At 55.0% G+C, this 109,338-nt stretch carries 130 protein-coding genes and 1 rRNA gene (1 of these 131 only partly in view); 44 read left to right on the forward strand and 87 right to left on the reverse strand.

The genetic code is table 11. The features are described 5' to 3' along the window. A 16S ribosomal RNA gene (locus URZ40_RS02760) occupies nucleotides 1-71 on the reverse strand; the annotation flags it as partial. A gap of 471 nt (nucleotides 72-542) precedes the next feature. Between URZ40_RS02760 and URZ40_RS02765 the strand changes: the two genes are divergently transcribed. Next, nucleotides 543-1,097, forward strand: a complete 555-nt coding sequence (locus URZ40_RS02765; RefSeq protein ID WP_320719736.1) for a gamma carbonic anhydrase family protein — start codon at nucleotides 543-545, stop codon at nucleotides 1,095-1,097. Here URZ40_RS02765 and URZ40_RS02770 read toward each other — a convergent pair. From URZ40_RS02770 to dprA, 6 genes are read right to left on the reverse strand one after another with little or no spacing between them, the layout of a single operon-like run. Further along, a complete protein-coding gene (locus tag URZ40_RS02770) occupies nucleotides 1,073-1,321 on the reverse strand; it encodes a DUF1488 domain-containing protein (protein WP_166712481.1) in 249 nt (82 codons plus the stop codon). The genes URZ40_RS02765 and URZ40_RS02770 overlap by 25 nt on opposite strands. Continuing rightward, entirely contained in the window at nucleotides 1,318-2,136 is an 819-nt protein-coding gene (gene aroE / locus URZ40_RS02775) for a shikimate dehydrogenase (RefSeq protein WP_166712483.1), read from the reverse strand. The genes URZ40_RS02770 and aroE overlap by 4 nt, the downstream gene beginning before the upstream one ends. A 4-nt stretch (nucleotides 2,137-2,140) precedes the next feature. Then, complete coding sequence (gene tsaC, locus URZ40_RS02780; protein ID WP_320719737.1) at nucleotides 2,141-2,713, reverse strand: L-threonylcarbamoyladenylate synthase type 1 TsaC; 573 nt, start codon at nucleotides 2,711-2,713, stop codon at nucleotides 2,141-2,143. Continuing rightward, nucleotides 2,703-3,260, reverse strand: coding sequence for a topoisomerase DNA-binding C4 zinc finger domain-containing protein (locus URZ40_RS02785; RefSeq protein WP_320719738.1), 558 nt, complete (start codon nucleotides 3,258-3,260; stop codon nucleotides 2,703-2,705). Before URZ40_RS02785 ends, tsaC begins: the two co-directional genes overlap by 11 nt. Nucleotides 3,261-3,286: 26 nt before the next feature. Then, nucleotides 3,287-3,760: a DUF494 family protein Smg gene (gene smg / locus URZ40_RS02790; RefSeq protein ID WP_008503477.1), complete on the reverse strand. Its 474-nt coding sequence runs from the start codon at nucleotides 3,758-3,760 to the stop codon at nucleotides 3,287-3,289. Beyond that, on the reverse strand, nucleotides 3,732-4,856 hold the full coding sequence (gene dprA, locus URZ40_RS02795; protein ID WP_320719740.1) for a DNA-protecting protein DprA: 1,125 nt from the start codon (nucleotides 4,854-4,856) through the stop codon (nucleotides 3,732-3,734). Before dprA ends, smg begins: the two co-directional genes overlap by 29 nt. A gap of 129 nt (nucleotides 4,857-4,985) precedes the next feature. Here dprA and def point away from each other — a divergent pair, with 129 nt between their 5' ends. The 5 genes from def to mscL all read left to right on the forward strand — a co-directional run bounded on the left by def (nucleotide 4,986) and on the right by mscL (nucleotide 9,762). Beyond that, nucleotides 4,986-5,495: a peptide deformylase gene (gene def / locus URZ40_RS02800; RefSeq protein WP_006812188.1), complete on the forward strand. Its 510-nt coding sequence runs from the start codon at nucleotides 4,986-4,988 to the stop codon at nucleotides 5,493-5,495. A 25-nt stretch (nucleotides 5,496-5,520) separates the two neighbouring features. After that, the gene (gene fmt, locus URZ40_RS02805; RefSeq protein WP_320719741.1) at nucleotides 5,521-6,468 is read left to right on the forward strand and encodes a methionyl-tRNA formyltransferase; all 948 of its coding nucleotides are present in this window, start codon (nucleotides 5,521-5,523) and stop codon (nucleotides 6,466-6,468) included. Between the two features lie 52 nt (nucleotides 6,469-6,520). After that, nucleotides 6,521-7,807, forward strand: coding sequence for a 16S rRNA (cytosine(967)-C(5))-methyltransferase RsmB (gene rsmB / locus URZ40_RS02810; protein ID WP_320719743.1), 1,287 nt, complete (start codon nucleotides 6,521-6,523; stop codon nucleotides 7,805-7,807). A 22-nt stretch (nucleotides 7,808-7,829) separates the two neighbouring features. Then, entirely contained in the window at nucleotides 7,830-9,206 is a 1,377-nt protein-coding gene (gene trkA, locus URZ40_RS02815) for a Trk system potassium transporter TrkA (RefSeq protein ID WP_320719744.1), read from the forward strand. A gap of 145 nt (nucleotides 9,207-9,351) precedes the next feature. Then, nucleotides 9,352-9,762, forward strand: coding sequence for a large-conductance mechanosensitive channel protein MscL (mscL, locus tag URZ40_RS02820; RefSeq protein ID WP_014833515.1), 411 nt, complete (start codon nucleotides 9,352-9,354; stop codon nucleotides 9,760-9,762). On the opposite strand, the gene URZ40_RS02825 is transcribed toward mscL, so the two are convergent. The 33 genes from URZ40_RS02825 to URZ40_RS02985 form a co-directional block, all read right to left on the reverse strand. Next, the gene (locus URZ40_RS02825) at nucleotides 9,763-9,978 is read right to left on the reverse strand and encodes an alternative ribosome-rescue factor A (protein WP_316380275.1); all 216 of its coding nucleotides are present in this window, start codon (nucleotides 9,976-9,978) and stop codon (nucleotides 9,763-9,765) included. 57 nt (nucleotides 9,979-10,035) lie between these two features. Next, on the reverse strand, nucleotides 10,036-10,461 hold the full coding sequence (gene zntR / locus URZ40_RS02830) for a Zn(2+)-responsive transcriptional regulator (protein ID WP_316380274.1): 426 nt from the start codon (nucleotides 10,459-10,461) through the stop codon (nucleotides 10,036-10,038). 2 nt (nucleotides 10,462-10,463) lie between these two features. Then, nucleotides 10,464-10,832, reverse strand: a complete 369-nt coding sequence (locus URZ40_RS02835) for a DUF1992 domain-containing protein (RefSeq protein ID WP_320719810.1) — start codon at nucleotides 10,830-10,832, stop codon at nucleotides 10,464-10,466. Between the two features lie 107 nt (nucleotides 10,833-10,939). Next, entirely contained in the window at nucleotides 10,940-11,323 is a 384-nt protein-coding gene (gene rplQ / locus URZ40_RS02840; RefSeq protein WP_001216368.1) for a 50S ribosomal protein L17, read from the reverse strand. 40 nt (nucleotides 11,324-11,363) lie between these two features. Next, nucleotides 11,364-12,353 (reverse strand): DNA-directed RNA polymerase subunit alpha, encoded by a 990-nt coding sequence (locus URZ40_RS02845; protein ID WP_002919219.1) that lies wholly within the window; start codon nucleotides 12,351-12,353, stop codon nucleotides 11,364-11,366. Between the two features lie 25 nt (nucleotides 12,354-12,378). After that, on the reverse strand, nucleotides 12,379-12,999 hold the full coding sequence (gene rpsD / locus URZ40_RS02850; RefSeq protein WP_004868345.1) for a 30S ribosomal protein S4: 621 nt from the start codon (nucleotides 12,997-12,999) through the stop codon (nucleotides 12,379-12,381). 32 nt (nucleotides 13,000-13,031) lie between these two features. Continuing rightward, nucleotides 13,032-13,421 (reverse strand): 30S ribosomal protein S11, encoded by a 390-nt coding sequence (rpsK, locus tag URZ40_RS02855; RefSeq protein WP_003863312.1) that lies wholly within the window; start codon nucleotides 13,419-13,421, stop codon nucleotides 13,032-13,034. Nucleotides 13,422-13,437: 16 nt separating this feature from the next. After that, entirely contained in the window at nucleotides 13,438-13,794 is a 357-nt protein-coding gene (gene rpsM / locus URZ40_RS02860; RefSeq protein WP_013099021.1) for a 30S ribosomal protein S13, read from the reverse strand. A 146-nt stretch (nucleotides 13,795-13,940) separates the two neighbouring features. Beyond that, complete coding sequence (gene rpmJ / locus URZ40_RS02865; RefSeq protein WP_000868187.1) at nucleotides 13,941-14,057, reverse strand: 50S ribosomal protein L36; 117 nt, start codon at nucleotides 14,055-14,057, stop codon at nucleotides 13,941-13,943. A gap of 31 nt (nucleotides 14,058-14,088) precedes the next feature. Next, nucleotides 14,089-15,420, reverse strand: coding sequence for a preprotein translocase subunit SecY (gene secY, locus URZ40_RS02870; protein ID WP_003863305.1), 1,332 nt, complete (start codon nucleotides 15,418-15,420; stop codon nucleotides 14,089-14,091). Nucleotides 15,421-15,427: 7 nt separating this feature from the next. Continuing rightward, nucleotides 15,428-15,862: a 50S ribosomal protein L15 gene (gene rplO / locus URZ40_RS02875; RefSeq protein ID WP_014885468.1), complete on the reverse strand. Its 435-nt coding sequence runs from the start codon at nucleotides 15,860-15,862 to the stop codon at nucleotides 15,428-15,430. Between the two features lie 3 nt (nucleotides 15,863-15,865). Continuing rightward, on the reverse strand, nucleotides 15,866-16,045 hold the full coding sequence (rpmD, locus tag URZ40_RS02880; protein WP_003863301.1) for a 50S ribosomal protein L30: 180 nt from the start codon (nucleotides 16,043-16,045) through the stop codon (nucleotides 15,866-15,868). A gap of 6 nt (nucleotides 16,046-16,051) precedes the next feature. Beyond that, nucleotides 16,052-16,552, reverse strand: coding sequence for a 30S ribosomal protein S5 (rpsE, locus tag URZ40_RS02885; protein WP_003863299.1), 501 nt, complete (start codon nucleotides 16,550-16,552; stop codon nucleotides 16,052-16,054). Nucleotides 16,553-16,566: 14 nt separating this feature from the next. Then, the gene (rplR, locus tag URZ40_RS02890; protein WP_003863297.1) at nucleotides 16,567-16,920 is read right to left on the reverse strand and encodes a 50S ribosomal protein L18; all 354 of its coding nucleotides are present in this window, start codon (nucleotides 16,918-16,920) and stop codon (nucleotides 16,567-16,569) included. Between the two features lie 9 nt (nucleotides 16,921-16,929). After that, a complete protein-coding gene (gene rplF, locus URZ40_RS02895; protein ID WP_003863296.1) occupies nucleotides 16,930-17,463 on the reverse strand; it encodes a 50S ribosomal protein L6 in 534 nt (177 codons plus the stop codon). A gap of 12 nt (nucleotides 17,464-17,475) precedes the next feature. Continuing rightward, nucleotides 17,476-17,868, reverse strand: coding sequence for a 30S ribosomal protein S8 (rpsH, locus tag URZ40_RS02900; protein WP_006178918.1), 393 nt, complete (start codon nucleotides 17,866-17,868; stop codon nucleotides 17,476-17,478). Nucleotides 17,869-17,898: 30 nt separating this feature from the next. After that, the gene (rpsN, locus tag URZ40_RS02905) at nucleotides 17,899-18,204 is read right to left on the reverse strand and encodes a 30S ribosomal protein S14 (RefSeq protein WP_003863291.1); all 306 of its coding nucleotides are present in this window, start codon (nucleotides 18,202-18,204) and stop codon (nucleotides 17,899-17,901) included. A 14-nt stretch (nucleotides 18,205-18,218) separates the two neighbouring features. Continuing rightward, nucleotides 18,219-18,758, reverse strand: coding sequence for a 50S ribosomal protein L5 (rplE, locus tag URZ40_RS02910; RefSeq protein WP_001096202.1), 540 nt, complete (start codon nucleotides 18,756-18,758; stop codon nucleotides 18,219-18,221). A 14-nt stretch (nucleotides 18,759-18,772) separates the two neighbouring features. Continuing rightward, the gene (rplX, locus tag URZ40_RS02915) at nucleotides 18,773-19,087 is read right to left on the reverse strand and encodes a 50S ribosomal protein L24 (RefSeq protein WP_003863287.1); all 315 of its coding nucleotides are present in this window, start codon (nucleotides 19,085-19,087) and stop codon (nucleotides 18,773-18,775) included. A 10-nt stretch (nucleotides 19,088-19,097) separates the two neighbouring features. Next, a complete protein-coding gene (gene rplN, locus URZ40_RS02920; RefSeq protein ID WP_002919748.1) occupies nucleotides 19,098-19,469 on the reverse strand; it encodes a 50S ribosomal protein L14 in 372 nt (123 codons plus the stop codon). 166 nt (nucleotides 19,470-19,635) lie between these two features. Beyond that, nucleotides 19,636-19,890 (reverse strand): 30S ribosomal protein S17, encoded by a 255-nt coding sequence (gene rpsQ, locus URZ40_RS02925; protein ID WP_008503489.1) that lies wholly within the window; start codon nucleotides 19,888-19,890, stop codon nucleotides 19,636-19,638. Beyond that, nucleotides 19,890-20,081, reverse strand: a complete 192-nt coding sequence (rpmC, locus tag URZ40_RS02930) for a 50S ribosomal protein L29 (RefSeq protein ID WP_003863282.1) — start codon at nucleotides 20,079-20,081, stop codon at nucleotides 19,890-19,892. The genes rpsQ and rpmC overlap by 1 nt, the downstream gene beginning before the upstream one ends. After that, the gene (gene rplP / locus URZ40_RS02935; protein WP_002919759.1) at nucleotides 20,081-20,491 is read right to left on the reverse strand and encodes a 50S ribosomal protein L16; all 411 of its coding nucleotides are present in this window, start codon (nucleotides 20,489-20,491) and stop codon (nucleotides 20,081-20,083) included. Before rplP ends, rpmC begins: the two co-directional genes overlap by 1 nt. A gap of 12 nt (nucleotides 20,492-20,503) precedes the next feature. Further along, a complete protein-coding gene (gene rpsC, locus URZ40_RS02940) occupies nucleotides 20,504-21,205 on the reverse strand; it encodes a 30S ribosomal protein S3 (protein WP_000529945.1) in 702 nt (233 codons plus the stop codon). A gap of 17 nt (nucleotides 21,206-21,222) precedes the next feature. Next, the gene (gene rplV / locus URZ40_RS02945; RefSeq protein ID WP_002919773.1) at nucleotides 21,223-21,555 is read right to left on the reverse strand and encodes a 50S ribosomal protein L22; all 333 of its coding nucleotides are present in this window, start codon (nucleotides 21,553-21,555) and stop codon (nucleotides 21,223-21,225) included. Between the two features lie 14 nt (nucleotides 21,556-21,569). Then, nucleotides 21,570-21,848, reverse strand: a complete 279-nt coding sequence (gene rpsS / locus URZ40_RS02950; protein ID WP_001138117.1) for a 30S ribosomal protein S19 — start codon at nucleotides 21,846-21,848, stop codon at nucleotides 21,570-21,572. Nucleotides 21,849-21,864: 16 nt separating this feature from the next. Beyond that, nucleotides 21,865-22,686, reverse strand: a complete 822-nt coding sequence (gene rplB, locus URZ40_RS02955) for a 50S ribosomal protein L2 (RefSeq protein WP_000301859.1) — start codon at nucleotides 22,684-22,686, stop codon at nucleotides 21,865-21,867. A 17-nt stretch (nucleotides 22,687-22,703) separates the two neighbouring features. Next, nucleotides 22,704-23,006, reverse strand: a complete 303-nt coding sequence (gene rplW / locus URZ40_RS02960) for a 50S ribosomal protein L23 (protein WP_000617546.1) — start codon at nucleotides 23,004-23,006, stop codon at nucleotides 22,704-22,706. Further along, nucleotides 23,003-23,608 (reverse strand): 50S ribosomal protein L4, encoded by a 606-nt coding sequence (gene rplD / locus URZ40_RS02965; RefSeq protein ID WP_000424395.1) that lies wholly within the window; start codon nucleotides 23,606-23,608, stop codon nucleotides 23,003-23,005. Before rplD ends, rplW begins: the two co-directional genes overlap by 4 nt. A 10-nt stretch (nucleotides 23,609-23,618) precedes the next feature. After that, nucleotides 23,619-24,248, reverse strand: a complete 630-nt coding sequence (gene rplC / locus URZ40_RS02970) for a 50S ribosomal protein L3 (protein WP_003863274.1) — start codon at nucleotides 24,246-24,248, stop codon at nucleotides 23,619-23,621. A gap of 32 nt (nucleotides 24,249-24,280) precedes the next feature. Further along, the gene (gene rpsJ, locus URZ40_RS02975; RefSeq protein WP_001181005.1) at nucleotides 24,281-24,592 is read right to left on the reverse strand and encodes a 30S ribosomal protein S10; all 312 of its coding nucleotides are present in this window, start codon (nucleotides 24,590-24,592) and stop codon (nucleotides 24,281-24,283) included. Nucleotides 24,593-24,836: 244 nt separating this feature from the next. Next, on the reverse strand, nucleotides 24,837-25,241 hold the full coding sequence (locus URZ40_RS02980; RefSeq protein WP_320719745.1) for a hypothetical protein: 405 nt from the start codon (nucleotides 25,239-25,241) through the stop codon (nucleotides 24,837-24,839). Then, nucleotides 25,238-26,695, reverse strand: coding sequence for a peptidoglycan-binding domain-containing protein (locus tag URZ40_RS02985; RefSeq protein WP_320719746.1), 1,458 nt, complete (start codon nucleotides 26,693-26,695; stop codon nucleotides 25,238-25,240). The genes URZ40_RS02980 and URZ40_RS02985 overlap by 4 nt, the downstream gene beginning before the upstream one ends. Before the next feature lie 144 nt (nucleotides 26,696-26,839). Between URZ40_RS02985 and URZ40_RS02990 the strand changes: the two genes are divergently transcribed. The 12 genes from URZ40_RS02990 to URZ40_RS03045 are packed head-to-tail and all read left to right on the forward strand — an operon-like array spanning nucleotide 26,840 to nucleotide 37,303. Continuing rightward, nucleotides 26,840-27,400 (forward strand): type II secretion system protein N, encoded by a 561-nt coding sequence (locus URZ40_RS02990; RefSeq protein ID WP_320719747.1) that lies wholly within the window; start codon nucleotides 26,840-26,842, stop codon nucleotides 27,398-27,400. Then, nucleotides 27,401-29,380 (forward strand): type II secretion system secretin GspD, encoded by a 1,980-nt coding sequence (gene gspD, locus URZ40_RS02995; protein WP_320719748.1) that lies wholly within the window; start codon nucleotides 27,401-27,403, stop codon nucleotides 29,378-29,380. Further along, nucleotides 29,377-30,849 carry a type II secretion system ATPase GspE gene (gspE, locus tag URZ40_RS03000; RefSeq protein WP_320719749.1) on the forward strand — a complete coding sequence of 491 codons (1,473 nt, stop codon included), beginning with the start codon at nucleotides 29,377-29,379 and terminating at the stop codon, nucleotides 30,847-30,849. Before gspD ends, gspE begins: the two co-directional genes overlap by 4 nt. Beyond that, nucleotides 30,849-32,048, forward strand: coding sequence for a type II secretion system inner membrane protein GspF (gene gspF / locus URZ40_RS03005; RefSeq protein ID WP_320719812.1), 1,200 nt, complete (start codon nucleotides 30,849-30,851; stop codon nucleotides 32,046-32,048). The genes gspE and gspF overlap by 1 nt, the downstream gene beginning before the upstream one ends. A gap of 9 nt (nucleotides 32,049-32,057) precedes the next feature. Then, on the forward strand, nucleotides 32,058-32,501 hold the full coding sequence (gene gspG / locus URZ40_RS03010; protein WP_233003699.1) for a type II secretion system major pseudopilin GspG: 444 nt from the start codon (nucleotides 32,058-32,060) through the stop codon (nucleotides 32,499-32,501). Nucleotides 32,502-32,503: 2 nt separating this feature from the next. Further along, the gene (gene gspH, locus URZ40_RS03015; RefSeq protein ID WP_320719750.1) at nucleotides 32,504-33,010 is read left to right on the forward strand and encodes a type II secretion system minor pseudopilin GspH; all 507 of its coding nucleotides are present in this window, start codon (nucleotides 32,504-32,506) and stop codon (nucleotides 33,008-33,010) included. Next, nucleotides 33,007-33,360, forward strand: coding sequence for a type II secretion system minor pseudopilin GspI (gspI, locus tag URZ40_RS03020; protein WP_320719751.1), 354 nt, complete (start codon nucleotides 33,007-33,009; stop codon nucleotides 33,358-33,360). Before gspH ends, gspI begins: the two co-directional genes overlap by 4 nt. Further along, nucleotides 33,357-33,935: a type II secretion system protein J gene (locus URZ40_RS03025; RefSeq protein ID WP_233003702.1), complete on the forward strand. Its 579-nt coding sequence runs from the start codon at nucleotides 33,357-33,359 to the stop codon at nucleotides 33,933-33,935. Before gspI ends, URZ40_RS03025 begins: the two co-directional genes overlap by 4 nt. Then, nucleotides 33,932-34,912, forward strand: coding sequence for a type II secretion system minor pseudopilin GspK (gene gspK, locus URZ40_RS03030; protein WP_320719752.1), 981 nt, complete (start codon nucleotides 33,932-33,934; stop codon nucleotides 34,910-34,912). Before URZ40_RS03025 ends, gspK begins: the two co-directional genes overlap by 4 nt. Nucleotides 34,913-34,916: 4 nt before the next feature. After that, entirely contained in the window at nucleotides 34,917-36,056 is a 1,140-nt protein-coding gene (gene gspL / locus URZ40_RS03035; RefSeq protein WP_316380265.1) for a type II secretion system protein GspL, read from the forward strand. Continuing rightward, nucleotides 36,049-36,531, forward strand: a complete 483-nt coding sequence (gspM, locus tag URZ40_RS03040) for a type II secretion system protein GspM (RefSeq protein WP_320719753.1) — start codon at nucleotides 36,049-36,051, stop codon at nucleotides 36,529-36,531. The genes gspL and gspM overlap by 8 nt, the downstream gene beginning before the upstream one ends. A gap of 1 nt (nucleotide 36,532) precedes the next feature. Continuing rightward, entirely contained in the window at nucleotides 36,533-37,303 is a 771-nt protein-coding gene (locus tag URZ40_RS03045) for an A24 family peptidase (protein WP_316380263.1), read from the forward strand. A 16-nt stretch (nucleotides 37,304-37,319) separates the two neighbouring features. Here the strand turns inward: URZ40_RS03045 and bfr are convergent, their stop codons facing one another. From bfr to fkpA, 11 genes are all read right to left on the reverse strand, one after another. Next, nucleotides 37,320-37,796 carry a bacterioferritin gene (gene bfr / locus URZ40_RS03050; RefSeq protein WP_233003706.1) on the reverse strand — a complete coding sequence of 159 codons (477 nt, stop codon included), beginning with the start codon at nucleotides 37,794-37,796 and terminating at the stop codon, nucleotides 37,320-37,322. A 72-nt stretch (nucleotides 37,797-37,868) separates the two neighbouring features. Then, a complete protein-coding gene (bfd, locus tag URZ40_RS03055; RefSeq protein ID WP_008503493.1) occupies nucleotides 37,869-38,063 on the reverse strand; it encodes a bacterioferritin-associated ferredoxin in 195 nt (64 codons plus the stop codon). Nucleotides 38,064-38,242: 179 nt separating this feature from the next. After that, a complete protein-coding gene (gene tuf, locus URZ40_RS03060; protein ID WP_014068448.1) occupies nucleotides 38,243-39,427 on the reverse strand; it encodes an elongation factor Tu in 1,185 nt (394 codons plus the stop codon). A 69-nt stretch (nucleotides 39,428-39,496) separates the two neighbouring features. Next, a complete protein-coding gene (gene fusA / locus URZ40_RS03065; RefSeq protein ID WP_029882142.1) occupies nucleotides 39,497-41,611 on the reverse strand; it encodes an elongation factor G in 2,115 nt (704 codons plus the stop codon). Between the two features lie 96 nt (nucleotides 41,612-41,707). Then, nucleotides 41,708-42,178: a 30S ribosomal protein S7 gene (gene rpsG / locus URZ40_RS03070; protein WP_003861706.1), complete on the reverse strand. Its 471-nt coding sequence runs from the start codon at nucleotides 42,176-42,178 to the stop codon at nucleotides 41,708-41,710. A 96-nt stretch (nucleotides 42,179-42,274) separates the two neighbouring features. Then, the gene (rpsL, locus tag URZ40_RS03075; RefSeq protein ID WP_000246815.1) at nucleotides 42,275-42,649 is read right to left on the reverse strand and encodes a 30S ribosomal protein S12; all 375 of its coding nucleotides are present in this window, start codon (nucleotides 42,647-42,649) and stop codon (nucleotides 42,275-42,277) included. A gap of 124 nt (nucleotides 42,650-42,773) precedes the next feature. Then, entirely contained in the window at nucleotides 42,774-43,061 is a 288-nt protein-coding gene (gene tusB, locus URZ40_RS03080; protein WP_041911943.1) for a sulfurtransferase complex subunit TusB, read from the reverse strand. Between the two features lie 7 nt (nucleotides 43,062-43,068). Further along, nucleotides 43,069-43,428 (reverse strand): sulfurtransferase complex subunit TusC, encoded by a 360-nt coding sequence (tusC, locus tag URZ40_RS03085; RefSeq protein WP_116342633.1) that lies wholly within the window; start codon nucleotides 43,426-43,428, stop codon nucleotides 43,069-43,071. Then, nucleotides 43,428-43,814: a sulfurtransferase complex subunit TusD gene (tusD, locus tag URZ40_RS03090; protein ID WP_116342635.1), complete on the reverse strand. Its 387-nt coding sequence runs from the start codon at nucleotides 43,812-43,814 to the stop codon at nucleotides 43,428-43,430. Before tusD ends, tusC begins: the two co-directional genes overlap by 1 nt. Further along, nucleotides 43,814-44,536 (reverse strand): transcriptional regulator, encoded by a 723-nt coding sequence (locus tag URZ40_RS03095; RefSeq protein WP_014885489.1) that lies wholly within the window; start codon nucleotides 44,534-44,536, stop codon nucleotides 43,814-43,816. The genes tusD and URZ40_RS03095 overlap by 1 nt, the downstream gene beginning before the upstream one ends. A gap of 165 nt (nucleotides 44,537-44,701) precedes the next feature. Next, nucleotides 44,702-45,523, reverse strand: a complete 822-nt coding sequence (gene fkpA, locus URZ40_RS03100; RefSeq protein WP_116342637.1) for an FKBP-type peptidyl-prolyl cis-trans isomerase — start codon at nucleotides 45,521-45,523, stop codon at nucleotides 44,702-44,704. Nucleotides 45,524-45,761: 238 nt separating this feature from the next. Between fkpA and URZ40_RS03105 the strand changes: the two genes are divergently transcribed. Continuing rightward, nucleotides 45,762-45,980: a protein SlyX gene (locus URZ40_RS03105; protein ID WP_008503009.1), complete on the forward strand. Its 219-nt coding sequence runs from the start codon at nucleotides 45,762-45,764 to the stop codon at nucleotides 45,978-45,980. A gap of 51 nt (nucleotides 45,981-46,031) precedes the next feature. On the opposite strand, the gene slyD is transcribed toward URZ40_RS03105, so the two are convergent. The 4 genes from slyD to kefG all read right to left on the reverse strand — a co-directional run bounded on the left by slyD (nucleotide 46,032) and on the right by kefG (nucleotide 49,284). Beyond that, nucleotides 46,032-46,616 (reverse strand): peptidylprolyl isomerase, encoded by a 585-nt coding sequence (gene slyD / locus URZ40_RS03110; RefSeq protein ID WP_023331458.1) that lies wholly within the window; start codon nucleotides 46,614-46,616, stop codon nucleotides 46,032-46,034. A 94-nt stretch (nucleotides 46,617-46,710) separates the two neighbouring features. Further along, a complete protein-coding gene (locus tag URZ40_RS03115) occupies nucleotides 46,711-46,911 on the reverse strand; it encodes a YheV family putative zinc ribbon protein (protein WP_013099038.1) in 201 nt (66 codons plus the stop codon). Between the two features lie 13 nt (nucleotides 46,912-46,924). Then, nucleotides 46,925-48,730 (reverse strand): glutathione-regulated potassium-efflux system protein KefB, encoded by a 1,806-nt coding sequence (gene kefB / locus URZ40_RS03120; protein ID WP_116342639.1) that lies wholly within the window; start codon nucleotides 48,728-48,730, stop codon nucleotides 46,925-46,927. Next, nucleotides 48,730-49,284 (reverse strand): glutathione-regulated potassium-efflux system ancillary protein KefG, encoded by a 555-nt coding sequence (kefG, locus tag URZ40_RS03125; protein ID WP_021242220.1) that lies wholly within the window; start codon nucleotides 49,282-49,284, stop codon nucleotides 48,730-48,732. Before kefG ends, kefB begins: the two co-directional genes overlap by 1 nt. A gap of 135 nt (nucleotides 49,285-49,419) precedes the next feature. Here kefG and URZ40_RS03130 point away from each other — a divergent pair, with 135 nt between their 5' ends. Both URZ40_RS03130 and URZ40_RS03135 read left to right on the forward strand, forming a co-directional pair. Beyond that, the gene (locus URZ40_RS03130) at nucleotides 49,420-51,324 is read left to right on the forward strand and encodes an ABC transporter ATP-binding protein (protein WP_320719754.1); all 1,905 of its coding nucleotides are present in this window, start codon (nucleotides 49,420-49,422) and stop codon (nucleotides 51,322-51,324) included. A gap of 15 nt (nucleotides 51,325-51,339) precedes the next feature. Further along, a complete protein-coding gene (locus tag URZ40_RS03135; protein WP_163330664.1) occupies nucleotides 51,340-52,272 on the forward strand; it encodes a LysR family transcriptional regulator in 933 nt (310 codons plus the stop codon). A 41-nt stretch (nucleotides 52,273-52,313) separates the two neighbouring features. Here URZ40_RS03135 and mdcH read toward each other — a convergent pair whose 3' ends face one another. The 8 genes from mdcH to mdcA all read right to left on the reverse strand — a co-directional run bounded on the left by mdcH (nucleotide 52,314) and on the right by mdcA (nucleotide 59,362). Beyond that, on the reverse strand, nucleotides 52,314-53,210 hold the full coding sequence (mdcH, locus tag URZ40_RS03140; RefSeq protein WP_116342645.1) for a malonate decarboxylase subunit epsilon: 897 nt from the start codon (nucleotides 53,208-53,210) through the stop codon (nucleotides 52,314-52,316). Then, complete coding sequence (locus URZ40_RS03145; protein ID WP_192983685.1) at nucleotides 53,210-53,827, reverse strand: malonate decarboxylase holo-ACP synthase; 618 nt, start codon at nucleotides 53,825-53,827, stop codon at nucleotides 53,210-53,212. The genes mdcH and URZ40_RS03145 overlap by 1 nt, the downstream gene beginning before the upstream one ends. Before the next feature lie 2 nt (nucleotides 53,828-53,829). Continuing rightward, on the reverse strand, nucleotides 53,830-54,789 hold the full coding sequence (locus URZ40_RS03150) for an AEC family transporter (protein ID WP_116342649.1): 960 nt from the start codon (nucleotides 54,787-54,789) through the stop codon (nucleotides 53,830-53,832). A gap of 125 nt (nucleotides 54,790-54,914) precedes the next feature. Then, the gene (gene mdcE / locus URZ40_RS03155) at nucleotides 54,915-55,715 is read right to left on the reverse strand and encodes a biotin-independent malonate decarboxylase subunit gamma (RefSeq protein ID WP_316380284.1); all 801 of its coding nucleotides are present in this window, start codon (nucleotides 55,713-55,715) and stop codon (nucleotides 54,915-54,917) included. Continuing rightward, entirely contained in the window at nucleotides 55,715-56,548 is an 834-nt protein-coding gene (locus URZ40_RS03160; protein WP_316380258.1) for a biotin-independent malonate decarboxylase subunit beta, read from the reverse strand. Before URZ40_RS03160 ends, mdcE begins: the two co-directional genes overlap by 1 nt. Beyond that, nucleotides 56,541-56,840, reverse strand: coding sequence for a malonate decarboxylase acyl carrier protein (gene mdcC, locus URZ40_RS03165; protein ID WP_316380257.1), 300 nt, complete (start codon nucleotides 56,838-56,840; stop codon nucleotides 56,541-56,543). Before mdcC ends, URZ40_RS03160 begins: the two co-directional genes overlap by 8 nt. A gap of 9 nt (nucleotides 56,841-56,849) precedes the next feature. Continuing rightward, on the reverse strand, nucleotides 56,850-57,707 hold the full coding sequence (locus tag URZ40_RS03170) for a triphosphoribosyl-dephospho-CoA synthase (RefSeq protein WP_316380256.1): 858 nt from the start codon (nucleotides 57,705-57,707) through the stop codon (nucleotides 56,850-56,852). Beyond that, a complete protein-coding gene (gene mdcA / locus URZ40_RS03175) occupies nucleotides 57,707-59,362 on the reverse strand; it encodes a malonate decarboxylase subunit alpha (protein ID WP_316380255.1) in 1,656 nt (551 codons plus the stop codon). The genes URZ40_RS03170 and mdcA overlap by 1 nt, the downstream gene beginning before the upstream one ends. Before the next feature lie 228 nt (nucleotides 59,363-59,590). Between mdcA and URZ40_RS03180 the strand changes: the two genes are divergently transcribed. Genes URZ40_RS03180 through URZ40_RS03190 form a run of 3 tightly spaced genes read left to right on the forward strand, consistent with a single transcriptional unit; the run spans nucleotide 59,591 to nucleotide 61,728 of the window. Further along, complete coding sequence (locus URZ40_RS03180; RefSeq protein ID WP_302221003.1) at nucleotides 59,591-60,613, forward strand: hydrolase; 1,023 nt, start codon at nucleotides 59,591-59,593, stop codon at nucleotides 60,611-60,613. Next, the gene (locus tag URZ40_RS03185; protein ID WP_013099053.1) at nucleotides 60,610-60,828 is read left to right on the forward strand and encodes a YheU family protein; all 219 of its coding nucleotides are present in this window, start codon (nucleotides 60,610-60,612) and stop codon (nucleotides 60,826-60,828) included. The genes URZ40_RS03180 and URZ40_RS03185 overlap by 4 nt, the downstream gene beginning before the upstream one ends. Before the next feature lie 30 nt (nucleotides 60,829-60,858). Then, entirely contained in the window at nucleotides 60,859-61,728 is an 870-nt protein-coding gene (locus URZ40_RS03190; RefSeq protein WP_116342661.1) for a phosphoribulokinase, read from the forward strand. A 66-nt stretch (nucleotides 61,729-61,794) separates the two neighbouring features. Here URZ40_RS03190 and URZ40_RS03195 read toward each other — a convergent pair whose 3' ends face one another. Next, a complete protein-coding gene (locus URZ40_RS03195; protein ID WP_116342663.1) occupies nucleotides 61,795-62,199 on the reverse strand; it encodes an OsmC family protein in 405 nt (134 codons plus the stop codon). Between the two features lie 311 nt (nucleotides 62,200-62,510). Here URZ40_RS03195 and crp point away from each other — a divergent pair, with 311 nt between their 5' ends. Further along, a complete protein-coding gene (crp, locus tag URZ40_RS03200) occupies nucleotides 62,511-63,143 on the forward strand; it encodes a cAMP-activated global transcriptional regulator CRP (RefSeq protein WP_000242758.1) in 633 nt (210 codons plus the stop codon). Nucleotides 63,144-63,200: 57 nt separating this feature from the next. Continuing rightward, entirely contained in the window at nucleotides 63,201-65,288 is a 2,088-nt protein-coding gene (locus tag URZ40_RS03205) for a YccS/YhfK family putative transporter (RefSeq protein ID WP_116342665.1), read from the forward strand. Here URZ40_RS03205 and URZ40_RS03210 read toward each other — a convergent pair. The 4 genes from URZ40_RS03210 to ppiA all read right to left on the reverse strand — a co-directional run bounded on the left by URZ40_RS03210 (nucleotide 65,285) and on the right by ppiA (nucleotide 68,448). Next, a complete protein-coding gene (locus tag URZ40_RS03210; protein ID WP_192983696.1) occupies nucleotides 65,285-66,505 on the reverse strand; it encodes an aspartate aminotransferase family protein in 1,221 nt (406 codons plus the stop codon). The two genes, URZ40_RS03205 and URZ40_RS03210, sit on opposite strands and share 4 nt — an antisense overlap. An 86-nt stretch (nucleotides 66,506-66,591) precedes the next feature. After that, on the reverse strand, nucleotides 66,592-67,155 hold the full coding sequence (gene pabA, locus URZ40_RS03215; protein ID WP_320719756.1) for an aminodeoxychorismate synthase component 2: 564 nt from the start codon (nucleotides 67,153-67,155) through the stop codon (nucleotides 66,592-66,594). 30 nt (nucleotides 67,156-67,185) lie between these two features. After that, nucleotides 67,186-67,770 (reverse strand): putative adenosine monophosphate-protein transferase Fic, encoded by a 585-nt coding sequence (locus tag URZ40_RS03220; RefSeq protein WP_320719757.1) that lies wholly within the window; start codon nucleotides 67,768-67,770, stop codon nucleotides 67,186-67,188. Nucleotides 67,771-67,875: 105 nt separating this feature from the next. Further along, complete coding sequence (gene ppiA, locus URZ40_RS03225) at nucleotides 67,876-68,448, reverse strand: peptidylprolyl isomerase A (protein ID WP_116342674.1); 573 nt, start codon at nucleotides 68,446-68,448, stop codon at nucleotides 67,876-67,878. A gap of 278 nt (nucleotides 68,449-68,726) precedes the next feature. Here ppiA and tsgA point away from each other — a divergent pair, with 278 nt between their 5' ends. Continuing rightward, entirely contained in the window at nucleotides 68,727-69,911 is a 1,185-nt protein-coding gene (gene tsgA, locus URZ40_RS03230; protein WP_316380254.1) for an MFS transporter TsgA, read from the forward strand. Nucleotides 69,912-69,914: 3 nt separating this feature from the next. On the opposite strand, the gene URZ40_RS03235 is transcribed toward tsgA, so the two are convergent. Then, nucleotides 69,915-71,231: a cytosine deaminase gene (locus URZ40_RS03235; protein WP_320719758.1), complete on the reverse strand. Its 1,317-nt coding sequence runs from the start codon at nucleotides 71,229-71,231 to the stop codon at nucleotides 69,915-69,917. A gap of 239 nt (nucleotides 71,232-71,470) precedes the next feature. Here URZ40_RS03235 and nirB point away from each other — a divergent pair, with 239 nt between their 5' ends. The 3 genes from nirB (at nucleotide 71,471) to cysG (ending at nucleotide 75,846) form a co-directional block, all read left to right on the forward strand. After that, on the forward strand, nucleotides 71,471-74,014 hold the full coding sequence (gene nirB / locus URZ40_RS03240) for a nitrite reductase large subunit NirB (protein ID WP_320719759.1): 2,544 nt from the start codon (nucleotides 71,471-71,473) through the stop codon (nucleotides 74,012-74,014). Continuing rightward, a complete protein-coding gene (nirD, locus tag URZ40_RS03245) occupies nucleotides 74,011-74,337 on the forward strand; it encodes a nitrite reductase small subunit NirD (protein WP_116342682.1) in 327 nt (108 codons plus the stop codon). Before nirB ends, nirD begins: the two co-directional genes overlap by 4 nt. A 135-nt stretch (nucleotides 74,338-74,472) precedes the next feature. Beyond that, entirely contained in the window at nucleotides 74,473-75,846 is a 1,374-nt protein-coding gene (gene cysG / locus URZ40_RS03250) for a siroheme synthase CysG (RefSeq protein ID WP_316380252.1), read from the forward strand. 108 nt (nucleotides 75,847-75,954) lie between these two features. On the opposite strand, the gene trpS is transcribed toward cysG, so the two are convergent. From trpS to URZ40_RS03310, 12 genes are all read right to left on the reverse strand, one after another. After that, a complete protein-coding gene (trpS, locus tag URZ40_RS03255; protein ID WP_116342686.1) occupies nucleotides 75,955-76,959 on the reverse strand; it encodes a tryptophan--tRNA ligase in 1,005 nt (334 codons plus the stop codon). Further along, the gene (gph, locus tag URZ40_RS03260; RefSeq protein ID WP_116342688.1) at nucleotides 76,952-77,713 is read right to left on the reverse strand and encodes a phosphoglycolate phosphatase; all 762 of its coding nucleotides are present in this window, start codon (nucleotides 77,711-77,713) and stop codon (nucleotides 76,952-76,954) included. The genes trpS and gph overlap by 8 nt, the downstream gene beginning before the upstream one ends. After that, a complete protein-coding gene (rpe, locus tag URZ40_RS03265) occupies nucleotides 77,706-78,383 on the reverse strand; it encodes a ribulose-phosphate 3-epimerase (RefSeq protein WP_024907923.1) in 678 nt (225 codons plus the stop codon). The genes gph and rpe overlap by 8 nt, the downstream gene beginning before the upstream one ends. Nucleotides 78,384-78,424: 41 nt before the next feature. After that, nucleotides 78,425-79,237 carry an adenine-specific DNA-methyltransferase gene (gene dam / locus URZ40_RS03270; protein ID WP_166712515.1) on the reverse strand — a complete coding sequence of 271 codons (813 nt, stop codon included), beginning with the start codon at nucleotides 79,235-79,237 and terminating at the stop codon, nucleotides 78,425-78,427. A gap of 67 nt (nucleotides 79,238-79,304) precedes the next feature. Beyond that, complete coding sequence (gene damX / locus URZ40_RS03275) at nucleotides 79,305-80,606, reverse strand: cell division protein DamX (RefSeq protein ID WP_316380251.1); 1,302 nt, start codon at nucleotides 80,604-80,606, stop codon at nucleotides 79,305-79,307. Nucleotides 80,607-80,698: 92 nt separating this feature from the next. Continuing rightward, a complete protein-coding gene (aroB, locus tag URZ40_RS03280) occupies nucleotides 80,699-81,787 on the reverse strand; it encodes a 3-dehydroquinate synthase (RefSeq protein WP_116342694.1) in 1,089 nt (362 codons plus the stop codon). A gap of 57 nt (nucleotides 81,788-81,844) precedes the next feature. Beyond that, nucleotides 81,845-82,366, reverse strand: a complete 522-nt coding sequence (aroK, locus tag URZ40_RS03285; protein ID WP_003861630.1) for a shikimate kinase AroK — start codon at nucleotides 82,364-82,366, stop codon at nucleotides 81,845-81,847. Nucleotides 82,367-82,652: 286 nt separating this feature from the next. Next, complete coding sequence (hofQ, locus tag URZ40_RS03290; RefSeq protein WP_316380250.1) at nucleotides 82,653-83,891, reverse strand: DNA uptake porin HofQ; 1,239 nt, start codon at nucleotides 83,889-83,891, stop codon at nucleotides 82,653-82,655. Next, nucleotides 83,803-84,207, reverse strand: a complete 405-nt coding sequence (locus tag URZ40_RS03295; RefSeq protein ID WP_163330650.1) for a HofP DNA utilization family protein — start codon at nucleotides 84,205-84,207, stop codon at nucleotides 83,803-83,805. Before URZ40_RS03295 ends, hofQ begins: the two co-directional genes overlap by 89 nt. Further along, a complete protein-coding gene (locus URZ40_RS03300) occupies nucleotides 84,197-84,652 on the reverse strand; it encodes a HofO (protein ID WP_316380249.1) in 456 nt (151 codons plus the stop codon). Before URZ40_RS03300 ends, URZ40_RS03295 begins: the two co-directional genes overlap by 11 nt. A 3-nt stretch (nucleotides 84,653-84,655) precedes the next feature. After that, nucleotides 84,656-85,150, reverse strand: a complete 495-nt coding sequence (locus URZ40_RS03305) for a PilN domain-containing protein (protein ID WP_316380248.1) — start codon at nucleotides 85,148-85,150, stop codon at nucleotides 84,656-84,658. After that, nucleotides 85,147-85,923 carry a DNA utilization protein HofM gene (locus URZ40_RS03310; protein WP_163330647.1) on the reverse strand — a complete coding sequence of 259 codons (777 nt, stop codon included), beginning with the start codon at nucleotides 85,921-85,923 and terminating at the stop codon, nucleotides 85,147-85,149. The genes URZ40_RS03305 and URZ40_RS03310 overlap by 4 nt, the downstream gene beginning before the upstream one ends. Nucleotides 85,924-86,043: 120 nt before the next feature. On the opposite strand from URZ40_RS03310, the gene mrcA reads away from it, so the two are divergent. Continuing rightward, on the forward strand, nucleotides 86,044-88,596 hold the full coding sequence (mrcA, locus tag URZ40_RS03315; RefSeq protein WP_116342705.1) for a peptidoglycan glycosyltransferase/peptidoglycan DD-transpeptidase MrcA: 2,553 nt from the start codon (nucleotides 86,044-86,046) through the stop codon (nucleotides 88,594-88,596). An 88-nt stretch (nucleotides 88,597-88,684) separates the two neighbouring features. Here mrcA and nudE read toward each other — a convergent pair whose 3' ends face one another. Continuing rightward, the gene (nudE, locus tag URZ40_RS03320) at nucleotides 88,685-89,245 is read right to left on the reverse strand and encodes an ADP compounds hydrolase NudE (protein ID WP_008503041.1); all 561 of its coding nucleotides are present in this window, start codon (nucleotides 89,243-89,245) and stop codon (nucleotides 88,685-88,687) included. 322 nt (nucleotides 89,246-89,567) lie between these two features. On the opposite strand from nudE, the gene URZ40_RS03325 reads away from it, so the two are divergent. From URZ40_RS03325 to pckA, 5 genes are all read left to right on the forward strand, one after another. Further along, a complete protein-coding gene (locus URZ40_RS03325) occupies nucleotides 89,568-91,703 on the forward strand; it encodes an intracellular growth attenuator family protein (RefSeq protein WP_163330646.1) in 2,136 nt (711 codons plus the stop codon). A 67-nt stretch (nucleotides 91,704-91,770) separates the two neighbouring features. After that, a complete protein-coding gene (gene yrfG / locus URZ40_RS03330) occupies nucleotides 91,771-92,454 on the forward strand; it encodes a GMP/IMP nucleotidase (protein WP_014885534.1) in 684 nt (227 codons plus the stop codon). Further along, nucleotides 92,451-92,852 (forward strand): ribosome-associated heat shock protein Hsp15, encoded by a 402-nt coding sequence (gene hslR, locus URZ40_RS03335; protein WP_028014669.1) that lies wholly within the window; start codon nucleotides 92,451-92,453, stop codon nucleotides 92,850-92,852. The genes yrfG and hslR overlap by 4 nt, the downstream gene beginning before the upstream one ends. Before the next feature lie 18 nt (nucleotides 92,853-92,870). Continuing rightward, complete coding sequence (gene hslO / locus URZ40_RS03340; protein WP_161495995.1) at nucleotides 92,871-93,755, forward strand: Hsp33 family molecular chaperone HslO; 885 nt, start codon at nucleotides 92,871-92,873, stop codon at nucleotides 93,753-93,755. Between the two features lie 381 nt (nucleotides 93,756-94,136). Then, entirely contained in the window at nucleotides 94,137-95,756 is a 1,620-nt protein-coding gene (pckA, locus tag URZ40_RS03345; RefSeq protein ID WP_045259359.1) for a phosphoenolpyruvate carboxykinase (ATP), read from the forward strand. Nucleotides 95,757-95,846: 90 nt separating this feature from the next. Here the strand turns inward: pckA and envZ are convergent, their stop codons facing one another. Together envZ and ompR are read right to left on the reverse strand one after the other, a co-directional pair. Then, a complete protein-coding gene (gene envZ / locus URZ40_RS03350) occupies nucleotides 95,847-97,193 on the reverse strand; it encodes a two-component system sensor histidine kinase EnvZ (protein WP_233003202.1) in 1,347 nt (448 codons plus the stop codon). Next, the gene (gene ompR / locus URZ40_RS03355; RefSeq protein WP_001157751.1) at nucleotides 97,190-97,909 is read right to left on the reverse strand and encodes a two-component system response regulator OmpR; all 720 of its coding nucleotides are present in this window, start codon (nucleotides 97,907-97,909) and stop codon (nucleotides 97,190-97,192) included. The genes envZ and ompR overlap by 4 nt, the downstream gene beginning before the upstream one ends. 229 nt (nucleotides 97,910-98,138) lie before the next feature. Here ompR and greB point away from each other — a divergent pair, with 229 nt between their 5' ends. From greB to feoC, 5 genes are all read left to right on the forward strand, one after another. Continuing rightward, nucleotides 98,139-98,612 (forward strand): transcription elongation factor GreB, encoded by a 474-nt coding sequence (gene greB, locus URZ40_RS03360; protein ID WP_014885539.1) that lies wholly within the window; start codon nucleotides 98,139-98,141, stop codon nucleotides 98,610-98,612. A gap of 85 nt (nucleotides 98,613-98,697) precedes the next feature. Next, on the forward strand, nucleotides 98,698-101,028 hold the full coding sequence (locus URZ40_RS03365) for a Tex family protein (protein ID WP_320719760.1): 2,331 nt from the start codon (nucleotides 98,698-98,700) through the stop codon (nucleotides 101,026-101,028). Nucleotides 101,029-101,366: 338 nt separating this feature from the next. Beyond that, complete coding sequence (gene feoA / locus URZ40_RS03370) at nucleotides 101,367-101,594, forward strand: ferrous iron transporter A (protein ID WP_006177893.1); 228 nt, start codon at nucleotides 101,367-101,369, stop codon at nucleotides 101,592-101,594. A 30-nt stretch (nucleotides 101,595-101,624) separates the two neighbouring features. Beyond that, a complete protein-coding gene (gene feoB, locus URZ40_RS03375; RefSeq protein ID WP_116342714.1) occupies nucleotides 101,625-103,943 on the forward strand; it encodes a Fe(2+) transporter permease subunit FeoB in 2,319 nt (772 codons plus the stop codon). An 11-nt stretch (nucleotides 103,944-103,954) separates the two neighbouring features. After that, nucleotides 103,955-104,191 (forward strand): [Fe-S]-dependent transcriptional repressor FeoC, encoded by a 237-nt coding sequence (feoC, locus tag URZ40_RS03380; protein ID WP_039263074.1) that lies wholly within the window; start codon nucleotides 103,955-103,957, stop codon nucleotides 104,189-104,191. 33 nt (nucleotides 104,192-104,224) lie between these two features. Here feoC and URZ40_RS03385 read toward each other — a convergent pair whose 3' ends face one another. After that, a complete protein-coding gene (locus tag URZ40_RS03385; protein ID WP_023309499.1) occupies nucleotides 104,225-104,494 on the reverse strand; it encodes a YdgH/BhsA/McbA-like domain containing protein in 270 nt (89 codons plus the stop codon). 112 nt (nucleotides 104,495-104,606) lie between these two features. Continuing rightward, entirely contained in the window at nucleotides 104,607-105,380 is a 774-nt protein-coding gene (bioH, locus tag URZ40_RS03390; RefSeq protein WP_316380246.1) for a pimeloyl-ACP methyl ester esterase BioH, read from the reverse strand. A 36-nt stretch (nucleotides 105,381-105,416) separates the two neighbouring features. On the opposite strand from bioH, the gene gntX reads away from it, so the two are divergent. The 3 genes from gntX to gntT all read left to right on the forward strand — a co-directional run bounded on the left by gntX (nucleotide 105,417) and on the right by gntT (nucleotide 108,361). After that, nucleotides 105,417-106,100 (forward strand): DNA utilization protein GntX, encoded by a 684-nt coding sequence (gntX, locus tag URZ40_RS03395; RefSeq protein WP_316380245.1) that lies wholly within the window; start codon nucleotides 105,417-105,419, stop codon nucleotides 106,098-106,100. 61 nt (nucleotides 106,101-106,161) lie between these two features. After that, nucleotides 106,162-106,737 (forward strand): Fe-S biogenesis protein NfuA, encoded by a 576-nt coding sequence (gene nfuA, locus URZ40_RS03400; RefSeq protein WP_003861601.1) that lies wholly within the window; start codon nucleotides 106,162-106,164, stop codon nucleotides 106,735-106,737. Between the two features lie 307 nt (nucleotides 106,738-107,044). After that, nucleotides 107,045-108,361, forward strand: a complete 1,317-nt coding sequence (gntT, locus tag URZ40_RS03405) for a gluconate transporter (RefSeq protein WP_116342718.1) — start codon at nucleotides 107,045-107,047, stop codon at nucleotides 108,359-108,361. Between the two features lie 86 nt (nucleotides 108,362-108,447). Here the strand turns inward: gntT and malQ are convergent, their stop codons facing one another. Next, nucleotides 108,448-109,338 carry the 3' portion of a 4-alpha-glucanotransferase gene (malQ, locus tag URZ40_RS03410; RefSeq protein ID WP_320719761.1) on the reverse strand. It continues 1,191 nt past the right edge of the window, so only the last 891 of its 2,082 coding nucleotides appear in the window; the start codon falls outside the window, past its right edge; it ends in the stop codon at nucleotides 108,448-108,450.

The following is a 109,338-nucleotide window of genomic DNA, read 5'->3' on the forward strand; positions in this document are numbered from 1 at the left end:
TACCGTTCGACTTGCATGTGTTAGGCCTGCCGCCAGCGTTCAATCTGAGCCATGATCAAACTCTTCAATTTAAGTTTGATGCTCGTGAATTAAACTTCGTAATGAATTACGTATGTTCACTCAGAGACTTGGTATTCATTTTTCGTCTTGCGACGTTAAGAATCCATGTCACTTTGAGTGCCCACACAGATTGTCTGATAAATTGTTAAAGAGCAGTGCAACGCGGCTTTCGCTCACCGTTGCGAGGTGGCGTATATTACGCTTTCCTCTTTCAGAGTCAACCCGTTATTTCAGGATTTTTTTCTCTTCAACCGACCGGGTTGTCTGTGAAGTGATTCACATCCGCCGTGTCGATGGAGGCGCATTATAGGGATCCCAATTTTTAGCACAAGTATTTTTTAGATCTTTTTTTCCGACTGCTGATTTTCCGCGCTTTTCGCTGAAATCCCGCCCGATCTGCTTAAATATTGACGTTTTTTGCCTTGCCTCGATCCAATAATATGATCAAGTCTTCCGTATAACGCTCATCCTCAGAGGTAGTTATGTCCGCAGTATTACGCCCTTATAAAGATCTGTTCCCCCAAAAAGGCGATCGCGTGATGATCGATGCCACCAGCGTGGTCATTGGTGATGTCCGAATGGCCGATGACGTCAGTATCTGGCCACTCGTTGCGATCAGGGGAGACGTTAACTATGTGTCGATTGGTGCCCGTACCAATATTCAGGACGGTAGCGTTCTGCATGTCACCCACAAATCCTCCTATAACCCGCAGGGCAATCCTCTCATCATTGGAGAAGAGGTTACCGTCGGTCATAAAGTGATGCTTCACGGCTGCACTATCGGTAATCGGGTGCTGGTTGGCATGGGATCGATTTTGCTGGATGGCGTCATAGTAGAAGATTACGTAATGATTGGGGCCGGTAGCCTGGTCCCGCAGAACAAACGTCTGGAGAGCGGCTATCTCTATCTGGGAAGCCCGGTAAAACAGATCCGCCCCCTGAAGGAGGCAGAGATCGAAGGACTGAAGTACTCAGCGAACAACTACGTAAAATGGAAGAATGACTATTTGGATCAGGACAACCAAACCCAGCCCTGATCGTCTTCCTGCTGATCGCGAATTAAATCGCTGGCTTCCTCTTCCAGATCCCAGCGATTTTCGCAAAATATGTCTATAGGATCTGAACCGCCAAAGCGACGCAACAGCGTTTCCCCATGAATGGCGCAGGTCAATTGCATACCCTGCACCAGCACCGGGAAACAGACCGCTTGTTTACTCTCATCCCAGTTCTCTCTGTCCGGGAAATGAATAGCCTGATTCACGCCGAAAGCTCCTGCTTTAACTTTTCAATAACCGGTTCGACTGCAGGCAACACGCCATGCCAGAGCAGCACCGCATGCGCAGCCTGACCCACCAGCATCCCCAGTCCATCAGCTAGCTGTTTCGCACCGTGTTGTTCACACCAGTTAAGGAAAGGCGTCTTCCCTTTCTGATAAAACATGTCATAGAAGTATATATGAGGGCTTACCAGAGAAGCGGGGATTGCCGGGATCTCTCCATTAATGCCGCTGGAGGTGGCATTAATGACCAGATCAAATTCACGCCCAGCAAGATCGCCAGGCGCTGCCGCACTTACGCTGCCAGTATGCGCAAACAACGCCGCCAGCGCTTCTGCCCGGGAAAAGGTTCGGTTGGTAATGGTCACCGCACAGTCCAGAGAAAGCAGAGGCAACAGTACTCCCCGCGATGCGCCACCCGCACCAATCAGCAGGACCCGGAAACCGGGTTTAATAAACGACAGTCGTTCCAGATCGCTCAGCAAACCTATTCCGTCGGTGTTGTCACCCAGAAGGCGTCCATCTTCAAGCCGTTTCAGGGTATTTACTGCACCAGCCAGCGAAGCACGCTCGGTAAGCTCATCCGCACGTTCGAAGGCTTCTTCTTTAAAAGGGACCGTGACATTAGCGCCTTGACCGCCGGCGGCGAAAAAAGCCTCCAGCGTTGGAATAAATGCATCCACCGGTGCAAGTACGCGACCATAGGGATGATTAATCTGCAGCTGCTTCGCAAATTGCTGATGGATCAGCGGTGACTTGCTGTGCGCAATCGGATTACCAAAAACAGCATAGGTTTCCATGAGATTACCCCTGGCGAAAACGTTCGCCGGTCAAAGCGTCGCGAATTTCAGACGGATTCAGGCGCCCTCCCGTCTCTCCAACAGCAACCGGGAAGTCGTTCCCGAACTGTGCCAGCACTTCTTCGGTTGTACGACAAGGTGGCAATCCGGTCAGGTTGGCGCTGGTTGAGACCAGCGGTTTACCAAATGCCAGACAAAGCTCTATTACCAGCGGGTGGTCAGTTACGCGAACGGCAAGGGAATCAAAGCGTCCGGTCAACCAGCGTGGCGTTGTCGGCTGTGCCGGGAAAACAAAGGTCACTGGACCGGGCCATGCGGAAAAAATAGTCTCGCGCTGCGCCGGCGTCAGCATAGAGTCATCGATGTAGGGCTTAAGCTGCTCGTAATTCGCAGCTATCAAAATCAGCCCTTTCTCGACGGGTCTTTGTTTCAAGGCAAGCAGGCGGCTCACAGCCGTCTCGCTGTCAGGATCGCAACCGACCCCAAAAACAGCTTCAGTTGGATAGGCGATGACTTCTTCATTTTTCAGTACGTCCACTGCATGCGCAATGGAGCCTGATGGCAGGTTATTTTTCACTATTTTGATCCGCCGTAACCGGCTTTCCACATTGTTTACTGGCGCAGAAGCGTTTCATACCCTGCGCCGTTTTCTTCTCGATAAGTAGCGGATAGTTGCAATGAATGCAGACGCCCGCTACCGGTTTGAAATTGATAACGAACTGGCATTCAGGGTAGCGATCGCAGGAATGAAAGGTCTTACCATAACGGGAACGGCGTTGTACCAGCTGACCACACTGACACTGGGGACACGCAATAGCCGTTTCATCAGGCTTATCAATTTGTTCCGTATGCTCACATTCCGGGTAGCGGCTACAGCCAATAAACATACCGAAACGGCCCTGACGTAGCGCTAATTCACCACCACAAAGAGGACATAGCTGCCCGTCCAGAATTTTGACGATATGTCCATCCGCCTGGCTTTTCAGAGGACGGACATAATCACATTCCGGATAGTGTGAACAACCGAGAAACGGGCCGTGTTTCCCGGACCGAATAACAAGCTCAGCCCCGCACTGCGGGCAGGGCTCGTTTTTATGCACCGTGAATAGTGCTGATTTGGCCATAACAACTCTTGGTGCTGCATATTGAATTAGTGCAGCATACCTTCATTCACTTCAAAGAGTAATTCTTCCATTTGCTGATAGGCATTTTCACAGCCCGGGATATTAAACAGAACCATCAGAATCACCCATTTGAGATCTTCCAGTTCAAATTCTGCCGTATCCAGCGCCATGACGCGCTCTATCACCATTTCTCTCGTTTCGAGGTTTAGCACCTGAATCTGCTCAAGGAATAAGATGAATCCCCGGCAGCTGGCATCCAGCCTTTCACACTCTTCAGCGGTATAAATGCGTACTGACAATGGGTCAGAAGCAAGCTGCATCGGCTCGGCGAGGCCTTCCTGATAATCAGCCAGCTTTTCCAGCCACATCAACGCGTTATAGATATCTTCCCGCTCAAACCCCGCATCGGTAAGATCCTGTGTCAATTTGTCCTGATCCACTCGCATTTCTGCTTCGTTATGGATGTAAGTCTCAAACAAATACATCAGTACGTCGAACATGGCATGCCCTCCTTAATCGGACATAGCCGCCGGGTACAGCTGCGATCCACCCTGCTAACTCCAGTTCGAGTAGCTGTGCTACCGTTACTGGCACAGGTTGGCCGGCACGTTCAGCGACAACGTCAACAGGTGTTACCTCATCTCCTACGTTAGCCAGGAGCTTGGGAAATGGCAATGCCACCTTTCCCTGATCTGATGAATAATGTCGCTTTTCGGGATCTTCCTGCAGACATTGCAAGCCATATTGCAAATTTTCAAGAATGTCCCGCACTTCTGTTACCGGCGTCGCCCCCTGCTTTATCAGCCAGTGTGGTCCTTCGCACCCCGGGTTACCTATCGGGCCGGGTAAGGCGAAAACCTCCCTGCCCTGATCGAGCGCGCATCGTGCCGTGACCAGCGAACCGCTTCGCACTGCCGCTTCAACGACCAATACTCCCTGGCTAAGCCCGCTGATGATTCGGTTACGACGCGGAAAGTTTGCCGGTCGGGGCTGCGCCGAAAGGGGAAACTCAGACACTATCGCCCCGTCAGCTTCGATTAATCGCATAGCCAGCGCCTGGTGCCGACGGGGATAAATGCTAAACAGGCCGTTCCCCAGTACGGCCACGCTACGCCCTTTTGCTGATAGCGCTGCACTATGGGCAACACCGTCAATACCGCAGGCCAGCCCACTGGTGATCGTGAAACCACATTGCGAAAGTTGTTCGCACAGAATTTTTCCCCATCGCTCTCCATACCATGACGGAGCACGGCTGCCTACTACCGCCAACTGGACAGCATTAAGGGTTTCAGGGTTACCTTTTACGAATAACGCCCCGGGATAATCAGGAATTGCTCGAAGTAAAGGAGGATAAAGTGGATGATTTGCCGTCAATAAATGATTTCCCGGCTGCTCAAGCCACGCCAGACTACGCTCCAGCTCACTTTCATCTGGGGCAAAGAACCGTTCAACCTGCTTTGCTGTCAGACCGGCGTTTTTGACGACGGGCACGTCGAGGTTTTCATGCTTCTGCAGTTGCACAGCCGCTTCCAGCATTCCATCGCCACATAGTGAACCCGTGTGTATTAGCCGTAGCCATATCTCGATAGACGTCATCCTTCCCCCCCTGCCATAAGCGGCCTGCGCAATCATTGCGATTGGTCACTGATGCTGTCAATCGACCCGGGATTTGTCTAGAATAGAAGTAATATTCTTATCAACTCCTGAACACGACTCTGGAAATTTATGGCAGTTTTGCAAGTGTTACATATTCCGGACGAGCGCCTTCGCATCGTCGCTGAACCGGTCAAAGAAGTGAATGCAGAAATCCAGCGTATCGTTGATGATATGTTCGATACCATGTACGCCGAAGAAGGCATTGGCCTGGCGGCGACGCAGGTGGACATTCACAAACGTATTATCGTGATCGACGTTTCCGAAAATCGCGATGAGCGTCTGGTGCTGATCAACCCTGAATTGCTTGAAAAGAGCGGTGAAACGGGCATTGAGGAAGGCTGCCTGTCCATTCCTGAACAACGCGCTTTGGTGCCACGTGCCGAAAAAGTGAAAATCCGCGCTTTGGATCGTGACGGTAACCCGTTCGAACTGGAAGCAGATGACCTGCTGGCAATTTGCATTCAGCATGAGATGGATCACCTGGTCGGTAAGCTGTTTATCGATTACCTCTCGCCGTTGAAGCAACAGCGTATTCGTCAAAAAGTAGAGAAACTGGATCGTTTGCGCTCTCGCGCATAACGTCCCCCCGGATACAAGGATCATCGTGTCTATAACACTACGTATTATCTTCGCGGGAACCCCTGATTTTGCAGCGCGTCATCTTGACGCGCTGTTATCTTCTGGTCACCAGGTTGTTGGCGTCTTTACCCAGCCGGACCGTCCGGCTGGCCGCGGTAAAAAACTGATGCCCAGCCCGGTAAAGGTGCTGGCAGAAGAGCATGGGCTTCCCGTTTTCCAGCCCGCATCCTTACGCCCTCAGGAAAATCAGCAGTTGGTCGCTGAGCTGAATGCCGACGTAATGGTGGTGGTGGCTTACGGTTTAATTCTGCCGAAAGCGGTGCTTGATATGCCTCGTCTGGGTTGTATCAACGTGCATGGCTCACTACTCCCACGCTGGCGCGGTGCGGCACCTATCCAGCGCTCCCTGTGGGCGGGGGATGCAGAAACCGGCGTCACAATCATGAAGATGGACGTAGGTTTAGACACCGGCGACATGCTGCATAAACTGGCGTGCCCTATTACTGCAGACGATACCAGCGCTACGCTGTATGACAAATTAGCAGGCCTCGGTCCGCAAGGGCTTATCGAGACGCTGCAGCAGCTTGCTGACAATACGGCAAAACCTGAGGTTCAGGATGAGGCGCTGGTGACGTATGCTGAAAAACTGAGTAAAGAAGAAGCCCGAATCGACTGGTCCTTGTCTGCCGCTCAACTTGAACGCTGCATCCGCGCCTTTAATCCGTGGCCGATGAGCTGGATGGAGATTGATGAGCAGCCAGTGAAAGTCTGGAAAGCGTCAGTCATTAACGGCAATACGGCTGCTGAACCCGGCACGATTATCGACACCAGCAAGAACGGTATCCAGGTTGCGACTGCAGAAGGGATTCTGAATCTTGAATCGCTGCAACCGGCCGGTAAGAAAGCGATGAGCGCTCAGGATCTTTTAAATTCCCGTCGCGAATGGTTTATCCCGGGCAATCGCCTTGCCTGAACAAACATATGCTTAAGGCCCGGTGTTTCCGGGCATTTTTATTTTTACGGTTATGAAAAAACAAAATCTACGCAGTATGGCGGCTCAGGCCGTTGAGCAGGTTATCGAGCAGGGCCAGTCATTGAGTAATGTCCTGCCTCCCCTGCAACAAAAAGTATCAGATAAAGACAAAGCCCTGCTCCAGGAGCTTTGCTTTGGCGTTCTGCGCACCCTTTCTCAGCTTGAGTGGCTCATCAATAAGCTGATGTCACGCCCAATGACGGGCAAGCAGCGCACCGTTCATTATTTGATCATGGTGGGTTTTTATCAGCTTCTTCATACTCGCATTCCACCTCACGCCGCGCTTGCTGAAACAGTGGAAGGCGCTGTTGCGATAAAACGTCCTCAGTTGAAAGGATTAATCAACGGCGTACTGCGTCAGTTCCAGCGTCAGCAGGATGAGCTTCTGGCTGAATTTGCGCAAAGTGAAACACGTTTTCTCCACCCGGACTGGCTGCTGAATCGTCTTAAAAAAGCGTATCCGAAGCAGTGGCAAAACATTGCCGAAGCGAATAATCAACGCCCGCCGATGTGGTTACGCGTCAATCGCAATCACCACACCCGTGACGCATGGCTGGCATTACTGGAAGACGCTGGAATGAGTGGATTCACGCATGAAACCTATCCGGATGCCGTGCGTTTAGCCTCCGCTGCACCGGTACATGCTTTACCTGGTTTTGATGAAGGCTGGGTGACCGTGCAAGATGCCTCTGCTCAGGGTTGTATGACCTGGCTTGAACCCAAAAATGGTGAGCAGATCCTCGATCTGTGCGCGGCGCCTGGCGGAAAAACGACACACATTCTGGAAGTGGCTCCACAGGCCAGCGTGATGGCAGTGGACGTTGATGAGCAGCGTCTTTCACGCGTCTACGACAACCTCAAGCGCGTGGGCATGAAGGCACAGGTTAAACAAGGCGATGGACGCAAGCCTGCGGAATGGTGTGGTGAAACCCAGTTCGACCGCATTTTGCTGGATGCACCCTGCTCTGCAACAGGCGTAATTCGTCGTCATCCGGACATCAAGTGGCTACGCCGCGATCGTGATATTAAGGAACTTGCCCAACTGCAATCGGACATACTTGACGCAATCTGGCCACATCTTAAACCCGGCGGAACGCTGGTCTATGCAACCTGCTCCGTACTGCCGGAAGAAAACAGCCAGCAAATCGCAGACTTCCTTAAGCGTACCCCGGACGCTACGCTGCGCGATACGGGAACGCCTGAATGCCCAGGACAGCAAAACCTGCCGGGCGCGGAAGAGGGTGATGGCTTCTTTTACGCTAAGCTAATCAAAGAGTGATGTTGAGAACAGGTCACGAGATATGAAGATTATCATTCTGGGCGCAGGACAAGTGGGCGGAACGCTGGCGGAAAACCTGGTTGGCGAAAACAACGACATCACAATCGTTGATACCAACGGCGATCGTCTGCGCATTTTACAGGACAAATTTGACCTTCGCGTTGTGCAGGGTCATGGCTCACACCCACGCGTACTCCGCGAGGCGGGTGCCGACGATGCCGACATGCTCGTTGCGGTGACCAGTTCTGACGAAACCAATATGGTGGCCTGTCAGGTGGCCTACTCGCTTTTCAACACGCCAAACCGAATCGCGCGCATCCGCTCTCCGGACTATGTTCGCGATGCAGAAAAACTGTTTAATTCAGAAGCGGTTCCCATTGATCATCTTATCGCACCGGAACAGCTAGTTATCGACAATATCTATCGTCTGATCGAATATCCAGGCGCACTGCAGGTTGTGAACTTTGCCGAAGGTAAAGTCAGTCTTGCCGTCGTAAAGGCCTATTACGGCGGTCCGTTGATCGGCAACGCGTTGTCCACCATGCGCGAGCACATGCCTCACATTGATACACGCGTCGCCGCCATTTTCCGCCACGACAGGCCTATCCGCCCGCAGGGCTCCACCATTGTCGAAGCAGGGGATGAGGTCTTCTTTATTGCGGCCTCTCAGCATATTCGTGCAGTAATGAGCGAATTGCAGCGTCTCGAAAAGCCTTATAAACGCATTATGCTGGTCGGTGGTGGCAATATCGGTGCGGGTCTCGCGCGAAGGCTTGAAAAAGACTACAGCGTGAAATTGATCGAGCGCGATCAGCAACGTGCTTCTGAGCTGGCGGAAAAACTGCAAAATACGATCGTATTTTATGGCGACGCGTCAGATCAGGAATTACTGGCAGAAGAGCATATTGATCAAGTTGATCTCTTTATTGCCGTCACCAACGATGACGAGGCGAATATTATGTCCGCCATGCTCGCCAAACGTATGGGGGCAAAGAAGGTCATGGTACTTATCCAACGTAAGGCGTATGTCGACCTGGTTCAGGGCAGCGTGATTGATATTGCTATTTCACCGCAGCAGGCGACCATTTCCGCTCTGCTGAGCCATGTACGTAAAGCGGACATTGTCGGCGTTTCATCGCTCCGCCGCGGTGTGGCAGAAGCGATTGAAGCGGTGGCCCATGGAGATGAAACCACCTCTCGCGTTGTGGGCCGCGCCATCGACGAAATTAAGCTGCCGCCGGGCACAATTATCGGTGCCGTCGTGCGTGGAAATGATGTCATGATCGCCAATGATAATTTACGTATTGAGCAAGGCGATCACGTAATTATGTTCCTTACCGATAAAAAATTTATTACCGACGTCGAGCGTTTATTCCAGCCAAGTCCATTCTTCCTTTAATATGTCGGGTGCTCTCAATAGAGCACCTGCACTTTACCCACTTTATTGCTGTGCCTTTTATTTTCATAACGTTTAATTATCCCGAATGGCAATTGGCTAATCATTTGTTAAACTTATAGTCGTCAGCTGGCACAAGGAGAACATAATGAGTTTTATTAAAGAATTTCGCGAATTTGCGATGCGCGGGAACGTGGTGGATTTGGCAGTGGGTGTCATTATTGGTGCGGCATTCGGCAAGATTGTTTCATCATTAGTTGCAGACATCATCATGCCACCTTTAGGGCTGCTAATCGGGGGCATTGATTTCAAACAGTTCGCATTCACGCTGCGTGAAGCACAGGGTGATATCCCGGCAGTAGTAATGCACTACGGCGTGTTTATCCAGAACGTATTTGATTTCGTGATTGTGGCGTTTGCTATTTTTATGGCTATCAAGCTGATCAACAGGCTCAACCGTAAAAAAGAAGAGCCCGCGGCCGCACCAGCACCAACGAAAGAAGAAGTATTGCTGACGGAAATCCGCGATCTGTTAAAAGAGCAGAACAACCGCGTTTAATCAGTAACCAAAAGCAGGAAGGCCAGTGGTAAATAAGCGATTCGCTTGCTTGCCACTGGCCTCCCGGTTACCCCGTTTTGCATGTTTATCTTTGCGCAGATAACTTCCCTTCCCTTTTTTATTCTTTTCAACGCGCTGTCGAAAAAGCGGGTCGTGAAGTAAAGCCTCAATGGCATTGTCTTTAATTTGTCCCTTAGTGTGCTGATAGCGGCTCATAATTTCTCCTGAGCATGGTTTATGACGACGGAAGTCTAGACCCGGGTAGATTAAAAATCAACATCCCCGAGTTTCTCCACTGGCCCCTTGTTCAAGGGCTTCCAGAATTGAGCAATAAATACTGCTGTGGGCCGTTCCGCAACAGGCATCATTAAGCCTTTGCAGAGAACGCTGCATGGTTTGTAGTTCCTGAATACGGGCTTCAACTTCATCAAGCCGGGCCTGCACGATGCTTTTGGATTCCAGGCAGGTGTGATGCTCAGGATCGATGCGGATCGATAGTAACTCGCGGATCGAATCCAGCGTGAAGCCAAGCTGTCGCGCATAGCGTATGAATCTCAGACGCTGCAGATCGTTATCGGTATAAAGCCGAAAGCCACCTTCTGTGCGTACCTCATGATCGATCATTTGCTGCTTTTCGTAATATCGAATAGTGTCCGGCGTTACGTTCGCGAGCTTTGCAAGTTCACCGATACGGTACATCGCTACTCCTCATTTATCTTCTTAAGCAATCTTTCACCGTATTCCCCATGCAGGAATTCCGTGTTCATTCCTGCATGGCGCAGCTTGAGCTCGATCAGCGCAAGCCTGCGGCTAAGTTCTGTATGTCGAGGATCGTCCTGACGGATCCCTTTTAGCAGATCGGCAAGTTCAATAGCCTCTCTGCGCTGCTCAAGCTCAGGAGGAAGGCAGCCGGCATTTTTTAATAAACGATATCCAGCCCGGAGTTCAGGCGCAATATGCAAATCATCTTCCAGTTCCAGAGGTTCGCCGCTTCCGGCAAGATTGTCGAAATCGCCTTTATTTTGGGCATCGCGGATATGGCGTTCTGCCCACTGGTCAAGCAACCACATCATCAGCTCCAGGGGATGAACAAAATTGATACAGGCATTGTAGAGAAATGGGGATACTGCGGATATAAAAAAACCCGCCGAGGCGGGTTTTTTTACGTTACTGCAGATTACTCTGCAGCAGCTTCTGCTTTCTCTGAACGATCAACCAGCTCGATGTAAGCCATCGGCGCGTTGTCGCCTGCACGGAAACCACACTTCAGAATGCGAGTGTAACCACCGGCACGGCTCGCGAAACGCGGGCCCAGTTCGTTAAACAGTTTTGCCACGATCTCGTTATCACGAGTACGGGCGAATGCCAGACGACGATTAGCAACGCTGTCAGTCTTGGCAAGAGTAATCAGCGGCTCAACTACGCGACGCAGCTCTTTCGCTTTAGGCAGGGTCGTCTTGATGATTTCATGACGAACCAGTGAACCTGCCATGTTGCGGAACATAGCCTGGCGATGGCTGCTGTTGCGGTTCAGTTGACGACCACTCTTACGATGGCGCATGACCTTATCCTTCTCAGTAAAACCTTAACCTGTGATCCGGTTACTCGTCAGCAATGCTTGCCGGTGGCCAGTTTTCCAGGCGCATGCCCAGAGACAGACCACGTGAAGCCAGCACGTCTTTAATCTCGGTAAGAGATTTTTTACCCAGGTTCGGCGTTTTCAGCAACTCAACCTCGGTACGCTGTACCAGATCACCGATATAGTGGATAGCTTCTGCCTTGAGGCAGTTAGCAGAGCGGACAGTCAATTCGAGATCGTCAACAGGGCGCAGCAGGATCGGATCGAATTCTGGTTTCTCTTCTTTCACTTCTGGCTGACGTACATCACGTAAGTCAACGAAAGCTTCCAGTTGTTCTGCCAGGATGGTTGCCGCACGACGAATCGCCTCTTCAGGATCGATTGTGCCGTTGGTTTCCATTTCGATGACCAGCTTGTCCAGGTCGGTACGCTGTTCTACACGCGCTGCTTCAACATTGTAGGCAATACGCTCTACAGGGCTGTAGCATGCGTCGACCAGCAGACGGCCGATTGGGCGCTCATCTTCTTCCGAATGAATTCGGGCAGAAGCCGGCACATAACCACGACCGCGCTGAACTTTGATACGCATGCTAATAGCTGCGTTCTCATCGGTCAGGTGGCAGATCACGTGCTGCGGCTTGACGATTTCAACATCACCGTCGTGGGTGATGTCGGCTGCAGTCACAGGGCCAATGCCAGATTTATTCAGAGTAAGAATAACTTCATCTTTACCCTGAACTCTCACCGCCAGCCCTTTCAGGTTGAGCAGGATTTCAAGGATATCTTCCTGAACGCCTTCTTTGGTGCTGTACTCATGAAGTACACCATCAATCTCAACCTCGGTCACCGCGCAACCCGGCATCGATGAGAGCAGAATACGGCGCAGTGCGTTACCCAGAGTATGGCCAAAGCCACGCTCTAAAGGCTCAAGGGTCACCTTGGCGTGCGTCGAACTCACTTGCTCGATATCTACCAGGCGCGGTTTTAGAAACTCTGTCACAGAACCCTGCATTGTGTCCTCTCTTTGGTACTAAGCTTTACTTGGAGTAAAGCTCGACGATCAGGTGTTCGTTAATGTCCGCAGACAGATCAGAACGCTCAGGCTGACGCTTGAACGTACCTTCCATCTTGCCAGCATCAACTTCCAGCCAGGTTGGCTTTTCACGCTGCTCAGCCAGCTCCAGAGCGGCCTTCACGCGAGATTGCTTTTTCGCTTTCTCACGAATGCTAACAACGTCATTCGCTTTAACCTGATAAGAAGCGATGTTAACAACACGACCGTTTACCATGATTGCTTTGTGGCTAACCAGCTGACGTGATTCAGCACGAGTAGCGCCGAAGCCCATACGGTATACAACGTTGTCCAGACGACCTTCCAGCAGAGCCAGCAGGTTTTCACCCGTGTTGCCTTTCAGACGTGCTGCTTCTTTATAGTAGTTACGGAACTGACGCTCCAGCACACCGTACATACGGCGAACTTTTTGCTTTTCACGCAACTGCACACCATAGTCAGACAGACGCGGTTTACGCGCACCGTGCTGGCCAGGAGCTTGTTCAATTTTACACTTGGTATCGATCGCGCGAACGCCAGACTTAAGGAATAAGTCGGTGCCCTCACGACGGCTCAGCTTGAGCTTAGGACCCAAATATCTTGCCATTTTCTATCTCCAACTAACCTAAAAAACGAGCGTTATACGCGACGTTTTTTCGGCGGACGACAACCGTTATGAGGGATCGGAGTCACATCAGTAATATTAGTGATGCGGAAACCAGCGGCGTTCAGAGCGCGAACAGTAGATTCACGACCCGGACCCGGACCTTTAACCATAACTTCCAGATTCTTGATGCCGTATTCTTTTACGGCTTCAGCGCAACGCTCTGCTGCAACCTGAGCTGCGAACGGAGTGGATTTGCGAGAACCACGGAAACCGGAACCACCGGCTGTTGCCCAACCCAATGCGTTACCCTGACGATCAGTAATAGTAACGATGGTGTTGTTGAAAGAAGCATGGATATGAGCCACGCCGTCAGAGACTTGTTTTCTTACACGTTTACGTGCACGAACTGGTGCCTTTGCCATTATTCAATCACCCCGATTATTTCTTGATCGGTTTGCGCGGACCCTTACGGGTACGTGCGTTGGTCTTAGTACGCTGACCGCGCACTGGCAGACCACGACGATGACGCAAACCGCGATAGCAACCAAGATCCATCAGGCGCTTGATGCTCATGCTGATTTCACGGCGCAGATCACCTTCAACGACAAATTTGGCAACTTCGTCACGCAGCGTGTCGATTTGTCCTTCAGACAGCTCACTGATCTTAACATCTTCAGCGATACCCGCTGCAGCCAGGATGGCTTTAGAACGGGTCTTGCCGATGCCGTAGATCGAAGTTAATGCGATCACAGCATGTTTCTGATCAGGAATGTTAATGCCTGCTATACGGGCCACTATGCACTCCTACTATTTAATATGTACGCACCATGCTGAAAAGCCCGTTTTCAGGATACTCAAATGGAAACGTACAGACATACAAAAGATTGGCTGGCTAATCTAGCCAGCTCAACCCAACTTTGCAAGAAAAATATGCGAAATAATCAGCCTTGGCGCTGTTTATGCTTCGGCTCGGCACTGCAAATCACACGGATGACACCATCACGCTTAACGATTTTGCAGTTACGGCATAATTTCTTGACGGAAGCACGAACTTTCATTTTTACTCTCCGTAACTTCTCAGGCGACCAATTAGCGGCCGTAGCCTTTCAGGTTCGCCTTCTTCAATGCAGACTCATACTGACTGGACATCATCAGAGTTTGCACTTGAGCCATAAAGTCCATAATCACGACAACAACGATAAGCAGTGAGGTCCCACCGAAGTAGAACGGTACTTTCATTGCATCACGCATGAACTCCGGGATCAGGCAGATAAAAGTAATATAAAGCGCACCAACCAAAGTCAGGCGGGTCATTACTTTATCGATATACTTCGCCGTTTGCTCTCCCGGACGAATTCCTGGTACAAATGCACCGGACTTCTTCAGGTTATCTGCTGTTTCACGCGGGTTGAAGACCAACGCCGTGTAGAAGAAACAGAAGAAGATGATCGCAGACGCATAGAGTAACACATAAAGTGGTTGCCCAGGCTGCAAATACAGCGAAATTGTTGTCAGCCAGTTCCAACCAGTACCGCCCCCGAACCATGACGCGATGGTTGCCGGGAACAGAATAATACTGGAAGCGAAGATAGCCGGGATAACCCCCGCCATATTCACTTTCAGCGGTAAATGTGTGCTCTGTGCAGCATAGACACGACGACCTTGCTGACGTTTAGCGTAGTTCACCACAATGCGGCGTTGACCACGTTCAACGAAGACAACAAAGAACGTCACTGCAAATACTAATACTGCAACCAACAGCAACAGGAGGAAGTGCAGGTCGCCTTGACGCGCTTGCTCGATAGTATGGGCGATGGCCGGCGGGAGTCCCGCAACGATACCGGCGAAGATAATGATTGAGATACCGTTACCGATACCACGCTCAGTAATCTGTTCGCCGAGCCACATCAGGAACATAGTCCCTGTGACCAGACTAACAACAGCGGTGAAATAGAATGCAAAGCCTGGGTTTAATACCAGGCCCTGCATACCAGGCATATTCGGCAGACCGGTAGCAATACCGATCGACTGGAATATTGCCAGCACCAGAGTACCGTAACGGGTGTACTGACTAATCTTACGACGTCCAGACTCCCCTTCTTTCTTCAGCTCTGCCAGGGCCGGATGAACGACCGTCAGCAGCTGGATAATAATAGATGCCGAAATGTACGGCATAATACCCAGTGCAAAGATAGAAGCACGGCTGAGAGCACCACCAGAGAACATGTTGAACATTTCAATGATGGTGCCTCGCTGTTGCTCAAGCAGTTTGGCAAGTACAGCGGCATCGATACCAGGGATCGGAATAAAAGAGCCAATACGGAACACAATCAGCGCGCCGATAACAAACAGCAGTCTGCGTTTCAGCTCGCCAAATCCACCTTTGGCACTTTGAAAATCTAATCCCGGTTGCTTAGCCATCTGCTACTTATTCCTCAATTTTACCGCCAGCAGCTTCGATAGCAGCACGAGCACCTTTAGTAACACGCAGGCCACGAACAGTTACCGGAGTAGAAACTTCACCAGACAGGATCACTTTCGCGAACTCGATCTGAATACCGATAATGTTAGCCGCTTTCAGCGTGTTCAGGTCTACAACGCCGCCTTCAACTTTCGCCAGGTCAGACAGACGGATTTCCGCTGTGATCGCTGCTTTGCGAGAGGTGAAGCCGAACTTCGGCAGACGACGGTACAGTGGCATCTGGCCACCCTCGAAACCGCGACGTACGCCACCGCCAGAACGAGAGTTCTGACCTTTGTGACCACGACCACCGGTTTTGCCGAGGCCAGAACCGATACCACGACCCAGGCGTTTACCCGCCTTTTTAGAGCCTTCGGCCGGAGACAGAGTATTTAAACGCATCTCTTACTCCTCAACTTTAACCATGAAGTAAACCGCGTTGACCATACCACGAACAGCAGGAGTATCCTCGCGCTCAACGGTATGACCAATACGACGCAGACCCAGGCCAAGCAGCGTTGCCTTGTGTTTCGGCAGACGACCGATTGCACTGCGGGTTTGAGTGATTTTAATAGTCTTTGCCATGGTCAATTACCCCAGAATTTCTTCAACGGATTTACCACGCTTGGCAGCGACCATTTCTGGAGAATTCATATTTTCCAGGCCATCAATAGTTGCACGAACCACGTTGATCGGGTTGGTGGAACCATATGCTTTAGCCAGTACGTTATGAACCCCAGCAACTTCCAGAACGGCGCGCATTGCACCACCGGCGATGATACCGGTACCTTCTGAAGCTGGCTGCATGAATACACGAGAACCCGTGTGAACACCTTTAACTGGGTGCTGCAGGGTGCCGTTGTTCAGCGCGACGTTAATCATATTGCGACGGGCTTTTTCCATCGCTTTCTGGATCGCTGCTGGAACTTCACGCGCTTTACCGTAACCAAAACCAACGCGACCATTACCATCACCCACTACAGTCAGAGCTGTGAAGGAGAAAATACGACCACCTTTAACGGTTTTAGATACGCGGTTTACCGCGATCAGCTTTTCCTGCAGTTCGCCAGCCTGTTTTTCGATGTGAGCCATCTTACACCTCTACCTTAGAACTGAAGGCCAGCTTCACGGGCAGCATCTGCCAGTGCCTGGACACGACCATGATATTGGAACCCGGAACGGTCAAAGGAAACATTGCTGATGCCTTTTTCCAGAGCGCGTTCTGCAACAGCTTTACCTACAGCTGCAGCGGCGTCTTTGTTACCGGTGTACTTCAATTGTTCTGAGATAGCTTTTTCTACAGTAGAAGCAGCTACCAGAACTTCAGAACCGTTCGGTGCAATTACCTGTGCGTAAATATGACGCGGGGTACGATGTACCACCAGGCGAGTTGCACCCAGCTCTTTGAGCTTGCGGCGTGCGCGGGTCGCACGACGGATACGAGCAGATTTCTTATCCATAGTGTTACCTTACTTCTTCTTAGCCTCTTTGGTACGCACGACTTCGTCGGCGTAACGAACACCCTTGCCTTTGTAAGGCTCAGGACGACGGTAGGCGCGCAGATCTGCTGCAACCTGGCCGATCAGCTGTTTATCAGCGCCTTTCAGCACGATTTCAGTTTGAGTCGGACATTCTGCAGTGATACCGGCCGGCAGCGGATGCTCAACAGGGTGTGAGAAGCCCAGAGACAGGCCTACTGCATTCCCTTTGATAGCTGCACGATAACCTACACCAACCAGCTGAAGCTTTTTAGTGAAGCCTTCGGTAACACCAACAACCATTGAGTTCAGCAGGGCACGCGCGGTACCAGCCTGAGCCCATCCATCCACGAAACCATCACGTGGACCGAAGGTCAGAGCGTTATCTGCATGTTTAACTTCAACAGCTTTGTTGAGGGTACGAGTCAGCTCGCCGTTTTTACCTTTGATCGTAATAACCTGACCGTCGATTTTTACATCAACGCCGGCAGGAATAACGACCGGTGCTTTAGCAACACGAGACATTCTTTCCTCCGATTAGGCTACGTAGCAGATAATTTCGCCACCAAGACCAGCCTGGCGCGCTGCACGATCAGTCATAACACCTTTAGAGGTAGAAACAACTGCGATACCAAGGCCAGCCATAACTTTTGGCAGCTCATCTTTTTTCTTATAGATGCGCAGGCCTGGGCGGCTGACACGCTGAATGCTTTCTACAACAGCTTTACCCTGGAAATACTTGAGAGTAAGTTCCAGTTCCGGCTTGGTGTCGCCTTCAACTTTAAAATCTTCGATAAAACCTTCTTCCTTCAGCACGTTGGCAATTGCCACTTTCAGCTTGGCGGAAGGCATGGTGACCGCAACTTTGTTCGCGGCCTGACCGTTACGGATACGGGTCAGCATATCCGCGATCGGATCTTGCATGCTCATCTGTCTTTACTCCCGTGATTCAATTGGTAATTACCAGCTAGCCTTTTTCAAGCCTGGCACTTCACCGCGCATGGCGGCTTCACGCAGTTTGATACGGCTCAACCCAAACTTGCCCACATAACCATGTGGACGACCTGTTTGACGACAGCGGTTACGCTGACGAGACGGGCTGGAATCACGCGGCAGAGACTGCAGCTTGAGAACCGCATTCCAACGATCTTCGTCGGAAGCGTTCACATCAGAAATGATCGCTTTCAGTTCAGCGCGTTTAGCGAAGAATTTATCAGCTAAAGCTACGCGCTTTACTTCGCGTGCTTTCATTGATTGCTTAGCCATTCAGTAACCCTACCTTACTTGCGGAACGGGAAGTCAAAGGCAGCCAGCAGAGCACGGCCTTCTTCGTCAGATTTCGCAGTAGTGGTAATGGTAATATCCAAACCACGCACGCGGTCGACTTTATCGTAGTCGATTTCTGGGAAGATGATCTGCTCACGGACACCCATGCTGTAGTTACCACGACCGTCGAAAGACTTCGCGGACAGGCCACGGAAGTCACGGATACGTGGAACAGCAATAGTGATCAGGCGCTCAAAGAACTCCCACATGCGTTCGCCACGCAGAGTTACTTTACAGCCGATCGGATAGCCCTGACGGATTTTGAAGCCTGCAACAGATTTGCGTGCTTTGGTGATCAGCGGTTTTTGACCGGAGATTGCTGTCAGATCAGCTGCTGCGTTATCCAGCAGTTTCTTGTCAGCGATCGCTTCACCAACACCCATGTTCAGGGTGATCTTCTCGACCCGAGGGACTTGCATGACAGAATTGTAGTTAAACTCGGTCATGAGTTTCTTAACTACTTCGTCTTTGTAGTAATCATGCAGTTTCGCCATCGTACTACTCCAAATTACTTGATAGTTTCGCTGTTAGACTTGAAGAAACGGACTTTTTTGCCGTCTTCGAATCTAAAGCCTACACGGTCAGCCTTGCCGGTAGCCGCATTGAAGATTGCAACGTTAGAAACCTGAATAGCAGCTTCTTTTTCAACGATGCCGCCTGGTTGGTTCAGGGCCGGAACCGGCTTCTGATGTTTCTTAACCAGGTTGATACCTTCAACGACAAGTTTGCCGGAAGACAGAACATTTTTTACTTTACCGCGTTTACCTTTATCTTTACCGGTTAACACGATAACTTCGTCATCACGACGGATTTTCGCTGCCATGATTCGCTCCTTAGAGTACTTCTGGTGCCAGAGAGATAATTTTCATGAACTTCTCAGTACGAAGTTCACGAGTTACCGGCCCAAAGATACGCGTGCCGATAGGCTGCTCGCTGTTATTGTTTAAAATAACGCATGCATTACCATCGAAGCGAATGACAGAACCGTCAGGGCGACGAACACCCTTCTTGGTGCGCACCACTACCGCCTTCAGCACATCACCTTTTTTGACCTTACCACGTGGAATTGCTTCCTTGATGGTGATCTTGATGATGTCGCCTACGCCTGCGTAGCGACGGTGCGAGCCACCCAGAACCTTGATACACATTACGCGACGTGCACCGGAGTTGTCGGCGACGTTCAGCATAGTCTGTTCTTGGATCATTTTAGTGCTCCGCTAATGTCAACTACTACCTGAGACTCTAAAATCAGAGCCGTTAAAAAGCCCCATATCGAGGGCGCGGCATTATAACACCGCTTCTGCAATATGGGTAGAAAAAATAAACGGCTCATCGCTGAGCCGTTTATTCGTATTGAGAAGGCGTACTGTATTACAGAACCGCTTTCTCTACAACGCGAACCAGCGTCCAGGACTTAGTCTTGGACAGTGGACGGCATTCACGGATTTCAACCTTGTCGCCGATACCACATTCGTTGTTCTCGTCATGTACGTGCAGTTTGGTCGTACGCTTGATGAATTTACCGTAGATCGGGTGTTTCACAATACGTTCGATAGCTACAACAATGGATTTCTCCATTTTGTCGCTAACAACACGACCTTGCAGAGTACGGATTTTATCGGTCATTACGCACCCGCCTTCTGAGTCAGTAAAGTCTTAACGCGTGCAACATTGCGACGCACTTGCTTCAGCAGGTGAGTCTGTTGCAGCTGGCCACTTGCAGCCTGCATACGCAGGTTGAACTGCTCACGCAGCAGGTTCAGCAGCTCAGCGTTCAGCTCTTCAACGCTTTTTTCACGCAGCTCTTTTGCTTTCATTACATCACCGTCTTAGTTACAAAGGTGGTTTTGATAGGCAGTTTCGCTGCTGCCAGGCCGAAGGCTTCACGGGCCAGCTCTTCCGGAACACCGTCCATTTCATAAAGGACTTTGCCCGGTTGGATCAAGGCAACCCAGTACTCCACGTTACCTTTACCTTTACCCATACGAACTTCCAGCGGCTTCTCGGTGATCGGTTTGTCCGGGAATACACGGATCCAGATCTTACCTTGACGCTTAACTGCACGGGTCATTGCACGACGTGCTGCTTCGATCTGACGTGCAGTCAGACGACCACGGCCAACAGCTTTCAGACCGAAAGTGCCGAAGCTAACATCCGTACCCTGCGCCAGACCACGGTTGCGGCCTTTGTGCACTTTACGGAATTTTGTACGCTTTGGTTGTAACATCAGCGACGCTCCTTATTTACGGCCTTTACGCTGCTGCTTTTTAGGTTGAGCAGCCGGTTTTTCCGGTTGTTCAACAGCAGCCATACCACCCAGGATCTCACCTTTGAAGATCCATACCTTAACGCCGATTACACCGTAAGTGGTGTGCGCTTCAGAGGTGTTGTAGTCGATGTCAGCACGCAGAGTGTGCAGCGGTACGCGACCTTCACGGTACCATTCGGTACGTGCGATTTCCGCGCCGCCCAGACGGCCGCTAACTTCAACTTTGATACCCTTAGCGCCCAGACGCATTGCGTTCTGTACAGCACGCTTCATAGCACGACGGAACATAACACGACGTTCCAGCTGAGAAGTGATGCTGTCAGCAACCAATTTAGCGTCCAGTTCAGGCTTACGAACTTCAGCGATATTAATCTGTGCAGGAACGCCAGCGATATCCGCTACGACCTTGCGCAGTTTTTCTACGTCTTCGCCTTTCTTACCGATAACGATGCCAGGACGAGCAGTGTGAATAGTCACACGGATGCTCTTAGCTGGACGCTCGATAACGATACGAGATACAGACGCTTTAGCCAGTTCCTTAGTCAGGTACTGACGTACTTTAAAATCGCTGTCCAGGTTGTCAGCGAATTCTTTGGTGTTCGCAAACCAGGTAGAGTTCCATGGTTTTACAATACCCAGGCGAATACCATTAGGATGTACTTTCTGACCCATTGCTAGTCTCCAGAGTCTCAGCGATCGGACACAACCACAGTAATGTGGCTGGTGCGCTTCAGGATGCGATCTGCACGACCTTTCGCACGCGGCATAATGCGCTTCATGCTTGGGCCTTCATCTACGAAAATTTTCGCGACTTTCAGATCGTCGATGTCAGCGCCATCGTTGTGTTCAGCGTTAGCAATGGCAGATTCCAGTACTTTCTTGACCAATACCGCAGCTTTCTTGTTGGTATAGGTCAGGATGTCCAGGGCCTGCGACACTTTCTTACCGCGAATCAGGTCAGCAACAAGGCGAACCTTCTGTGCAGAAGAACGAGCATGGCGATGTTGAGCTAAAGTTTCCATCTCTTCCTCCTACCTTATTTCTTCTTCGCTTTTTTATCAGCAGCGTGGCCGCGATAAGTACGAGTCGGTGCGAATTCACCCAGTTTGTGACCAACCATTTCGTCGGTAACAAAGACTGGAACGTGCTGACGACCATTATGGACAGCGATGGTCAAACCGATCATGTTAGGAAAGATCGTTGAACGACGGGACCAAGTGCGCAGGGGCTTCTTGTCTCCGCTTTCCACCGCTTTCTCTACCTTCTTCAGCAAGTGCAGGTCAATAAAAGGACCTTTCTTGAGAGAACGTGGCATGGCTTATCCTCTAAAATTATTTGCTACGGCGACGTACGATAAATTTATCAGTACGCTTGTTGCTGCGGGTCTTCTTACCTTTGGTCTGAACGCCCCACGGAGTTACCGGGTGCTTACCAAAGTTACGACCTTCACCACCACCATGTGGGTGATCGACTGGGTTCATCGCAGTACCGCGAACGGTAGGACGAACACCACGCCAGCGTGCAGCACCAGCTTTACCCAGAACGCGCAGCATATGCTCAGCATTGCCAACTTCGCCCAGAGTAGCGCGGCAGTCTGCTTCGACTTTACGCATTTCACCAGAACGCAGACGCAGGGTGACATAAGCACCATCACGCGCAACGATCTGAACGTAAGTACCAGCGGAACGTGCCAGCTGACCGCCTTTACCTGGTTTCATTTCTACGTTATGAACAGTAGAACCAACCGGGATATTGCGCATCGGCAGGGTGTTGCCTGCTTTGATTGCAGCATCAACGCCAGACTGAATCTGGTCGCCAGCTTTCAGGCCTTTAGGGGCCAGGATGTAACGGCGCTCGCCGTCTTTGTACAGAACCAGCGCGATGTTCGCGGAACGGTTCGGATCGTACTCAAGACGCTCAACAACTGCTGGGATACCGTCTTTGTTGCGTTTGAAGTCAACAATACGATAAGCCTGCTTGTGGCCACCACCGATGTGACGAGTGGTGATACGGCCATTGTTGTTACGACCACCGGATTTGCTGTTTTTTTCCAGCAACGGAGCAAAAGGTTTGCCCTTGTGCAGCTCAGGGTTAACCACTTTAACTACGTGGCGACGACCCGGAGATGTCGGTTTACATTTAACAACTGCCATTGTATTACTCCTCCGACTTACTCAGCGCCGCCAACGAAGTCCAGATTCTGGCCTTCTTTCAGGGTGACGTAAGCTTTTTTCCAGTCGCTACGACGACCGATACGCTGTCCGTGACGTTTAACTTTCCCTTTAACTACCAGGGTGTTAACGACTTCGACTTCGACTTCAAACAGTTTCTGCACAGCAGCTTTGATCTCTGCTTTGGTCGCGTCTTTAGCAACTTTGAGAACGATGGTGTTTGTTTTTTCCATCGCAGTAGACGCTTTTTCAGAAACGTGCGGTGCGCGAAGCACCTTCAGCAGACGTTCTTCACGAATCATGCCAGCATCTCCTCAACTTGCTTAACAGCATCAGCAGTCATTACGACTTTGTCGAAGGCGATCAGGCTAACCGGGTCGATACCAGTCGCATCGCGTACGTCAACCTTGTGCAGGTTACGTGCGGCCAGGAACAGGTTCTCGTCCAGCTCACCGGTGATGATCAGCACATCTTCCAGAGCCATGTCTTTCAGTTTCTGTGCCAGCAGCTTAGTTTTAGGCGCTTCAACAGAGAACTTCTCGACAACGATCAGACGATCCTGACGTACCAGTTCGGACAGGATGCTTTTCAGCGCGCCGCGGTACATCTTTTTGTTAACTTTTTGACTGTGGTCCTGTGGACGCGCAGCGAAGGTCACGCCACCTGAACGCCAGATCGGGCTCTTGATAGAACCTGAACGCGCACGGCCGGTACCTTTCTGGCGCCATGGCTTTTTGCCAGAACCAGTTACTTCAGCACGAGTCTTCTGAGCACGAGTACCCTGACGAGCACCAGCTGCATAAGCAACAACAACCTGGTGAACCAGCGCTTCGTTGAAATCACGACCGAAGGTAGTTTCGGAAACAGTCAGCGCGCTCTGCGCGTCTTTCAATACTAATTCCATTGCTATCCCCTTACGCCTTCACAGCTGGTTTAACGATCAGGTCGCTACCGGTTGCACCCGGGACCGCACCTTTAACCAGCAGCAGGTTGCGCTCAGCGTCAACACGTACTACGTCCAGGCTCTGAACGGTTACACGTTCGTTACCCAGCTGACCTGCCATTTTCTTGCCTTTGAACACTTTGCCCGGAGTCTGGTTCTGACCGATAGAACCCGGAACGCGGTGAGACAAGGAGTTACCGTGAGTAGCGTCCTGGGTACGGAAGTTCCAGCGCTTAACGGTACCAGCAAAACCTTTACCTTTAGAGGTACCGGTTACGTCAACTTTTTTAACGTCAGCAAACAGCTCAACGCTAATGTCCTGACCTACGGTGAACTCTTCGCCTTCAGCAAGACGGAATTCCCACAGACCACGGCCAGCTTCTACGCCAGCTTTAGCGAAGTGACCCGCTTCTGGTTTGGTTACACGGTTAGCTTTTTTAGCACCAGTGGTAACCTGAATAGCGCGGTAGCCATCGTTAGCCAGATCTTTAACCTGAGTAACGCGGTTTGCTTCAACTTCGATTACGGTTACTGGGATAGAAACGCCATCTTCAGTGAAGATGCGGGTCATACCCACTTTTTTACCGACTAAACCAATCATTGTTTCAACCTCTCAATCGCTCGATGACCTGATTAACCCAGGCTGATCTGCACGTCTACACCGGCAGCCAGATCCAGACGCATCAGAGCATCAACGGTTTTCTCAGTTGGCTCAACGATGTCAACCAGACGCTTGTGAGTGCGGATTTCGTACTGATCGCGCGCGTCTTTGTTGACGTGCGGGGAGATCAGAACGGTGAAGCGCTCTTTGCGGGTCGGCAGCGGGATCGGACCACGGACTTGCGCACCAGTGCGCTTAGCAGTCTCGACGATTTCCGCGGTTGATTGATCGATCAGACGATGATCAAACGCTTTAAGGCGGATACGGATTCTTTGGTTCTGCATGAGACCAGAGCTCCAATTATTTTATAAACGAAAATGATTACTCCTCAAACCCATTACGATTGATGGGAGAGTGTAACCGTTCTTACGTAGCTCCCCAATTGGGAGCATTGTTGAGTAACAAAATGAGCTACTCTGGTTCTGATTGAACCCGCCGTCAATTACGACAAGCCCGCGCATTATACGTATTTGCCGCATTATTGCAAGCTAACTGTGTCGATAATAATCAACCACGGGTTAGCCGGGCTTACTTACTGTCAATTTCTGCCATCGCCTGCTTTACCCGCGCCTCAAGCGAGGTGTTATCATGCTGCCTGTTGTAAGTAGATACATCTTCATCAGCCTCGTCCTCGTCTGTTTGAGCAGCGGCCGAGTCAGCCTCCTCCTCATTCTCTTCAGGCACAGGTTCCGGCAGCGGCTTTTGTTTATAGATGAAATGCTCCTTCGAAAGGACATAATGTTGTGCTGCTGGAGTGATTGACGGCGAGCACAAGAGCCAGTTGCGCACGTAATAGCCCGCCAGAATAAAGAGGAAAAGATAGCCGATGCTGCCGATAAACATGAGTGCGAGGCGAACTAGCGTGCGACGCTGGTGCCCCGGCGCAGGCTCAAAAGCCACCTGCCGGGCCGAGCAATAGAGTCTGAACATCATTTCGTCTCCTGTTCCCGAAGCAATTCGGGGCTTTCACCCAATGCCTGCCAAAGCCGTATCAGCGTCCCCTGGCCGATCATGCCGTCGGTTACCAGGTGGTTTTGAGACTGAAACTGGCGTACCTTTTCGGTGAGCAGCCCCGTCCATTCACCAGTATTCTCGGCCTCGGTATTCAGCACGCGGCTAAGCATGATATCCAGCCATAGAATGTCGTCGACGCTGCTTTTACGGGTAATCATAGACTTGCCGTCGGGAGACAGTTTCCACATTAAGGTGTAATGCCCGCGCCAGACCTCGTTAAACCAATCCTTTCTGAGGCGCCAGGTTTTTTGCCCCGACAATGCAATAAGCTCGCTGTCGCTTACGCCGATAATCACCACCGGTACGTTCTTTTCAGCAACGTGCAGCTGCGCAATCCACGGAACCCCCAGTTTCTCCAGCGCCTCCTGCGTCGAAGTACCCGACAGGCAGGTTAAATTTGCACGGTAGGCCTGATCGCACCACGCTTCTCCCTTTTCGGCATCGTAGCCCCAGACGTGATACAAAAGTCCCATCGCATCCTGAGTCGACATGATCTCATCTGTCAGATCGACCTGGCTGGCGTCAGCATGCGAAGGCAAAACCAGAAACGGCGATGAAAATGCCGGAAACCAGTGGGATAAGGTATTGGCAGAAGACCAGCCTACGGCCATCCCCGCAGTAGCCAGCAGAACGAATGTAAAGAAACACGCCAGACGATTACGACGTGCGGGTAAACAACGGAGTACCGCTCGTTGTGCATCCTGGGTTATCTCCAGCGGAAACGCTGCATCAGGGGGTATAACCTGGCGAAGACACCATCCGGCTCTTGCCAACAGACGAAGATTTCCCCTACTTACGCTGGCGATCCGGTTAATAAACGACACCGGTAACAGAGAATCTATACCAGCATGACAGACGATAACGTGCTCACTCTCCTCCCGAGTGGGTTGAGGGATAGACAACCACACAGGCTGTCTGCATACCGCTTGACGACGCTGCCGGGGGGTAAACGCTCCCAACGTAACGAAACGTGCGCCAGGAAAAATAGCCTTAACCTGCTGGACCGTGCTAGCAAAATGCGTGAGGCAATGACAATTGTCGAGAACAATCAGAAGCGCTCCTTCCGATCCGGTATGCAATTCGCTCAGAAGGCTGGGCCACGCCGCAGTAACCGGAAGTAACCGTCCAATCAGATTGCAGTCGGCCTCGCTGTCATAAATCACCGTCCATTCCTGTCGGTATCCGCTAACGTTGACGGGAGTAAGCATCAGCGCACGTCCGGCAAAAGACCTCGCCATAGCCAATCCAATAGTGGTTTTCCCTGCGCCGCTTATCCCTTCGATGGCGAGCCACGCCTCGTGTTGCAGGGTTTCGAGACCATAAGAAATAACATGTTTCTGCCGAGGAGTAAGAATATTATTTATTTCATCCATGAATAATCACATAATTGTATATTATCGTTTTCCTAAAATGACTGTCAGCAAAGTAAATATCTTGCCGCCTCACCGGCGCAATTATATTATCCAGCATATTAACAGTGAAGCAGAATTACGCCACAGCATTTTAATAAAGTCATCATGATTACAAAGAACATATTCCTGAAGCATGAGCAGCTTTTACAGCATACATTTGTTTTATTAATATTCATCAGCATCATGATCACATTTAGTTCAATTTATATTTCGTATAGTAAATGGCATAATAATCGACAATTAGCGCAAGAGTCGCAGATTGCCTTGCCGTTTTTACGTACGCCCTCTACACAGGCCTGGCGTCTCTCCGCGCAGCCTGCGGCAGTTTTCCAGCCTGCCGCAACGAAAAGTCACTTAGATGTTTTTTTATCAGAGGTAATATTGAGCGGAATTATATTTAGCTCTCACAATGACGCCTCACGAGCTATCCTCAAAGAAGGATCGCAGCAGAATATTTATGCGATAAATCAGTCGCTACGTTCGGAGCCATCAGTACACATCGTTGCGATTACGAAAAATCAGGTAATTTTTTCTCGTGCAGGAAAGATAAAGCAATTATCGCTGCTGGAATCCGCATCTCTCGAGAACCTGGCGCGCGCCTCAACGCCTGCATTGACTGATAATCCACACTCTAATACGCAGTTCCAGGATGTTAAGGAAAACTAAATGGAGCGAATTACGCCCCGCTTTCTTTTAAAGAGCATTTCACTCGTACTGTTGATCTCCCTATGCGGCCAACCGGCGCAGGCTGCCAATTACACGGCCAATTTTAACGACGCGGATATCCGTTCTTTTGTCGATGTCGTCGGGCAAAACATCGGTAAAACCATTCTTATAGATCCCGATGTGAAAGCCACCATCTCAATCAGAAGCGCCGATACCTTCAATGAAGCCGAGTATTATCAATTTTTCTTGAGCGTCCTCGATCTGTATGGATTCTCTATCATCACGCTCGATAACGGTTTTTTAAAGGTCGTACGTTCGGAAAAGGTCAAAGCGCTGCCCGGCAGGCTTTCGTCTAGCGACCGACCAGGTCAGGGCGATGAATTAGTGACACGCATTGTGCCGCTGGAAAATGTTCCTGCACGCGCGCTCTCACCTCTTCTTCGCCAGATGCTCGAAGGCGGTAAAGTGGGTAATGTGGTTCATTATGAACCATCGAATGTACTCATCATCACCGGTAAAGCATCTACCGTTAATCGTCTGTTTGAGGTCGTAAAGCGGGTAGATGTCATGGGCAGCGAGAAAGAACAAATAATCCCCCTTCGCTATGCCTCCGCTGTCGACCTGGCAGACGTGTTAAACGATCTATCGCGCGAGAGCGGCAAAGAGACCAGACCCGCCACGTTACAGGCACGTATTGTTGCCGACAAACGCAGCAATACCCTTATCATCAGCGGCTCTGACCGTGCATGTGCGCGTATCTCGCAACTGGTTTCCAGACTGGATCGCGAAGAACAGGGACAGGGGAATACCCGCGTCTGGTATCTGAAGTATGCCAAAGCCGAGAAGCTGGTCGAGGTACTGACCGGCATTTCACAAAAGCTAAAAGAGGATAAAAGCGCAGCGGGAAAAACGGCCGACAGCAATACCTCCGTTTCTATAACTGCGGATGAGCAGACCAACTCGCTGGTAATCACGGCCAATCAGAGCATACTGCAGCAGCTGGCGCCGGTCATTGAGAAACTGGATATCCGCCGCGCTCAGGTTCTTGTCGAAGCGATTATCGTTGAAGTACAGGACGGGAAAGGAATGAACCTTGGCGTGCAATGGGCGAATAAAAACGTCGGTGCCCAGCAGTTCAGCAATTCGGGCCTGCCGATATTTAACGCCGCGCAGGGGATCGATGAATTTAAAAAACAGGGTGGTATTACCAGCGATAACCCCGCTTACAATCTCTTCAGCAACTATAGCGGCCTGGCAGCTGGCTTCTTCAACGGCGACTGGGCAGTGCTCCTTACTGCGCTGAGCTCCGATAATAAGAACGATATTTTATCCACGCCGAGCATTGTCACTCTGGATAACAAAGAAGCCTCCTTCAACGTCGGTCAGGATGTGCCGGTGCTTTCTGGCTCACAAACCACCTCCGGCGATAACGTGTTCAACACGGTTGAACGTAAAACGGTGGGCACCAAGCTGAAGGTAACACCACAAATCAACGAAGGCGATGCCGTACTGATGGAGATTGAGCAGGAGGTATCAAGCGTTGACTCCTCCGCAAACTCGTCATCGCTCGGCCCAACCTTTAATACGCGTACTATCCAGAACGCGGTTCTGGTGAAAAGCGGCGAAACGGTGGTGCTTGGCGGCTTGATGGATGATGCCAGTAAGCAAGAAGTCTCTAAGGTCCCGCTGCTGGGCGACATCCCGTTGATTGGACAGTTGTTCCGTTATACCTCCAATGAAAAGAGCAAACGCAATCTGATGGTGTTTATCCGTCCTACCATCATTCGCAGTGACGATGTGTATCGTTCGCTCTCGCAAGAGAAATACTCACGCTTCAGCGATCTGCAAAAAGAACGGAAGACAAAACGTGACGGCACACTGCCAGGCGTCGATGATATTGAGCAGCTAGATAGCCACATTTTCGACAAACCGGCTAACCCGCGCACCAGCAATCCTTTTAGCGGCCCGGACGAAAAATGACACAGCTCACCTGGCGAAAGGCGCAGCAGCAGGGAGTCGTTATCCATCACGGCGAGCTGATCTATGCCGATGATACGCAGTTAGAGCCGCTACTGGACGCCGCCACTTCTGGGGTGGAATGTCGAACATTCACTCGCCTGTCACCGCAGCAGTTTGAAGAGAGACTGGAGCAGATTTTCCAACAGGACAGTGGTACCGCCCAGCTGATCGCTGAAGATCTCAATAACTCGGACGACCTTAATGCACTCTCGGAGGAGATACCTACAAACGAAGACCTCCTCAATGAAGAGTCTGACGCGCCCGTAATCCGGCTTATCAACGCCGTACTGGGCGAAGCAATTAAAGAACATGCTTCCGATATCCACATCGAAGTGTTTGAAAAGACAATGAGCATTCGCTTTCGTGTGGACGGCGTCTTGCATCCCGTTGTTCAGCCTAATAAAAAACTAGCCTCGCTGCTCATCTCGCGCATTAAGGTGATGGCGAAACTGGATATCGCCGAGAAACGTTTGCCTCAGGACGGGCGTATCACACTAAAGATTGGTCATCGTAACATTGACGTCCGAGTCTCAACCCTCCCCTCTCAGCACGGTGAACGCGTGGTGCTTCGCCTGCTGGATAAAAGCAGCCTGCGGCTTTCCATCGACAGGCTGGATATGTCGCCCGACGATGCCGACAATCTTAAACGCCTGATCGCCCTGCCGCACGGCATAATCCTGGTCACCGGGCCGACGGGCTCAGGTAAGAGCACCACGCTCTACGCCATCCTCTCCGCACTGAATAATCCGGGGCGCAATATTCTCACGGTTGAAGATCCAATCGAATACGAACTGGAGGGTATTGGTCAGACGCAGGTGAACAGCCGTGTGGATATGTCTTTTGCCCGCGGGCTTCGCGCCATCCTGCGTCAGGATCCGGATGTGGTGATGGTGGGTGAGATACGCGATGGTGAAACTGCCCAGATTGCAGTACAGGCCTCGCTGACAGGCCACCTTGTCTTATCGACGTTACACACCAATAGCGCCGCAGGTGCAATCACCCGCCTGCGGGATATGAACATTGAGCCGTTTTTACTCTCCTCCTCGCTGGTGGGCATTATTGCGCAGCGGCTGGTGCGGCGACTGTGCCCGCATTGTAAAACGTCGCATCCCCTCACTGATGCACAGCGGGCACTGCTGCAGGCGCAAGGGGCTAACGCCAGGCAACTCTGGCAAGCAAAGGGGTGTCCGGCCTGCCGCCACAGCGGCTATCACGGGCGGCTGGCCATCCACGAGCTGTTGCTGATTACATCTGAACTGCGCGCTGCGATCCATGAAGAGGCAAACGAACAGCGGCTGGAACAGCTTCGCCAGCAGCGGCACCACAGCCTGCTTGCTAACGGCGTGCGGGTGGCCGTTGAAGGGCTCACCTCGCTTGAAGAGGTCTTGCGCGTCACGTCGGAAGCGCAGATCACACCGGAGAATCTGTGATGAAATTTTTCTGGCAGGCAACAGACCTTAAGGGTAACGCGACAAAAGGCACACTGGACGCGCAAAGCGAGCGAGAAGTGGTCGCCTGGCTGCGTGGTCAGGGCTTGCTTCCGCAGGTAATCCGGTCGCAAAAAGTCTCGAGGACGTTGCGATGGTCAACCAAACGTATCCGCCACAGCGAGCTAACCCTTTTTACCCGACAGCTCGCTACGCTTGTCGCCGCCGCACTACCACTGGATGAGGCGCTGGCGGCTATTCAGCAGCAAAAAGAGAACAAAAATCTATCGACGATCATTAACGCACTACGCCAGGCCATTCTCGAAGGACAATCCCTCTCCACAGCGATGCAATCGCACCCGCGCCTGTTCGACGCGGTATTTTGTACGCTGGTAAAAGCGGGGGAAACGGTGGGACAACTCGGGAAAGTGCTTGAAAGACTCGCAGATTACAACGAAGCACGACAGAGGATGCGCGGCAAACTAATGCAGGCGCTGATCTACCCCACCCTGTTAACGACGGTCGCTATCCTGGTGGTAGCGATTCTGCTCACAACGGTAGTGCCCAAAGTCGCCGAACAGTTTGTTCATCTGCAGCACGCCCTACCGCTTACAACCCGCATTCTTCTGGCTATCAGTGGAGCGCTGTCTACTTACGGTCCGGTACTCCTGCTAAGCCTCGTGCTGGCGGCAACATTATTTGTCCGCTGGCTGCGAAAAAAGGGCAATCGCCTGCGTTTTCATCGGGCGTTGATCACCGTTCGCCTGACGGCGCCGCTGGTATGCGCCGTCAATAGCGCGCGCTATTTGCGCGCCTTAAGCATCCTCAACGGTAGCGGTGTCCCACTGTTACAGGGGATGTCGCTTGCGGCCGAGGGGGTGAGCAATCTGGAGATCCGCCAGCGCCTGGCTGAAGCCGCCGAAAGTGTACGGCAGGGAAACAGCGTCTGCCGCTCGTTAGAAAAGACCGCCATTTTCCCGCCCATGATGCTGTATATGATTGCCTCGGGTGAAAAAAGTGGTCAGCTCGGCGAGCTCATGCAGCGGGCCACCGAAAACCAGGACGTTCAGTTACAAAATCGCATCGCGATAACGCTGGCCATCTTTGAGCCCGCGCTGATCGTCATAATGGCAATGATTGTTCTGTTTATCGTCGTATCGGTGATGCAACCCATCTTGCAGCTCAACTCGTTAATGAACTAAGGAAAGGCAATGGAAAGAACGTACAGCCATAAACAGCAGGGTTTTACGCTGATGGAACTAATGGTGGTCATCGTGATTCTCGGTGTCCTGGCCAGTCTCGTTGTTCCCAATCTGATGGGCAACAAAGACCGGGCGGATCGACAAAAAGCGGTGAGCGATCTTGTGGCGCTGGAAAGTGCACTGGACATGTACAAGCTCGACAACCATCGCTACCCCACCACCGAACAGGGTCTAAATGCGCTTATCACCGCGCCGACACTCGCGCCCCGTGCGGAAAACTACAGCGCGGGCGGCTATATCCGCCGACTACCAACCGATCCGTGGGGTAACGATTACCTGTTAATTAGCCCGGGGGAGCATGGCGCTATAGACATCAGTTCAACGGGGCCGGACGGTGAAACGGGTACCGCCGATGATATTAACAACTGGGAAATCGATAAGAAGACGCCTTAAGCATGGAGCGGCAAAAAGGATTTACACTGCTGGAGGCAATGCTGGTGGTCGCGATTATCGCCGTCATGGCATCAATTGTCGTCTCCTCGCAGAACGCTCACCTGAGCGAGACTGGAAGGTTGCGGCAAAAAGTGGATGCTTTCCGGCAGATTGTGGAATTTGCCGCCGATGAGGCGTTGCTGGAAAACACTGCCATTGGGATCCGTGTGACACAGGAAGGATGGTTTTACGCGCATCCGAAATACGATCCCCACATGGGCTGGAGATGGGTCGAGATCGAAAAAGCTGATTCATTACATCTCACCGGCCACTGGCTTGATGGTTTTTACATTGAGATCGCACCAGCTTCTGAATACGGACAGCCGCAAATTGTCATTACACCCGACGGCCAGCTGGTACCGTTTACCCTGACGTTCCGGGATAGCGATCGTCGCCGGGTGTTGACGCTCGCCAGCGAGGGTAGCCTTCCGCTGACGCTGACGCTGACGGTCGCCCAGGAGCAGCCATGAATCCTCGGCAAAGCGGCATGATGCTGCTTGAGGTGTTGCTGGCAATGGTGATTATGGCCACTACTGTCATCGCTCTGCTCAGCAGCATGCAATGGCAACTCACTGCCACCGATACGCTGCGCCAGGAGACGCTGGCGCTGTGGATCGCCGACAATGCACTCATTGAAGCGGGTCCTGCACACGGCCAGGCAGAGCAAAGCGGCTATAACTTCAGCTGGCAAATGACCCAGACCACCGCGGGAGAGCCACCAATCGGCCGCACTCTGATTGAGGTGACATCACCGGATGGACGCACGCGGCAACTGTATTCATGGACCGTGCCCGAGGCTGCTCAGGAGCAAAAAAAATGAGCAAGGAGACAGGCTTTACGCTGCTGGAAGTCATGCTGGCCATCGCTATTTTCTCCACGTTGAGCTTCCTGGCATCACTCGTTTTCTCACAGGCGACGGAACAGCACCAACGGGCACAGACGGTTGCGGAAAAATTCAACGCGCTACAGCGCACCGAACGGATGCTCAACCGCGATCTGACTCAGTATGTACCGCGTAATAATCGCCAGACCAACCAGCCAATGTTTATCGAGACGGAAGGGATGATCTTTTCGACGCTGGCACCGGATAGCACCGCGCCGTTTGACGTCACGCCCAATCTGGTAACCGTCCACTGGTTTGTGAAAAATGGCGTACTGTATCGCGCCGTACGCCCAACGGCTGATAGCGATAAGCAGATGCCGCCGAGACCGATGCTAAATGACGTATCGCATTTCACCGCCCGCTTCCAGGCCAGTGAAGACGGCGGCACGCTATCTACAATCAGCCTCACGCTTGAGCTACAGGATCAGGAGCAAATCCGCCGCATCTACATTCTGCCGCCCTGGTTCCCGAAAGTGCAGGAAAATAGTCCTCTTATGGAGGCGGCGAAATGAAACGTGAAAAGGGATCGGCACTATTGATCACTCTGCTATTTATGGCGCTAATGGCCGCACTGGCGGCTGATATGACGATAAGCTTCCAGACACAGCTGCAGAGAAGTCGCAGGATTAACGATACGCTGCAGGTCAAATACGCGCTCTTCTACTCGGAGGCACAGGCGCGTGAAGATCTACAAAAGGCGTTGCAAAGCAAAACCGTTCCTGAAGAAAAGCCGGAGCCTGCCGGTAAGCGGATCCTCAGCGACACCACGCAGGTGAACTGGCGTTATGAAGACGCTCAGCATTGCTATAACCTCAATGCGCTGGCCTTAGCTCCGACAGAACCGTTAGCGACCCCACCCTATAGCATCACCGTATTCACCGCACTGCTCGAACAAGCAGGAGTAGAGAAAATGCAGGCGAGAGAGATTGTGGACTCGCTGGCCGATGCAATAGACCCAGATACAACACCGCGGCGGTACGGCGCGGAAGACGAGTACTATCAGCAAGAGGCGCTTAAACCATTACCGGCAAACCAGCTGTTTTATCTTCCCAGCGAAGTTCGCAGGGTAAAAGGAATGACGCCGGCACTTTATCAAAAATTGTCTCCATACATTTGCGCCCAGTTTAGCTCAAGCCTTTCTATCAATATTAACCGCCTTAAAGAGGAGGACGCCCCGCTGCTTGCCGCCCTGTTTAGTAATGACCTCACTGTCGAAGATGCCAAAGCATTGCTAAACAAACGTCCCGAGGGGGGCTGGAAAAGCGTGGACGAATTTACCTGGCTGGCACAAAAAGAGTTTAGCGCTGCCGGGCCGCTAGTGGACGTGGTCAAGAAATTACTGACCACCCGCAGCAGCTATTTTCGCATTGTCGCTTCCGCCCAACAGGGCGAACTGAACACCGGAATGATCACCACACTGCTTTATGACGACAAAAACAGCACGTTTAAGATTTATCAGCGCCAGCTCATTGCGGGCGAGGAAGATTAAAAGGATGTTAACGACCTCTTCTACTTTACTCATTCGTCTTTCCGAAGCGCCGGATGGCCCTCTGGAATGGACGCTGTATGATGAACAGAGCCGCTGCGAGATACACTCGCTGGAGCCGGGCGCCTCGCTGTCGGGGCTGGCGCGCCAACAGGCAGACCGTCCGACTCACCTCCTCCTTCCGGTACAGAAGGCAACCTTCAGAACGTTAACCGTCCCGACAAGCGGCTACGAGTTGACCGCCCAAAAATTACAGTGGCTGGCGGATGAGACACTGGATGAGGGGCAACCAGTACACCACTGGACGATCCTATGTCACCACAACGAGGAACTCAGGGTCGTGGGTATTGATCTCGCCTGGCTCAAGGCCAGGTTAATGCCTTTTCTTGATGCCGGTTTTAACCTTTGTCACGTGACGCTCGACGCGCTCGCACTGCCTGTGACCGAAGAGGGCTGGACGCTTTGGCGCGATAAAGACGCCTGGCTGGTCAGAACACACGAAGGGCGTGCCTGTCGGCTGTCCGACATTTGGCTTGAACATTTGCTTGCTCACTATCGACCCACGCGGCTGTTGTGTTATGGCCAACTTACGAATATCGGTCATGACGATAGCGTCCACGCGCTGCAGCCGCTGCTTGCCCTGTATCCTCAAGCCCACACAGTCAACCTGCTGCACGGGCGCGTTACCGATGGCGACAAGGCGAGACTTCTCATGGGCCGCCTGAAAAAAGTGGCCGTCGGTTGCGTGTTGCTGGCCGCTGGTGTTGCGCTCCTTACCCAGGCGGGACTTTACTGGCAACTCCATACTCTTGAACAGCAATTGAAAAACCGACAGCAGGCGCTGTGGCAAAGCTACATACCCGACAACCCGCACCGAAACAACATGAAGGCCTTTCTCCCGTCGCAGTTGCAACGCACCTTTCCCGCACCGCTCCCGATTCTGCAGCGGTTACATGAGGGTATGTCGACGTTTCCGACGTTATCGCTTGAGGGCGTGGACTACGATCGCAAACAAGGTTTGCTACGGATTTTGCTTTTTGCCCCTGATGAGGCCACCGTCAAACAATTTATTGCCGCTGACGCGTCAGGACTATCGCTGCGAATTGAAAAACATCAACAAGGATTGTGGACGCTACGCAATGATTAATCGCTTAAAGAACTGGCTATCACAGAAAAACGGAAACGAACGAGTACTGTACGTGGCGTTAATCGTCCTTACTCCTTTCATCCTGTACAGCTTCGGCCTCTATCTTCCGCTGTCTCGCGCCGTCGACACGCTGCAACTACGTTGTCAAAAGCTGAAGCGCGACACGGATTGGCTGGAGAAACAGGCCTCCGGACGGGGTCTACTGCCTATACGCAATGGGGCTAAAACCTTAGTAAATGCAGTCGTTGCCGATGCAAAACAGGCAGGCCTCACGGTGAAGATTAGTCAGAAGGATGAAACGCTGGAGGTCGCCGCTGCGGCGATCGACGTGGAGGCGTTTATGTCATGGCTGTGGCAGCTGCAACTTGAAAAGGGGCTTCCCATCGATACGCTGGAATTTCACGCCAGTAAGCAAGGTGACAGCAGCATTATCCTCACGCGTATGACGCTTCCGCTGGGCACCCGAGGAAAATAAGATGCAATTGATACTGTTTCTGGCAATCGGACTGACTGCAGGTAGCCTGATGGGGCGCGTCGTTGACCGGTTGCCAATGATCGTGCAACGCGACCTCAGGGATCATGTGGGTAAAACGCGGCTTACGCTGTGGTCGCCGGGCTCACACTGCAGCCATTGCAATAATGTGGTGAAACGGGGGGACACCCTCCCATTGCTAAGCTGGCTACTACTGAGAGGGCGCTGCCGATACTGCCGCGGCATAATTCCTTTTCGATATCTGATGTTTGAGGCGCTGTGCCTGCTGGCATCGATCTACAGCGTTTATCAGCACCCCACCTCACCTGTCTTAGCGTTGGCGATTTTTCTCTATTTCTGGTTTGCGCTGACCCTGAGCGTGATCGATTACCGTTACTATTTGCTCCCTGACACGCTCACCCTACCGCTCCTGTGGCTTGGCCTGCTGTTTAATCTCCACAGTGGCGTGGTGACCTGCGAGGATGCGGTCACGGGTGCTGCGGCTGGCTATCTTTTTCTATGGGCACTTTACTGGCTGGTCTGGCTTCTGCGCCATAAAGAGGGGCTGGGGTTCGGAGATTTCAAGTTGCTTGCGGCAGCAGGTGCCTGGACAGGCTGGCAGAGCTTACCGGTCATCCTGCTGGCGGCGTCGCTAATCGGCGTCATCTGGGGTCTGGTGCTAATGGTGAAAAAGCCGCACGTTTCGCCAGTGATTCCTTTCGGACCAGCGTTGGCGGCGAGCGGCTTCGGCTATTTTTACTGGTTTATAACCTGAGCACCTTAAGACGGTGTTATTCCTCTTCGCGGATTTGCGCCAGTAAATAATTCTGGATACCGAGTTTATCGATAAGATCGAGTTCGGTCTCCAGCCAGTCTATGTGACCTTCCTCGTCTGCCAGAATTTCGATCATCATATCGCGGCTCACATAGTCATGAACGCTGTCCGCATAGGCAATGGCTTCACGAAGGTCTTTCGCACCTTCAAGTTCCAGCCTGAGGTCAGAACGCAGCATCTCCTCGACATCCTCACCGATGCCCAGCTTGCCGAGATCCTGCAGGTTAGGAATACCTTCAAGAAATAAAATACGCTCGATATATTTATCAGCGTGTTTCATCTCATCTATAGATTCATGGTACTCAACGTCATTCAGACGTGTAAGACCCCAGTTTTTGAACATTCTTGCATGGAGAAAATACTGGTTGATTGCGACAAGCTCATTTCCCAATAATTTATTGAGATAACTTATGATTTTAACATCACCTTTCATTATATAGTCCCTCCGCTTCCACTCATTGAAGCGTAGATCGGGCTACGGGGATGTCAAAAAAAAGATGGGCGCTTACGCGATCTCTTTGTATTCCGGGATCTGCATCAGTTCGTCCTGCATAATCTCACGCGCTGCGCGAACGCATTTACCGCATTGATTTCCCACCGGAACAAACTTGCGAAGCTGCTGGAATGACTGTGGCTGAAACTGGCGAACGGCCTGACGTATTTTTTTGTCGCTTACACCATTACATAAACAAACGTACATAGAGACTCCCGTTCAAAATATGCGCAAAGTGTAAGTGAGAATGGTTATGATTACAATAGCACAAGCGCCGGAATACGGGGCGGGAGCGGACAAATAATGCGAATTTTTATGACAGTGACTTTACGGTAGAAAACAAAAAAGGACGCCGAAGCGTCCTTTTTTTATTCAGGGATAATTAATTAGCCCAGAACTTTAGCAACAACGCCCGCGCCAACGGTACGGCCGCCTTCACGGATTGCGAAACGCAGACCGTCGTCCATCGCGATTGGGTGGATCAGAGTCACAACCATCTTGATGTTGTCGCCTGGCATTACCATCTCTACGCCTTCTGGCAGTTCGATGGTACCGGTCACGTCAGTTGTACGGAAGTAGAACTGTGGACGGTAGCCTTTGAAGAACGGAGTATGACGGCCGCCTTCGTCTTTGGACAGGATGTACACTTCAGATTCGAACTTGGTGTGTGGCTTGATTGAGCCTGGCTTCGCCAGAACCTGACCACGTTCGATTTCTTCACGCTTGATACCACGCAGCAGAACACCAACGTTCTCACCGGCACGGCCTTCGTCCAGCAGTTTGCGGAACATTTCAACGCCAGTACAGGTAGACTTCGCAGTCTCTTTGATACCAACGATTTCAACTTCTTCACCAACTTTGATGATACCGCGCTCTACACGACCGGTAACAACGGTACCACGACCGGAGATGGAGAATACGTCTTCGATTGGCAGCAGGAATGGCTTGTCAATCGCACGCTCTGGTTCTGGGATGTAAGAATCCAGGAAGCCAGCCAGTTCGATGATTTTCGCTTCCCACTCTGCTTCGCCTTCCAGCGCTTTCAGCGCGGAACCACGAACGATTGGGGTGTCGTCGCCTGGGAAATCGTACTGAGACAGCAGTTCACGAACTTCCATCTCTACCAGTTCCAGCAGCTCTTCGTCATCAACCATGTCGCACTTGTTCAGGAACACGATGATGAAAGGAACGCCTACCTGACGACCCAGCAGGATGTGCTCACGGGTCTGAGGCATTGGGCCGTCAGTCGCAGCAACAACCAGGATCGCGCCGTCCATCTGCGCAGCACCGGTGATCATGTTTTTAACATAGTCGGCGTGGCCTGGGCAGTCTACGTGTGCGTAGTGGCGAGTCGGGGTGTCGTACTCAACGTGGGAAGTGTTGATGGTGATACCACGAGCTTTTTCTTCTGGTGCGTTATCGATCTGGTCGAATGCACGAGCAGAACCACCGTAGGTTTTAGCCAGAACGGTAGTGATTGCAGCAGTCAGGGTAGTTTTACCATGGTCAACGTGGCCGATAGTACCAACGTTAACGTGCGGTTTTGTACGTTCAAATTTTTCTTTAGACACGGCTATATTCCTTACTATAGTGCTCTCCCCTCTGGAGAGAGCACGGGACTTAGGTTTTAATCCTGTGGATTACTTACCACGGGCTTCAATAACGGCCTGAGCAACGTTGTTAGGCGCATCATCATACTTCAGGAATTCCATGGTGTATGATGCACGACCTTTGGTCAGAGAACGCAGCTGAGTTGCATATCCGAACATTTCAGACAGCGGAACTTCAGCGTGGATCTTAACGCCAGTTACTTCGGATTCCTGACCACGCAGCATACCGCGACGACGGCTCAAGTCACCGATAACGTCACCGGTGTTCTCTTCAGGAGTTTCTACTTCAACCTTCATGATTGGCTCAAGCAGAACTGGTTTTGCTTTCTTAAAGCCTTCTTTAAAGGCAATAGACGCAGCCAGTTTAAACGCCAGTTCAGAGGAGTCAACGTCGTGGTAAGAACCGAAGTGCAGACGGATACCCATGTCAACAACCGGATAGCCAGCCAGAGGGCCCGCTTTCAGCTGTTCCTGGATGCCTTTATCAACGGCTGGGATGTATTCGCCAGGAATTACACCACCTTTGATGTCGTTGATGAACTCGTAACCTTTCGGGTTAGAGCCCGGCTCCAGTGGGTACATGTCGATCACAACGTGACCGTACTGACCGCGACCACCAGACTGCTTAGCGTGTTTACCTTCAATATCGGTAACTTTCGCGCGAATCGCTTCGCGGTAAGCAACCTGAGGTTTACCCACGTTCGCTTCAACGTTGAATTCACGCTTCATACGGTCAACGATGATGTCCAGGTGCAGTTCACCCATACCAGCGATGATGGTCTGGTTAGATTCTTCATCAGTCCATACGCGGAATGATGGGTCTTCTTTCGCCAGACGGCCCAGAGCCAGACCCATTTTTTCCTGGTCAGCTTTGGTTTTTGGTTCAACTGCGATGGAGATTACCGGCTCAGGGAATTCCATACGCTCCAGAATGATCGGGTGATCCGGGTCACACAGGGTGTCACCAGTGGTCACGTCTTTCAGACCGATAGCTGCAGCGATGTCGCCCGCACGAACTTCTTTGATCTCTTCACGTTTGTTAGCGTGCATCTGTACGATACGGCCAAAACGTTCACGCGCCGCTTTCACGGAGTTCAGGATGGTGTCACCGGAGTTAACCACACCAGAGTAAACGCGGAAGAAGGTCAGGTTACCCACGAATGGGTCGGTAGCAATTTTGAACGCCAGTGCAGAGAACGGCTCGTCATCACTTGCGTGACGCTCAGCCGGAGTATCTTTACCGTCGTCCAGGATGCCGTTGATCGCAGGAACGTCAACCGGGGATGGCAGGTAGTCAACTACCGCATCCAGCATCGCCTGAACACCTTTGTTCTTGAACGCAGAACCACAGGTTACCAGGATGATTTCGTTGTTCAGAACGCGCTGACGCAGAGCTTTTTTGATCTCTTCTTCAGACAGTTCTTCACCACCCAGGTATTTCTCCATCAGCTCTTCAGAAGCTTCAGCAGCGGATTCGATCAGGTTCTGGTGCCATTCGTCAGCCAGGTCCTGCATCTCAGCCGGGATATCTTCGTATTCGAAGGTAACGCCCTGGTCTGCATCGTTCCAGTTGATGGCTTTCATTTTCACCAGGTCGATAACGCCGGTGAAGCCTTCTTCAGCACCAATTGCCAGCTGCAGCGGAACAGGGTTCGCGCCCAGACGGGTTTTGATCTGGCCAACAACTTTCAGGAAGTTAGCACCCATACGGTCCATTTTGTTAACGAACGCGATGCGTGGAACTTTATATTTGTTCGCCTGACGCCATACGGTTTCAGACTGTGGCTGAACACCACCAACTGCGCAATAAACCATTACCGCGCCGTCAAGAACACGCATGGAACGTTCTACTTCGATGGTGAAGTCAACGTGGCCCGGGGTGTCGATGATGTTTACGCGATGCGGTTCATACTGCTTAGCCATACCTGACCAGAATGCAGTAGTCGCTGCGGAGGTGATGGTAATACCACGCTCCTGCTCCTGTTCCATCCAGTCCATGGTGGCTGCGCCGTCATGAACTTCACCGATTTTATGGTTTACACCGGTGTAGAACAGAATACGTTCGGTAGTAGTGGTCTTACCGGCGTCGATGTGCGCACTGATACCGATGTTACGGTAGCGTGCGATGGGTGTTGTACGAGCCATTTGATTCCTCGTTTGTTTCTTTAGGCGTTCAGTTAAGTTACCCAGAGCGGGCGGCTTCTCTGAAGCGCCCGCCTGGTGACTAATACTCCGAAGGGATTACCAACGGTAGTGTGCGAACGCCTTGTTGGCTTCTGCCATACGGTGAACGTCTTCACGTTTCTTAACTGCAGTACCTTTGTTTTCTGCAGCATCAGAAAGTTCGTTCGCCAGACGCAGAGCCATGGATTTATCACCGCGTTTACGAGCAGCTTCAACGATCCAACGCATTGCCAGGGCATTACGACGAACCGGACGAACTTCAACTGGAACCTGATAAGTAGAACCACCAACGCGGCGGGACTTAACTTCTACAGTTGGGCGAACGTTGTCGAGAGCGACTTCGAAAGCTTCCAGTTCATTTTTACCAGAACGCTGAGCCAGGGTCTCCAGCGCGCTGTATACGATTGCTTCTGCAGTAGATTTTTTACCATCTACCATCAGGATATTTACAAATTTTGCCAGCAGTTCTGATCCGAACTTCGGATCTGGAAGAATTTTACGCTGACCAATGACGCGACGACGTGGCATGGGAATACTCCGTTGTTAATTCAGGATTGTCCAAAACTCTACGAGTTTAGTTTGACATTAAGATAAATCAGTTTGGCCTTACTTAACGGAGAACCATTAAGCCTTAGGACGCTTCACGCCGTACTTGGAGCGAGCCTGCTTACGGTCTTTAACACCTGAGCAGTCCAGCGCACCACGAACGGTGTGGTAACGAACACCCGGAAGGTCTTTAACACGACCGCCACGGATCAGGATCACGGAGTGCTCCTGCAGGTTGTGACCTTCACCACCGATGTAGGAAGTCACTTCGAAACCGTTAGTCAAACGCACACGGCATACTTTACGCAGTGCGGAGTTTGGTTTTTTAGGAGTGGTGGTATATACACGAGTACATACGCCACGTTTCTGCGGGCAGGCTTCCAGCGCAGGCACGTTGCTTTTTGCAACTTTGCGTGCACGTGGTTTGCGTACCAGCTGGTTAACTGTTGCCATTAAATAGCTCCTGGTTTTAGCTTTTGCTTCGTAAACACGTAATAAAACGACCTCATACAATATGAGGACGCGAAATTTTAGGGCTACGTCGAAAAGGTGTCAAGAAATATACAGCGATCTCAAATCACCAGTTCATTTGACTGGCGTGCGTCACAGTAAGATTGACGAAATCAGTATAGCCAACCACGTCAATTTTGGCTGAAATTTGACCAGAAAGACCCCGCGCATCCAGATCGTCCTTCAGCGCAGAGACAGTTATGGGGGCATTCGTGAGAATTTCAACGAAACGGCCGCCTTCAAGCGCAGCGAGCACGCCATCCTGAATCAGCAGCAGATCGTCACCTTCGCGCAGCATGCTCAACAACGTGTCGATATCACATTGCCATGGTGAATGGCTGAGAATATGGAGCATGGAAGCCTCAGAAAGTCAGAATGGTGTCGTAGTGGGAAAGCTGTTCACGCAGTGCTGCGGCAGGTAAGGTCGTCACATCCAGCACAAAAGGCGTCTTATCGCTTAAACCGCGTACCGTTAAAGAGTCGGCACAGACATAGCAGGTTTCAATATCGTAAAGCGGCAGCACTTTGAAGGTGGAAATGTAGTCGCGTGCCAGAATGGCCTGCGGCTGTTGGCCCGCCAGAAGCTGAAGCACGCCGTCCCCCATAAAGAAGACACCGATATCTTCTGTCAATGCCGATGTCGCAAGCAGCGCATCCAGTCCTTCGCGGCCAGAGGCGCTGCCGTGCGGCGCAGAAGTAAAAACAAATGCCACACGCTTCATCAGAATTGCACCACTCTGTCGCAGGTTAACGCCGCCTGGGCCAATGCGCCCAGACCACTCAACGAAAAACCAGGCTGCAGGTTAGCGCCCGATAACCCCAGGCGTTCGGCTTCGGCTGTATCCGTCACGCCGCGACGCAGCGCCGCCGCTACGCAGATATGCAGCTCTACGCCCTGCTTTTCATTTAACGCCTGCCAGGCGCGGACCAGGTCAAACTCGTCACTCGCCGGTGACGTAAATTGGTTCGCGTTATACACCCCTTCCCGATAGAAGAAGACGCTCGCCAGTTGGTGCCCGGCCGCCAGCAGCGCATGCGCAAACTGCAGCGCGCTGCTGGCCTGCTGAGTCCCATACGCGGGGCCCGTTACCATTAACGCAAAACGCATTACTTATCTTGCCCCACGAAATCGCCGCTTTTGAACTGACGGATGTAGAGGTAAACCGTATGCTTTGAGATGTTCAGACGATCGGCCACCTGGTTGATGGCATCTTTAATATCAAAAATCCCTTTCTCGTAGAGATTGAGAACGATCTGGCGATTCTTGGCGTTGTTCGATACGTTGCGGTCGGCATTGACCTCTTCAATGGTGAACTCAAGCGTCTGCGTCACAAGATCTTCAACGGAGGAGGCAAAGTTAACAGAAGAGCCGACGTCTGGCGTTTCTGGCGGAATAAAGGTGCTCATGATCTGGGAGAAAGGCACATCAAGGTTCATGTTGATGCACAGCAGCCCAATCACACGATGCTCGCGATTTCGAATCGCGATGGTTTCTGATTTCATCAGCACGCCGCTTTTGGCGCGGGTGAAATAACATTTTGAGACGCTGCTGTCCGCGCCGGTCATGTCATGCAACATACGCAATGCAAGGTCGGTAATTGGCGAACCAATTTTACGGCCGGTATGCTCACCATTAGCAATGCGGATGGCGGAACACTTCAGATCTTGCAGGGAGTGCAATACGATTTCGCAGTGGGAACCAATGAGCATCGCTAACCCGTCCACTACCGCTTCATAGGATTTCAGAATATCGAAGTCGGTCTGGTCAAAAGGACGTTGATCCAGCAAATCAAGTTCACTGGTTTCGTTGGTTAAAAGCGACCTGGACATGAAAAAAACACTCCTTTTCAGGAGCCTGTCGTTAGGTTTTCAGGGCAGGCTCATTATCTACACGGACAACTAAATTAATACAGCGTGCCTAACGCTTTCCAGTGTTAATTATATCTGCCCCACAATAAAAAACCGCCGCCTTAAAAGGCGGCGGTTTGCATCACATTACTTCTTCGCGTCTGTCGCAGCTTTCTGATCTGCCTGCGCTTCCGGTTTCGCATCCGCTTTCGGCGCTGGTTTGATGTCCAGCAGCTCTACGTCGAAGACCAGAGTGGAGTTAGCCGGGATACCCGGAACGCCAGTTTTGCCATAGGCCAGATCCGGTGGGATAACCAGCTTGATTTTGCCGCCTTTTTTGATGTTTTTCAGGCCTTCAGTCCAGCCAGGGATCACACCGTCAAGACGGAAGGAAAGAGGCTCACCACGGGTGTAAGAGTTGTCGAACTCTTTACCGTCGATCAGCGTACCTTTGTAGTTCACCACAACGGTGTCGCTGTCTTTAGGCGCATCACCGGTACCTTCTTTCTCAACTTTATACACCAGGCCAGTAGAAGAGGTTTTCACACCCTTCTCTTTAGCAAAGGTATCGCGGTAGGCTTTGCCTTTCGCTTCGTTGTCTTTAGCGTCCGCTTCCATCTTGGTCTGAGCGGCACCCTTCACGCGCGCTTCGAACGCCTGCAGGGTCTGTTCGATTTCCTGGTCAGAGAGCTTGCTCTTATCAGCAAAGGCGTCCTGAACACCCGCGATCAGCTGGGTTTTATCCAGTTTGATGCCCAGTTTCTCTTGTTCTTTCAGAGAGTTTTCCATGTAACGGCCCAAAGATGCGCCCAGTGCGTAGGCGGATTTCTGGTCGTCATTTTTGAACGCCGCTTTGCTGTCTGCAGTGGCAGCAGGCTTCGCAGCAGTATCAGCAGCGAATGACAGCGGCGCGTTCAGTGCAACAGCCATCGTCGTCGCCAGCAGCGTTACTTTAAACAGTGATTTCATCCATATCTCCAGGGCCTGGGGACTCTCACCCCAGCGTTAAACGTAAATGAGTGACGTACTATAAAACGTTGCGGAAGAAATCTACAGACAGACACTTCCAATTCTCGCCACTTTTCAGACTATTTTTGTTTAAATAAGTTTCTTGCCAACGGTATAGAGACTGTACTTAAGGATAAACTCAGTTAAACTGCGCCGCCGCTGGGCCAATATGGCATATCAGATATAAACGAGGTGAATGATGAAGGATACAACGATAGAAGCGAGAATGGCTGAGCTGGAAAGCCGCCTGGCTTTTCAGGACATCACCATCGAAGAGCTTAACCAGACCGTGACCGCGCACGAACTTGAAATGGCGAAACTGCGGGATCATATGCGCCTGCTGACGGAAAAGCTGAAGGCGACGCAGCCGTCAAACATTGCCTCGCAGTCAGAAGAGACGCCACCACCTCATTATTGAGGCGTAAAAAAAGCGGGATTATCCCGCTTTTTTATTTTCCGCATGACGGAATTAGTGGCAACCGCAGCCGCCGTTACCGCAACCACCTTTACCATGGTCATGACCATGGTCGTGGCCATGACCACCGCAGCAGCCGTCGTGGCCGTGATCGTGATCGTGGTCGTGACCGTGCGCACCGTGAACGTGGCCATGAGCCAGCTCTTCTTCGGTCGCTTCACGGATCGCAACAACTTCTACGTTGAACTTCAGGTTCTGGCCAGCCAGCATGTGGTTGCCGTCAACCACAACGTGGTCGTCTTCAACTTCAGTGATTTCAACAGGAACCGGACCCTGGTCAGTTTCAGCCAGGAAGCGCATGCCAACCTGCAGCTCGTCAACGCCCATGAACACGTCTTTAGGAACGCGCTGAACCAGGTTGTCGTCATACTGACCGTAAGCGTCGTTCGCGCCTACAGCAACGTCAAATTTGTCGCCAACTTCATGACCTTCCAGCGCAGTTTCCAGGCCGGAAATCAGGGAACCGTGACCATGCAGGTAGTCCAGCGGCGCACTCACCGGAGACTCATCAACCAACACACCGTCTTCTGTACGTACCTGATAGGCCAGGCTGACCACCAGGTCTTTTGCTACTTTCATGATATCTCCTGAGCGTGGGAAAATTGCTGGCGCAGATTGTAGCGGAAATCTGCACCCGTGTACCCTTAAGCTTAAAAAAACTCAGAGCATATCGCTAGTCTGGATGAAAAATGCCGATCACTTGCTCTTCTTTGCGAACGTGATCGCGTGCTTCTTTGTCGGCCTCACGCATCTGGTGACCGCACTTAACACACTCAACAACATCAATATTATTTTCCCGCCACATCGCCAGGGTATCTTGCGCCTGGCAGGACGGGCACTTTGCACCCGCGATAAAGCGTTTACGTACAGCCATCTTTCGTTACCCTTTATTCAAATTCATCCCAGCCGTCGAGCTGGCGTCGTTCCTGCTGCATCTCTCTCTGGAAGATCTCCTCCAGCTCGCGACGCGCTTCCCGCACGCGTGAGATCTGCGCCGTATCGGTATGTACCGGCATCAGCTCACGCAGCATTCTCATATCCAGCCGGCGGAAATGCATCTGGGCGCGCTGCGCCTGGTGAGGATGCATCCCCAGAGAAATTAACGCCTTGCGCCCCAGCTCCAGCGCACTGGAGAACGTCTCGCGTGAGAAGTGTTTCACACCCGCCTGCAACAATTCGTGAGCTTCAACACGTCCCCGGGCACGCGCCAGAATATGCAGGTGCGGAAAGTGCTGCTGACACAGTTCCACCAGCTTCATCGTATCTTCCGGATCGTTGCAGGTGATGACGATAGACTCTGCGGCTTCCGCCCCGGCCGAGCGCAGAAGCTCAAGTTGGGTCGCATCGCCGTAATAGACCTTATAGCCATATTTACGCATCAGGTTAACCGCGCTGATATCGCGCTCCAGCACCGTAATGCGCATTTTGTTCGCCATCAATAGGCGGCCAATCACCTGCCCGAAGCGGCCAAAGCCCACGACAATAACCTGCGGCTTATCGTCTTCCACCCACGGCGCTTCATCTTCATCGTCTGCCGGATTCAGGCGCCGCGACAGGAGTTTATCCACCATCTTCATGAGCAGCGGCGTGGTCATCATCGACAGCGTCACCGTTACCAGCAGCAGCGCCATCTGGTCGTCTTTAAACAGCTTCTGTGAGGAGGCGGTAGAAAACAGCACGAACGCGAACTCGCCTCCCTGGCTCAACACGCTGGCAAATTGCATGCGTTCTGAACTGCGCAGCCCGTAGATACGCGCCATGACGTACAGTACCAGCGTCTTCACCGCCACCAGAATGGCGACGCTAACAATGACCCACAGCAGATGGGTATAGAGCACGCCAAGATTGAGCGCCATTCCCACAGAAATAAAGAACAGGCCTAACAGCAGTCCTTTAAAGGGATCGATGGCAATTTCCAGTTCGTGACGATATTCGCTCTCCGCCAGCAGCACCCCGGCGATAAAGGTCCCGAGCGCCATCGACAGCCCCAGCGCGTCCATAAACAGCGCCGAACCGAGCACCAGCAGCAGCGTCGCCGCGGTAAATACCTCGCGCACGCCCGAGGCAGCAATAAAGCGGAACACCGGACGTAACAGGAAACGTCCGCCAATCAGCATGCCCGCGAAGGCCAGCACCTTCATGGAAATTTTTGCCCAGTCGAAGTGATCGTCACCCGAGCCCGCCAGCAGCGGCACCAGCGCCAGCGCCGGGATCACCGCTAAATCCTGAAACAGCAGGACCGAAAAGCCCAGCTGTCCGGCTTCATTGCGGTTCATTCCCTTGTCGCGCATCAGCTGCAGCGCCATCGCCGTCGACGACATGGCAAGGCCTATCCCGCCGATGACCGCCGCCTGCCAGGAAAAATGGGTCAACATGAGCAAGCCAGCCAGAATCGCGGCGCTGAAAAGCACCTGCGCGGCGCCCACGCCAAAGATAGAGCGTCGAAGCTGCCACAGCTTCGAGGGATTCAGTTCGAGGCCGATGATGAACATCAGGAACACCACGCCGAGCTCCGAGAAATGGAGTATTTCATCCACGTCGCTGATGAAACCCAGCCCCCAGGGGCCAATGGCGATCCCCGCGAGCAAATACCCCAGCACCGCCCCGATGCCGATACGAGCGGCAAGCGGCACCGCGACAACGGCCGCAAATAAAAACAGCACCCCGGCGAGGAGCAAATTCGATCCTTCCATTAACGACCTCCTGCCGGAATCGGTGATGCCAGCCATTCGCCGTAGGCTCTGGCGTGGCTTGCCAGTTCTTTCGGATCCTGACGCCGTGCCCAGTAGACAATAATCGGACTCATCCAGTGCATGCGGCACATGGCCGCAGTCAGCTCGAAAGGCCGCAGGATATCGCTCATCGGATAGCGGTTCAGCCCGTCGTGACGGTAAGCGCTTTCGGGTTCACCGGTGGTGATCACACTGCGCCAGTACTTTCCCGCCAGTTGGTTGCCCCCCACCCCGCTGGAGAAACCCCGGCTCAGCACGCGGTCCAGCCACTCTTTCAGCAGCGCCGGGCAGCTATAGGTATAAAGCGGATGCTGGAACACGATCACGTCATGCTGACGCAGCAGTTCCTGCTCGTAAGGAATATCAATAAAGAAATCAGGATAGTGCGCGTAGAGATCGTGCACCGTTACGTTACTGAGCTGTGTGGCCGGCTTAAGCAGCACCCGGTTTGCCACCGAGTCCTGAGATTCCGGATGGGCATACAGCAGCAGCACTTTTGCTGTCTGAGACATCATTCCCCTCCCGGTCTTGTTTCTGTTTTTGTGTATCGTCGTTGTTTTGGGCTACCATGGCGGCCCGGTGCGGAAAACGGCCCACACCTTACATTATCATAATGACAAATTAACATAGTCGGAACATACGGCGCTTCTATGATTGTTTTCTCCTCGTTACAAATTCGTCGCGGCGTGCGCGTCCTGCTGGATAACGCCACTGCTACCATCAACCCGGGCCAGAAAGTGGGTCTGGTCGGCAAAAACGGCTGCGGTAAATCCACCCTGCTGGCACTGCTGAAAAACGAGATTAGCGCAGATGGCGGAAGCTTTACTTATCCGGGAAACTGGCAGCTCGCCTGGGTGAACCAGGAGACGCCCGCCCTGAGCGAACCGGCGCTCGACTATGTTATCGACGGCGACCGTGAATACCGTAAGCTCGAAGCGGAACTCAACGCCGCGAACGAGCGCAACGACGGTCACGCCATCGCTACCGTTCACGGCAAGCTGGACGCCATTGACGCATGGACAATTCGCTCCCGCGCCTCCAGCCTGCTGCACGGACTGGGCTTCAGCAACGAACAGCTTGAACGTCCGGTCAGCAATTTCTCCGGCGGCTGGCGCATGCGCCTCAACCTGGCGCAGGCGCTGATCTGCCGCTCTGACCTGCTGCTGCTCGATGAACCCACTAACCACCTCGATCTCGATGCGGTTATTTGGCTGGAGAAGTGGCTCAAGAGCTATCAGGGCACTCTGATTCTCATCTCCCATGACCGCGACTTCCTTGACCCGGTGGTGGATAAAATCATTCATATCGAACAGCAAACGATGTTCGAGTACACCGGCAACTACAGCTCCTTTGAGCGCCAGCGCGCGACGCGCCTTGCCCAGCAGCAGTCAATGTATGAAAGCCAGCAGCAGCGCGTGGCGCATCTGCAGAGCTTTGTGGATCGCTTCAAGGCCAAAGCCTCAAAAGCCAAGCAGGCCCAGAGCCGCATCAAGATGCTGGAACGCATGGAGATGATTGCCCCGGCACACGTGGATAACCCGTTCCACTTCAGCTTCCGCGCGCCGGAAAGCCTGCCTAATCCGCTGCTGAAAATGGAAAAGGTCAGCGCGGGCTATGGGGAGCGCACCATCCTCGACTCCATCAAGCTCAACCTGGTGCCGGGTTCGCGCATTGGCCTGCTGGGGCGTAATGGCGCAGGTAAATCAACGCTCATCAAACTGCTGGCCGGCGAGCTTAACCCGGTCAGCGGTGAAATCGGGCTGGCGAAGGGCATCAAGCTGGGCTACTTCGCCCAGCATCAGCTGGAATTTTTACGCGCGGATGAATCCCCGATTCAGCACCTCGCGCGTCTGGCGCCGCAGGAGATGGAGCAGAAGCTGCGCGATTACCTCGGCGGCTTCGGTTTCCAGGGCGATAAGGTGACTGAAAACACCGAGCGCTTCTCCGGGGGCGAAAAAGCCCGTCTGGTGCTGGCGCTGATCGTCTGGCAGCGGCCCAACCTGCTGCTGCTCGATGAACCGACCAACCACCTGGATCTCGACATGCGCCAGGCCCTGACCGAAGCGCTGATCGAGTTCGAAGGCGCGCTGGTTGTGGTTTCGCACGACCGTCACCTGATCCGCTCCACCACGGACGATCTTTATCTGGTACACGGCGGCAAAGTCGAACCGTTCGACGGCGATCTGGAAGACTACCAGCAGTGGCTGACGGACGTGCAGAAGCAGGAAAACCAGCCGGAAGAGTCAGCCAAAGACAACGCCAACAGCGCGCAGTCGCGTAAAGACCAGAAGCGCCGCGAAGCGGAGCTGCGCACCCAGACCCAGCCGCTGCGTAAAGAGATTGCCCGTCTCGAAAAAGAGATGGAAAAGCTCAACGCCACGCTTGCCACCGTTGAAGAGAAGCTCGGCGACAGCGGTCTGTATGACCAGAGCCGAAAAGCTGAACTGACGGACTGCCTGCAAACGCAGGCGAAGACTAAATCGAGCCTCGAAGCGTGCGAGATGGCGTGGCTGGACGCGCAGGAACAGCTGGAAGCGATGCTGCAGGCAGATTAAACCATCGGGAGGGTTATGCGTTTCGATACCACGTGCGACATTACATTCCGTAAGCTCAGCATCTTCATGACCTTCATGGAGAAGGGGAACATCGCGCGGACCGCCGAAACGCTGGGCCTGAGCGGTGTCAGCGTACACCGCGCGCTGCACACCCTGGAAGAGAACGTGCGCTGCCCCCTCTTTACCCATAAGGGGCGTAACCTGATTGCGCTCCCCTCCGCCTGGACGCTGCTGGAGTATTGTCAGGAGGTGATGCAGGTGATGGAGCGCGGGCTGGAAGAGTCCCGCAAAATTGCCGGTGTTGGTCAGGGGCGGCTGCGCGTGGGCACGCTCTACTCGCTGACGCTGGAAACCGTGCCGCGTCTTATTATGGGTATGAAGCTGCGCCGTCCCGATCTCGAAATGGATCTGACGATGGGCTCCAACGACACCCTGCTGCACATGCTGGACGAAGGCTCGCTGGACGCGATTCTTATCTCCATTTCCGAAAGCGACATCGACCGTAACAGCCTCGAAGTGCTGCCGCTATTCCATGACGACATCTTCCTTGCTGCACCGGCTTCCGCCACGCTGAATACCCGCGGCCCCGCGGATCTGCGTGATTACAAAGACCAGAAATTTGTCGCTCTTGCAGAAGGGTTCGCCACGTATGCAGGGTTTCAGGAAGCGTTTCATATCGCCGGGTTCGAACCGGAGATTGTTACCCGGGTGAATGACATTTTCTCGATGCTGAGCCTGGTGCAGGCTGGCGTTGGTTTTACGCTGATGCCGGGCAGGATGAAGAAGGTGTACGAGAATTCCGTGCAGCTCCTCAAGCTGGCGGAGCCGTACCAGATGCAGCAGCTGATCGCGATTGTCTTTGCCCGCAACCGTGAGCATGATCCGAGCCTGCGGGCATTGGCCGCCGAGGGGCGGATGTATGCGCGCAGCTTGCAGGAAAGTGTCTGATATATTGCCCGGTGGCGGCTGCGCCTTACCGGGCTAAAAACTCACGCACGAAGTCGCTTCGCCAGATGCACCGCCACGTCCACCCCGCTGCGCTCCAGCGAAATGGTCTCTCCTTCCCACGCAGCCTGCCGCGTCAGGCAGGTCAGTACGCCGCCGGGCGGCATTTCAATCGCCAGTCGGGCTTCACGTTCGTTAGCGGAAATCACCGCCTCCTGCCAGCGCACGGTTCGCGCCATGTTCATCGCCAGATCGTCAGCGATTTTTTCCGGCTGCCAGAGCACGCGGCCGGTACTGCCGCTCAGGTAGGCGCAGCGTGGACGAGCCAGCGTGACGGACTCAAACGCCGCCGCCAGCTTTTGTGCCGGTTCCGACAGCAGTTCACAGTGGGACGGCACGCTTACCGCCAGCCGTCTGGCCTTACTCGCCCCTTTTGCCAGCGCGCGTGCCGCCACCTGCGCCATCCCGTCATCGCTTCCGGCGATCACGATCTGCGTTTCAGCGTTCAGGTTGGCAATGTAGGTTCCGGTGCCTTCAATCAGCGTTTCCACCTGCGGCAGGGTTAAGCCCATGATTGCCGTCAGGCCATAGCCGTGCGGGTAAGCCTGCTCCATCAGATCACCGCGCAGCGCCACCAGCTTCAGCGCGTCCGAAAAGTCCAGCGCGCCTGCGATAACCGCCGCCGGATAAGCGCCGATGGACAGCCCGCTGACGATATCCGGCGTCACGCCACGGCGCTCCAGCTCGCGCCCCCAGGCCACACCGGCAATCAGCAGCGAAAGCTGAACCGCGCGGGTATGGGTTAACGCGTCTGCGCCGTCCAGCGTATCCACTTCGGCGCCAAGCACCTCTCGCGCCTGTTCCAGCTCCGCTCCCGGCAGTTTTTGCAGCATCCCTTCATGCTGCGTGCCCTGTCCCGGAAAGGTAAACAATATTTTCATCACTCCTCCCTGCGCCACGGATCCGCCACCAGGCGCGGTCCGCGGCGAGTTTTCAGCAGCGTTTTTCCGTCGCGCAACCACTCCGCCAGCGCGAAGCCTCCTTCGGGCGTATCGACCTGCGTATCCGCCCGGCACAATGCGCGGCTCAGCTGCGACTGCCATGCGGTAAAAGCATCAGGGGAAATCGGCTGCGGCGCGCGGATCAGCAGATCAAGATCGCTGTCGGCATGTATAACCGGAATGCCGGTCGCCAGCGCGTAGCCGGTGCTGCCGGTAATACCCCACGTCCACGGCCATGCCTGCTGAGCAAGCTGCAGCGCCACCTGAACCGGCTGCTGGGTGACAAACGGCGAATGCAGCAGATCGGCGGTAACGCACAGATCTTCAGGCGATATCACGCGCAGCACGTTTTCCGGCTTCACCCATCCGGCCGCACGCTGGTCGCGACGCAGACCGCGCACGCCAACGGGAATGCGGCCTTCACTATCAACATCACGCCGCACCACTACCGGCAGGCCAGTATGCCAGGCCGCCTCCACCCAGGATTCGGTGATGCCTTCCAGCGCGTCTCGCGCGCTAAGCCAGATGAGGTCGTGCGGGCGTAATGTTGTGGTCATGGTTACATTCCTGAAGTCAGCGAGATAAACAGCGGCAGCGACAGGATACACAGTACGGAGCTTAACAGCAGCACGGCTTCAGCATCCGGCGACTGCACGCCAAAACGGTTACCGAACACCACGCCGAAGAAGCCCGCGGAGAGCGCAATCATCAGGATAGCGGTGATCGCCACGGAGCCGTGCAGACCGAAGATAAGCACAATACCCCAGGCAATCGCTGGCTGAATCAGCAGCTTGGCGATGGTGGAGGTGATCACCATGGTGTTGATCTGCAGCTTGCGGGCAGAGAGGATCACCCCGGTCAGGAACAGTGCCGCAGCGGTGGCGGACAGCCCCAGCGGTTTAATCGCCGCAAGCACCAGTTCCGGCATTTTGATCCCGATGGCGGAAAGAATCACGCCCAGCAGCGGGCCCATCACGATCGGTTTCTTAATGGAGCGCCACATCAGCACCGGCAGCATGGAGAGCGTTGAGCCGGAATTATTCCCCTCGGCGCGTGCTTTCTCACGCTCCAGGATCAGCAGGCAGAACGGCGTCATCAGCACTGAACCGCAGGCAATAGAGACCGCAACGGAAAGCGACGTGGACGATCCTTCACCCAGCACGCTGCCCAGAATAGGCAGGCCAAGCGCCGCGTAGTTCGGCAAAGCTACCGTCAGGGTCAGCACGGCCGCATCCTGGGGGGATTTCTTAAAGACGTTGGTGGCGAGGAAGTAGATGGCCGCATAGGTAATCCACATCGCCAGCGTCAGCACCAGAATCAGCGGTGACTGCGCCACGATGCCGGTCCACGGGGTTTGCACGGTGGCGCTGAACAGCGCGGCAGGCAGTGCAAAATCCATCACGAAGATATTCAGCAGGGAAACATTTTTGTTATCGACCATCTTTGCCTTACCGGCCCAGAATCCCAGCAGCATGATGACGAAAATCGGTGCAAGAGCATGAACAATTACGTAAGTCATAAATCACCTGTAGTAAAAAAGTTTAAGCACTGGCGCGATGATTATTATTTTCAGGATGCAGGCTCCCGCGCGGGCGCAGCAGGCGCGCCCACGGGGTTTGCATCTCTGGCAGGTCTTTTTTTTACTTACCAGCTGGCTCGCATACGTTCGCGTACGAGCGCCGAGCTGCGGCGGTTGTCAGCACCGAGACGATTTTTAAGCGTCGCGTCCTGACGAGCGTCACTGATGGCCTGTTGCAGGGTGGTTTTCACCTGAGCCAGATCGTTATCGGATGGGGCATCCGGGTTGCTGATGTCCAGCAGGCTGGAGAGCAGTCCCAGCGTGGCATAGTTGCTGATGTCGTACGCCATGGGCGGAATGGTTGCCGCCAGTTTTTCCAGCGCCTCGACGGTACGCAGGGTGATACGCGCCGCAGACTCTTTGCCCATCGCGTGGATCAGCACGCCCTTGTCGTTGAAGGCGATCAGACGGTTGGCCTGGTAGCCGTGCGCCAGGAACGCGCCGGACATCGCCTTGCCGACGATCAGGCCAATCACCGGGTGACCAGCCAGGCGCGCGTTAGCATACGCAGCAGCGGCTCCCGCCAGCGCCTGATGAATACCAAACGCCTCTTCGCGACGGCCATAGGCCTGGCTTGGGACGTCAATCACCGCCACTATCGGGCGCTTCACGGCCTTATCGGCATCCGCCGCTACGGTTTCGCTGACCACTTTTGCCAGCGTCCAGCCTTCCAGCAGACCCACTTCGCCTTTCGCCGCCCGCGGGAAGTGGTTGTTGGCATCCGGCACCACGGCCACAAAGCGCACCGTCTCACCGTTCAGCTCGCCGTCTGCCGCCTGAACGGACGGGCAGAGCCCCGCGATACGTTTGGCGTTCGGGGCGAGAGTTTTCAGCCAAAGCTCGCCGCGGCTCATTGTGTTACTCATCATTTCACCTCCCGGGCAAAAAGCGCGTGAATCTGTTCGGCATCGGCCTGTTTGCGGGTGTCGAAATTGGTCAGACGGTTCAGGTAATCGTCGTAGTTATCGGTGCGGTGTTTCGCCGGTACGCCCTTCGCAATCGCCTCGTTCATCGCCGCCTTCACCGCGTTTACGCCGTCGCCCACCAGGGCATCCACCAGCCTGCTTTGATAGCGCACTTCGCCGCCGGTCATGCTCCAGATAAACGGACGGTCGCGGGAGTCGTACTCTTCAATGCCCGCTTCCTGCTCGATAACCTGCGGACCGTTGAGGCCAAGACGCGCTTCGCGGGTCACGATCAGGTAGCTGCATAGCGCCGCGGCAATGGACATCCCGCCGAAGCAGCCCACGGTCCCGGCCACAATCCCGATGACGGGCGTGTAGCGACGCAGGTCTACAATCGCTGCGTGGATATCGGCAATCGCCGCCAGGCCGAGGTTAGCCTCCTGCAGACGCACGCCGCCGGTTTCGAGGCACAGCACCGCCTGCGTCGGAATGCCGTTGCGGTTATCTTCCGCCGCCAGCTCCAGCGCCGCCGCCATTTTGGCGCCAGACACTTCGCCCATGCTGCCGCCCTGGAACGCGCCTTCAATCGCGACCACGACCGCAGGCTGACCGTTGATGGTGCCTTTCGCCACCACCATGCCGTCATCGGCCTGCGGGACAATGCCCTGTGGCCCAAGCCACGGCGAGATAATGCCTTCAAACGGATCCAGCAGTTCGCGGTAGCTGCCGTCATCCAGCAGGGCCTGCGCGCGCTGGCGCGCTTTTAGTTCGATAAAGCTGCTGTCATCACGCATGGCTCACCCCCTCAAAAACCTGTTCGATGCGAATGCGCGCCACGCCCGGCGTCGCGCCGAAGTCGTGGATGGTCAGTTTGCCTGCAGGCAGGCTGCTGACGGTGTGCAGGCGGTTCAACAGCGCCTCCCAGCGGCCACGGCTGTTGTCGACGGAGGTGGTGATATCAACGATTAAGGTCTGGCCCGGTTCGGCGGTGAAGAGCACCTCCATATCCCCGGAGCCGACGACGCCTGCCAGCGCCCTGCCGCTTAACGCGCGGCTGGCGGGCACGGTCAATGTAATTTTTTCCATAACATCCTCTTAATGCTTTGAATAAGGCGTTTCGACACGATCGAGAAACAGCGCGGCGGCAAGCAGGTCGGCAGCGCCGCCCGGTGAAGCGTTAAGCGCCAGCATCTGACGGTCCAGGTTCGCCAGCGCCTGCTGGCCTTCGGACGTTGCACAGCCTCCGGCGTTCAGTACAGCGCGGGCACCGCTCTGCATGGCGTCCAGCCCCTCCATTCCGGCGCGGGACAGCACGCAGGTATCGGTGAGCGAGGTCATGATGGCCATCAGCGCGTCGAGCCTGGCGTACGTTTCGCTGCTGCCGTTGAGACGGCTGAGGCGAAGCTGCGGCAATGCGCGCTGCATAACGTGCGGGAATGCCTGCTGCGCCTCTTCACGCGCGCCCGGCACGCGGTAGCGGTGCGTGGCTCGCAGGCCTTTGCTGAACACTTTCGGTGCCGCCTCGTCCGGGAGTTTCGCCAGCTGCGCGGCAGTGTTCGCGACGGCCTGCGCAGTTGCATCCCCGCCCAACATCGCCACCGCGCTTACCAGCAATCCCAGCGCCCAGATCGCGCCACGATGGGTATTCACCCCGTCGGTGGCCGCCATCATCTGCTTCTCGCCTTCGCGGCCAAGACGGCCAACGGTTTGTCGAAGCGCAATATCTGCCGGACGCAGCCAGCTTTGCTGCGCCAGCGCCTGAAACGTGGGGGTCAGGCTGCGCGCGGAGCGCTCCATCAGCGCAAGGGATAAATCGTGGTGCGCGCCGTTCCCCCGACTGTCCACCAGACCGGGTTTCGGGCTTAAACGTGCTTCGTCAATCAGACACTGCGTGGCGGTTCGCGCCAGCCATTCGGCACCGCCTTCAGCCTGAATCTGGGGCAGAAGTGTCATTACCAGCTCCGGAATTTCGCAGGTGGGTTATACAGACCGCCGGACCACTCCACGAGGTCAGACACGCTGCCCGCAGCCAGCAGAGAGCGGGTGGCGTCGGTGCGGCGAATCCCCATATCTTCCGGATACACCACCTTGCCGCTCTGGCGCAGTTCCGCCACGCGCCTGGCGTCCACACCCAGGCCGATATCGGTGATCCCCGCGACGGCGGCGACCATGGCACGACGCTCTTCCAGATCTTTCGCCCGGTAGAGGTAGGCAATCCCCTCTTCCGTCAGCACGTGCGTCACGTCATCGCCGTAAATCATCACCGGTGCCAGCGGCATGCCGGAGGCTTTCGCCACGTCTACGGCATCGAGTTTTTCCACGAAGGTTGGCTTCACGCCCGCCTGGAAGGTTTCCACCATCTGCACGACGAGTTTTTTACCGCGCTGCATTGGGTCAGGCTCGGTGATCATGTTCAGCCAGGCCGGCGTGGCGTGGCGGCGACCATGCGGGTCATGGCCCATGTTTGGCGCACCACCGAAGCCAGAAAGACGACCGCGAGTCACGGTTGAGGAGTTGGCGTAACCGTCAACCTGCAGCGTAGAGCCGATGAACATATCCACCGCGTACTGGCCTGCCAGCTGGCAGAAGGCGCGGTTGGAACGCATGGAGCCGTCGGCACCGGTAAAGAACACGTCCGGACGGGCGCGGATGTACTCTTCCATCCCCAGCTCGCCGCCGAAGCAGTGCACGCTTTCGACCCAGCCGCTTTCAATGGCCGGAATCAGCGTCGGATGTGGATTCAACGTCCAGTGCTTACAGATTTTGCCCTTCAGACCGAGCTGTTCGCCGTAGGTAGGTAGCAGCAGCTCAATCGCCGCAGTGTTAAAGCCGATACCGTGGTTCAGGGACTGCACCTGATGCTCCGCGTAGATGCCTTTGATGGCCATCATCGCCATCAGAATATGTTCCTGTTTAATCAGGCGCGGGTCGCGGGTGAACAGCGGTTCGATGAAGAACGGCTTATCTGCAACGACCACGTAGTCAATCCAGGAGCCTGGAATATCTACGCGCGGCAGATCGCACTCGTCGTCCACCAGCTCGTTCACCTGTGCGATGACGATACCGTCGTGGAACGCAGCGGCTTCCACCAGCGCCGGGGTATCTTCGGTACTCGCCCCGGTGTAGAGGTTGCCTTTGCGGTCCGCTTTAAAACCGGCAATCAGCGCCACGTTGGGCGAAAGGTCGACATAGAGGCGTGAGTACAGTTCGATGTAGGTATGGATCGCGCCGATTTCGAGCTGACCATCTTCCAGCAACTGGGAGATCCGCAGGCTTTGTGTCCCGGAGAAGGAGAAGTCCAGCTTGCGGGCGATGCCTTTTTCAAAGATATCCAGATGCTCGCTGCGGCCAACGCTCGGCATGATCATATGCAGGTCGTGGACGATTTGCGGGTTCACTTCGGCAAGCGAGCGGGACAGAAAATCCGCCTGCTTCTGGTTGTTGCCCTCCAGTACGACTTTGTCGCCCGGTGCGATCAGTTTTTCCAGCATGCCGACAATATCGCCGGTTGGCAGTACTTTCCCCTGCACCGGTACGGACGTCAGTCGACGCGCTTTCTCGCTGCGTCGTGTGTTCCATTGCCGCGCGGGTGTTTGCCCAGATAACATTATTAACCTCCTGATTCAGCACATCATTCTGATTTGCTTAACGTTGAGTAAAGTCTGCGCTCTGGCGAGAAAGGCATCAATTAAGCGTAGGGCGGAATCATTAGCCTGAGAGTAATAATCAAGGTAAATATTTGTGATCGGGATCAGTTCCTGGTTCGGAAATCCAGGCTAAACGGGGTACAATTCGGAAAGTATCGTAAATTTCCGACAAGAATCAGCATCGCGCTTATGACCCAAATCATTCCTTCAGACTTCGACATTGCGGCCGAAGACAGCACCGAGTTCGTGCCCCTGCGCGGCGTGGCCAATCCCCATTTGCAGACCATGCTGCCGCGGCTGATCCGCCGCAAGGTTCAGTTCACTCCGCACTGGCAGCGGCTTGACCTGCCAGACGGTGATTTTCTGGATCTCGCCTGGAGCGAAGCGCCGGAACAGGCGCGTCATAAGCCTCGTCTGGTGGTCTTTCACGGTCTCGAGGGGAGCCTGCACAGCCCGTATGCACATGGGTTAATTGAGGCAGCAAAAGCGCGCGGCTGGCTCGGCGTGGTGATGCATTTTCGCGGCTGTAGCGGCGAGCCGAACCGGCAGAAACGCATTTATCACTCGGGTGAAACCGAAGACGGAACGTGGTTCTTACACTGGCTGCGGGACAACTTTGGCACCGTGCCAACGGCCGCCGTGGGCTATTCGCTGGGTGGAAATATGCTCGCCTGCCTGCTGGCCAAAGAGGGCGACAGCGTACCGCTGAATGCTGCAGTGATTGTTTCCGCGCCGTTTATGCTGGAGCAGTGCAGCTACCATATGGATAAAGGCTTTTCCCGCGTTTATCAGCGCTACCTGCTTAACCTGCTGAAGGCCAACGCGGCGCGTAAGCTCAAGGCCTACCCGGATACCCTGCCGGTAAGCCTGCGCCAGCTGAAAAAGGTGCGTCGTATTCGCGAGTTCGACGATCTGATCACTGCGAAAATCCACGGCTTCGCCGATGCAATTGACTATTATCGTCAGTGCAGCGCCATGCCGCTGCTCAGCAAAATCACGCAGCCGACGCTGATCATTCACGCCAAGGATGACCCGTTTATGGATCACCACTCGATCCCCGCGCAGGAATTCCTGCCCGACAACGTTCACTATCAGTTAACTGAACATGGCGGCCACGTTGGGTTTATCGGCGGCACGCTGCGCCGCCCGAAAATGTGGCTGGAGGCGCGTATTCCTGACTGGCTTACTCCTTACCTGGACGGTGCAAAATGATCATTCCCTGGCAAGATCTGGCTCCCGAAACGCTCGATAATCTGATTGAAAGCTTTGTATTACGCGAAGGCACCGATTATGGTGAACATGAGCGTTCGCTTGAGCAAAAGGTCAACGATGTTAAACGCCAGCTGAAAAGCGGCGACGTGGTGCTGGTGTGGTCAGAACTGCATGAGACGGTCAATATCATGCCCCGCAACGCGTTTCACGGCTGATCTTCCAACCTTTTCAGTCAGGGAGTTGCTATGTCTGCCAGACATCCCATTATTGCCGTTACGGGGTCGAGTGGTGCGGGAACCACCACCACCAGCCTCGCTTTTCGCAAGATTTTCGCCCAGCTGAATCTCCGTTCGGCGGAGGTCGAAGGCGACAGCTTTCACCGCTATACGCGTCCGGAGATGGACATGGCGATCCGCAAGGCGCGCGATCTGGGTAAACACATCAGCTACTTCGGCCCGGAAGCCAATGATTTCGGTCTGCTGGAGCAAACCTTCCGCGAATACGGGCAGAGCGGTACCGGGCAGTCCCGCAAGTATCTTCACACCTACGATGAAGCCGTACCCTGGAACCAGGTACCGGGCACCTTTACCCCCTGGCAACCGCTGCCGGAACCCACCGATGTATTATTTTATGAAGGATTGCACGGCGGCGTGGTTACGCCTCAGCACGACGTGGCGCGCCACGTGGATCTTCTGGTCGGGGTGGTTCCTATCGTTAACCTGGAGTGGATCCAGAAGCTAACGCGTGACATGAGCGAGCGCGGCCATTCGCGCGAGGCGGTGATGGACTCCGTGGTGCGCTCCATGGAAGACTACATCAATTACCTCACGCCACAGTTCTCCCGCACCCACATTAACTTCCAACGCGTGCCGACGGTGGACACCTCCAATCCGTTCGCGGCGAAAAGCATCCCGTCGCTGGACGAGAGCTTTGTGGTGATCCACTTCCGCAATCTTGAAGGCATTGATTACCCCTGGCTGCTGGCGATGCTGCAGGGCTCGTTTATTTCGCACATGAATACGTTAGTGGTGCCGGGTGGAAAAATGGGGCTGGCAATGGAGCTCATCATGACGCCGCTGGTTCAGCGGTTGATGGAAGGGAAGCAGATCGCGTAAAGATGTTCCCTCTCCCCGTGGGAGAGGGTTAGGGTGAGGGCATCAACACGCACGATGCCCCGTGAATCACACCTCAATCACTTCATACGAATGCGTAATTTTTACCGCTTTCTCCAGCATTAGCGCCACAGAGCAGTACTTCTCCGCAGACAGGTCCACCGCGCGTGAAACCGCCGCGTCTTTCAGCGCTTTCCCGGTGACAACAAAGTGCAGATTAATGTGGGTGAACAGGCGTGGCGCCTCTTCGCGACGTTCTGAGGTGAGTTTAACCTCGCAATCCGTTACGTCATGACGACCTTTTTGCAGAATCGACACCACGTCAATCGCGCTGCATCCACCTGCCGCCATCAGCACCATTTCCATTGGGCTCGGCGCTTTATCGCCGGAGTTACCATCCATCAAAATCTGGTGTCCTGACGCGGACTCCCCCAGGAACGTTAAACCTTCAACCCACTTCACGCGCGCTTGCATATTCATTAACTCCAACGTTGCATTTTTGGTGACAGATTACGCGTGCGTTACATTTCTCGCAATGGAAGGCGACCTGCATCATGCTGAAGCGAGACACCAGGAGACACGCGGCGAAAGCTATGCTAAAACACTCAGGATGCTACAGTAATACATTGACGTTACACATGTATGCAGAGGACATCAAACTTTACTGGCTGCGAAACGTTACGACAGCCGACTTCCCAGGGTATGGGTAAGAATTCGATTGCAACCCCAGAGTCCGGATGCATCTGATGACTCTGGTGACAGCTTATAACAGAGGATAACAGCGCATGGTGCTTGGCAAACCGCAAACAGACCCGACTCTCGAATGGTTCTTGTCTCATTGCCACATTCATAAGTACCCATCGAAGAGCACGCTGATTCACCAGGGTGAAAAAGCGGAAACGTTGTATTACATCGTCAAAGGCTCGGTGGCAGTGCTGATCAAAGATGAGGAAGGGAAAGAGATGATCCTTTCTTATCTGAACCAGGGCGATTTTATCGGTGAACTGGGCCTGTTTGAAGAAGGCCAGGAACGTAGCGCCTGGGTTCGTGCAAAGACAGCATGTGAAGTGGCTGAAATTTCTTACAAGAAATTCCGTCAGCTGATTCAGGTAAACCCTGACATCCTGATGCGTCTTTCTTCCCAGATGGCGCGCCGTCTGCAGGTGACGTCAGAGAAAGTGGGTAACCTCGCCTTCCTGGACGTGACCGGCCGTATCGCGCAAACCCTGCTGAACCTGGCGAAACAGCCAGACGCGATGACCCACCCGGACGGCATGCAAATTAAAATTACCCGTCAGGAAATTGGTCAGATCGTTGGTTGCTCCCGTGAAACAGTGGGCCGTATTCTGAAAATGCTGGAAGATCAAAACCTGATCTCCGCCCACGGTAAAACCATCGTGGTTTACGGAACCCGTTAATCCTGCTTAAACGGCGTGCCATCGCGAGGTGTCACGCCGTTTTTGTCTCTTTTCCCCATGTGGCGCAGGCTGATCTATCACCCGGAAGTTAACTACGCACTGCGACAAACGCTGGTGTTGTGTCTTCCTGTGGCCGTGGGCCTGCTCCTAGGTCATCTTCAGCAGGGCCTGCTGTTTTCCCTCGTGCCCGCCTGCTGCAACATCGCCGGTCTGGACACGCCGCATAAGCGCTTTTTCAAACGCCTGATTATCGGGGGCTGCCTGTTTGCAGGCTGTAGCCTCGCGGTGCAGCTGTTACTGGCTCGCGATATTCCCCTGCCACTGATCCTGACCGTGCTGGCGATGACCCTCGGCGTCACGGCGGAAATCAGCTCGCTGCACGCTCGCCTGCTTCCAGCGTCACTCATTGCGGCCATCTTTACCCTGAGCCTCGCCGGGAATATGCCCGTGTGGGAGCCGCTGCTGATCTACGCCCTCGGCACGCTGTGGTACGGGCTGTTTAACTGGTTCTGGTTCTGGCTATGGCGAGAGCAGCCGCTGCGAGAATCTCTGAGCCTGCTCTACGTGCAGCTTGCGGATTACTGCGAAGCCAAATACACCCTGCTCACCCAGCATACCGATCCGGAAAAATCCTTACCGCCGCTGCTGACGCGCCAGCAAAAAGTGGTGGATTTGATAAGCCAGTGCTATCAGCAGCTGCATATGCTCGCCGCAAACAAGAACCACGAGTACAAACGGCTGCTGCGTACCTTCCAGGTGGGGCTGGACCTTCAGGAGCATATCTCCGTTAGCCTTCATCACCCGCAGGAGGTGCAAAAGCTGGTTGAGCGCAGCCATGCCGAAGCGGTGATTCGCTGGAACGCGCAGACCGTCTCCGCGCGCCTGCGGGTGCTGGCTGACGATATACTTTATCACCGCTACCCCACGCGCTTTAACATGGACAAACAGCTCGGCGCGCTGGAGAAAATTGCCCGTCAGCACCCGGAAAATCCGGTCGGCCAGTTTGCCGCCTGGCACTTCAGCCGCATCGCCCGCGTGCTGCGCACCCAGCGACCGCTTTATCCCCGCGACCTGATGGCGGATAAACAAAAACGTCTGCCGCTGCTGCCGGCGCTCAAAAGCTATCTTTCTCTTAAATCGTCCGCCCTGCGCAACGCCGCACGAATTAGCGTCATGCTCAGTATCGCCAGCCTGATGGGCATGGCGCTGCACCTGCCTAAACCCTACTGGATCTTAATGACCGTGCTGTTTGTCACCCAGAACGGCTATGGCGCCACGCGGGTGCGCATTCTGCACCGAGCGGGCGGCACGATGGCGGGGCTGATAATTGCAGGCGTGACGCTGCACTTTCACGTGCCCGAGGGCTATACCCTGGCGGGCATGCTGGCTATCACCCTGGTGAGCTATCTAATCATTCGCAAAAACTACGGCTGGGCGATGGTGGGCTTTACGGTAACGGCGGTATATACCCTGCAGCTGCTTACGCTTAACGGCGAACAGTTCATCGTTGCCCGCCTGATCGACACGCTGATTGGCTGCCTGATCGCCTTTGGCGGTATGGTCTGGCTGTGGCCACAGTGGCAGAGCGGGCTGCTGAGGCAAAACGCCCACGACGCGCTGGAGGCCGATCAGCAGGCCATTCGTCTGATCCTGAGCGACGATCCGCAGCCTTCCCCGCTTGCCTACGAACGTATGAAGGTCAACCAGGCGCATAACGCCCTCTTTAACTCGCTGAATCAGGCGATGCAGGAGCCGGGCTTTAATTCACATTATCTGGCGGATATGAAGCTGTGGGTGACGCACAGCCAGTTTATCGTCGAGCATATCAACGCCATGACGACGCTGGCGCGCGAGCACACGATGCTGACGCCGGATCTGGCGCAGCGCTATTTGCAGTCGTGTGAAATTGCGTTGCAGAGGTGTCAGCAGCGTCTGGAGTATGACGCGCCGGGCGAATCGGGCGACTCAAACATTCTGGAAGCGCCGGAGACGTTAACCCACGGGCCGATGAGCACGCTGGAGCAGCATTTGCAGCGTGTGCTGGGACATCTGAACACCATGCACACCATTTCGTCGGTGGCATGGCGTCAGCGCCCGCATCACGGGATTTGGTTAACGCGCCGGTTAAAGCGAACCGAGTATTAGCCTTTAACGAGCTTCGCGACCGCCGCGGCAAAGCGGGTTAACCCGTCTTCTATATCTTTTTCTTCCACCACCAGCGACGGCGCAAAGCGCATCACGTCCGGCCCCGCGTTGAGCACCATGACGCCTTCATGCGCGGCAGCGTGAAGGAAATCGCGCGCGCGGCCTTTGTACTGCGGCTTCAGCTCGGCGCCAATCAACAGCCCCATTCCGCGGATCTCGCTGAACACGTCGTACTGTTCATCAATCTTTTTCAGGTGTTTCACAAACAGCTCGCGTTTCGCGCTAACGCCGTTCAGCACTTCCGGCGTGTTGATGATGTCGAACGCGGCTCCCGCCACGGCGCTCGCCAGCGGGTTACCGCCGTAGGTGGAGCCGTGAGATCCGACGTGGAACGCGGAGGCGATCTCCTGCGTCGTCAGTACCGCACTCACCGGGAAACCACCGCCGAGCGCTTTGGCGCTGGTCAGAATATCCGGCGTCACGTCGTAGTGCATGTAGGCAAACAGGTCTCCGGTACGCCCCATCCCGCACTGTACCTCATCAAACACCAGCAGCGCCTGATGTTCGTCGCACAGCGCGCGCAGCCCTTTCAGGAACTCCGGGGTCGCCGCCGTCACGCCGCCTTCGCCCTGAATCGGCTCCACCACTACCGCGCAGGTGTGGTCGTCCATCACCGCTTTCACCGCGTGCAGATCGTTAAACGGCACGTGGACGATGTCTGCCGGTTTTGGGCCAAAGCCGTCGGAATACTTCGGCTGGCCGCCAACGGAGACGGTAAAGAAAGAGCGTCCGTGGAAGGCGTTATGGAAGGCGATGATTTTGGTTTTGTAAGGACTGTGACGCGTTGTCGCGTAGTAGCGCGCCAGCTTGAAGGCGGTTTCGTTGGCCTCGGTGCCGGAGTTCATAAACAGCACGCGCTCGGCAAAGGTGGCATCAATGATCTTACGGCCCAGGCGCAGCGCCGGTTCGTTGGTGAACACGTTACTGGTGTGCCACAGGGTTTCGCCCTGGGTTTTCAGCGCCTCCACCAGCGCAGGATGGCAGTGACCCAGCGCCGTAACCGCAATACCGCCCGCGAAATCCACATACTCTTTGCCCTGCTGATCCCAGACGCGGCTGCCCTTCCCCTTCACCGGGATAAACTCAGCCGGTGCATAAATCGGCAGAATCACTTCATCGAATGTCGCGCGGGTAATTGCTGGTTGTTCAGTTGCCATGTCATGCCCATCCATTTTATGTCACATTGATTGTGAAAATATAATCACAAAATATGCATAAAAAATCACAGCAAGGCAACAGATATTCAGCGATTAAGGAAATTTGCCAGCAGCGCGTGCCCCTGCTCGCTGAGGATACTTTCCGGGTGGAACTGCACGCCTTCGAGATCCCACTCGTGGTGGCGAATCCCCATGATCTCCTGGGTATCGCTCCAGGCGGTCACGTCAAAGCAGTCGGGTAGCGTCGGCGGGTCAATCACCAGCGAATGGTAGCGCGTCACGGTTAACGGGTTATTAAGCCCTGTGAATACGCCCGTGCCGGTGTGGGTAACCGGCGAGGTTTTGCCGTGCATCACTTTTGCGGCACGCACGATGGTAGCCCCAAATACCTGGGCAATCGCCTGATGGCCGAGACAGACGCCCAGGATCGGCAGCCTGCCGGCATAGTGGTGAATAACGTCCAGAGAAATGCCCGATTCCGATGGCGTACACGGCCCCGGCGAAATGACGATTTTCTGCGGAGCCAGCGACTCGATATCGGCCAGGCTGAGCTCGTCGTTGCGGCGGACAACCACCTCTGCACCCAGTTCGCAAAAATACTGGTAAAGGTTCCAGGTGAAGGAATCGTAGTTATCAATCAGCAGAATCATGGCGGCTCCCGAAAAAAATGCCGCCCTATTCTACTCAGATTCCCGCGCTTCGCTCACTACTTTGGCAAAGATAACGCTCAGTGCGCTCAAATCGCCCATGGCGCCGCTTCGGTTCGCCGCTACCCACTGCTCGGGATCGATATCCCGCCAGCTCAGCGCGTAACCTGCATGGATAGCCAGCTGCTCAAAGAAGACGCGCTGCGCAATGCCATTACCGCGGATAAAGGGATGCAGCATGTTGATTTCACAGTAGTAGTGACTCACTTTGTCAACAAACGCCGCTTTTTCCAGACCCACAAGATACTTTTCGCTTTCCAGCGCCGCCATCAGCTCATTACCCATCTTCTCGATGTACTCAAAATGGCAAAAGGGAATGTCACCCTTAAAAATATCGTCGGTACGGAATTCGCCTGCCTGCCTCATCTCTCTGTGATACAGATGACGGTGGATAAGGCACAGATGCGGTAACCCGGGCGCTGAAGGCCCAAGCTCCAGCGTCTCAATGCCGGGCTCCGCAGGACCATTACCTTTTTCAAGGAGACAACTGGCCTGAAAATTGACGTTACGCTGCTGCTCCCAGAGACGGGATTTTTGCTTGTCGGTGAGTTTTTTCACTTAACGCCTCCCTGAATAGTCCGTTTGCCACAAGTATAAGCAGCAAAACGCGCTTTCGCAGGGAGGGGACACAGCACGGGCGAGGATCGCCCGTGTCGAAGAGGCTTATGGCAGAACTTTCGCGGAGAGGATCACGACAGGTTTGGACGGCACATTCTGGTACGGGCCAACGTCATGAGTCGGTACCTGCGAAATCTTGTCCGCCACGTCCATCCCTTTCACGATTTTACCGAAGACCGCATAGCCGAAGTCACGCTGGCCGTGGTCGAGGAAGGCGTTATCCGCCACGTTCAGGAAGAACTGGCTGGTAGCGCTGTCTTTATCCGCCGTGCGCGCCATGGAGATAGTGCCGCGCTTGTTCAGCAGGCCATTGTCCGCTTCGTTTTTAATAGGCGGGTTCGGCTGTTTCTGCTGCATCTGCTCGTTGAAGCCGCCGCCCTGAATCATGAAGCCAGGGATCACGCGGTGGAAGGTGGTGTTGTTGTAGAAACCACTGTTCACGTAGTCGAGGAAGTTTTTCACAGATACCGGAGCTTTCTGGCTATTCAGTTCCAGCTCAATGTTCCCGGCAGAGGTGGTCAACAGAACGTGAGGGTCCCCATTTGCTGCCAGCGCAGCAGGGGAAACGGCAGAAAGAGCAAACACAGCTGCGACAGCCGCCAGTGTTGATTTGAGCATGAGAATTCCTTAACAAAGCGCAGTATAAAAAGCGAATGGCTTGATTCTAAAGAGCAGTATGAACGTAGACCAGCCTTTTACCTAATTTTACGAAATTGAAACAATTATTACTGCGCAAACGATTGGTTAGACCGTCACTTAATGTGATTTAGATCACATTAAAACCTGCAATGACATAATCATTACCCTTAAAAGATAGGAATGGATCACTTTAGCGACTAAAATCTGCCCGCTCTCAGCGCCCCTTCGGCGCTTTTCTTTTTCTGAACAGGCCAGACATGACTAACAGCAATCGCATCAAGCTCACATGGATCAGCTTTTTCTCCTACGCCCTTACCGGCGCGTTGGTGATCGTCACCGGGATGGTGATGGGAAATATCGCAGACTACTTCCAGCTGCCCGTTTCCAGCATGAGTAATACCTTCACCTTCCTCAACGCGGGGATCCTGATCTCTATCTTCCTGAATGCCTGGTTGATGGAAATTGTCCCGCTGAAAACACAGCTGCGCTTTGGCTTTGTGCTGATGGTCGCCGCCGTGGCGGGCCTGATGCTGAGCCACAGCATTGCACTGTTCTCCGCCGCCATGTTCGTGCTTGGTCTGGTTAGCGGGATCACCATGTCGATCGGTACGTTCCTGATTACCCATATGTATGAAGGCCGTCAGCGCGGCGCGCGCCTGCTGTTTACCGACTCCTTCTTCAGCATGGCCGGAATGATTTTCCCGATGGTCGCCGCCGTTCTGCTGGCGCGCAGCATTGAGTGGTACTGGGTATACGCCTGCATCGGCCTCGTCTACGTGGCGATCTTTATCCTGACCTTCGGCTGTGAGTTCCCGGTGCTGGGCAAGAAAGCGCAAACTACTGCAGAGCCCGTCGCGAAAGAGAAATGGGGCATCGGCGTGCTGTTCCTCTCCATCGCCGCCCTGTGCTACATCCTGGGCCAGCTGGGCTTTATCTCCTGGGTACCGGAATACGCCAAAGGCCTGGGCATGAGCCTGAACGACGCGGGTAAACTGGTGAGCGATTTCTGGATGTCTTACATGTTCGGCATGTGGGCGTTTAGCTTCATCCTGCGCTTCTTCGACCTGCAGCGCATTCTGACCGTGCTCGCAGGCCTGGCGACCGTGCTGATGTACCTGTTCATCAACGGTTCACCGGAGCATATGCCGTGGTTCATTCTGACCCTGGGCTTCTTCTCCAGCGCGATTTACACCTCGATCATCACCCTGGGCTCCCTGCAGACCAAAGTGGCCTCGCCGAAGCTGGTCAACTTCGTGCTGACCTGCGGCACCATCGGCACCATGCTCACCTTCGTGGTGACGGGCCCGATCGTTGCCCACAGCGGCCCGCTGGCGGCGCTGCATACCGCTAACGGTCTGTATGCCGTGGTGTTCATCATGTGCTTCGTTCTGGGCTTTGTGACCCGCCACCGCCAGCACAACGCGACAGCGACGTCTCACTAATCCCTACGCCCCTTTGCGCTCGGCAGAGGGGCTGTTTCTGGCAAAGCTCACCTCTTCTCCCCCGATATCCATCTGGATCCACGTCTGCGCCAGCTGCGTAGTAGCAATCACCCTCCCCTGACGGATTGACCAGCGCACCGGCACCTGGCAGCGCACGGCTTCAAACCCGCTCTCCGCAGGCAGAATAATCAGGTTCGCCGGATTTCCCGTCTCAATACCGTAATCGCTCATGCCAAAAGTACGGGCGCTGTTATGGGTGATCAGATTCAGGCCGCTGTCGATCTGCGGATAGCCCATCATCTGGCACACGTGCAGCCCCATGTGCAGCACCTGCAACATGTTGCCGGTGCCGAGCGGGTACCACGGGTCGAAGACGTCGTCATGGCCGAAGCAGACGTTGATGCCTGCCTCCTGCAGCTCTTTCACCCGGGTGATGCCGCGGCGCTTCGGATAATCGTCAAAACGCCCCTGCAGGTGGATATTCACCAGCGGGTTAGCCACGAAGTTAATCCCCGACATCTTCAGCAGGCGGAAAAGCCGCGAAGTGTAAGCGCCGTTGTAAGCGTGCATAGCGGTGGTGTGGCTGGCGGTCACCCGCGGGCCGATGCCGGCCTCATAGGCCAGCGCTGCCACTGTCTCGACAAAACGCGACTGTTCGTCGTCAATTTCATCGCAGTGGATATCCAGCGGTCGGTCATATTTCTTCGCCAGATCGAAAGCGATATGCAGCGACTGCACGCCATACTCCCGGGTGAACTCGAAGTGTGGGATCGCCCCCACCACATCAGCCCCCAGTTTTAGCGCCTCTTCCAGCAACGCCGCGCCGTTCGGGTAAGAGAGAATACCTTCCTGCGGGAACGCGACGATTTGCAGCGTCACCCACGGGGCAACCTCCTGCTTCACCTCCAGCATCGCCTTCAGGGCGGTGAGCGTCGGGTCGGAAACATCAACGTGGGTACGCACAAACTGAATGCCGTTGGCAATTTGCCACTTCAGCGTTTTCCAGGCACGCGCTTTCACATCTTCATGGCTGAGCAACGCTTTGCGCTCGGCCCAACGCTCAATGCCCTCAAATAGCGTGCCAGACTGGTTCCAGTTCGGCTCGCCCGCCGTCTGGGTGGTATCAAGATGGATATGCGGCTCAATAAACGGTGGAATAGCAAGCCCGCCGCGCGCGTTCAATACTTCATAACTTTCGGCGTGGGTGTCGTCCATTGGGGTGATGTCACCAAATCGGCCGTTCTCAATGGCAAGCTGCCACAGTCCTTCCCGGCCGGGTAAGCGAACATTCTGAACAAGCCAAAGCGGTGTTGTAGACATTTCATATCCCCTGATAAACGCAACATTGTTTACGCGTATTTTTGTTTAAAAATCCGCCATTGTTTTGTACACAAAATCGACGACATCGAAAAGCCTGCGATTTCCATAACTTATAAAAATCCTGACAAATCAGCCGCATACCCCCTAAGGAGTAGGCGAAGACGTATTTGATTTACATCAATAAGCGCACCTGCTGAATCGTTAAGGTAGGCAGTAATAGAAAAGAAATCGAGGCAAAAATGAGCAAAGTCAGACTCGCTATCATCGGTAACGGCATGGTCGGCCACCGCTTTATTGAGGATCTTCTTGATAAAGCCGATGCTGAGCAGTTCGATATTACCGTGTTCTGTGAAGAACCCCGCAAGGCGTACGACCGTGTGCACCTGTCATCCTACTTCTCCCATCATACCGCCGAAGAGCTCTCTCTGGTGCGCGAAGGATTCTACGAGAAGCATGGCGTAAAAGTGCTGGTGGGCGAACGCGCCATCACCATTAACCGTCAGGAAAAAGTGATCCACTCCAGCGCCGGGCGTACGGTTTTTTACGACAAGCTGATCATGGCGACGGGCTCGTATCCGTGGATCCCACCCATTAAAGGCTCGGAGACTCAGGATTGCTTCGTTTATCGCACGATTGAGGACCTCAACGCCATCGAATCCTGCGCGCGCCGAAGCAAACGCGGCGCGGTGGTCGGCGGCGGTCTGCTGGGTCTGGAAGCGGCTGGCGCGCTCAAAAACCTCGGGGTTGAAACCCACGTTATCGAATTTGCGCCAATGCTGATGGCCGAACAGCTGGACCACATGGGTGGCGACCAGCTTAAGCGTAAAATTGAAAGCATGGGCGTGAAGGTTCACACCAGCAAGAACACCAAAGAGATCGTGCAGGAAGGCACAGAGGCGCGTAAAACCATGCGCTTTGCCGACGGCAGCGAGCTGGAAGTGGACTTCATCGTCTTCTCCACCGGGATCCGCCCGCGCGACAAGCTGGCGACCCAGTGCGGTCTGGCGGTAGCGCAGCGCGGCGGGATCATGATTAACGACACCTGCCAGACTTCCGACCCGGATATTTACGCCATCGGCGAATGCGCCAGCTGGAACAACCGCGTATACGGTCTGGTCGCGCCAGGGTACAAAATGGCCCAGGTCGCCGTGGACCATATCCTCGGCAGCGAAAACGCCTTTACCGGCGCAGACATGAGCGCCAAGCTGAAGCTGCTGGGCGTCGACGTGGGCGGTATCGGCGATGCGCACGGCCGCACCCCGAACTCCCGCAGCTACGTTTACCTCGACGAAAGCAAAGAGGTCTACAAGCGTCTCATCGTCAGCCAGGACAACAAAACCCTGCTCGGCGCGGTGCTGGTGGGCGATACCAGCGACTTCGGTAACCTGCTCCAGCTGGTGCTGAACGCCATTGAGCTGCCGGAAAACCCGGACGCGCTGATCCTTCCGGCCCACGCCTCCAGCGGCAAGCCGTCTATCGGCGTGGATAAACTGCCGGACAGCGCGCAGATTTGCTCCTGCTTCGACGTCACTAAAGGCATGCTGATCTCCGCCATCAACAAAGGCTGCCACACCGTTGCGGCGCTGAAAGCCGAAACCAAAGCCGGTACCGGCTGCGGCGGCTGTATTCCGCTGGTGACTCAGGTACTGAACGCCGAGCTGGCGAAACAGGGCATCGAAGTGAACAACAACCTGTGCGAGCACTTCGCGTATTCTCGCCAGGAGCTGTACCACCTGATCCGCGTGGAGGGCATTAAGTCCTTCGACGAACTGCTGGCGAAGCACGGCCAGGGCTACGGCTGTGAAGTGTGTAAACCGACCGTCGGCTCGCTGCTGGCGTCCTGCTGGAACGAGTACGTGCTCAAACCAGAACACACGCCGCTGCAGGACACCAACGATAACTTCCTGGCGAACATCCAGAAAGACGGTACCTATTCCGTCATTCCGCGTTCCGCCGGTGGCGAAATCACCCCGGAAGGTCTGGTCGCCGTGGGCCGTATCGCCCGTGAATTTAATCTGTACACCAAAATCACCGGCTCCCAGCGTATCGGCCTGTTTGGCGCGCAGAAGGATGATCTGCCGGAAATCTGGCGTCAGTTGATAGAAGCAGGCTTCGAAACCGGCCACGCGTATGCCAAAGCGCTGCGAATGGCGAAAACCTGCGTGGGCAGCACCTGGTGCCGCTACGGCGTCGGCGACAGCGTGGGCTTCGGCGTTGAGCTGGAAAACCGCTACAAAGGCATCCGTACCCCGCACAAAATGAAGTTCGGCGTCTCCGGCTGTACCCGCGAATGTGCGGAAGCGCAGGGTAAAGACGTGGGGATCATCGCCACCGAGAAAGGCTGGAACCTGTACGTGTGCGGCAACGGCGGGATGAAACCACGCCACGCGGACCTGCTGGCGGCGGATCTCGATCGCGATACGCTGATCCAGTATCTCGACCGCTTTATGATGTTCTACATTCGTACCGCCGATAAGCTGACCCGTACCGCTTCCTGGCTGGATAACCTGGAAGGCGGTATCGACTACCTTAAGTCCGTCATCATCGACGACAAGCTGGGCCTGAACGAACAGCTGGAAGCCGAGATGGCTCGCCTGCGCGAGGCGGTGATCTGCGAGTGGACCGAAACCGTCAACACCCCGGCGGCGCAGACGCGCTTCAAACACTTTATCAACAGCACCCAGCGCGACCCGAACGTGCAGGTTGTACCGGAGCGTGAACAGCATCGCCCGGCAACACCGTATGAACGCATTCCGGTGACGCTGGTGGAGGAAAACGCATGAGCCAGTGGGTAAACATCTGCGAGATTAACGATATTCTGCCCGCCACCGGCGTGTGTGCGCTGCTGGGCAACGAGCAGGTCGCCATTTTCCGCCCTCGCCACGATGAACAGGTCTTTGCCATCAGCAATATCGACCCGTTCTTCGAGGCCAGCGTGCTCTCACGTGGACTGATTGCCGAGCATCAGGGTGAGCTGTGGGTCGCCAGCCCGCTGAAAAAGCAGCGTTTCCGCTTAAGCGACGGTTACTGCATGGAAGATGAAAGCTTCTCCGTGAAGCACTACGACGTCCGCGTTAAGGACGGCAAGGTGCAGCTCAAAGCGTAACCCTCCACCTTTTCAATAGGAAAGGCTTATGACCCCTTATGGGTAACGGCAGGAAAAACCGTATGTTCTGTACGATTCCTGCTGTTATCCTGACGTCAATTCTTACCCCCTCCTTGAATGCTGTGAGGTAACGTCGTGGACCACCTGCCGATTTTCTGTCAATTACGCCATCGCGACTGCCTGCTTGTGGGCGGCGGCGATGTGGCTGAACGCAAAGCGCGCCTGCTGCTGGAAGCCGGAGCCCGACTGACCGTCAATGCCCTTACTTTCGCCCCGCAGTTTGACGTCTGGGCTCAGGAAGGGATGCTCACGCTGGTGCAGGGAGAGTTTGATGAGTCCCTGCTGGATACCTGCTGGCTGACCATTGCCGCGACAGATGACGATGAAGTGAACCAGCGCGTCAGCGACGCCTGCGAAGCGCGCCGTATCTTCTGCAACGTGGTGGATGCGCCGAAAGAGGCCAGCTTTATCATGCCGTCGATTATCGACCGTTCACCGCTGATGATTGCGGTGTCGTCCGGTGGACGCTCGCCCGTTCTCGCCCGCCTGCTGCGGGAAAAGCTGGAAGCTATTTTGCCGCAGCACCTTGGTCAGATAGCCCATTACGCCGGGCAGCTTCGCTCCCGCGTGAAGCAAACCTTCTCGACCGTTGGCGAGCGCCGTCGCTTCTGGGAAAAATTCTTTGTGAACGACAGGCTGGCGCAGTCGCTGGCCAATCAGGATGCGAAAGCGGTGGAAGAGACGACCGAGCAGCTGCTGAGCGAGCCGCTGGATCACCGTGGTGAAGTGGTGCTGGTCGGGGCTGGTCCGGGCGATGCGGGCCTGCTGACGCTGAAAGGGCTTCAGCAGATCCAGCAGGCGGATATCGTGGTTTATGACCGCCTGGTCTCCGATGACATCATGAACCTGGTGCGTCGCGACGCCGACCGCGTCTTCGTCGGCAAGCGCGCAGGCTACCACTGCGTGCCGCAGGAGGAGATTAACCAGATCCTGCTGCGCGAAGCGCAGAAAGGTAAGCGCGTGGTGCGCCTGAAGGGCGGCGATCCGTTTATCTTTGGTCGCGGCGGCGAGGAGCTGGAAACCCTGTGCAATGCCGGCATTCCGTTCTCCGTGGTGCCGGGCATAACGGCTGCGTCCGGGTGTTCAGCTTACTCTGGCATTCCGCTCACCCATCGTGATTACGCCCAGAGCGTGCGTCTGGTGACGGGCCACCTCAAAACCGGCTGCGAGCTGGACTGGCATAATCTGGCCGCTGAAAAGCAGACGCTGGTGTTCTACATGGGGCTAAACCAGGCCGCCACCATTCAGGCGAAACTGCTGGAACACGGCATGGAGGCGGATATGCCCGTTGCGCTGGTGGAAAACGGTACGTCAATCAAGCAGCGCGTGGTGAATGGCGTGCTGACGCAGCTCGGTGAACTGGCGCAGCAGGTCGAAAGCCCGGCGCTGATTGTGGTGGGTCGCGTGGTTGAACTGCGCGATAAGCTGAACTGGTTCTCGAATCACTAACGCAGAGATCGGAAGCAAGATGGTATTTGTCGGGTGGCGTCTCCGCCTTACCCGACCTACACGATCTCGTAGGCCGGGTAAGCGTTAGCGTCACCCGGCAAAGCAGGCTTAAGGTTTGCCCACAAACCCAATCGCTTGATACACCGCTTTCAGGGTTTCGGACGCGCGCGCGCTGGCTTTTTCCGCGCCGTCTTTCATCACCTTCTGCAGGAAAGCTTCGTCGTTGCGGTAGCGGTGATAACGCTCCTGCAGCTCGGTCAGCATGCCGGAAACGGCTTCTGCCACTTCACCTTTCAGGTGGCCATACATCTTGCCTTCGAAGTGCTGTTCCAGCTCAGGAATGCTCTGCCCGGTCACGCCGGAGAGGATATCCAGCAGGTTGGAGACGCCCGCTTTGTTCTGCACGTCGTAGCGCACTACTGGCGGCTCGTCGGAATCGGTGACCGCGCGCTTGAGCTTTTTAACGACCGATTTCGGATCTTCCAGCAGGCCGATAACGTTGTTGCGGTTATCGTCAGACTTGGACATCTTCTTGGTCGGCTCCAGCAGCGACATGACGCGCGCGCCGGATTTCGGAATAAACGGCTCTGGCACTTTAAACACGTCGCCATAAAGCGCGTTAAAGCGCTGGGCGATATCGCGGCTCAGCTCCAGGTGCTGCTTCTGGTCTTCACCCACCGGCACCTGGTTGGTCTGATACAGCAGGATGTCAGCCGCCATCAGCACCGGATAGTCGAACAGGCCGGCGTTAATGTTTTCAGAGTAGCGCGCGGATTTATCCTTGAACTGAGTCATACGGCTCAGCTCGCCGAAATAGGTGTAGCAGTTAAGCGCCCAGCCCAGCTGTGCGTGCTCCGGCACGTGAGACTGAACGAAAATGGTGCTCTTCTCTGGGTCGATACCGCAGGCCAGGTACAGCGCCAGGGTGTCCAGGGTGGCTTTGCGCAGCTTCTCAGGATCCTGACGGGCGGTAATCGCATGGAGATCGACGATGCAGTAAATGCAATGGTAGTCATCCTGCATGCTGACCCACTGACGTAACGCACCCATGTAGTTACCAATGGTCAATTCACCTGAAGGCTGTGCGCCACTAAAAACGATGGGCTTAGTCATTATTCAATTCCTGATGTTCACTGTGCGAAAGCCCGAGTGCGGGCAACAAATCTTTGAAGTGGTCGAACACAACGTCCGGCTCACTCAGCGTGATGGCTTCACCGTAGTTGTAGCCATAGGTTAATCCGACGGAAGGACACCCAGCCGCTCGGGCAGCCAGAATATCATTACGTGAATCCCCGACAAAGAGCAGCTCCGCAGGCGTTAAGGATAATTTTCCTGCCACCAGCAACAGTGGTTCCGGATGCGGCTTTTTGTTCTGCACGTCATCCCCGCCTACAATCACGGAGAAGTATTTCGCAATATCCAGCGCCTCCAGCAGCGGCGCAACAAACGGCGTCGGCTTGTTGGTCACCAGCCCCAGCGGGATCCCTTTGGCATGCAGCGCGCTCAAGGTTTCCAGGACGTCCGGGAACAGGAAGCTCCCCTCCTCGACGGTCTCTTCGTAGAAGCGGTCGAACAGCTTGCGAAGAATACGCAGCTGCTCATCCTGCGGGATATCGGCGTGATCGACGCTCGGTTTACCCTGCGCGGAACGCTGCGACGCGCGTTCCTGACGAGCCCATGTTAACGCGCGCTCCATCAGGACATCGGCACCGTTGCCAATCCACGTAATCACACGATCTTCGCCCGCAACGGGCAGTTCAAGAGCGTACAACGCTTGGTCTACGGCGCTCGTTAAACCCGGCGCGCTGTCGACCAACGTGCCGTCGAGGTCGAATGCCACACCCCGAATTGCCTGCAATTTATCCATGACTTACCTTCGCCAGCTCTCGGCGCATTTCATCAATGACTTTTTTATAATCCGGTTGGTCGAAAATTGCCGAACCTGCAACGAACATATCCGCGCCCGCTGCCGCAATTTCGCCAATGTTATTCACTTTCACACCGCCGTCCACTTCCAGACGAATATCGTAGCCTGACTCGTCAATGCGACGGCGCACTTCGCGCAGCTTATCCAGCGTGTGGGGGATGAACGACTGGCCGCCAAAGCCCGGGTTAACGGACATCAGCAAAATCACGTCCAGCTTGTCCATAACGTAGTCCAGATAGCTCAGCGGCGTAGCCGGGTTAAACACCAGCCCCGCCTTACAGCCGTTCTCTTTGATCAGCTGCAGCGTGCGGTCAACGTGCTCGGAGGCTTCCGGATGGAAGGTGATGATGCTGGCGCCCGCTGCGGCGAAATCTGGCACGATGCGATCGACAGGCTTCACCATCAGGTGAACGTCGATCGGTGCGGTAATGCCGTAGTTACGCAGCGCCTTGAGCACCATCGGACCGATGGTCAGATTGGGAACGTAGTGGTTATCCATAACGTCGAAATGGACGACATCTGCGCCAGCTGCGAGAGCTTTAGCCGTGTCTTCACCCAGGCGGGCAAAATCGGCCGACAGAATTGAGGGGGCAATCAAAAACTGTTTCATCCGCATCTCCTTGAAATGTATTTACCGGCGGGCAAAACGGCTCAGGGGCGATAAAGAGCCAGGAGTTCGTCCACCTTTTTACGTGTGCCGCCGTTGCTGCTAATGCTACGCCGCACCTTAACCTGAAAATGCTTCGCGGCTTTGTACCATTCGCGCGTATCAGGGGTATCGTGATTTGAAATTAACACCGGAATTCTTTTGCTGACCAGCTTTTCCGCCATCTCCGCCAGACGGGCCTGTTCGGCCGGGCTGAAACTGTTGGTGTGGTAGGCGGTGAAGTTCGCCGTCGCAGACAGCGGCGCGTAAGGAGGATCGCAGTAAACCACCGAATTTACGCCTGCCAGTTCCATACACTCTTCATAGGAGAGGCAGTGGAATTCTGCATTCTGCGCTTTTTCCGCAAAGTGATACAGCTCGTCCTGCGGGAAATACGGGCGCTTATAGCGACCAAACGGCACGTTAAATTCACCGCGCAGATTATACCGGCACAGGCCGTTGTAACCATGGCGGTTGAGATAAAGGAACAGCAGCGCGCGGCGGAACGGATCCTGGCTCTGATTAAACTCCGTGCGGAACTGGTAGTAGACGTCAGGGTTGTTGTTCTCTGGGGTAAACAGCTTGCGCGCCTCTTCCACATACTCATCGGTACGCAGCTTAACAATGTTATAGAGGCTGATAAGGTCGCTGTTGATATCCGCCAGGATATAACGAGAAAAATCGGTGTTCAGGAACACCGATCCCGCGCCCACGAAGGGCTCGATAAGACACTCGCCTTTTGGCAGGTGCTTTTTAATATCATCGAGCAGGGGGTATTTCCCCCCTGCCCATTTCAGAAAAGCGCGATTTTTTTTCATGCTGACTAACTGATTACACCTTCTCCGGCTGTGGAGAAAGCTCCGACAGCATCCTGCGCTTTAAACATTACTTCAGATCGGCCTGCACCTGATGAATCGGCTTCGCCCATGGGTTCTTAGCCTGAACATCAGCAGGCAGCGACGCCACGGCGCGTTTCGCTTCATCTTTGGAAGCGTAAACACCGCTTACCAGCACATACCACGGCTGACCGTTACGGGTCGTCTGATAAACCACATAGTTTTTCAGATTCGATTTCTTCGCCCAGCCGTTGAGGTTGTCATAGTTAGACGAACTGCTCAACTGCAGCGTGTAGTTGCTAGATGGCGCAGATTTCAGCGAACCGACGTTGCCAGCGGTTTTACCTGCTGCTGCACTGGAAGCCGTCGCCGTTGCGGCAGGCGCAGCGGTGGCAGCAGGTGCCGTTGTAGTTGCCGTCGCTTTCGGCGCAGTCTGCGTGACTGGCGCTTTAGCTGGTTCGCTTACTGCAGCCGTTTCTGTGCGTTTCGGCTGTGCCGGTGCGGCTTTCAATTCAGGCGCTTTTACCACGGCCTGAGGTTTGGTTTCACGCTTAGGCTCAATGACAGCCTGCTTACGTTCAGGACGTGTTGCAGTTTGCGTCTGGCGCGGCTTGGTTTCCGTTGCTGCAGTCTGCAGCTGAGCGGTAGAACCGTGAATCGGCGCGACGGTTGCAGGTTCAGTTGGCAGCGTAGAGTTAACCACGACGTTATCAACCTGCTGCTGGTTTTGCGGCTGCATCAGCGCATTGTTCAGGTCTCCCTGAACTTCAACACGCTGCTGGCCTTGAGGCGTGACAGGGGCCTGGCCCTGAGCAGGCGTTGACGAAACGGGCGGCAGAGAAACATCCTGCGGCGTCGTTGTGTTGCTGGCAGTCTGCTCAGCAGAAGTGGTACCCGGCGCTGGCTGTGCACCATTCGCCTGATCCGTCGCATCATTACCGGAGAGATTAATGCTCTTCTCTGCGGAGGCGGTTTGTTCGGTTGAGTTGGTGGACGGTGCTTTCAGCGCGGAGCCAATGCCAACAATCAGCAGTACAAGCACCAGAACGCCAAGCCCCATCATGATGTACTGACGGGAGGCCGTTTTTTGCGCAGCGGCTTTTTTACGTTTACGCGGGCGACGCTCTACAGGCTGTTCGTCCATTGAATCTTCTTCGGACTCATAATCCTCTTCTTCTCGCTCATCACGCGCGTTACGGCTGCGCGAAGGGCGACGATCGTCTGCATCCAGATCAACATCGTCAAAGTTGATCTGCGGCTCGTTATCACGTTCTGAAGATTGACGAGAACGACCAGTACGACGATCGCTGGGATCGGGTTTCAGCTCGTCTTCTGGTTTGAATTCATCCATTTAACACCCCACTCAAAGGCTTATGCCTACGTCTTTGCATTTCGCCTGAAGCTAAACGACCACCGGTAACAGTGGCCTGACCTTTCTAGTTGTTACGCCTGCTGGCAATCAGCAATAGCGCCAAGAACGACATCGTGCGACACTCCGCCGCGCACTTCACTCTTCCCTATTGCAAGCGGGAGTACAAGACGCATCTCACCTGCCAATACTTTTTTATCGCGCATCATGTGGGGTAAATACGCTTGCGCCGACATCTCTTGCGGCCCGGTTACCGGCAAACCCGCACGTTCAAGCAGTGCAATGATACGTGCCGTTTCTTCCGGTTTAAACTGCCCAAGGCGTTCAGAGGTGCGGGCTGCCATGACCATGCCGGCCGAGACGGCTTCACCGTGCAGCCAGTTGCCGTAACCCATTTCTGCTTCAATGGCGTGGCCAAACGTATGCCCAAGATTCAGTAAAGCACGTAAGCCCGTTTCACGCTCGTCTGCGGCGACAACTTCTGCTTTCAGCTCACAACAACGACGAATGCAGTATGCCAGTTTCGCCTCATCCAGGCGCAGCAACGCATCCATATTCTCTTCAAGCCAGTTAAAGAACTCGCCATCCAGAATAATGCCGTATTTGATCACTTCAGCCAGGCCAGAAGCCAGCTCGCGCTTCGGCAGGGTTTTCAGACAGTCGAGATCCACCACCACCGACGCAGGCTGGTAGAACGCGCCAATCATGTTTTTGCCGAGGGGATGGTTAACTGCCGTTTTGCCACCCACAGAGGAGTCGACCTGAGACAGCAACGTGGTCGGGATTTGAATAAAACGGACGCCACGTTGGTAGCTTGCGGCCGCAAAGCCGGTCAGATCGCCCACAACACCGCCGCCCAGGGCAAGCAGTGTTGTATCGCGACCGTGCGGTTTTTGCAGCAATGCGGTAAAGACGGTATCGAGCACCGTCAGGCTTTTATACTGCTCGCCATCGGGCAGAATCACACTGTCGACTTTTACGCCTGCCTGCTCAAGCAGGTGGCGTACGCGGTCGAGATAAAGCGGAGCCAGCGTCTCATTGGTGACCAGCATCGCCTGATCACCCGCTTTTAGTGGTAAAAAGGAAGCTGGGTCGTTAAACAAACCAGCCGCGATGGTGATAGGGTAACTACGTTCCCCGAGAGTAACTGTAATCCTCTCCATGACGCGACATCCACCTTTAATGCTTTTACCCGCAGGCGAGTGTATATAAAGCCAGAATCAGTTGCTTTCCAGCATATGAATAATCTGGTTTGCAACCACTTTAGCGCTCTGATCGTCAGTACGAATGGTCACATCGGCAATCTCTTCATACAGCGGATTGCGTTCATCGGCCAACGCTTCCAGAACTTCGCGTGGTGGCGTTTCAACCTGCAGCAGCGGGCGCTTTTTATCGCGCTGCGTACGTGCCAGCTGTTTCTCAATGGTCGTCTCGAGATAGACCACTACGCCACGGGCGGAGAGACGGTTGCGGGTTTCGCGAGATTTCACAGAGCCGCCGCCTGTTGCCAGTACGATGCCCTGTTTTTCCGTGAGTTCGTTGATCACTTTTTCTTCTCGGTCACGGAAACCTTCTTCGCCTTCTACATCGAAAACCCAGCCCACATCAGCTCCGGTTCGTTTCTCAATCTCTTGATCAGAATCGTAAAATTCCATATTGAGTTGTTGAGCTAACTGACGCCCAATAGTGCTTTTGCCGGCACCCATAGGCCCAACCAGAAAGATATTGCGTTTCTCTGCCATTTTATCGGTACTACTAAGACTATTCGTTAATGGTAATCCCCGCTTCGCAGACACCCGGCGTAGCAGGACATGAACTGAAACCTCATATGCAATAGAGCGAGAGTCAGACTAAAAATTATCTCAATACTCCGGCTTGTTTGGCAACTGATTAAATCACCGCGCCGGGCGCATAAGGTAATAAGACGTAAGTCCAACTCAAATCGGTACTCCTTGTATGCTAATTCATGCCCCACGTCAAACATCTGCAACAAACTGAATGCAAAATCATTGCGGGGATCGTTACCCGTTAGTGAATACCGACCAGACGTGGCGTAATAAACACCACTAACTCACGCCGCTCATTATCTTTTCCATCATGGCGAAAAAGCTGTCCCAGCCAGGGGATGTTCCCAAGCCCGGGCACGCTGTCGCTGCCGGTTTTGTTCTTTTGCGAAAAAATTCCGCCCAGCGCCAGCGTTTCTCCACTTTTTACCTCCACCTGGGTTTCTATCTCCTGCTTGTCGATAGCCAGCGTTTCGCCATCGGCCTGCTGCAACACCTGTCCCGGCATGTTTTCACTGATGTGTAACTTCAGGCGCACGCGCCCGCCGGGCAATACTACCGGCGTGACCTCCATTCCGAGTACCGCCTCTTTGAACTCCACCGAGGTCGCCCCGCTTTCACCGCTTGAAACCTGATACGGGATCTCGCTTCCCTGCTTGATGCTGGCCGGTTGCATGTGCGAGGCCAGCAGCCGCGGGCTGGCGATGATATCGACCTGCTGTTTTTGCTCCAGCGCAGAGAGCTCCAGATCCAACAGCCTGCCGTTAATCCGCCCGATGTTAAACCCCACATGCGTGGTAGCACTGGCCACAGAAAGATCGCTGCCAAGCGTCGTGATCTGTCCAACCTTGCCCGCCTCAGTGGCCTCGGCAAGATTCCACTTCACCCCCAACTCACGCAGGCTTTTTTCATTAATGGTGACAATGTGCGCCGCCAGCTCAACCTGCTCGACGGGAATATCCATCTGAGCCGCCCACTGCTGCAGCGCCTCCAGCACCGCCTGGCTATCCCTGACCAGCAGACGGTTAGTGCGTTTGTCGACAGATAAACTCCCCTTTGGACTCAGGAGCGTTTCCGCAGCTTTTTGCAATTCTCCGGCATCCGCATAAGAAAATGGGATGCTTTTTGAGACCAGCGGTGCATCAAGTTGACGACGCGCCCGCTCCTGCTCTAAACGTTCCCGCTGCTCGCGCTGCCATGCCGCGGTATGAACATAAAAAATACCGCCCTCCTCACGCAAAACGAGCCCGGCGCTGGTGACAACCGTCTGTAACGCCTGCCGCCAGGGGACGCGCGTCAGGTTAAGCGAGAGCATGCCGCTGACATCCGGCGATACCACCAGATTACGGTTCTCCTGCGTAACCAGCGCCTGTAGCACCTGAACCACCGGCACGTCATCCACCACCAGCGTGACCGGCTTTGGCACGGCGGCCCACAGCGGGCGGCTGAACGCCAGCAGCAACAGCACTATCCTTAACTTCATTTTTATCCTTTCCTTCTCGTTGCCACGCCCATTCTTCGGGATCGCATGTGTCACCCACATCAACAACCAGTTCCGTTTCATTGATGGCCGTTATCCGCCAGCCCGCCGGGAAACGTTCCTGCGCTTTCAGGCGATGCCAGCGCCGTTGCCCATCCTGTAAAATGCCAACGCGCTGCTGCCCTCCTACCATTCCGCGGTAGTGCCACTGTGCCAGCTCGGCTGTGGCGCAGGGGTCATCCGGCGGGCGAAAGGGATCGCGCATGCCGGTCAACAGCAGCGCCGAGCAAACCAGCAGATATCTCGCGCTATTTCGCATGTTCCAGCTCCAGCCGCAGGCGTAACGCCGTACTTTGTGGCGAAAGCGTAAAAGCAGCGACCCATACATCCCGCTGCGCCAGCCGGGAAAAAAGAGAAGGGATCGCCTGCCACTCCGCCTCCAGCGCCAGTTCACCGCCGTTCTGCAACGGCTTCCAGTGAAGGAGCCTTGTGCCCTCCCCCTGAAAATCGAGCGGTGAAAAGGGCTTTAGCTCCAGTGCCGTCCGGGTTTGCGGGCTAAACGGCGCCTGACTGGCGTTGGGCCACAGCGACGCGTTAGTCCGCGCGGCCTGGATCAACTGCTGCTGTCGCTCCGCACACTGCTGCTCTACTGGCCGGAGTAATAGGCCCGATGCTGCCAGCCCCATCAGGAGAATAGCCAGCCCCCCGCAGACCAGCCGACACCAGGGACGACTTTCACACCAGCGTTCTAACAAGGTGTCCACGCGTTACCCCTCGCTTTTCAGGTGCAGAGTGAACATCCAGCGCCCCTGGCTATCCTGCCGGAGTTCCCCCTCTGGCCCGGTCGTAAAGCCGTCTATGTGCCCCAGCCCATTACGTAAGGCAGAGAGCGCCGGCAGGGTCGTGGCATATCCGATCAACATCAGAGCTGGAGGCTGATAACGCAGCTCTGTCAGCCAGACCTGCGCAGGCATAGCGCCAGAAAGTGTCTCCAGCACCCGTTGCCATGCGCGGCGCGGCGGCGTGCCAGCAGGTTTCTGCGCCTCTGCTGTGGGTCGCTGGCGAGACACAAGGCCACGCTGCACGGACTGCGTACCCGCCAGTTGAGCCTGTAGCGCGCGCAGCGTTACCAGATGGTTCATCCTTACGCTAAAAACGGCCAGCAGCATGAGCAGCAATGCGCCGGCAAACACGCCGCCCCAGAAACGCAGGCATCGCGCGCGCCGCTGCTGACGCCAGGGCAGGAAGTTGGTCATGTTCATTCAGGCACCTCGCTCATGGCCAGCGCCAGCGCGACGGTATAGTCAGCCCCGCATTCGGGAAGAGGCGCATGCCAGCGCTGCAGCGTTTCCCATGGGGTTCGTTCGGCATCAAAGAGCGCGATGTCGTTCTGGCTGAGAGCCAGCAGCGCCGCCAGCTCAGTGACGTTTTCTGCTTCAGCGGTATAACGACGCCCCCACTGATGGCGCATGGCCCACAGCCATTGATGCGCATCCCGCCAGGCGACGCACTGCGTCGGCGCTACCGCAGGCAGCAGGTTCGCCAGCGCGCTGGCATCCGGAGTGATGGTAGCCAGCCGCAAACGTAGCGTTTTCGCCAGAGTCAGAAGCGTTTCAACCTCTTTGTTTTGTGCAGCAGTCACGTGGAACGTATTGCTGAAGGTGTCCTGGGTGTAGTCGAAACAGAGGGACTCTGCAGACATCTCCAGTTCGCGCGAGAGCGCCGCCCCCAGCCACGAGAGCTGCTCGCTGTCGCGCAATGCAAGTGCTGGACGGGGCAACGATTTTTGCAGAGTCCGTGCAGCAGGGAAGGAGAGAAACACCCGGTGGTAGTGCGGTAGCGCTTTCCGCCAGCCGCGTAAGGCATCGGCCAGCGCTTCTGGCTGACAAATTTTGCCGTCACGAATGATGCCTTCGGCCAGAGGAATGGCCCACCAGCGGCGTAAGCACCAGCCGCCTCTCTCCCGGGCCAGCGCCGCAATCAGCACCCTATCCTGTTGAATATGCACGCCCGTTTGCCATGTTTTGAAAGCCATGCTTCACGATCTCCTTATCGCCCGTCGCCTTGACGGCTATATCAATGAATCAGGCTTGCCTTTATACTACCGCGCGATTGTTTAGAAACTGCCCAAGTGAAACCAAATGGGAAATCTCCGGTGAAGTTCGTAAAGTATTTATTCATCCTTGCAGTCTGTTGCATTCTGCTGGGAGCAGGCTCGATTTACGGTTTGTACAAATATATTGAGCCACAGCTACCTGATGTCGCCACGCTCCGCGATGTGCGCCTCCAGATCCCGATGCAGGTCTATAGCGCCGATGGCGAACTGATGGCGCAGTATGGCGAGAAGCGTCGTATCCCGCTGACCTTAAACCAAATACCCCCCGTGATGGTGAAAGCTTTTATCGCCACAGAGGACAGCCGTTTCTACGAGCACCACGGTGTCGATCCGGTGGGGATTTTCCGTGCCGCAAGCATTGCATTGTTCTCCGGTCATGCCTCCCAGGGGGCGAGTACCATTACGCAGCAGCTGGCGCGTAACTTCTTCCTCAGCCCCGAAAAGACGCTGACACGTAAGATCAAAGAGGTGTTCCTGGCGATCCGTATTGAGCAGCTGCTGAGCAAGGACGAGATCCTTGAGCTGTACCTCAATAAAATCTACCTGGGCTACCGTGCCTATGGCGTGGGGGCTGCCGCACAGGTGTACTTCGGTAAGCCTGTTGAGCAGCTCACCTTAAGCGAAATGGCAACCATTGCCGGTCTGCCAAAAGCGCCCTCTACGTTCAACCCGCTCTACTCGCTCGATCGCGCCACCTCACGTCGTAACGTCGTCCTTTCACGTATGCTGAGCGAAGGCTATATCAGCCAGAGCGAGTACGACCAGGCGCGTAACGACGTTATTGACGCCAATTACCACGCCCCTGAGATCGCTTTCTCTGCCCCTTATCTGACCGAAATGGTGCGCCAGGAGATGGTGAGTCGTTATGGCGACAAGGCCTATGAAGACGGCTATCGCGTGTACACCACCGTCACCCGTAAAGTGCAGCAGGCGGCTCAGGACGCGGTGCGCAATAACGTGATGGACTACGATATGCGTCATGGCTATCGTGGCCCGTCGAACGTGCTCTGGAAAGTGGGTGAGAGCGCCTGGGACAGCAAAAAAATCACCAGCACGCTGAAAGCGCTGCCAACATACGGTCCGCTCCTTCCAGCCGTGGTCACTCAGGCCGATCCTCAGGAAGCCGTTGCGACGCTGGCGGACGGCACGTCCGTTTCCTTGCGTATGGACGGTATTCGCTGGGCGCGTCCATACCGTTCAGACACCCTGCAGGGGCCAACGCCGCGCAAAGTGACCGACGTGGTACAGACCGGGCAGCAGATCTGGGTACGCAAGGTTGGCGATGCCTGGTGGCTGGCGCAGGTACCGGATGTCAACTCGGCCCTGGTCTCTATCAACCCACAGAACGGGGCGGTAATGGCGCTGGTCGGCGGGTTCGATTTCAACCAGAGCAAATTTAACCGCGCCACGCAGGCCCTGCGTCAGGTCGGTTCCAACATCAAACCGTTCCTCTACACGGCTGCGATGGATAAGGGACTGACCCTTGCCAGCATTCTTAACGACGTGCCAATCTCCCGCTGGGATGCCGGTGCCGGTTCCGACTGGCAGCCGAAGAACTCCCCAGCGGAGTACGCCGGTCCAATTCGTCTTCGTCAGGGTCTTGGGCAGTCGAAAAACGTGGTGATGGTGCGTGCCATGCGCGCGATGGGCGTCGACTATGCGGCAGAGTACCTGCAGCGCTTCGGCTTCCCGGCGCAGAATATCGTTCGCACCGAGTCGCTGGCATTAGGTTCAGCCTCCTTTACGCCGCTTCAGGTCGCGCGCGGATACTCGGTGATGGCTAACGGCGGCTTCCTGGTTGACCCGTACTTCATCAGTAAAATCGAGAACGACCAGGGCGGCGTGCTGTTTGAAGCGAAGCCGAAAATCGCCTGCCCTGAGTGTGATATTCCGGTCATTTACGGCAATACGCCGAAATCCGAGGTGCTCGAAAACAAGGACATGGAAGACCCTGCCGTGTCTCAGGAGCAGCCGAATATCGTCTTACCGCAGCCGCAGCTGGAGCAGGCTAACCAGTCGCTGGTGGCGCAAACCGGCGCGCAGGAGTACGCCCCGCACGTTATCAACACGCCGCTGGCGTTCCTGATCAAGAGCGCGCTGAACACCAACATCTTCGGTGAACCGGGCTGGCAGGGTACCGGCTGGCGTGCAGGGCGCGATCTGCAGCGCCACGATATCGGCGGTAAAACCGGGACAACCAACAGCTCGAAAGATGCGTGGTTCTCCGGCTACGGGCCGGGCGTGGTGACGTCGGTCTGGATCGGTTTCGACGATCATCGCCGTGATTTAGGCCGTACCACGGCATCCGGCGCGATTAAAGATCAGATTTCCGGCTACGAAGGCGGCGCCAAAAGCGCGCAGCCGGCCTGGGATGCCTACATGAAATCCGTTCTTGAAGGCGTGCCGGAGCAGCCGCTGACGCCGCCGCCGGGCGTGGTGACGGTCAATATTGACCGCAGCACCGGTCAGCTCGCAAACGGTGGTAATAGCCGCGCCGAATATTTCATTGAGGGCACGCAGCCAACCACGCAGGCGGTGCACGAGGTGGGAACGGAGATTATTGATAACGGCGAGACGCACGAGCTGTTCTGACAACAAAGCAAAACGGCAACCTCGGGTTGCCGTTTTTGTGTTTGCTCCCTCTCCCGTGGGAGAGGGTTAGGGTGAGGGCATCAGGCCACTACAGTCTCCCCTGCCCCTTCAGCCACTCCCGGACCAGGAACAGCGCGCTCACGTTGCGCGCCTCGTTAAAGTCAGGGTCTTCCAGCAAATCCATCAGGTGCGCCAGCGGCCAGCGAACCTGCGGCAGCGGCTCCGGCTCGTCTCCCTCAAGCGATTCAGGATAGAGATCTTCAGCCACCACGATATTCATTTTGCTGGAAAAATAAGACGGTGCCATGCTCAGCTTTTTCAGGAACGACAGCTCGTTCGCACCAAAACCCACCTCTTCTTTCAGCTCGCGGTTTGCCGCTTCAAAGACCGTTTCGCCCGGATCGATGAGCCCTTTCGAGAACCCAAGCTCGTAAGATTCCGTCCCCACGGCGTATTCGCGGATCAAAATCAGATGATCGTCGACGATAGGCACAATCATTACCGCTTCGCGCGAGGAGGGTCGCATACGTTCATAAACACGACGCACACCGTTGCTGAACTCCAGGTCCACACTCTCGACATTAAACAGGCGCGATTTAGCGACAGTTTCAACATTCAGAATGGTGGGTTTTTGTAGTGGTTTGCTCATCTTGATGGGGTCTTAGCAGTGTGAACTGGCTTTATTGTGCGATATGCCGCACGGTTTCGGCAATGTCAATCGTTCTTTATTTACATTTATGCAACGTAGCAGGGATCAATCCTCAATTCAAAACAAATGTCAAGAGGTTGAAATGTTTCCAGGAATTTGCTGATATCGCGCCATGGCAGGCTTTGCTATCATCACCGGTCACTGGGATGCGCTTCAGAATGCTCAAGTTCGACTCCATACTTGCCGATAGCCAGCCACAGATTCTCATTCAATGTAAAGGTGCTACTGACTACACCTGTAAGATAAGTAAGATGGGGAAAGCATGAGCACCATTTTGATTGTTCTCGCTGCTATGCTGGTCAGCGCATTGATTGCAGGGTGGCTGTACAGGCGACGCGTACAGCGCCGTTACCGGCTGCCCTTTTTAAATGCCTTCGCGGGTGCGACAACCCGTAAGCTCACGCAAGACGAGCGCGATGCAGTTGAAAACTATCTCGAAACGCTGAACCGTTCTCAGTTAACGCCTGGGCCGACGGGAGCCACCGCTGCGCCTGTCGCGCTTAAGCTGAACGCGCAAAGTGACACCGTGCTCTGCGTGACGCGCTCCATCACGCGCTACGGCATTACGACTGACGACCCCAACAAGTGGCGCTACTACCTTGATTCCGTTGAGGTGCATCTGCCTCCTTCCTGGGAGCAGTACATTAACGACGAAAACAGCGTTGAGCTGATTCACACCGATTCGCTGCCGCTGGTGATCTCGCTCAACGGCCATACCCTGAATGACTATCTTCACGAAGCCCCGCGCTTTGCGCTGGAGCGCACGAGCTCAACGCAGGCCTCTATTCGTGGTGAAGAGACCGAGCAGATTGAACTGCTGAATATTCGTCAGGAAACGCATGAAGAGTACGCTCTGAGTCGTCCGGACGGTATTCGTGAAGCCATCCTGATCGTTGCCGCTTTCCTGCTCTTTTTTGTCTGCCTGCTGACGCCGGACGTCTTTGTCCCGTGGCTGGCGGGTGGCGCAGTGTTGCTTCTGGCGGCCGGGTTGTGGGGACTCTTTGCCCCGCCGACCAAAACCTCGCTGCGGGAGATCCACTGCCTGCGCGGCACGCCAAAGCGCTGGGGCCTGTTCGGTGAGAACGATCAGGAGCATCTCAACAATATTTCACTCGGTATTATTGACCTTATCTATCCGCGCCACTGGCAGCCGTGGATTGCGCAGGATTTAGGGCAGAAAACCGATATTGATATCTACCTTGACCGCCACGTTGTGCGTCAGGGGCGCTTCCTGTCTCTGCATGATGAAGTGAAAAATTTCCCGCTTCAGCACTGGCTCCGCAGCACGGTCATCGCCGGCGGCGCCGGGCTGGTGTTTATCATGCTGCTGCTTTTCGTGCCGCTGGATATGCCCATCAAATTTACCCTTTCGTGGATCAAAGGCGCGCAGACCATCGAGGCGACCAGCGTCAATCAGCTCGATGAAGCGGGCGTGCGGGTGGGCGATACGCTGCGCCTGAAGGGCACCGGGATGTGTAACATCCATACTCCGGGGGCGTGGAACACGCGCCAGAACTCGCCGTTCATGCCGTTCGACTGTTCGCAAATTATCTGGAACGACGCGCCGCCGCTGCCGCTGCCGGAATCTGAAGTGGTGAATAAAGCCACGGCGCTGACCCAGACGGTTAACCGCCAGCTGCACCCGAAACCGGACGATGACTCACGCGTCAGCCCCGCGCTGCGTTCCGCCATTCAGAAATCAGGTATGATTCTGCTGGATGATTTTGGCGATATCGTTCTGAAAACCCAGGATTTATGCTCCACGCAGGATGAGTGCGTACGCCTCAAAAACGCGCTGGTTAACCTCGGGAACAGTAAAGACTGGGACTCGCTGGTGAAACGCGCCGAAGCGGGACGACTGGATGGCGTCAACGTGCTGCTGCGTCCGGTCAGCGCGGAGTCGCTGGATAACCTGGTCGCGACGTCGACATCGCCGTTTATGATGCGCGAAACCACCCGGGCGGCTCAGGCGCTCAACAGCCCGGCGCCGGGCGGCTTTGTGATTGCCAGCGATGAAGGCAGCGACCTGGTCGATCAGCCTTACCCGCAGGTTGCGCTTTACGACTACCCGGCGCAGGAGCAGTGGAGCCAGTTCCAGCGCCTGGCGCAGATGCTGATGCAAACGCCGTTTAGTGCCGAAGGGATTGTTACAAGCATCTACACCGACGCCAACGGCACCCGCCATATCGGCCTGCACCGGATGCCGGACAGCGCAGGATTGTGGCGTTACATTGGCACCTCTCTGCTGATGGTCGCCATGCTGATCGCCATTTTCTGGAACGGTTTTATGGCGCTGCGCCGCTACCAGCGCTCGCGAACGCGTCTGGCTGAGATCCAGCAATATTACGAGAATTGCCTCAATCCTAAGCTGATCCCCTCCTCTGAGAGCCTGATCTGATAACGTCGTTGCGCGACAAGATGTGCTACCCTGTCGCGCACGTTTCTTCTGGCTGGAGTTCCCCCCTATGCATCTTGATATCGACTGGCAGCAGGTCGACACCGTTCTGCTGGATATGGACGGCACGCTGCTCGATCTCGCCTTTGACAACTATTTCTGGCAAAAGCTGGTGCCGGAAACCTATGGTGAACAGCAGGGTATCTCCCCGGCAGAAGCGCAGGCGTTCATTCGTTCGCAATATAGCGCGGTGCAACATACGCTAAACTGGTACTGTCTGGATTACTGGAGCGAGCGCCTCGGTTTGGATATTTGTGCCATGACCACCGCCCAGGGACCACGCGCCGTGCTGCGCGAAGATACGGTTCCATTCCTGGACGCGCTGAAAGCCAGCGGCAAGCGCCGTATTTTGCTGACTAACGCGCATCCACATAACCTGGCCGTGAAGCTGGAGCACACGGGGCTGGCGTCGCACCTTGATTTATTACTTTCTACCCACACATTTGGTTATCCGAAAGAGGATCAGCGGTTGTGGCATGCGGTGAAGGAAGAGACCGGCCTGCAGCCGGAACGCACACTGTTCATTGACGACAGCGAGCCCATTCTGGATTCCGCGGCAACGTTTGGCATTCGCTATTGTCTGGGCGTTACCAATCCTGACTCTGGCCTGGCTGAAAAACGCTATCTGCGCCATCCGGGGCTGAACGACTACCGCCAGATGATCCCCTCACTAACCGTGAAGGAGACGCCATGAAAGAAAAGCCCTCAGACGGGGTAAGACTGGATAAATGGCTGTGGGCAGCCCGTTTTTATAAAACGCGCGCCCTTGCCCGCGAGATGGTTGACGGCGGTAAAGTGCATTACAACGGCCAGCGCAGCAAGCCGAGCAAGCTGGTTGAGCTGAACGCCACCTTAACGCTGCGCCAGGGCAACGACGAACGTACGGTAGTGATTAAAGCCATTACCGAACAGCGACGGCCCGCATCGGAAGCCGTACTGCTTTATGAAGAGACGGCTGAAAGCGTTGAAAAGCGCGAGAAAACCGCGCTGGCGCGCAAAATGAATGCGCTGACCATGCCCCACCCGGACCGGCGACCGGATAAAAAAGAGCGCCGCGATCTGATGAAATTTAAACACGGTGAGAGCGAGTAACCCTCACCCGCACGAGAGATGAAAATGGCCCAACACGACCAATTACACCGCTATCTGTTTGAACAATTCGCCGTGCGCGGCGAGCTGGTCACCGTATCCGAAACCTGGAAACAGATTCTGGAAAACCACAACTACCCGCTGCCGGTGAAGACCCTGTTGGGCGAACTGCTTGTTGCCACCAGCCTGCTGACCGCGACGCTGAAGTTTGCCGGCGATATCACCGTGCAGCTGCAGGGTGACGGCCCGATGACGCTGGCGGTGATCAACGGCAATAACCAGCAGCAGATGCGCGGCGTAGCGCGCGTTCAGGGCGACGTGCCTGAAAATGCAGACCTCAAAACGCTGGTGGGCAATGGCTACCTGGTGATCACCATCTCCCCGGAGGAAGGTGAACGCTATCAGGGCGTGGTCGGTCTGGAAGGCGATACCCTGGCAGCCTGCCTGGAAGACTACTTCATGCGCTCCGAACAGCTCCCAACGCGTCTGTTCATCCGCACCGGTGAAGTGGACGGCCAGCCTGCTGCGGGCGGCATGCTGCTGCAGGTTCTGCCTGCACAGGACGCGCAGACCAATGACTTTGAGCATCTGGCGACGCTGACCGAAACCATCAAGGCGGAAGAGCTGTTCAACCTGTCGGCGACCGACGTGCTGTGGCGTCTGTATCACGAAGAAGAAGTGACCGTGTACGATCCGCAGTCCGTGGAGTTTAAGTGCACCTGCTCACGCGAGCGCTGCGCTGGCGCACTGAAAACCCTGCCGGATGAAGAGATCGACAGCATCATGGCTGAAGACGGCGAAATTGATATGCACTGTGACTACTGCGGTACGCACTACGTGTTCAATTCGATGGATATCGCTGAGATCCGCAACAACGCCTCCCCGGCGGATCCACAGGTTCACTAAACCTCTTTCCCCCTCACCCTCTCCCCAAAGGGGAGAGGGAACGTGAACCCCCTCTCCCCTTTGGGGAGAGGGCCGGGGTGAGGCGCAGCCCCAAAAGCTGAATCGTTTTCATAATGTAACTCTTACGTAATTTTCTTACATGTATGCGATTACATTCACATTCTTTCCGATAAAATCACCAGTCTTTAACCTTTTCGGAACATTTTCCCCAACCAAAAAGCGATTCCTGCGATAATCCGCCTGCACTGTGACTGGAGTCGCAGCGTTTTCCGTTAGTAAGGGTTTTATCCAGATGCACAAATCTATGAGCCCCGTCGCGGTTAACATCCCCAGAAAAACCCTACAATTTCAGGCAGTACATATTGGCTAAGGAGCAGTGATATGCGTGTTACTGGTTTAACCCCGCAAGATCTCAAGGCTTATGGTATTCACGACGTCCAGGAAGTCGTCTACAACCCCGATTACGATACGCTGTATCAGGAAGAGCTCAATCCAGCACTGGAAGGATACGAGCGCGGTGTGTTGACGAACCTTGGTGCTATCGCCGTCGATACCGGTATCTTTACCGGTCGTTCGCCGAAAGATAAGTATATCGTCCGCGACGAAACCACCCGCGATACGCTGTGGTGGGCTGACAAAGGCAAAGGGAAGAACGACAACAAACCGCTCTCCCCGGAAACCTGGCAGCACCTGAAAGGGCTCGTCACCCATCAACTTTCCGGCAAGCGTCTGTTCATTGTCGACGCTTTCTGCGGCGCTAACGCCGATACCCGCCTTTCCGTGCGTTTCATTACCGAAGTGGCCTGGCAGGCGCATTTCGTTAAGAATATGTTTATTCGTCCGACCGACGAAGAGCTGCAGGACTTCACACCTGACTTCATCGTGATGAACGGTGCGAAATGCACCAACCCACAGTGGAAAGAGCAGGGCCTGAACTCTGAGAACTTCATTGCCTTCAACCTGACCGAGCGTATCCAGCTGATTGGCGGTACCTGGTACGGCGGCGAAATGAAGAAAGGGATGTTCTCGGTCATGAACTACCTGCTGCCGCTGCGCGGTATTGCCTCCATGCACTGCTCGGCGAACGTCGGCGAGAAAGGCGACGTGGCGGTATTCTTCGGCCTGTCCGGCACAGGGAAAACCACGCTCTCCACCGATCCAAAACGCCGTCTGATTGGCGATGACGAGCACGGCTGGGACGATGACGGCGTGTTTAACTTCGAAGGCGGCTGCTACGCGAAGACCATTCGCCTGTCTGAAGAGGCCGAGCCGGATATCTTCCATGCGATCCGTCGCGACGCGCTGCTGGAAAACGTCACCGTACGTGCCGACGGCTCTATCGACTTCGACGATGCGTCAAAAACCGAAAACACCCGCGTCTCTTACCCGATCTACCACATCGACAATATCGTGAAGCCGGTGTCAAAAGCGGGCCATGCCACGAAGGTGATTTTCCTGACGGCGGATGCGTTCGGCGTGCTGCCTCCGGTGTCCCGCCTGACCGCCAGCCAGACGCAGTACCACTTCCTCTCTGGCTTTACTGCCAAACTGGCGGGTACCGAGCGTGGCGTCACGGAGCCAACCCCAACCTTCTCCGCCTGCTTCGGCGCGGCATTCCTGTCGCTGCACCCGACGCAGTACGCTGAGGTGCTGGTGAAACGCATGCAGGCATCCGGCGCGCAGGCCTACCTGGTCAACACCGGCTGGAACGGTACCGGCAAGCGTATCTCTATCAAAGATACCCGCGCCATTATCGACGCCATTCTGGATGGTTCACTGGATAATGCCGAAACCTTCACGCTGCCGATGTTTGATCTGGCCATTCCGACGGAACTGCCGGGTGTGGACACGCGTATCCTCGACCCGCGCAATACCTACGGTTCGCCGGAGCAGTGGCGCGAGAAGGCGGAATCGCTGGCGAAGCTGTTTATTGAGAACTTCGAGAAGTATACCGATACCCCGGCGGGTGAAGCGCTGGTGAGTGCGGGTCCGAAGCTGTAGGTAAAAGCAAAAAGGCAACGAAAGTTGCCTTTTTTAATGTTTTCTCCCTCTCCCCGTGGGAGAGGGCCGGGGTGAGGGCATCAGACCGCACTATCCCTCTTTCACCTGCCCCCGCGTCACCGGTACCGGTAGCCAGGCGCGAATGCTCAACCCACCCCGCTCACTGGTACCGATCTCCAGCAATCCGTTATGGTTATCGATAATACGCTGCACAATCGCCAGGCCTAAGCCCGTACCGCTGGTGCTGCGCGCGCTATCGCCGCGCACAAACGGCTGGAACAGATGCTTACGCTGCTCGGGCTTAATGCCCGGACCGTCGTCTTCCACCTGGAACCAGGCGCGGTTGAGTTCAGACCCGCTGCTGACCTTAATCCAGCCGTTACCGTAACGCGCCGCATTGACCACCATGTTAGCCACCGCACGCTTAATGGAGAGCGGGTGCATACGAACCTGAATTTCTCCGTCCTGAAGGTCAGTGTCAATTTCACGTTCATAACCACTTTCTGCGGCCACCACTTCGCCCAGCACCGCGTTCAGATCGGCCATTTCCATTGGCATTTCCTGGCCGGTGCGCAGGTAGTCGATGAACTGCTCGATGATGGCGTTACACTCTTCGATGTCCTTGTTAATGGACTCGGCGAGATAGCCGTCCTCTTCCCCCATCATCTCCGTCGCCAGACGAATACGCGTTAGCGGGGTGCGAAGGTCATGACTGACGCCTGCCATCAGCAGCGTACGGTCGTCCGCCAGTTGCTTCACGCCTGCCGCCATATGGTTAAACGCGCGCGTTACCGAACGCACTTCAGAGGCACCATATTCGCGCAGCGGAGGAGGAATGATGCCTTTACCGACCTGCAGCGCCGCGTGCTCCAGGTCGACCAGCGGTCGGTTCTGGATACGGATAAACAGCCACGCGCCACCTATCGCCAGCAGCATAATGGCCAGGGTGTAGCGGAACAGCGGCGAGAAGTCGCCCTGATGAATTTCGGTCAGCGGAACGCGCACCCAGATGTTGGGTGACAGCCAGGTTTTCAGCCAGACGACGGGCGAGCTTTTGTTGACCTCAACGCGCACTTCCGTTGGGCCACCCAGCTGCTGCGCCATCTGCTGGCTGAGAAATTCGTAGTGCTGCGCCCAGCGCAGGCCAGCGTCTTCCGCCGCCTCATTCGAGTAGAGCGAAATGCCCAGCTCACGGTAAATTTCACGGCGAAATGCCGGGGGAACAACCAGCTGCGTACCGTCCTCCAGCTGCAGCTTATCGGTCATCAGCATACGCACTTCGTAGGCCAGGACCTTATTAAACTGCTGGAGGCTCGGCAGGATCGCAAAGTTCAGCACCACCAGGTAGGTCGTCACCAGGCTGACGAACAGCAGGGTGACGATCAGCAGCAGGGTGCGGGCAAACGAGCTTCGCGGCGAGAAGCGCATTCGCCTCATGCTTTAGAGCCGTCCGGGACAAATACGTAGCCCAGACCCCACACGGTCTGAATATAACGAGGATGCGCCGGATCTTCTTCCACCATGCGGCGCAGGCGAGAGATCTGCACGTCGATGGAGCGTTCCATTGCGGAGTATTCGCGACCGCGCGCCAGGTTCATCAGCTTGTCACGGGAAAGCGGCTCGCGCGGGTGGCTGACCAGCGCTTTCAGTACCGCAAACTCGCCGCTGGTGAGCGGCATTGGTTCGTCTTCACGGAACATCTCGCGCGTGCCGAGGTTCAGCTTGAACTTGCCGAAGGCAATCACCGCTTCTTCCTGCGACGGTGCGCCAGGCAGTTCGTTCGCCTGACGGCGCAGCACGGCGCGAATACGCGCCAGCAGTTCACGCGGGTTAAACGGTTTTGGAATGTAGTCGTCCGCGCCGATTTCGAGGCCCACGATACGGTCAACTTCCTCGCCCTTCGCCGTCACCATGATGATCGGCATCGGGTTGCTCTGGCTGCGCAGACGGCGGCAAATAGAAAGCCCGTCTTCGCCCGGCAGCATCAGGTCGAGAACCATCAGGTGGAAAGATTCACGGGTCAGCAGACGGTCCATCTGCTCAGCGTTCGCGACGCTACGAACCTGGAAGCCCTGCTCGGTCAGATAACGCTCCAGCAGCGCGCGCAGGCGCATGTCGTCATCCACGACCAGAATTTTGTAGTTCTCTTGCATTGTGTGTACTCCCAAAGGTTCGGATAGTCTTTGTAACAGCGTATTCTAAAAAAGTGCACGTATTCGACCAGTTAATTCTGGTATAAATTCTAGTCGAAATTGTTACAAAGCATATTTAACAGCAGCTTATCTGTTCATTTCATCACATAAATCATTATTAATCCTGTCTGTTACACTGTGCGCTACGTATTGTGCGCAAAGACAGTTAACCGGCATTAAAGGCTGCACCATGAAAACGCCCCTGATCACCCGCGAAGGGTACGAGAAACTCAAGAAAGAGATGGATTACCTGTGGCGCGAAGAGCGTCCTGAGGTGACCAAAAAGGTGACCTGGGCGGCCAGCCTGGGCGATCGCAGCGAGAATGCGGATTACCAGTACAACAAAAAGCGGCTGCGCGAAATTGACCGCCGGGTTCGCTACCTGACGAAGTGCCTCGAGAATCTCAAAATTGTCGATTACTCCCCACAGCAGGAGGGCAAAGTGTTCTTCGGCGCGTGGGTGGAAATTGAAAACGATGACGGTGACACCCTGCGTTTTCGCATTGTCGGCTACGATGAAATTTTTGGTCGTAAAGATTACATCTCCATCGACTCCCCGATGGCCCGCGCGCTGCTGAAAAAGGAAGTGGGCGATCTGGCCGTCGTTCAAACCCCAGCCGGTGAAGCCAGCTGGTACGTCAATGAGATCGTCTACGTAAAATAGTCCGAGAGCGCCCTCCCCGGCTGGCATTTTGCCGTGTCAGCCCGTATAACTATCCCCTGATTTTGACCCACAAGATGATAAAGCCATGATGAAAGATTCGCTCTGCCGCATTATTGCGGGTGAACTTCAGGCCAGAGCCGAACAGGTAGAAGCTGCCGTTCGCCTGCTTGATGAAGGGAACACCGTGCCGTTTATTGCACGCTATCGTAAGGAAGTCACCGGCGGTCTGGATGACACGCAGCTGCGTAACCTGGAGACCCGTCTGGGCTATCTGCGCGAGCTGGAAGAACGTCGTCAGGCGATCCTCAAATCCATCGGCGAACAGGGCAAGCTGACCAGCGAGCTGGAAAGCGCCATTAACGGCACCCTGAGCAAAACCGAACTCGAAGATCTCTATCTGCCGTACAAACCGAAGCGCCGCACGCGCGGGCAGATTGCCATCGAAGCGGGCCTTGAGCCGCTGGCCGACCTGCTGTGGAATGAGCCGTCTCACGACCCGGACACCGAAGCGGCGAAATTCATCGACGCCGACAAAGGCGTCGCGGACACCAAGGCCGCTCTGGACGGCGCGCGCTACATCCTGATGGAGCGCTTCGCGGAAGACGCTGCCCTGCTGGCCAAAGTGCGTGATTACCTGTGGAAGAATGCCCACATCGTCTCTACCGTCGTCGCGGGCAAAGAGGAAGAAGGCGCGAAGTTCCGCGACTACTTCGATCACCACGAACCGATTTCAACCACCCCTTCTCACCGCGCGCTGGCGATGTTCCGCGGCCGCAACGAAGGCGTGCTCCAGCTCTCCCTGAACGCCGACCCGCAGTTTGACGAGCCGCCGAAAGAGAGCCACTGCGAGCAGATCATTATCGACCATCTCGGCCTGCGCCTGAACAATGCCCCGGCGGACAGCTGGCGCAAAGGCGTAGTGAGCTGGACCTGGCGCATCAAGGTGTTGATGCACCTGGAAACCGAGCTGATGGGCACCGTGCGCGAGCGCGCTGAAGATGAAGCGATTAGCGTTTTCGCCCGTAACCTGCACGACCTGCTGATGGCCGCTCCTGCCGGCCTGCGCGCCACCATGGGTCTCGATCCGGGCCTGCGTACCGGCGTGAAGGTCGCTGTGGTTGACGGCACCGGCAAGCTGGTCGCCACCGACACCATTTACCCGCATACCGGACAGGCAGCGAAAGCCGCCGTCGTGGTGGCGGCGCTGTGCGAGAAGTACAACGTGGAGCTGGTTGCCATCGGTAACGGCACCGCATCACGCGAAACCGAGCGTTTCTACCTCGACGTGCAGAAGCAGTTCCCGAAAGTGACGGCGCAGAAAGTGATCGTCAGCGAAGCGGGCGCATCGGTCTACTCCGCCTCTGAGCTGGCGGCGCAGGAGTTCCCGGACCTGGACGTTTCCCTGCGCGGTGCGGTCTCTATTGCCCGTCGCCTGCAGGATCCGCTGGCCGAACTCGTGAAGATCGACCCGAAATCCATCGGCGTGGGCCAGTACCAGCACGACGTGAGCCAGACGCAGCTGGCGCGCAAGCTGGATGCGGTGGTGGAAGACTGCGTAAACGCCGTCGGCGTGGACCTGAACACCGCCTCCGTTCCTCTGCTGACCCGCGTGGCGGGCTTAACCCGCATGATGGCGCAGAACATCGTGGCCTGGCGTGACGAGAACGGCCAGTTCCAGAACCGTCAGCAGCTGCTTAAAGTGAGCCGCCTGGGGCCGAAAGCGTTTGAGCAGTGCGCGGGCTTCCTGCGCATCAATCACGGCGATAACCCGCTGGATGCTTCTACCGTTCACCCGGAAGCATACCCGGTTGTTGAGCGCATCCTGGCCGCTACTCAGCAGGCGCTTAAAGACCTGATGGGCGACAGCGGCGCCCTGCGCAACCTGAAAGCGGTGGACTTCACCGACGAAAAATTTGGCGTGCCTACCGTCACCGATATCATCAAAGAGCTGGAAAAACCGGGCCGCGATCCGCGTCCTGAGTTCAAAACGGCGACCTTTGCTGACGGCATCGAGACCATGAACGATCTCCTGCCGGGCATGGTGCTGGAAGGCGCGGTGACCAACGTCACCAACTTCGGCGCGTTTGTGGATATCGGCGTGCACCAGGACGGTCTGGTGCATATCTCGTCCCTTGCCGACAAGTTCGTTGAAGACCCGCACACCGTGGTCAAAGCGGGCGACATCGTGAAGGTGAAAGTGCTGGAAGTGGATCTGCAGCGCAAGCGTATCGCCCTGACCATGCGTCTGGACGAGCAACCGGGCGACACCAACGCGCGCCGTGGCGGCAACGGTGGAGGCCGCGAGCAGCAGCGTCCGGCCGCGAAAGCCGCAAAACCGCGCGGGCGTGATGCACAGCCTGCGGGCAATAGCGCGATGATGGACGCGCTGGCGGCCGCGATGGGTAAGAAACGCTAAGGCAACAACGCCCCCCTCACCCTAACCCTCTCCCCAAAGGGGAGAGGGAACTTTAACACCCTCGCCCCTTTGGGGAGAGGGCCGGGGTGAGGGGAATAAAACATCTCGAAATATATGAAACCGATTGCACAGCCATATTTAAACCACTAATTATCACCCCGTTAACAAATATCCCTCTTTTCATTTTCCCGGCAATTCAGCAAATATTGAGCAAGGTCAATCAGACCGCAAATTAATACGATTAACAACATCCCGTCACATTTTTATTATTGCTGATAAAAACTATTCTCATTATCATCGCAGTGTAGATTATTTAACCTCTCGTGGAATCAGGCATTATGCAATTCACTCCAGACAGTGCATGGAAAATTACCGGTTTTACCCGCGAAATTAGCCCGGCCTATCGGCAGAAGCTGCTGTCACTGGGCATGCTGCCCGGCTCATCATTCCAGGTCGTGCGCGTAGCGCCGTTGGGCGATCCTGTCCATATCGAAACCCGGCGCGTGAATCTGGTTCTGCGCAAAAAAGACCTCGCATTAATTGAAGTTGAATCTTTATCCCGTTAACAAGCCAGCGGTTTCGGTGGGTCTAATACAATGAAAAAATTAACTATTGGCTTAATTGGCAATCCTAATTCCGGCAAGACAACCTTATTTAATCAGTTAACCGGCGCGCGCCAGCGCGTGGGAAATTGGGCAGGCGTAACGGTTGAACGTAAAGAAGGTCAGTTCACGACAACGGACAATCAGGTGACCCTGGTCGACCTTCCCGGTACCTATTCCTTAACCACGATTTCATCCCAGACATCGCTCGATGAGCAAATTGCCTGCCACTACATTCTTGGCGGCGATGCCGATCTGCTGATCAACGTGGTCGACGCCTCTAACCTCGAACGAAACCTTTACCTGACGCTGCAGCTGCTGGAGCTGGGGATCCCCTGCATCGTGGCGCTCAACATGCTCGACATTGCAGAGAAACAAAAGCTGCGCATTGACGTCGATGCCCTCTCTGCGCGCCTTGGGTGCCCTGTCGTTCCGCTGGTCTCGACCCGCGCTCGCGGTATCGACGCGCTGAAGCTGGCGATTGACCGCCACGCGGGAAACCGCGACGTTGAGCTGGTGCACTACGCCCAGCCGCTGCTGCGCGAAGCCGATCTGCTGGCGCAGGAGATGGACAAAAATATGCCTGCGAAACAGCGTCTGTGGCTCGGCCTGCAGATGCTGGAAGGGGATATCTATAGCCGCGCCTATGCCGGACATGCGGCAGATAAGCTGGACGTGACCCTCGCCCGTCTCAGCGGCGAGCTGGACGACCCGGCGCTGCACATCGCCGATGCGCGTTATCAGGCCATTGCGTCAATTTGTGACGTGGTCAGCAATGCCCTTACCGCGGAACCCAGCCGCTTTACGGCGGCGGTGGATAAGATTGTGCTCAACCGCTTCCTCGGTTTGCCGATCTTCCTGCTGGTGATGTACGTGATGTTCCTGCTTGCCATTAACATTGGTGGCGCGCTCCAGCCGATTTTTGACGCGGGTTCTGTCGCCGTTTTCGTTCATGGTATTCAGTGGCTGGGTTACACCCTGCACTTCCCGGAATGGCTAACCATCTTCCTCGCTCAGGGGATCGGCGGCGGTATCAACACCGTGCTGCCGCTGGTGCCGCAGATCGGCATGATGTATCTGTTCCTCTCGTTCCTTGAAGATTCCGGCTACATGGCGCGCGCCGCGTTCGTGATGGACCGCCTGATGCAGGCGCTGGGTCTGCCGGGTAAATCCTTCGTCCCGCTGATCGTCGGCTTCGGCTGTAACGTGCCGTCGGTGATGGGCGCGCGCACCCTGGATGCGCCGCGTGAACGTCTGATGACCATCATGATGGCGCCATTTATGTCCTGCGGCGCGCGTCTGGCAATCTTTGCGGTCTTTGCAGCCGCCTTCTTTGGTCAGCAGGGCGCGCTGGCGGTCTTCTCGCTGTATGTGCTGGGCATCGTGATGGCGATCCTGACCGGCTTAATGCTCAAGCACACCATCATGCGTGGTGAAGCGTCGCCGTTTGTGATGGAGCTTCCGGTCTACCACGTACCGCATCTGAAAAGCCTGGCGATCCAGACCTGGCAGCGCCTGAAAGGCTTTGTGCTGCGCGCCGGTAAGGTGATTGTCATTGTCAGTATTTTCCTGAGCGCGCTGAACAGCTTCACCCTGAGTGGACAGACGGCGGATAACATCAACGACTCTGCCCTCGCCTCCGTCAGCCGCGTCATCACGCCGGTCTTTAAACCAATTGGCGTGCAGGAAGATAACTGGCAGGCGACCGTGGGACTGTTCACCGGGGCGATGGCGAAAGAGGTGGTCGTCGGGACCCTGAACACGCTCTACACCGCAGAGAACATTCAGGAGCAGGAATTTAACCCGGCGGAGTTTCACCTCGGTGACGAACTGCTGGGTGCCGTTGAGGAGACCTGGCAGAGCCTGAAAGATACCTTCAGCCTGAGCGTGCTGGCGAACCCGATTGAGGCCAGCAAAGGCGACGGCGAAATGGCGACCGGTGCCATGGGCGTGATGGGCGAGAAGTTTGGCAGCGCGTCTGCGGCCTACAGCTATCTCATCTTTGTCCTGCTCTATATCCCGTGCATCTCCGTCATGGGAGCGATTGCCCGCGAGTCCAGCCGCGGCTGGATGGGCTTCTCCATCCTGTGGGGGCTGAATATCGCTTACTCGCTGGCGACGCTGTTTTATCAGACCGTTAACTTCAGCCAGCACCCGCGCTACAGCCTGGTCTGCATTCTGGCGGTTGTGCTGTTTAACGTAATGATTCTCGGTCTGCTACGCCGGGCACGCAGCCGCGTCGACATCGACCTGCTGGCGAATCGTAAAACCGCCGCAACCTGCTGCAGCAGCCCGGCTGGCGACTGTCACTAAGAGGAAACCAGATGGCATCGTTGATTCAGGTTCGTGACCTGCTGGCGCTTCAGGGGCGGATGGAGGCAAAACAGCTCAGCCTCAGCCTGCATACGCCGCAGCCGATGATCGATGCCATGCTGGAACGCCTGGAAGCGATGGGTAAAGCCGTGCGGATTCAGGAAGAAGCGGACGGCTGCCTCTCCGGCAGTTGTAAAAGCTGCCCGGAAGGAAAGGCCTGCCTCAGGGAATGGTGGGCACTGCGCTAACAAAGCCGGGCATTGCTGCCCGGCTTTATCGTATTACTTATAGACGTCCGCGGTAGCGCGTACGTTTTTGGTCTGTTTTTCTGCACTGGTGACGACGTAGTACGTCCCGCCCAGCTCATCCGCTTTCTTCGACAGCTCTTTTCTTGCATCCATCGGCGCGGTGGTGTCAGACGTAGAAATCTCACCAATTTTCGTCAGATTCATCCCGGCAACTTTATCTTTTTCCAGCTCTTTCGCCGCAAAAACGCCAAATGACAGTGACCCAATAACCAGAGAAGTGACAATACCTGTAACAAGTTTCATAGCCTGACTCTCCATAGGATTGTTGTTTTTGATTATCGTAGGCAGAACAACCGCAACGACATCTGGAGTATGGTTGCGGTGTGTAACTTTTTCCAGGCTGGATAGAAAATAATCAGTCTAAACGTTGACTTAACGCAACCAGCGCTGAACAAAATTCCGTCGGATGAGAGATAAACGGAGCATGCGCGGCTTTGGCAATGACCCGGGATTCGCTGTCCGGCCAGAGGGAATCCAGAAGTGGAACCACTTTGCGCGGCACCAGCCCGTCCAGATGGCCATAGATACGCAGGTGCGGCATGGCCAGCGCAGTCAGCGGCTCCCGCAGGTCGACCGTTTTCAGGATCTCAAGACCGCCGTTAAGCACCTCGACGTCCGGCATCGGCAGGGAGAGCACCACCTGCTTCAGCGCTCTGGCATCCTGACGCGCGGTTTCCGTCCCCATTGTCTGCAATGCGAGGAATCGCTCGACGGTCCGCTGGAAATCGTCGCTCAGCTGCTGCTGGAAGCCCGCCAGCACGTCAGGTTTGATGCCGGGCCACGCCTCTTGCGCGCTAAAGCATGGCGACGAGGCCACGGTGACCAGCGCCTTAACGCGCTCGGGCCAGGAGAGCGCAATCTGGCTTGCCACCAGCCCGCCCAGGCTCCAGCCCAGCCAGATGGCATTTTGCGGCGCGGCGTCCACAACCTGCTGCGCCATCTCATCAAGCGACATCGCACTAAAGCCGCGGCTGCGACCGTAGCCCGGTAGATCAACCAGATGTAACGTAAATTGCGAGGCAAGTTCCTCGCTTATGCAATGCCACACTTCCGCATTCAGGCCCCATCCGTGCAGCAGCACAAGATGGCAATTTCCTGTCCCTACGGTCTGCCACCACAGCGTCTTCATCAGTTACTGTTCTCTTTTTTCACATGGAGGTTGCACATGCTAACAGTGCCTGGCTTGTGCTGGCTATGCAAAATGCCGCTTGCCCTCAGCGCGTGGGGCGTCTGTTCCGTCTGCACGCGCTCACTGGCAAGGCGTATCACAACCTGCCCGCAATGTGGTTTACCGGCGGCTAACCGCTATTTGCCCTGCGGCCGCTGCCTGAAAAAATCCCCGCCGTGGAGCGCGCTGGTAGCCGTGGATGATTATGTTCCACCGCTGAGCGGGCTTATTCACGCCCTGAAGTTTTCCGGCCAGAGTTCGCTGGCGCAGCCCCTTGCCCGCCTGCTATTGCTGGCAGTTTTACAGGCGCGACGAACCCGCGCTCTGCCGAAAATCGATAGGGTGGTGAATGTCCCCTTATACCGACGTCGGCACTGGCGGCGCGGCTATAATCAAAGCGACCTGCTCTGCCGCCCGCTCGCCCGGTGGCTAGGCTGTCGCTATGATGCCTGCGCGCTTACCCGCGTACATGCCACCGCCATCCAGCATCAGCTCAACGCCCGGCTTCGCAAAAGGAACCTGAAAAACGCCTTTCGCCTTGAATTACCGGTCAAAGGCCTCCATATCGCCATCGTGGATGACGTCGTCACCACTGGCAGTACCGTTGCTGAACTTTCCCGACTGCTTTTGCAAAGCGGCGCCGCATCGGTTCAGGTATGGTGTCTGTGCCGTACCTTGTAGCCCTTCTTCAATGGGCGTATGATTATACCCAGGTAATTTAGTCAACTATTAGGCCAAAGCTATGATCCGTATTTCCGATTCTGCACAAGCGCACTTTGCCAAACTGCTGGCAAATCAGGAAGAAGGGACGCAGATCCGCGTGTTTGTGATCAATCCAGGCACTCCGAATGCAGAATGTGGTGTCTCTTATTGTCCTCCGGATGCTGTGGAAGCAACTGACACTGCCCTTAAATTTGAACAGCTCACCGCTTATGTCGATGAACTGAGCGCGCCGTATCTTGAAGATGCGGAGATCGACTTCGTCACCGACCAGTTGGGTTCTCAGCTGACCCTGAAAGCGCCAAACGCCAAAATGCGTAAAGTGTCTGACGATGCGCCGCTGATGGAGCGCGTTGAGTATCTGCTTCAGTCCCAGATCAACCCACAGCTGGCTGGCCACGGCGGTCGCGTTTCCCTGATGGAAATCACGGAAGACGGCCTGGCGATCCTGCAGTTCGGCGGCGGCTGTAATGGTTGCTCTATGGTCGACGTGACCCTGAAAGAAGGGATCGAGAAGCAGCTGCTGAACGAATTCCCGGAACTGAAAGGCGTGCGTGACCTGACCGAGCACCAGCGCGGCGAGCACTCTTACTACTAATTCAGTACCCGCCCGTATTGCCCGGTGGCGCCACGCTTACCGGGCCAACCTCCCTTGCCTTCCCACCTCGATATGTTGACCTGCGTCTCATAATTCAAATTTTGCCTCACTGGGTGATTCTCAACCGCGATATGTTACCCGTATCATTCTCGTGGGCACTCAGCACCCTTATAACAGCCGACTAAACTTAACTGTTTCGCAGGCATCAGTATGAGTGCCGTTAACCACTCTGTTCCCAGTTGGGACAATCGGAATTTGTCGTTGAAACAATGACGTTACCCATAACAATTCAAAGGCCAGGTAAATCATGCCATTAGTCATCGTTGCTATCGGTGTTGTGTTATTACTGCTCTTGATGATCCGTTTCAAAATGAACGGATTTATCGCTCTGGTTCTGGTGGCACTTGCAGTCGGTCTGATGCAGGGGATGCCGCTGGTTAAAGTTATCAGCTCTATCAAAGCCGGCGTCGGCGGCACGCTCGGCAGCCTGGCGCTGATCATGGGCTTCGGTGCCATGCTCGGCAAAATGCTGGCGGACTGCGGTGGCGCGCAGCGTATTGCCACCACCCTGATTGCCAAATTCGGTAAACAGCACATTCAGTGGGCAGTGGTGTTAACCGGTTTTACCGTCGGTTTCGCGCTGTTCTATGAAGTGGGCTTCGTGCTGATGCTGCCGCTGGTGTTTACCATCGCTGCGGCAGCGAACATCCCGCTGCTGTTTGTGGGTGTGCCAATGGCTGCGGCCCTGTCCGTGACCCACGGCTTCCTGCCGCCACACCCGGGTCCAACCGCTATCGCCACCATCTTCCACGCCGATATGGGTAAAACCCTGCTGTTCGGTACGATTCTGGCGATCCCGACCGTGATTCTGGCGGGCCCGGTGTATGCCCGCTTCCTGAAAGGCATTGATAAGCCTATCCCGGAAGGTCTGTACAGCGCCAAAACCTTCACCGAAGAAGAGATGCCGGGCTTTGGCGTCAGCGTCTGGACCTCTCTGGTGCCGGTGATCCTGATGGCGATGCGCGCCGTGGCGGAGATGATCCTGCCGAAAGGTCATGCTTTCCTGTCCGTTGCGGAATTCCTGGGTGACCCGGTAATGGCAACGCTGATTGCGGTGTTGATCGCGATGTTCACCTTCGGTCTTAACCGCGGTCGTTCAATGGATCAAATCAACGACACGCTGACCTCTTCCATCAAAATCATTGCCATGATGCTCCTGATCATCGGCGGCGGCGGTGCGTTCAAGCAGGTGCTGGTCGACAGCGGCGTGGACAAATACATCGCTGCCATGATGCATGAAACCAACGTGTCGCCGCTCCTGATGGCCTGGTCTATTGCTGCAGTTCTGCGTATTGCGCTGGGTTCTGCGACCGTTGCGGCGATCACCGCAGGCGGTATCGTTGCCCCGCTGATTGCGACCACGGGCGTAAGCCCTGAGCTGATGGTTATCGCCGTCGGTTCCGGTAGCGTGATTTTCTCTCACGTTAACGACCCTGGCTTCTGGCTGTTCAAGGAGTACTTCAACCTGACGATCGGTGAAACCATCAAGTCCTGGTCCGCGCTGGAAACCATTATTTCGGTGTGTGGTCTGGTCGGGGTGCTGCTGTTGAATATGGTTGTCTGATGTAAAAAAGCCGGGTGGCGCTGACGCTTACCCGGCCTACATTCTATTCCCTCTCCCTCCGGGAGAGGGTTAGGGTGAGGGCGAAACTACCGCTTCTTACCCACTGCCCTTCTGCGCTTATCCAAATCCTTAATCAGCCTGTTCACCCCGTCATCGGCAAACATCTTCTCAAGCGTTGTGGACAGCTTGCGTCGCCAGTTCTTGTACTGATAGCTGGTGCCCGGAACGTTCACCGGCTCCGCCATATCAATCCAGTCTTCCGGCTGCAGGCCGAGCAACGCGCTGTTGCTGTCGGCAATATAGCGCTGCAGGCCACGGTTGAGCGTTGGGGTCATCGCCATCAGCGACGCTTTATGCCCTGCACGCTTCGGCAGACAGCCATGCTTATGCAGCGCATCCAGCAGCCCCTGCTTCGCCAGCTCACGATCCTGATACAGACCGCGCAGAACCTCTTCATCAGGATACAGTCCCAGCGTTTTGCCGAGGGTCAGGTCGCCGCTTTCCCAGTAGCCCCTGAGCGTAGGAAGATCATGCGTCGTCGCGACTGCCATTGACTGTTCAGGGTACGCTTTCGGCGCGCGGAAGGTTTTCTCATGGTCGTTTTCAAAATAGAGCACTTTATAGGAGTAGACGCCGCTGTCGCGGAGCTTGCTGACAATTTCCACCGGCACGGTACCGAGATCTTCACCGATCACCATGCACTGGTGACGTTTACTCTCCAGCGCCAGGATCGACAGCAGATCGTCAACCGGATACTGGACGTACGCCCCGTGATCGGCCGTTTCACCGTACGGGATCCACCACAGGCGCAGCACGGACATCACGTGGTCAATGCGCAGCGCCCCGCAGTTCTGCATGTTCGCGCGCAGCAGGTCGATAAACGGCTCGTAGGCGCGCGCCGCCATCACGTGCGGATCCATCGGCGGCAGGCCCCAGTTCTGCCCGAGCGGCCCGAGGATATCCGGCGGCGCGCCCAC

Origin of the sequence: Enterobacter sp. 296B2 (assembly GCF_034106185.1) — a bacterium.
Lineage (GTDB): Bacteria > Pseudomonadota > Gammaproteobacteria > Enterobacterales > Enterobacteriaceae > Enterobacter > Enterobacter cloacae_N.

Bases quoted from the DNA above. Each gene is read 5' to 3' on its own strand.
- URZ40_RS02765 (WP_320719736.1), top strand. From the start codon at position 543: ATGTCCGCAGTATTACGCCCTTATAAAGATCTGTTCCCCCAAAAAGGC.
- aroE (WP_166712483.1), bottom strand. From the start codon at position 2,136: ATGGAAACCTATGCTGTTTTTGGTAATCCGATTGCGCACAGCAAGTCA.
- URZ40_RS02785 (WP_320719738.1), bottom strand. From the start codon at position 3,260: ATGGCCAAATCAGCACTATTCACGGTGCATAAAAACGAGCCCTGCCCG.
- smg (WP_008503477.1), bottom strand. From the start codon at position 3,760: ATGTTCGACGTACTGATGTATTTGTTTGAGACTTACATCCATAACGAA.
- dprA (WP_320719740.1), bottom strand. From the start codon at position 4,856: ATGACGTCTATCGAGATATGGCTACGGCTAATACACACGGGTTCACTA.
- def (WP_006812188.1), top strand. From the start codon at position 4,986: ATGGCAGTTTTGCAAGTGTTACATATTCCGGACGAGCGCCTTCGCATC.
- rsmB (WP_320719743.1), top strand. From the start codon at position 6,521: ATGAAAAAACAAAATCTACGCAGTATGGCGGCTCAGGCCGTTGAGCAG.
- trkA (WP_320719744.1), top strand. From the start codon at position 7,830: ATGAAGATTATCATTCTGGGCGCAGGACAAGTGGGCGGAACGCTGGCG.
- mscL (WP_014833515.1), top strand. From the start codon at position 9,352: ATGAGTTTTATTAAAGAATTTCGCGAATTTGCGATGCGCGGGAACGTG.
- URZ40_RS02825 (WP_316380275.1), bottom strand. From the start codon at position 9,978: ATGAGCCGCTATCAGCACACTAAGGGACAAATTAAAGACAATGCCATT.
- zntR (WP_316380274.1), bottom strand. From the start codon at position 10,461: ATGTACCGTATCGGTGAACTTGCAAAGCTCGCGAACGTAACGCCGGAC.
- URZ40_RS02835 (WP_320719810.1), bottom strand. From the start codon at position 10,832: ATGTGGTTGCTTGACCAGTGGGCAGAACGCCATATCCGCGATGCCCAA.
- rplQ (WP_001216368.1), bottom strand. From the start codon at position 11,323: ATGCGCCATCGTAAGAGTGGTCGTCAACTGAACCGCAACAGCAGCCAT.
- URZ40_RS02845 (WP_002919219.1), bottom strand. From the start codon at position 12,353: ATGCAGGGTTCTGTGACAGAGTTTCTAAAACCGCGCCTGGTAGATATC.
- rpsD (WP_004868345.1), bottom strand. From the start codon at position 12,999: ATGGCAAGATATTTGGGTCCTAAGCTCAAGCTGAGCCGTCGTGAGGGC.
- rpsK (WP_003863312.1), bottom strand. From the start codon at position 13,421: ATGGCAAAGGCACCAGTTCGTGCACGTAAACGTGTAAGAAAACAAGTC.
- rpmJ (WP_000868187.1), bottom strand. From the start codon at position 14,057: ATGAAAGTTCGTGCTTCCGTCAAGAAATTATGCCGTAACTGCAAAATC.
- secY (WP_003863305.1), bottom strand. From the start codon at position 15,420: ATGGCTAAGCAACCGGGATTAGATTTTCAAAGTGCCAAAGGTGGATTT.
- rplO (WP_014885468.1), bottom strand. From the start codon at position 15,862: ATGCGTTTAAATACTCTGTCTCCGGCCGAAGGCTCTAAAAAGGCGGGT.
- rpmD (WP_003863301.1), bottom strand. From the start codon at position 16,045: ATGGCAAAGACTATTAAAATCACTCAAACCCGCAGTGCAATCGGTCGT.
- rpsE (WP_003863299.1), bottom strand. From the start codon at position 16,552: ATGGCTCACATCGAAAAACAGGCTGGCGAACTGCAGGAAAAGCTGATC.
- rplR (WP_003863297.1), bottom strand. From the start codon at position 16,920: ATGGATAAGAAATCTGCTCGTATCCGTCGTGCGACCCGCGCACGCCGC.
- rplF (WP_003863296.1), bottom strand. From the start codon at position 17,463: ATGTCTCGTGTTGCTAAAGCACCGGTCGTTATTCCTGCCGGCGTTGAT.
- rpsH (WP_006178918.1), bottom strand. From the start codon at position 17,868: ATGAGCATGCAAGATCCGATCGCGGATATGCTGACCCGTATCCGTAAC.
- rpsN (WP_003863291.1), bottom strand. From the start codon at position 18,204: ATGGCTAAGCAATCAATGAAAGCACGCGAAGTAAAGCGCGTAGCTTTA.
- rplE (WP_001096202.1), bottom strand. From the start codon at position 18,758: ATGGCGAAACTGCATGATTACTACAAAGACGAAGTAGTTAAGAAACTC.
- rplX (WP_003863287.1), bottom strand. From the start codon at position 19,087: ATGGCAGCGAAAATCCGTCGTGATGACGAAGTTATCGTGTTAACCGGT.
- rplN (WP_002919748.1), bottom strand. From the start codon at position 19,469: ATGATCCAAGAACAGACTATGCTGAACGTCGCCGACAACTCCGGTGCA.
- rpsQ (WP_008503489.1), bottom strand. From the start codon at position 19,890: ATGACCGATAAAATCCGTACTCTGCAAGGTCGTGTTGTTAGCGACAAA.
- rpmC (WP_003863282.1), bottom strand. From the start codon at position 20,081: ATGAAAGCAAAAGAGCTGCGTGAAAAAAGCGTTGAAGAGCTGAACGCT.
- rplP (WP_002919759.1), bottom strand. From the start codon at position 20,491: ATGTTACAACCAAAGCGTACAAAATTCCGTAAAGTGCACAAAGGCCGC.
- rpsC (WP_000529945.1), bottom strand. From the start codon at position 21,205: ATGGGTCAGAAAGTACATCCTAATGGTATTCGCCTGGGTATTGTAAAA.
- rplV (WP_002919773.1), bottom strand. From the start codon at position 21,555: ATGGAAACTTTAGCTCAACATCGCCATGCTCGTTCTTCTGCACAGAAG.
- rpsS (WP_001138117.1), bottom strand. From the start codon at position 21,848: ATGCCACGTTCTCTCAAGAAAGGTCCTTTTATTGACCTGCACTTGCTG.
- rplB (WP_000301859.1), bottom strand. From the start codon at position 22,686: ATGGCAGTTGTTAAATGTAAACCGACATCTCCGGGTCGTCGCCACGTA.
- rplW (WP_000617546.1), bottom strand. From the start codon at position 23,006: ATGATTCGTGAAGAACGTCTGCTGAAGGTGCTTCGCGCACCGCACGTT.
- rplD (WP_000424395.1), bottom strand. From the start codon at position 23,608: ATGGAATTAGTATTGAAAGACGCGCAGAGCGCGCTGACTGTTTCCGAA.
- rplC (WP_003863274.1), bottom strand. From the start codon at position 24,248: ATGATTGGTTTAGTCGGTAAAAAAGTGGGTATGACCCGCATCTTCACT.
- rpsJ (WP_001181005.1), bottom strand. From the start codon at position 24,592: ATGCAGAACCAAAGAATCCGTATCCGCCTTAAAGCGTTTGATCATCGT.
- URZ40_RS02980 (WP_320719745.1), bottom strand. From the start codon at position 25,241: ATGATGTTCAGACTCTATTGCTCGGCCCGGCAGGTGGCTTTTGAGCCT.
- URZ40_RS02985 (WP_320719746.1), bottom strand. From the start codon at position 26,695: ATGGATGAAATAAATAATATTCTTACTCCTCGGCAGAAACATGTTATT.
- URZ40_RS02990 (WP_320719747.1), top strand. From the start codon at position 26,840: ATGATTACAAAGAACATATTCCTGAAGCATGAGCAGCTTTTACAGCAT.
- gspD (WP_320719748.1), top strand. From the start codon at position 27,401: ATGGAGCGAATTACGCCCCGCTTTCTTTTAAAGAGCATTTCACTCGTA.
- gspE (WP_320719749.1), top strand. From the start codon at position 29,377: ATGACACAGCTCACCTGGCGAAAGGCGCAGCAGCAGGGAGTCGTTATC.
- gspF (WP_320719812.1), top strand. From the start codon at position 30,849: ATGAAATTTTTCTGGCAGGCAACAGACCTTAAGGGTAACGCGACAAAA.
- gspG (WP_233003699.1), top strand. From the start codon at position 32,058: ATGGAAAGAACGTACAGCCATAAACAGCAGGGTTTTACGCTGATGGAA.
- gspH (WP_320719750.1), top strand. From the start codon at position 32,504: ATGGAGCGGCAAAAAGGATTTACACTGCTGGAGGCAATGCTGGTGGTC.
- gspI (WP_320719751.1), top strand. From the start codon at position 33,007: ATGAATCCTCGGCAAAGCGGCATGATGCTGCTTGAGGTGTTGCTGGCA.
- URZ40_RS03025 (WP_233003702.1), top strand. From the start codon at position 33,357: ATGAGCAAGGAGACAGGCTTTACGCTGCTGGAAGTCATGCTGGCCATC.
- gspK (WP_320719752.1), top strand. From the start codon at position 33,932: ATGAAACGTGAAAAGGGATCGGCACTATTGATCACTCTGCTATTTATG.
- gspL (WP_316380265.1), top strand. From the start codon at position 34,917: ATGTTAACGACCTCTTCTACTTTACTCATTCGTCTTTCCGAAGCGCCG.
- gspM (WP_320719753.1), top strand. From the start codon at position 36,049: ATGATTAATCGCTTAAAGAACTGGCTATCACAGAAAAACGGAAACGAA.
- URZ40_RS03045 (WP_316380263.1), top strand. From the start codon at position 36,533: ATGCAATTGATACTGTTTCTGGCAATCGGACTGACTGCAGGTAGCCTG.
- bfr (WP_233003706.1), bottom strand. From the start codon at position 37,796: ATGAAAGGTGATGTTAAAATCATAAGTTATCTCAATAAATTATTGGGA.
- bfd (WP_008503493.1), bottom strand. From the start codon at position 38,063: ATGTACGTTTGTTTATGTAATGGTGTAAGCGACAAAAAAATACGTCAG.
- fusA (WP_029882142.1), bottom strand. From the start codon at position 41,611: ATGGCTCGTACAACACCCATCGCACGCTACCGTAACATCGGTATCAGT.
- rpsG (WP_003861706.1), bottom strand. From the start codon at position 42,178: ATGCCACGTCGTCGCGTCATTGGTCAGCGTAAAATTCTTCCAGATCCG.
- rpsL (WP_000246815.1), bottom strand. From the start codon at position 42,649: ATGGCAACAGTTAACCAGCTGGTACGCAAACCACGTGCACGCAAAGTT.
- tusB (WP_041911943.1), bottom strand. From the start codon at position 43,061: ATGCTCCATATTCTCAGCCATTCACCATGGCAATGTGATATCGACACG.
- tusC (WP_116342633.1), bottom strand. From the start codon at position 43,428: ATGAAGCGTGTGGCATTTGTTTTTACTTCTGCGCCGCACGGCAGCGCC.
- tusD (WP_116342635.1), bottom strand. From the start codon at position 43,814: ATGCGTTTTGCGTTAATGGTAACGGGCCCCGCGTATGGGACTCAGCAG.
- URZ40_RS03095 (WP_014885489.1), bottom strand. From the start codon at position 44,536: ATGTCCAGGTCGCTTTTAACCAACGAAACCAGTGAACTTGATTTGCTG.
- fkpA (WP_116342637.1), bottom strand. From the start codon at position 45,523: ATGAAATCACTGTTTAAAGTAACGCTGCTGGCGACGACGATGGCTGTT.
- URZ40_RS03105 (WP_008503009.1), top strand. From the start codon at position 45,762: ATGAAGGATACAACGATAGAAGCGAGAATGGCTGAGCTGGAAAGCCGC.
- slyD (WP_023331458.1), bottom strand. From the start codon at position 46,616: ATGAAAGTAGCAAAAGACCTGGTGGTCAGCCTGGCCTATCAGGTACGT.
- URZ40_RS03115 (WP_013099038.1), bottom strand. From the start codon at position 46,911: ATGGCTGTACGTAAACGCTTTATCGCGGGTGCAAAGTGCCCGTCCTGC.
- kefB (WP_116342639.1), bottom strand. From the start codon at position 48,730: ATGGAAGGATCGAATTTGCTCCTCGCCGGGGTGCTGTTTTTATTTGCG.
- kefG (WP_021242220.1), bottom strand. From the start codon at position 49,284: ATGATGTCTCAGACAGCAAAAGTGCTGCTGCTGTATGCCCATCCGGAA.
- URZ40_RS03130 (WP_320719754.1), top strand. From the start codon at position 49,420: ATGATTGTTTTCTCCTCGTTACAAATTCGTCGCGGCGTGCGCGTCCTG.
- URZ40_RS03135 (WP_163330664.1), top strand. From the start codon at position 51,340: ATGCGTTTCGATACCACGTGCGACATTACATTCCGTAAGCTCAGCATC.
- mdcH (WP_116342645.1), bottom strand. From the start codon at position 53,210: ATGAAAATATTGTTTACCTTTCCGGGACAGGGCACGCAGCATGAAGGG.
- URZ40_RS03145 (WP_192983685.1), bottom strand. From the start codon at position 53,827: ATGACCACAACATTACGCCCGCACGACCTCATCTGGCTTAGCGCGCGA.
- URZ40_RS03150 (WP_116342649.1), bottom strand. From the start codon at position 54,789: ATGACTTACGTAATTGTTCATGCTCTTGCACCGATTTTCGTCATCATG.
- mdcE (WP_316380284.1), bottom strand. From the start codon at position 55,715: ATGAGTAACACAATGAGCCGCGGCGAGCTTTGGCTGAAAACTCTCGCC.
- URZ40_RS03160 (WP_316380258.1), bottom strand. From the start codon at position 56,548: ATGCGTGATGACAGCAGCTTTATCGAACTAAAAGCGCGCCAGCGCGCG.
- mdcC (WP_316380257.1), bottom strand. From the start codon at position 56,840: ATGGAAAAAATTACATTGACCGTGCCCGCCAGCCGCGCGTTAAGCGGC.
- URZ40_RS03170 (WP_316380256.1), bottom strand. From the start codon at position 57,707: ATGACACTTCTGCCCCAGATTCAGGCTGAAGGCGGTGCCGAATGGCTG.
- mdcA (WP_316380255.1), bottom strand. From the start codon at position 59,362: ATGTTATCTGGGCAAACACCCGCGCGGCAATGGAACACACGACGCAGC.
- URZ40_RS03180 (WP_302221003.1), top strand. From the start codon at position 59,591: ATGACCCAAATCATTCCTTCAGACTTCGACATTGCGGCCGAAGACAGC.
- URZ40_RS03185 (WP_013099053.1), top strand. From the start codon at position 60,610: ATGATCATTCCCTGGCAAGATCTGGCTCCCGAAACGCTCGATAATCTG.
- URZ40_RS03190 (WP_116342661.1), top strand. From the start codon at position 60,859: ATGTCTGCCAGACATCCCATTATTGCCGTTACGGGGTCGAGTGGTGCG.
- URZ40_RS03195 (WP_116342663.1), bottom strand. From the start codon at position 62,199: ATGCAAGCGCGCGTGAAGTGGGTTGAAGGTTTAACGTTCCTGGGGGAG.
- crp (WP_000242758.1), top strand. From the start codon at position 62,511: ATGGTGCTTGGCAAACCGCAAACAGACCCGACTCTCGAATGGTTCTTG.
- URZ40_RS03205 (WP_116342665.1), top strand. From the start codon at position 63,201: ATGTGGCGCAGGCTGATCTATCACCCGGAAGTTAACTACGCACTGCGA.
- URZ40_RS03210 (WP_192983696.1), bottom strand. From the start codon at position 66,505: ATGGCAACTGAACAACCAGCAATTACCCGCGCGACATTCGATGAAGTG.
- pabA (WP_320719756.1), bottom strand. From the start codon at position 67,155: ATGATTCTGCTGATTGATAACTACGATTCCTTCACCTGGAACCTTTAC.
- ppiA (WP_116342674.1), bottom strand. From the start codon at position 68,448: ATGCTCAAATCAACACTGGCGGCTGTCGCAGCTGTGTTTGCTCTTTCT.
- tsgA (WP_316380254.1), top strand. From the start codon at position 68,727: ATGACTAACAGCAATCGCATCAAGCTCACATGGATCAGCTTTTTCTCC.
- URZ40_RS03235 (WP_320719758.1), bottom strand. From the start codon at position 71,231: ATGTCTACAACACCGCTTTGGCTTGTTCAGAATGTTCGCTTACCCGGC.
- nirB (WP_320719759.1), top strand. From the start codon at position 71,471: ATGAGCAAAGTCAGACTCGCTATCATCGGTAACGGCATGGTCGGCCAC.
- nirD (WP_116342682.1), top strand. From the start codon at position 74,011: ATGAGCCAGTGGGTAAACATCTGCGAGATTAACGATATTCTGCCCGCC.
- trpS (WP_116342686.1), bottom strand. From the start codon at position 76,959: ATGACTAAGCCCATCGTTTTTAGTGGCGCACAGCCTTCAGGTGAATTG.
- gph (WP_116342688.1), bottom strand. From the start codon at position 77,713: ATGGATAAATTGCAGGCAATTCGGGGTGTGGCATTCGACCTCGACGGC.
- rpe (WP_024907923.1), bottom strand. From the start codon at position 78,383: ATGAAACAGTTTTTGATTGCCCCCTCAATTCTGTCGGCCGATTTTGCC.
- dam (WP_166712515.1), bottom strand. From the start codon at position 79,237: ATGAAAAAAAATCGCGCTTTTCTGAAATGGGCAGGGGGGAAATACCCC.
- damX (WP_316380251.1), bottom strand. From the start codon at position 80,606: ATGGATGAATTCAAACCAGAAGACGAGCTGAAACCCGATCCCAGCGAT.
- aroB (WP_116342694.1), bottom strand. From the start codon at position 81,787: ATGGAGAGGATTACAGTTACTCTCGGGGAACGTAGTTACCCTATCACC.
- aroK (WP_003861630.1), bottom strand. From the start codon at position 82,366: ATGGCAGAGAAACGCAATATCTTTCTGGTTGGGCCTATGGGTGCCGGC.
- hofQ (WP_316380250.1), bottom strand. From the start codon at position 83,891: ATGAAGTTAAGGATAGTGCTGTTGCTGCTGGCGTTCAGCCGCCCGCTG.
- URZ40_RS03295 (WP_163330650.1), bottom strand. From the start codon at position 84,207: ATGCGAAATAGCGCGAGATATCTGCTGGTTTGCTCGGCGCTGCTGTTG.
- URZ40_RS03305 (WP_316380248.1), bottom strand. From the start codon at position 85,150: ATGAACATGACCAACTTCCTGCCCTGGCGTCAGCAGCGGCGCGCGCGA.
- URZ40_RS03310 (WP_163330647.1), bottom strand. From the start codon at position 85,923: ATGGCTTTCAAAACATGGCAAACGGGCGTGCATATTCAACAGGATAGG.
- nudE (WP_008503041.1), bottom strand. From the start codon at position 89,245: ATGAGCAAACCACTACAAAAACCCACCATTCTGAATGTTGAAACTGTC.
- URZ40_RS03325 (WP_163330646.1), top strand. From the start codon at position 89,568: ATGAGCACCATTTTGATTGTTCTCGCTGCTATGCTGGTCAGCGCATTG.
- yrfG (WP_014885534.1), top strand. From the start codon at position 91,771: ATGCATCTTGATATCGACTGGCAGCAGGTCGACACCGTTCTGCTGGAT.
- hslR (WP_028014669.1), top strand. From the start codon at position 92,451: ATGAAAGAAAAGCCCTCAGACGGGGTAAGACTGGATAAATGGCTGTGG.
- hslO (WP_161495995.1), top strand. From the start codon at position 92,871: ATGAAAATGGCCCAACACGACCAATTACACCGCTATCTGTTTGAACAA.
- pckA (WP_045259359.1), top strand. From the start codon at position 94,137: ATGCGTGTTACTGGTTTAACCCCGCAAGATCTCAAGGCTTATGGTATT.
- envZ (WP_233003202.1), bottom strand. From the start codon at position 97,193: ATGAGGCGAATGCGCTTCTCGCCGCGAAGCTCGTTTGCCCGCACCCTG.
- ompR (WP_001157751.1), bottom strand. From the start codon at position 97,909: ATGCAAGAGAACTACAAAATTCTGGTCGTGGATGACGACATGCGCCTG.
- greB (WP_014885539.1), top strand. From the start codon at position 98,139: ATGAAAACGCCCCTGATCACCCGCGAAGGGTACGAGAAACTCAAGAAA.
- URZ40_RS03365 (WP_320719760.1), top strand. From the start codon at position 98,698: ATGATGAAAGATTCGCTCTGCCGCATTATTGCGGGTGAACTTCAGGCC.
- feoA (WP_006177893.1), top strand. From the start codon at position 101,367: ATGCAATTCACTCCAGACAGTGCATGGAAAATTACCGGTTTTACCCGC.
- feoB (WP_116342714.1), top strand. From the start codon at position 101,625: ATGAAAAAATTAACTATTGGCTTAATTGGCAATCCTAATTCCGGCAAG.
- feoC (WP_039263074.1), top strand. From the start codon at position 103,955: ATGGCATCGTTGATTCAGGTTCGTGACCTGCTGGCGCTTCAGGGGCGG.
- URZ40_RS03385 (WP_023309499.1), bottom strand. From the start codon at position 104,494: ATGAAACTTGTTACAGGTATTGTCACTTCTCTGGTTATTGGGTCACTG.
- bioH (WP_316380246.1), bottom strand. From the start codon at position 105,380: ATGAAGACGCTGTGGTGGCAGACCGTAGGGACAGGAAATTGCCATCTT.
- gntX (WP_316380245.1), top strand. From the start codon at position 105,417: ATGCTAACAGTGCCTGGCTTGTGCTGGCTATGCAAAATGCCGCTTGCC.
- nfuA (WP_003861601.1), top strand. From the start codon at position 106,162: ATGATCCGTATTTCCGATTCTGCACAAGCGCACTTTGCCAAACTGCTG.
- gntT (WP_116342718.1), top strand. From the start codon at position 107,045: ATGCCATTAGTCATCGTTGCTATCGGTGTTGTGTTATTACTGCTCTTG.